Below are 115343 nucleotides of genomic sequence, written 5' to 3'. Positions count from 1 at the left end.
CGTTATAACCTGTGTAAGGAGCTCCCCATTGTTTAGAAGCTGTAATGAATAAGTTATCTTCTGAGTCGTAACCGAATGGGAATGCATTTGGTTCTCTCTTCTTGATATCTTCAGCAATTTCAAACACTTGGTCCCAAGTTGTTGGAACTTCATAACCATGTTGATCAAAATAAGTCTTATTGTAGAAGAATCCTTCACTTGACTTAGTGAATGGTAATGAAAGAATTGTTCCCGCTTGGTCATAAGAAGCACCTTCAGCCCATAATGATGGTAAGAAATCTGCTAATTCTTCTTCAGAATAACCTAATGTTGGGTGTGAAATAAAATAATTTAATGCTAATGGTGCGTCACCTAAAGCATATCTAGCGATATGGTCTGGATAACTTTCAGCGATATCTGGCATTGTTCCAGCAGGAATAGCGATACCGATTTTTTCTGCTAATTGATTATAATCATCACCAGCTTTAACTGCGTTAACTGTGATGTTTGGATAAAGAACTTTGAACTTCTCAATCCATTCAGCAACGATAATTTGGCTAGCGCTTCCCATTCTGTGCCAGAAATTAATTGTTACTGGTTTTGTTGTGTCAAATTCTGCGTCTGGTGATAATTCATACCACTCAACTAATTTAGCTTTAGCTTGTGTACGGTCACCTTGATCTCCACAGGCAACTAATACTAATGCTAATGCAATTAGAAATAGACTAGAAAATATTTTTTTCATCTGTTGTATTTCTCCTTCTTTTACTTTAAGTTTTGGCTGTTAACCCTTAACTCCCGATCTAGATACACCACTCATAATATATTTTCTAAAGAAAATGAAGAGTAGTAATAATGGAACAGTAACTAATACTGTTGCTGCCATTTGATAGTTTAATAATGGACGACCAACGCCCGATTCAGCTTGATCGACGAATGAACCTCTTAACCATGTAGTTACTAAACGATATTCTTCGTGAGCAACTAAGTTAGGCCAAATATAGGCATTCCATGTTCCCATCAACTTTAAGATTACAATCGTAATAATTGATGATTTAGCCATTGGAACCATTACTTTTGTTAAGTATTTGAAGTCTCCACAACCATCAATTTTTGCTGCGTAATATAATTCATTTGGAATTTGCTTAAAGTTTTGTCTTAATAAGTAAATATGGAAGATTGATACCATAAATGGAACAATCATTGCTAAGTATGATCCGATACCTTGAGAATCTGCCCATCCTAATTTCGCAACTGTTACGAAGTTAGAGATAACCATCATTTCCCCTGGAATCATCATTGTAGCTAATAAAATACTGAAAATTAATTCTCTTCCTTTGAAATTTAATCTAGATAATGCGAACGCAACTAAGATTGAGAAGATTGTTCCTCCAATTGTTGAGAATACCGCAACAACTAATGTATTTGTTAAATATCTAGGGAATGAGATTTTTGCTGTGCTTGATTCATAAAAGAACACGTTAATGTAGTTCTTTGGTGAGAATACTTTAGGGAATAAGCTTACGTTAAGTGAGTTTAATACTTCATCAGTACTTTGTAATGATACGTTTAACATCCAATAGAACGGAATGATAATCATTAAAGCCATGATGGTAAGGAAGATGTAAATACCTGCTTTACCTGCAAAAATTGCAGTTTTTTGTGCTTTTAATTTCTCATTTGTTCTATAGTCAACTTTTAAATTTAAATTTTGCTCTGTCATGTTAACCTCCTAGTAGTGAACGCGACGTTTACTTACATATAGGTTAATGAAAGTAAAGACAAGAATAATTAAGAATAAGACTACCGCACCTGCAGCACCTCTTGAATAATAAGAGATACCTTGGTTATCGAAACCATATTGGTTAATCTTGTCATAAACATACGCAACCGCAGTCCAACGTTCAGGGTCTAATCTATTGCTATTACTTACTACCGCTAATACTGCTTCATATGATTTAAACGCACCAATTAATGATGTGATGATGATATATGAAACGATTGGTGATAATAATGGTAATGTAATTTTTGTGAATACACGTTTTGGTGAAGCTGAGTCGATTTTCGCTGCATCGTAGTATTGTTTAGAGATGTTTTGTAATCCGCCAATAAATACTAAGATTTTGAATGCTAACCCACTCCATACTGTGTAAATTAGGACAACCATCATCCAGTTATTGTAAGTTGCCGTTACCCCTACCCAGTCAACACTTAAATTAAATAATGTATTGATTAAACCTTCAGCAACAACGCCTTGAGTTAATGGGTGTGAGAACATTACGCTAAATACCATACCAATTGCTAATGTATTGGTTACATATGGTAAGAAGAATATTGTTTGGAAAAACTTTTGTAATGGTTTAATTGTGTTTAATCCAACTGCAATTAAGATTGCTAATGCAGTTGAAACTGGTACTGACACAAACACGATAATTAATGTATTTTTAATTGCATCCTTGAAATATGGATCTTTCGCTAATGCTGCATAAGCTGCTAAGTCGAAATAATTACCGAATTCGTCAGAAATTGGGTTATACCCTGAGAAGAAAGAAATTAGGATGGTTTTGATTAATGGGTAAAAGGTGAATACCACTAATAAGAATAGTGGAATCGCCAAATATAACCAAGCCTTCCAATCTTTTTTATTTTCTAACATTATGCTAATCTCCTACCAGTTACTTTATCAAAGATGAAAGTCTTATTAGCTTTTAAGTTAAATTTAACTGCTGGTTTGTTCTTAACATCATCAGTATCATTGTTTAATACAATTCTGAATGATTCTGTCATACCGTTTTGATGTGAAGCAACTAATGATAAGTCTCTACCGATAGTTTCAACGAATAACGCTTTAACTTCTAAAACTCCATCTTCTGCTAATTCGTAGCCTTCTGGTCTAACACCGACTACGACTTCACCTGTAAGTGCTTTGTCTAACTTACTTGATTCAAATACGACTTTTCCATCAATTAAAACTTTTTGGTTTTCAACTTCAGCCTTGTAAAGGTTGATTGGTGGAGTACCTAAGAATTTAGCACTGAATAAGTTTTCTGGTTGATCATAAACTTCTTGTGGAACACCTTTTTGTTGTTCTTCACCGTAGTTCATGATGATAATTTCATCAGAAATTGACATTGCTTCTTCTTGGTCGTGTGTTACGAATACTGTTGTAATGCCTGTTTCTTTTTGAATACGTTTAATTTCTTCACGAGTTTGTAAACGTAAACGAGCATCTAAGTTTGATAGTGGTTCGTCTAATAATAATACTCTTGGTTTTTTAACTAATGCACGAGCAATAGCAACACGTTGTTGTTGACCACCTGATAATTGACCAGGTTTCTTATCTAATTGGTCTTCAATACCAACAAGTTTAGCCATCTTGTATGCTTCATCGTTCATTTGTTTCTTATAATCAACTAATTTAGCTTCACTAACAATTTTTACTGCTTGAGGAATGTTCTTTTCAATAAATAATTCTAACTTAGCTTTATGTTGTTTAGGTTCTAAGTTTTCTTTTGCTAATTCTGCTCTATATTCATTTAAAGCTTTTGAGTAATCTGCTTCAACTTTAGCAAATTTAGCATTGATTGTTGGAAGTAATTGATTTAAGTTTGCTGGAGTAATTGCGTTTCTTTCTTTTAAGTAAGCTTGTTCAAAATCTTGAACGCGTTTAGTAAAATTGATTTTTAAATTAGCTAAGTTTTGCTTTAAAGTAGTCTTTAATTGACCTTTTAAAGCTGGATTAGCTTTTTTGCCATCTAAATATTCTTTTTCAAATGCTAATTTAGCACTTTCATATTGTGCTTTTGCTTCAGCTTCAGTTCTTCTATACTTATTCTTTAATGACTCAGATTTTTCTAAGTAACCGTAATAAGCTTCTGCTTCTTCCTTAGCTACTAGCATGTGTGCTTGTTTATACGCTTTTTCGATAGCAAGTTTTTTAACATTCATATTTTCTAAAGGGAATAAAATGTTTTTTCTTACTGTCATGTGAGGATATAACGCATAGTTTTGGAATACTAATCCAATTCCTCTTTGTTCTGGAGATAATTCTGTTACATCTTCATCCCCAAAGTAAATTCTACCTTCTGTTGGGTATAGTAAACCTGAAATCATGTATAAAGTAGTAGATTTACCACATCCAGATGGCCCTAATAAGCCAACTAACTTACCTGACGGAATAACAATATCTAAATTTGAAACTGCGCGTGTTTCGGTTTTTGATTTTAAATCTGAAAAGACTTTTGTTAATCCTTCTAGTTTAATTTGCATTTCTTTAGCTCCTTGATTTTATATTATTTCTTATTTTTTCCATAAAAAATGTCCACACAAATGGACATAAAAAATTAGATTAAAAAAGAAACGAATCGCTCGTTGGTAATTGTTAAATTATAATTATAGAAATATTTATTTGAAAATTTCATATAAGTCATTCCTCCAACTACGTATATCATTATATGATAATACTTAAAAAAAAACAAGTTTTAACAATCTTTTAGTTAATTATTGAACCTTTGTTTTTTGTAATCGTTTTCTTTAATTTTTTTATTTCAAAACGTGCTGATTTTGCACACTATCACAAAAAAAAGAAGCAGTCAATGCTTCTTTTAATTTTAGAATAAAATATTTTTAGGTGTTCTTGGGAAAGGAATCACATCACGGATGTTTTCAACCCCTGTGATGTAGATTAAGAATCTCTCAAATCCTAATCCAAATCCAGCATGTTTACATCCACCATAGCGGCGTAAATCTAAGTACCAATCAAGATCAGCAATTGGCACATTCATTTCTTTCATACGGCTTAATAAAACATCTAATCTTTCTTCTCTTTGAGATCCACCAACAAGTTCTCCTGAACCTGGTACTAATAAGTCAACGGCTGCTACTGTTTCATTATCATCATTTAATCTCATATAGAACGCTTTAATGTCTTTTGGCCAGTTAGTAACAAACACTGGTGATTTAAAATAAGTCTCAGTTAAGAACTTTTCGTGTTCTTTTGCTAAATCTCTGCCATGGGCTGGTTTATTTTCAAATTTAACGCCTGAATTAATTAATAAATCAATTGCTTCTTTATGTGTTACACGATTGAATTTAGATGTTAATAAATCATTTAATTTCTTTAATAACCCTGGTTGAACAAACTTATCAAAGAATGCCATTTCTTCTGGTGCACTATCTAAGACGTACTTAACAACGTATTTAACCATTTCTTCGATTAATTGCATATCATCTTCTAAATCAGCAAATGCTATTTCTGGTTCAATCATCCAGAACTCTGATGCGTGCGTTGTTGTATTAGAATTTTCTGCTCTAAATGTAGGACCAAATGTATAGATATCTCTAAATGCCATCGCATAAGCTTCACCTTCTAATTGTCCTGTTACAGTTAGGTTTGCTTGTTTACCAAAGAAATCTTTAGAATAGTCAATTTCGCCATTTTCTAATCTTGGTAGTTTGTCTAAATTTAATGTGGTTACTTTAAACATTTCACCAGCACCTTCACCGTCATTTGCAGTGATAAGTGGTGTATTAACATATACAAAATTTCTTTCTTGGAAGAACTTGTGAATTCCAAAAGCTGCAATACTTCTTACTCTGAAAACAGCACTAAAAAGATTTGTTCTTGGACGTAAGTGAGCAACTTCTCTTAAGAATTCTCTTGTATGACGTTTAGGTTGAATAGGATATGTTTCATCTGCTCCACCTAATAGTGTTACTTTAGTTGCTTTAATTTCAAATGGTTGATTTCTATCTGGTGTTAATTCTAATGTACCCACAACTTCAATTGCAGATCCAACTGTTAATTTAGTAACTTGTTCAAAATCTTCTGTTTTATCTCTTTCATAAACGACTTGAATTGTTTCAAAGAAACTACCATCGTTTAGGTTGATAAATCCGAACTCTTTTTGATCTCTGTGGTTTCTAACCCAGCCTGATAATACAACTGTAGAATCAGCAAATTTTGCTGGATTTTCATAAATCTTTCTTACGGTTAACTTCATATTTACATTCCTCCTTATAAATAAAAAATCCTTAGACTAAAATAAGTCTAAGGACGAAATCTTTCGCGGTACCACCTTAGTTCGTATTTTCATACGCACTTTATAACTTAATGACGCTAAGCTTAACGTACAGGTCTACTCATGTAATAAACACTTTCTTCTGTCTCTCCGAGTGTTATTCATATAAACTAACTGTTAATTTGCACCAACCATTAACTCTCTAAAAAGTATCATTTATATTACTTGTCTCTTCATCGATTTCATATCAATTATATCAAAATATATTAATTATTCAACTTCATCGGGTTCATTTAATGCTTCAAAATTTGAACTTTCTATTTTATAAACCTTTTTATTTAATCTAAACATCGGTTTATCTAATGCTTCTGTTGTCGTTGATAGTTTATCAACGGCCTTCTTAACATCTTCCCAGCGCTTAAAGAATAATTCAAAATCATTAAATAACGATTGTAGTTCTTTTAACATTTTTTCTGCATTTTTTTCTCTTTGAACATTAGATGAAATCACAACAATCATTGTTAACATATATACAAATGTGGTTGGAGACGTAATCCAAACATGCTTGTTTTGAGCATATTCAATTAACTCAGGGAATTTTGCATGAATTTCCGAGAAAACTGCTTCACTTGGAATAAACATAATCGCTTGATCTGATGTTTCGCCTTTAATTAAATATTTACCGGCAATATCATCAATATGCTTTTTGATATTTGCTTTGAAATCTTTTGTTGCTTGGTTACGCTCATCTTGACTTGCTTCATGATTGTTCATAAGTAAATAGTTTTCTAAGGAGAATTTAGAGTCTACAGGAATATTTCCTACACCTTCTGGGCCAAAAATCATCGCGTCTACTAAAGTTCCATTGGATAATTTATGCTGCGGTTCATATAACTCGTGATTACCTTCACCAAAAACATTATTTAAAATCATATAAAGTTGGCCTTCGCCATACATACCGCGTAATTTCTTATCTGATAATAATCGTGAAAGTTCATCTACGTTTGTTGATAATTTTTCAATATTACGTTGCGTTGTATCAATCACAGTAAGTCTTTTTAAAACTTCATCAAAGGTTTCCTTAGAAGTTTTAAATCCTTCTGTTAAACGCTTTTCAACCTTTTCATTAATTTGAGTCATATCACTTGTTACTTTGGTTGTTATGATTTCTTTAAATGCGTTTAGCTCGTCCTTGATTTCACCTTTAGACTTTTGATTGATCAGTTCTAATTCTTTACTTACTTCAACTTTGAGTGTCTCAAGTTTACTAATTAATTCTTGTTGATATCTAATTCTAGCTTCTGTATCTTGTTCATTATTCGGTTTAACGATTGCTGGTTTTTTAGTTAGTAAAAAAATGACTAAAATTAGCACGGCTAATAAAATAATACCAATAATAATTAAGATGATTTGAGTTGTATCCATATTTCCCCCTTACGCAACGTCTTCTAAATAATATATATGTATGACATCGCCTTTTGTTTCCTTATAGATTGTAATATATGTGTCGCTTGATAATAAAATATCATAATCTGATGAAATAAATCCATCTTCGTTTAAGTTATAATTTGTGTTTTCTAACTTGTTGATTGAAGCATATGCTCTTGTCACTAAGTCTGTACAGTAGAATTTATATTTTGTGTCTAGAAAAAATAAATAGTTGTATAGTCCTCTATCAACTTTATCAGATGCAAACTCAACTGCTAAATCAATATGCTCTTCACGTTTATCTATGTCTTCAAATTTTGTTCTTACTGCATAAAATTCATTACGATAATACTTACCATAATACGGATATTCTACTTCACCATTATGTCTAAAGACTGACATCCAATAATTAGGCACTTGTTGAACCGATAAGTTTAGTTCATTTTCCTCATCATATCCACGGTGAAGTACTGCTTTAATCATGTCTTTGATTCCACCTGATGACATGCCTGTGGATTCAATAACTGTATTATTATCAGCAACTAATGCTGCATGCCCTCCAAAATAGAATGTAACTAGATGATGAGCAACTGGAATTTGTGGAAATGGTGATTCAAACGCTAAAAGAACATCCCCTTTTTTACCTGGAGATAGTTTGTTATCATCATAAAACACATTTCTTTTGTCGGCAAGTTCATAATCATGAACTCTTTTTACTTTATGAAATTGATACTCTTGTCCATAAAGTGTACGGATTTCAGTTTCATATGCGCGATTTTTAAACTCGTCTAATTTCTGTTGTTTTAGAATTGCTTCATATGTTGAAACACCAATTGAGTACATGAAACCTATTAAAGTAATGATTAAGATTAATTTGAATATTTTTTTAATTCTTATTCTCTTTTTTCTTTTCATAATTTGATTATAGCATATAAAAAAAGGTACATAGATTAACTATGTACCAATGTATTAATTCTTTTTTGCACGAATGATGATTGCTCTATCTTCGCCTTCACCTTCAGACTCAGTTTCAACATCTCTCCACTCAGCTAATTTAGCATGAATAATACGTCTATCGAAAGCATTCATTGGATCAAGTTTAACAGCAATTCGTGTTCTAGCAACTTCTTTTGCAGTCTTAGTTGCTAAAATTTCTAATTGTTTCTTTCTATTTTCGTGGTAGTTTCCAATATCTAATGTAACTAAAATTGGTTCACTTGTAAATGAAGCTAAATAGTTACGTAATAAAGTTTGGAAAGATAATAGTGTCTTACCATCTTTACCAATTAATAACGCGTTTTCGTTTGATTGAACACGGTAGTAGAATTCAGTTGGACTAACTGATCTAATTTCCATTCTTGTTTCAATACCTAATGCACGAATAATTGATTCAAGATATTGTTTTCCTTCAGTAACTAAATCAACTTTAGGGCTAGCCACGTAAGTAGTAGATGCACCAACACCTAGAAAACCTTTTTTCTCTTTAATGATTTCTAAAGAGATCTTGTTTGCTGAAATTTTTAATAATTCAGTTGCCTTTTTAAGTGCTTCTTGTTGAGTTTTTGCTTCAATTTCTACTTTTTTAAACATCTTGCGCTCCCCCTTTATACAATTGATTGAGTTGCTTTAGTTTTTTGATATTTCTTTTCTGATAGTTTTCTATTGATAATTGATTGGAAAATTGAGTAAATATTACCTACTACCCAGTAGAACCCTAAGGCATTTACTGAAGTGATTGTAGTTAACACCATCATACCAACCATTACAATAGAAACAGTCTTCATTGTTTGTTCTTGTTGTAATTGTTGTTCAGTCTTAACTTGTGAACCTGTATTTTTAGCATAAGATGGTTTCTTAGTTGATAATCTTTGTAGTAAATACATTGTTACCCCAACGATTGCAGCTAAGATATAGCTCCATACATCATTCCATCCACCGATTGTTAAGTCGATTGTTCCGAATAATAATGTTTTGTTAGAAATCTTATCAACAAATGCACCACCAGGTACTGAAATTCTATAAACAACTTGGAACATAGCTAAGAAGATTGGCATTTGCATTAATGGGGTCAAGCATCCTAACATAGAAATTTTATGTTTTTTATAGATCGCCATCATTTCCATTTGCATCTTTTGTTGAGAAGCAGGGTCTTTTTTTGTAGCATATTTAGCTTGTAGTCTATTTAAATCTGGTTGTGCTAGAGCCATTTTCATTGACATATCATTTGCACGAGCATAGATTGGCCATGCAATTGTACGAACAATGATAGTTGCGAATAAAATTCCTACTGCAAAACTGTTACCAAAGATACCTGCAAATAAACTCATAATGAATGCAATTGGGATAATTAATACATAATCCCAAACGTATCCTAACCAACTATTTTTCATTTTAAAGTTGATTGGTAATTGATTATCTGCTGGTTTGTAAGTTAAGTTTTTAATTGTAATTGATTCATTTACTAAATCTTCTAGTGGGAAAACTAAGTTATTTTCTGATGATGTTTTATATACATTTTCATCATAGTTTTCTGGGTAAATTACAACGTCTTTTGCTGCTTGAGCAGTTATTTCATCGTTGTTTTCAGCACCATAAGTTGCAGAAATAATTGAGATTCCGTCTAAATCAACTTTATTAGCGATTACTGTAAAGAATAAGTTTTTAACGTTATTCGCTTTAACATCTTCATCTGTAATGCCGTAAGTTGCTGATAACGTAGCTAATACTACAGTATCTTTATTTGTTGCTGTTTCATCGTAAGCATATACTTTATATGATGCATTATCGTATGTAATCGTATAAATATTATTAGATACTAATTCAACTTTCACATCATTGATAGAAACAGTTTGTTTAGCAACAGTCTTGTTGCTGTAAATGTAATAGTAGTCGAAGTCGCCTTCTTTTACATTTGGTTTTGTTCCGTTTAATTCATCTACACCATAAACAATTTTATTAGGCGAGATAAATGAGCTTGTTTTCTCAACTTTAGGAGCACAAGCAACGATCACCAAACCAAAGACTAACACTGTAATTAATGCTAAAATTTTACGCATTTGATACATCCTCTTTTTCTATTAATTTAGATTTGATAAGTAAGCCTTCAAGTTTTTTCTTGATATCCACAAAAGATAACTCTTGTGAGCTTGGTTTGACTACAATCACGAAAGACATATTTTTCATAATATCTTTATAATTGGATAGTATGTGTCGAATGCGTCTTTTAGCCAGGTTTCGTTCTACTGCATTGCCATACTTTCTTCCAATTGAGATTGCATACTTAAAATGTGATAAGTCATGATCTTTAGTATATACTGCGAAATAAGAATTTCCAACAGAACGTTTTTCTTTAAATATTAAATCTATTGTTTCTTGATTCTTGAGTGAGTATACTCTTTTCATTTTTCACCTTATACATTTAAAAATAAAGGACTACGAAAAAACAATTGAGATATGTCAATTATTCGAGTAGTCCTGGTATTTTTAATTGATTATTAATTTTGTAAATAATTAAACTGTTAAGACGTGACGGCCTTTAGCTCTTCTTCTTGCTAAAACTTTACGTCCGTTAGCAGTTGCCATACGAGCTCTGAAACCATGAGTTCTTTGATGTTTAATTTTACTTGGTTGATATGTTCTTTTCATAATCGAAAACCACCTTTCTTATGAAACCTTGCCTTAGTTATTATATAGAAATGAAATCAAATTGTCAAATATATTTTTTAAATAAAGAAATATTATTATTTTAGAAAAGAAACCCACAGTTTTTTTATAAACACATTGTGGAAAACTTTCGACATCTTTTTCCCCAGTGTGGAAAACTTTATAACTAATTTTCTTGGCTTTATGAGGCTGTAAATCTTTACTTTTTTATCCACATTAGTTGCATTATTGGTGTGTGGAGAACTTAATTTATCCACAAAAAATGTGGAAAACTTTTTATGTAACTTTTACGTACGTGTGCTATGATATTAGTAACCTTAGAGAAAAAATATTGGAGAGTTGAAAATGAGTCCTTACGACAACTTGTGGCAAACTATATTATTGGATTTAGAAAGACTTTATAACGAAGATATCTATGCTGAATTATTCCAGCCTATTACAAGCACGTACAAATATCAAAATGGTTTAATTACGATGGTTGTTGGTAGTGAATATATTAAGAATAGAATTAACAAATTATACATTGGAAAGATCAATGAGTTAGCTTCAAAATACTCAGATAATCCAGTGCGTTTTAAGTTTGTCTCTCAAGAAGAGATTACACCAGTTGAAGAACCAGTCCATGAACGCAAAATTTCTCTTGATTACAGACAAAATAATCTAAATTCTACATATACTTTTGATTCATTTGTTGTTGGTAAGTCAAACATGTTTGCATTCAGAATGGCAATGAAGGTTGCTGACCAACCCGGTGCTGTAGCAAACCCGTTTTATATCTTTGGAGATGTTGGATTAGGTAAAACCCACCTCATGCAGGCAATTGGTAACTATATATTAGATAACGATGTAACAAAACGTATTCTTTATGTTAAAGCAGATAACTTTATCGAAGATTTTGTATCTTTACTATCTAAAAACAACAAAACCGACGAATTTAACACAAAATACCGAGATATTGATGTTATTTTGGTTGATGATATTCAAATCATGGCAAATGCTACAAAGACTCAAATGGAGTTCTTTAAATTATTTGATTTCTTATATTTAAATAATAAACAAATCGTTATTACATCAGATAAACCAGCATCACAATTAACAAATATTATGCCTCGTTTAACTTCTCGTTTTGAAGCGGGATTAAGTGTTGATATTGAAGTTCCTGATTTAGATCATAGAATTTCTATTTTAAGAAGAAAACTACATAATTTTGATGATTCTGTTGAAATTTCAGATGATATTTTAGCTTATATTGCATCCCAATTTACAGCGAATGTCCGTGAAATGGAGGGTGCTTTAATTAGACTTATTAGCTATGCTAATACTTTCAATTTAGAAATCACAATGGATATAGTAAATGAAGCTTTAGGTAATATTTTAAAAACTAAACGCAAATCTGATTCATTAAATGAAAATAACTATGACAAAATTCAAAGTGTTGTTGCAGATTACTATGGAATTACCCTACAAGACTTAATTGGTAAAAAACGTCATGCTAAATTTGCACTACCTAGACATATTGCAATGTACTTAATTAAAACAAAGTATAATATCGCATATAAAACAATTGGATCTTTATTTAGTGATCGTGACCACTCAACTGTCTTAAGTGCTTGTGAGAAAGTGGAGAAAGATTTGAAAACTGACAGTAACTTAAAGTTTGCTGTGGATTCAATTATTAAAAAAATAGATTCTACTTTACTAAAGTAAGTTGTTAATAAAATATATAATTATGGTATAATAAAAAGGTATATAAGGCTGTTGATTTGGGTTTCCCACTTATCCACAGTTCCTAATAACAATAATTTTATAAATATAAATAAATAAAAGGGGTACACCTCATGAATTTTTCAATCGATAGAGACATACTTTTAAATCAACTAATACATATCCAAAAAGGATTACCTGTTAAAACTCCATTACCAATTTTATATGCTATTAAATTTGAAGTATTTTCAGACTACATTCAATTAACAGCATCTAATTCAGATATTGCAATTCAAGTTTTAATTGATGACAAATCACTTTCAGTTCAAAAGACTGGTAAAGTTGCCATCCCTGGTAGATACTTTATTGAAATTATTAGAAAAGTAGCTGCTTCAAGAATTGAAATTGCCCTACAAGAAGAAAGATTATTAGTCATTAGAGCAGATCGTTCTGAATTTAAATTAAAATTAATGGATGTTGAAGATTATCCAGATGTTGACTTCCTAGATTTAAATGAACCTGTTGTTATTTCTTCAGAAGTAATTAAACAAATTATTAAAGAGACAAACTTTGCTACAGCTGATAATGAAAAGCGCCCAATCTTAACAGGGGTTAACTTTAAGTATGCTGACAACAACCTATATGTGGTTGCAACTGACTCATACCGCTTAAGTCAAAAGAACTATAAATTACGTTCTTCATTAAAATCATTCAATATTGTCGTGCCAAATAAATCATTAGATGAATTATCTAAGATTTTAGACCATACGCACGAAGATATTGAAGTATTTATCAACCCAAACAAAGTTCTCTTCAAATTAAGCAAAATTTGGTTCCAAACAAGACTATTAGAAGGTACTTATCCAGATACACAGAAGATAATTCCATCTTCATTCCCAACGGTCATTCATTTCAACAAGGAAGAATTACTTGCGGCAGTTGACCGTGTATCTTTATTATCACCAAGAGATAGAGAATCTAACTACAACATTATCAAGTTAACTTTAAGACCTGATCAAGTTGTAGAAATCTCATCAACAAATACTGAAATCGGGGATGCTAAAGAAGAAGTTATTCCAACAGCTGATGTTGAAGGCGGTTTAATCTCTATTGCATTCTCTTCTAAATATTTAAATGAAGCATTAAAGGCGTTTACCTCATCAGAAATCACATTAAACTTTGCTGGTGAAATTCGTCCATTCGTTATTAAAGGTAATTTAGATCAAGATTTACTTCACCTAATCTTACCTGTAAGAATTGATTAATAAAAAAACATATTGGTTATAGCTTATTGCTATGACCTTTTTTTTACTAAACAATAAAAATCCGCCCATTTTCATTATTTTATATCTAGACAATATTTTACTTATTTCATACAAAAGAAGCGTTAAAAAGGAAGTATTTTAACTTATATTATGATATAATATAAAAGAATTGAGGTATAAAAGATGGAAGTATTTAAGATTGAAGGAGAATTTATTACAATTTCACAGTTGCTTAAAGTCTTAAGCTATATAGGTTCAGGTGGAGAAACAAAGTTTTTTTTATTTGACAACACTGTGTTATTAAATGATGTACAAATTACTGAAAAAAAGAAAAAAATATTTCCAGGAGATATTGTGACTATCACTAATAAACAATACAAAATGGTATGATTGAAAAAATTGAACTTAGAAATTTTAGAAATCTAAATAACTATCAAATTAAAGTAGAAAAGCCGCTTGTTTTATTAGAAGGTTCTAATGGCGTGGGCAAAACCAGTATATTAGAATCTATTTATTTTGCTGCAACAACAAAAAGTCATCGGACCTCTCAAGAAAAAGAGTTGATTCAATATGATAAGATGTTTGCTGCAGTAAAAATAAAAGATGGAGCAAACTTATTTGAAATAATTCTTTCCGAAAACGGAAAAAGAACTTTCATCAATAAATCTGAAGTCAAGAAAATCTCAGATTACATAGGAAAAATGCACGCTGTGATGTTTTCACCTGAGGACCTGAACTTGATTAAGGGGGGGCCTTCAGAACGAAGATATTTTATGGATTTGGAGCTCAGTCAAGTATCGAAAGAATACTTAAGACTCATGAATCACTATAAAAAAATATTAAAACAACGCAACGCACTCCTAAAGACGCTTAAAGATTCTAATGATTATACATTTTTAAATATTCTTGGTGAACAATTATTAGAAACTGGATATAAGATTTATGATTTTAGAGAAAGATTCATCTTAAACCTTAATGAAAAAATCCAAGCAGTTGAAACAAAATATAAAAATTTCAAAGTAGCACTTGAATATGATCCCAATGTAACTAAAGAACAGTGGGCTAAACACATGAAAACCAAACAAAAAACAGACATCATGTATGAACAAACAACTGTTGGTATTCATAAGGATGACTTCAAAGTCGTATTTAATGGTTTTAACGCAAAAGATTTCGCATCACAAGGAACAACTCGTCTTATCGTTATTGAACTTAAATTGGCGCTATTACAGTGGATTAAAGAAGAAACAAACGAGCATGCGGTGTTGTTATTAGATGATGTATTAAGTGAACTTGATATAGAAAGACAAAATTTGTTCTTAGAAAAACTACCAACAAATCATCAAGTCTTTATTTCAAGTGCAGTACCTCTATATAAAAATTTTGATTTACAAAGAATAGTATTATCAAAGGAGATAGGCTAATGGAAGATGTAAAAAAATATACGGCCGATAATATTCAAATCTTAGAAGGTTTGGAAGCCGTAAGAAAAAGACCAGGGATGTATATCGGTTCTACTGGAGAACGCGGACTACATCATTTAGTATGGGAAATCGTAGATAACTCAATCGATGAAGCTTTAGCAGGATATGCAAATGAAGTAAATATTGAAATTTTACCAGATAACATTATCAAAGTAAGAGATAATGGTCGTGGTATTCCTGTTGATATCCACCCTAAAACTGGCAGACCTGCTGTTGAAACAATTTTAACAACACTACATGCGGGTGGTAAATTTGATAAAGGATCATATAAAGTATCAGGTGGTCTACACGGTGTTGGTGCTTCAGTTGTTAATGGTCTTTCACTTTGGTATTTAGTACAAATTCACAAAGATGGCAAGATTTATGAACAAAAATATGAAAGAGGTATTCCTGCTTACGATTTAAGAGAAATTGGAACAACTACTGAAACAGGTACAGAAACTACTTTCTTAGCGGACCCTCTTATCTTTACAGAAACAACAGTTTATAACTATGAAACATTAAGAAATAGAGTTCAACAACTTGCGTTCTTAAACAAAGGTATTAAGTTAACTTTAGAAGACAAACGTATTGAACATCCAATGAAAGAAGAATTCCACTATGAAGGTGGTATTGTTGAGTATATTCAACACTTAAATCAATCAAAATCTAAGATTCACCAAGATGCTATTTATATTGATAAAGAACAAGATGGTGTAACTGTTGAAATCGCACTTCAATATGTTGATACATATACTCCAAATATTTATTCATTTACAAATAACATTAACACTACTGAAGGTGGAATGCATGAAGATGGATTTAAACTTGCTTTAACACGTGTTATTTCTAAATATGCAGATGACAACAAGTTAAAGAAAGATGATGCAATTTCAGGTGAAGATACAAGAGAAGGTTTAACAGCTATTATCTCTGTAAAACACCCAGAACCTCAATTTGAAGGACAAACAAAAACAAAATTAGGTAACCCTGAAGTTAGAGCGATCGCATCACAAATTACATCAGAAGCATTAGAAAGATTCTTATTGGAAAATCCAAATCAAGCGAAATTAATTGTTGAAAAAGTAATCTCAGCTACACGTGCTCGTGTTGCTGCTAGAAAAGCAAAAGAATTAGCAAGAAGAAAATCACCACTTGATGCATTAGGATTTGCTTCTAAGTTAGCAGACTGCAGAAGTAAAGATCCTGAGAAATCAGAAATCTATATTGTCGAAGGGGACTCAGCGGGTGGATCTGCTAAACAAGGTCGTGACTCTGAATTCCAAGCGATTATGCCATTACGTGGTAAAGTTTTAAACGTTGAAAAAGTAAGATTCGATAAAATGTTAAATAACAAAGAAATTGTGAATCTTATTCAAGCGTTTGGCACAGGAATTGGCGATGAATTTGATATCAATAAATTACGTTATCATAAAATTGTTATTATGACCGATGCCGACGTCGATGGTGCGCACATTAGAACATTATTATTAACATTCTTATTTAGACACTTCAAACCATTAATAGAACATGGTTATGTATATGCAGCTCAACCACCTTTATATAAGGTTTCATATGGTAAAAACATTCAATATGCTTACTCAGATGAACAATTGAACACAATCTTAGCTTCAATTGAAGGTAAACCATCAATTCAAAGATATAAAGGTCTTGGGGAAATGAACTATGAACAACTTTGGGAAACAACAATGGACCCAGCAGCAAGAACACTTCTACAAATTAAATTAGAAGATGCGATTGAAGCAGACCAAGTATTCTCAATGTTAATGGGTGAAGAAGTAGAACCCCGTAAAGAATTTATTCAAAAGAACGCTCAGTATGCTACTGACATTGATGCGTAAGAAAGGAATTAAACATGAGTGATGATATTAAAAATTATGACAAAGTAAAACAAATCAACATTTCATCAGAAATGAAAACATCCTTCTTAAACTATGCGATGAGCGTCATCGTGTCACGTGCATTACCAGATGTTAGAGATGGATTAAAACCAGTTCAAAGACGTATTCTTTATGCAATGCATGAAAATAACATGTATGCAAATACAGCTCACAAAAAGAGTGCCAGAATCGTCGGGGACGTTATGGGGAAATATCACCCACATGGTGACTCTTCAATTTATGAAGCAATGGTTCGTATGGCACAACCATTCAGCTATAGAAACACATTAATTGATGGACATGGTAACTTCGGTTCAGTCGATGGTGATGGCGCAGCCGCAATGCGTTATACTGAAGCAAGACTATCAAAAATTGCTGGAGAAATGGTTAGAGACTTAGATAAAAACACAGTTGACTTTGTTGATAACTATGACTCTTCTGAACAAGAACCAACTGTATTACCATCACGTTATCCAAACTTACTTGTGAATGGTTCTACAGGTATTGCCGTAGGTATGGCAACAAATATTCCTCCACACAATTTAGGAGAAGTTATTGATGGATTATTCGCATATATGGATAATCCAGATATTACAGTTTTAGACTTAATGAAATATATTAAAGGCCCAGATTTCCCTACAGGAGGCCAAATCTTAGGTATAACAGGTTTACGCCAAGCATACGAAACAGGTAAAGGAATTATTGCTGTTCGTGCAAAACATGAACTTGTAACAACTAAGAATAGAACGGAAATTATTATTACTGAAATTCCTTACCAAGTAAATAAAACAACTTTAATCGAAAGAATTGCTGATGTTGTTAAAGATAAGATTATTGAAGGTATTTCTGATCTACGTGATGAATCAAGTAGAAAAGGTATGAGAATTGTTATTGAGTTAAAGAAAGATGTTAACCCAATGGTTACCTTAAATAACTTATATAAACATACTCAACTTCAAACTTCATTTGGTATTAACATGATTGCATTAGTTGACGGCAAGCCTCAATTATTATCAATCAAAGATGCATTAGTTCATTATTTAACACATCAATTAGAAATTATTACAAGACGTACGCAATTTGACTTAGAAAAAGCAGAAGCAAGAATGCACATCTTAGATGCATTAGTTAAAGCTTTATCTGATGTTGATCGCGTTATTCAAATCATTAGAGATGCGAAGAACCCTGATATAGCAAAACAAGGATTAATTGAAACATATGATTTCACTGAAATCCAAGCAAGATCAATTCTTACAATGCAGCTACAAAGATTAACTTCTTTAGAAATTGATAAGATTTACGAGGAAACTGAAAACTTAAAAGTTAAAATTGCTGAGTTAAATGAAATTTTAGCAAGCGAAGAAAAGAAACGTGAAGTAATTCGCCAAGAATTAACTGAAATTAGAAACAAATATGCTGATGATAGAATTTCAGAAATTAATATGTATGAAGATTTAGATATTGATAATGAAGATTTAATACCGGTTGAAGATATTATTGTTACAGTTACAAACAATGGCTATATTAAGCGCTTAAATGTAGATGAATATAAACTTCAAAACCGTGGTGGTGTAGGTATGTCAGGTGTTAAATTACACGAAGATGATTATGTAGAACATATCGCAATGACATCAACACACGATTACCACTTATTCTTCACAAACTTTGGTAGAGTATTTAAGATTAAAGGTTATCAATTACCAAGTGGTTCACGCCAATCTAAAGGTGTTCCAATTGTTAACTACTTAAACTTCCAAGAAGGTGAAAAGTTAGCTTCATTTACAACAGTTAAAAACTTTGATGAAGAAAATCATTATCTATTCTTTGTTACGAAGAAAGGTATTGTTAAACGTACACACATTTCTTTATATCAAAACATTAGAACAAACGGTATTATCGCATTAAACTTAAGAGAAAATGACGAATTATTAACAGTTAAATCAACTGATGGTTCAAAAGACATCATCTTAGGTGCTTCAAACGGTAAGGCAATTAGATTCAACGAAAACAATGCGAGAGAAATTGGACGTACAGCAACTGGTGTTCGCGGTATGGACATTGGTGAAAACGATACAATCGTGGGAGTTGCAATTGTAAATGATGAAAACGAAGAAATCTTAGTTATTACAGAAAATGGATATGGTAAACGTACAAATGTAAGTGAATATCGTGTTCAAAATCGTGGTGGTAAAGGTGTTAAGACATTAAATGTTACTGAAAAGAACGGTCAACTAGCTACACTACGTGTTGTAACTGATCAAGAAGATTTAATTGTTGCATCAGATAAAGGTATTACAATTAGATTACCAATTGCTCAAATTTCACAAACTAAACGTGCAACGCAAGGCGTAAGAATTATCTCATTAAGAGCTGACCAAAAAGTTGCAACAGTTGCAGTTGTTCCTCATCAAGAAATTGAAGAAGAAGTAACTGAATCAGTAGAAATTACACAAGAACAATTAAATTTAGAAAAATCTAAACAAGTAGAATCAGTAGAATTAAAAGCAGATATTGAAGAAACTGAAGAACAAGAAACAGTTAGTGTTCAACAAAAACTTGAAATCTAATTAAAAAATAAGAGCTAAATGATGAGTTTAGCTCTTTTTTAATACAATTTACGATAAAAAAAGGCCCCTTTATGTCAAAATGTCGCAAGATTATTAAATTTAAAAGTATACTTATAAAGAACGATTATAATGAATTAATAAATATAACTAGGAAGTAGAGTGATCAAGCGTGTTACAAATCAAAAATATCAAAAAAGATTATCTTGTTGGTGAACAAACATTTAGTGCTTTAAAAGGCATTAATTTAAGTTTTAGAAAACAAGAATTCGTATCAATTTTAGGTCAATCAGGTTCAGGCAAAACAACCTTATTAAATATCATTGGTGGATTAGATCGTTACACCAGTGGTGATTTAGTTATTGATGATGTGTCTACAAAGAATTATAAAGATAAAGATTGGGATGCGTATAGAAACCATCGTATTGGGTTTGTTTTTCAAAACTACAACTTAATTCCTCATTTAGACGTCTTATCAAACGTAGAATTAGCTCAAACATTATCGGGTGTTACTAAGGAAGAACGCCAACGTCGCGCAAGAGAAGTTTTAGTAAGAGTTGGATTAGAAGAACACTTACATAAACGTCCAAATCAATTATCAGGTGGACAACAACAAAGAGTATCTATTGCTAGAGCATTAGTTAATAATCCTTCTATTATCTTAGCAGATGAACCAACCGGTGCATTAGATTCTGAAACATCAGTTGATATTATGAATTTGTTAACTGAAATCTCAAAAGATAAATTAATCATTATGGTTACACATAATGGAGAATTGGCAAAACAATATTCAAATCGTATTGTGACATTAAAAGATGGTTTAGTAACAAGTGATTCTAATCCGTATGAAGTAAAAGAAAAAAATGATTTAAAAGAAAGTTTTGATAAATCATCAATGTCATTCTTTACTGCGATGAGATTATCATTTAAAAACCTTCTAACAAAAAAATTCAGAACACTTATAACGGCTTTTGCAGGCTCTATTGGGATTATTGGGGTTGCGTTAGTCTTAAGCTTACAATATGGCTTCACTGCATATTTAGATGATATGGAACAAGGTACATTTGCAGGTTTACCAATCCAAATCAATCGTAGTTTTATTGATATTAATGCTTTTTTATCAAGTGGTGGTCCAAATACTGAAGTAGATGTTGTCGAAGGCGGTATTGAAGGGTATGAACCAAAAGAATTAGAATTTATTAAAGAAAATACGATTACTCAAAACTACATTGATTATTTAAATGACTCAGATATTGTTTCATTAGGTTATGGTTCAATTGTCTATAACTATGGCATTAAGCCAAAACGTTTAAATGTTGTAAATGGAACATTGATTGAAGATACAAATGATCATGTTAAACAAAGTACATTCCCAGCATCATTCTTTGAAGAATATTTTGATATTGTAAGTGGAAGTTTATATCAAGATGATTTATATGAAGCAGTATTAATCGTTGATAAGACAAATAGAGTACCAAACTCATTATTAAAGTTCTTGGGGTTAATTGATGAAAATACACCTGAAGGAACAGTTATTCCATTTGATGAAATTATTGGAAAAGAATTTAAAATCTTTGGTAACAATTTATACTATAACGATCCAGTAACAGAAGGTGGACAGTTTACTAAGAAATCAAACAACGATTTATTAGCATTATATAATACGACAAATGATGAGATTGTTACTGTTAAAATTACAGGTATTCTTAAAACAAACTCTCAATTTATTTCAACTTCAGAACAAATTGCCTACTCAACTGCAGTTAAAACTAAAGTCTTATCAATGAATATTAATTCAAGAGTTGTTGAAGCACAAAGACTTTCTGAAACAAGTGTGGTTCAAGGGGTCATCTTCTATGAAACACCAATGAGTAAATATACAAAAGATGATTTACTTGATGAATTAGGTGGCATGAGTGTGCCAACAAGCATATTAATTTATCCAAAAAATTTTGATAGTAAAGAACACATTTTAGATGTATTAGATAAATATAATGAGTTAAATCCTGAAGAACAAATTGGATATTCAGATAATGTTGCTGCAGCTGTATCGATGATTAAAGATGTTATGACTGCAATATCTGCTGTATTAATTGCCTTCTCTGCGATTTCATTAGTGGTTTCAAGTGTGATGATTGGTATTATTACTTATACATCAGTACTTGAACGTACAAAAGAAATTGGTGTGTTAAGATCAATTGGTGCAAGAAAGAAAGACATTTCACGTGTATTCAACGCTGAATCCATTCTTATTGGATTAATTGCAGGTTTATTAGGGGTTGTCATTACTTACGGCTTAGTTCCAATTATTAATATCATCTTAGAAAATCAAACTGGAAGTAGTAATGTGGCACAATTATATATCGTGCACGCAGCCTTCCTAATCCTTATTTCAGTATTCTTAACATTTATTGCAGGTTTAATCCCATCTAAGATTGCAGCTAGAAAAGACCCAGTTGTGGCTTTACGTACTGAATAAAATAGAGTATAATATATGTAACTTGATGAAAGAGACTAGTAATTTATAATTAATTTTTAGAGAGTCTGTGGTTGGTGTAAACAGATAATTGATGTAAATGAATCCACTCTGGAAAGATGCTAATCACATCCGGGTAATTCCGTTATCAATTTAGAAGTGCTATGAGCAATCATAGAATTAAGGTGGCACCGCGGAAATTTTATTCGTCCTTAGTCAAATTTTTTTGGCTAGGGACTTTTTATTTTTAAAGAAAAAAGAGAGGTAGAAACACATGTTAGATGTAAAATACATAACCGAAAATATGGAAGAGGTTATCAAACGTCTTTCAACAAGAAAAGGTGATTTCTCATATTTAAGAAAAATCACAGATTTACAAGACAAAAGAAAACAATTAATTCAAGAAGTTGAAGGCTTACAAGCTAAGAGAAATGAACAATCTAAATTAATTGGTCAATATAAACGTGAAGGTAAAAACGTTCAACCGTTAATGGCTGAAATTGAACTCATTAAAGGTCAAATTCCAGCGTTAGATCAAGAATTATCTAGTATTGAAAAAGAAATATTTGAAATTTTATCAATTACGCCAAACCTACCAGGTTTAGATGTCCCAGTTGGTGAAGATGAAGCAGCAAACGTTGAAATTAAAAAATGGGGAACGATTAGAAACTTTGATTTCCCAATTCAAGATCATGTTTCATTAGGTGAAAAATTAGGCATCTTAGATTTTGAACGTGCTGCTAAAATTACAGGACCTCGTTTCGTTATTGATAAAGGCATGGGGGCTCGTTTAGAACGTTCATTAATCCAATTCATGATGGATTTACATGCACATGAACATGGATACACAGAAGTAATGCCACCATATGTTGTAAATGAAAAGAGTATGTTTGGTACAGGCCAATTCCCTAAATTTAAAGGAGATTCATTCCGTTTAGAAGGGGAAAACGAATGGTATTTAAACCCTACAGCAGAAGTTCCAACAATTAACATGTATCGTGATGAAATTATTCCTGTAGAAGAATTACCAATGCGTTATGTATCTTATACAACTGCATTTAGATCAGAAGCAGGTTCTGCAGGTAGAGATACACGCGGCATTTTACGTCAGCACCAATTCAATAAAGTAGAATTAATTAAGTTCACTACACCAGAAGATAGTGAGGCTGAACATCAAGCAATGTTAAAAAACTCAGAAAAAGTATTACAATTATTAAATCTTCCGTACCGTGTTGTATGTCTATCAACTGGTGACATGGGATTCGGTATGCAAAAGACATATGATATTGAAGTTTGGATTCCAGCACAAAATACTTATAGAGAAATTGGTTCAATTTCAAACGCAGGAGATTTCCAAGCTCGTCGCGCAAATATTCGTTTCAAACGTACTAAAGATAGCAAGACCGAATTTGTTCACACATTAAATGGTTCAGGTTTAGCAGTTGGTAGAACAATGATTGCGATTATGGAAAATTATCAAAATGCTGATGGAACCATTACAGTTCCTGAAGCACTAAGACCTTACATGAGAGTAGACATCATTAAATAAACGGCAAATATAACCCAATAACCCACAATTTTCGACAAAAAACAAAACTTTACAACATTATTTGATATAAGAACTATTGTAAGTTATACTAAGGGTACTTCGTTTTTCTCTCTCAATGAAAAGCCTCGGTGATTAAGCAACTAATCTCGAGGCTTTTCTTATTTCGAGACTTATCACATAATTGTGTGATAAAATAATATTAAAATTAGGGATATAAAGAGGACTGAAAAAAATGAAAATTTATTATGTTGAAGATGAAAAAGATTTATCAGAGATTATTAGAAAATACTTAGTACGCGAAAATTATGATGTAACAGTATTTTATGATGGTGAAACTGCGATGAAACACGTTGGTGATCAAGTAGACTTATGGATTCTTGACATCATGTTATCAGGACAAATCGATGGTTTCGATTTAATTAACGCGATTAACAAAGCAAATCCTGATGCTGCGGTTATTTTCACAAGTGCTAGAGACCAAGCCCTAGATAAAATTAAAGGACTTGAATTAGGTTCAGATGATTACATTGCTAAGCCTTATTCTCCAAGAGAATTAATGTTACGTGTTAAAGCAGTATTAAAACGTAAACAAGCGCGTCCTGGTCAAATGAGCTATAGCGAATATAGCATTTCATTAGATTCAAGAGAAATTAGACATAATGATCAACAAATTGAATTAACGAATAAAGAATTTGAAATGTTACTAGTTTTCTTAAAAAACAAGCAACAACCAATTGAAAGAAAACTGTTACTTGAAACAATTTGGGGAAAGAATTATGTAGGTTCAGATAGAGTAATGGATGATTTATTACGTCGTTTAAGATCTAAAATGCCATTACTTAGAATTGAAACTATATATGGATATGGCTATCGCCTATTATGAATCGCTTTAAACTAGCGACCCAGATTAATATTATTTTCACGTTTGTAACAGTTTTGAGTGGAATAATATTCATATTTATCTTAAATCTATCCTTTACCAAAGGAATAGAAAATCAAAACATGGCTTATTTAAATGATTACTATGCTCAAGTTCGTGTGGATTACGATCCTTATACAAATGAACTAGAGTATGATCATAAGTCGATTTATAATGATTATTTAATTATTAGAAATGGTTCAATCGCATTATATTCAAATGAAAATGTATCAGAAGAATATATTAATTATGTTGCAGAGCACGTGATTAGTGAATACTTTGAAAACAATACGACAAGAAGTAATCAAACAATTACTTATGTGAGATACAAGGATATCGCATATATGGGGATTGTTTCTCATCCAATGGGAACACCTAAATTTGCGGTTGTTGTTGTATCAAATGCAACCGAGTATATTCAAGATATGACAGGTAGTGTTCCATTCTATGCGACACTTGCATTCTTAAGTATTTTAGTTTTAGGAAATGTCATTATTTGGCTATGGAGTTCGACAACAGTTTCTAAACTGAAAGTACTTCAAGAAAAGATAGATGATATGATTAAAACTGACTATCAATCAGATGTTAGAATTGATGCTGCAGAAGAAATTACATCACTTGCTAACGCGATTGATAACATGCGAAATCAAATTAAAGAAAATGAACGCACAAAAAAAGAAATGGTTCAAAATATGGGGCATGATTTAAAAACACCAATTGCAGTTATTAAATCTTATGCTGAAGCCATTTTAGATGGAATTGAAGATACTGATGCTGCCCAATTAATTATTAAACAAGCAGACATCTTAAATAAAAAAGTACTTCAAATCATGGAATACAATAAACTTGGATATATTAAGAGTGATCAAAAGTTAGAAGATGTTTCAATGAGAGAAGTATTAACTTCAATTGTTAATAATTATAAATATATTACCCATGCAGAAATCACTTTAAATATAGATTCAGATTGGGTACACCCAATGATTAAAGAAAATCTATATGTAGCTATTTCTAACATCATGGATAATGCAGTACGCTATGTTCAATCAAAAATTATTATTCAACTTCAAAATAAAAAACTCACCATCTATAATGACGGTGAGCAAATTGATCCTGAATTCTTACCACGCATGTTTAAAGCATATGAAAAAGGTAGTAAAGGACAATTCGGTTTAGGACTCGCAATTGTTAAACAAACATTAGGTATGTTTGGATTATCTATTCGATGCGATAATAAACCAAATGGCGTAGAATTTACAATAGAGCAGCTTTAATTAAGGCTGCTCTTTCTTTATAATCATCACTTGTTAATTCACTCATGTGATTATAAAAGCCTAGCGTTAAATCATCCTTCTCATATCGAGGAATGATATGAACGTGATAATGGAAAACAGTTTGACCAGCAGTTTCATTGTTATTATTTAGTAAATTTAAGCCCTTCGCATCAAAGGCTTTATAGATTGCAACAGATAACTTTTGAACAACCCCAAATAAGTGTTTTAAAGTTTCTTCAGGTACTTCAAAAAGATTTTTATATGGGGCTTTGGTTACAACAAGCGTATGACCCATTGTTGCTTGTGTAATATCTAAAAATGCAATAACTAGTTCATCTTCATATACAATTGACGCAGGAATTTCACGATTGATTATTTTTGTAAATATAGTTTCCATAAATAACCTCCTTTATTTCATTATAACACCTTGTTTTGTTGTCGTCGATTGCAAATGGTGGTATAATTTAAGTGATTTATAAAGAAGGGAAGTTAAAAACTTATGAAACGTATTCCAGTAGGTATATCAGGACGTCATGTTCACGTTACAAAGGAACATTTAGAAATTTTATTCGGAGAAGGCTATGAACTTAAGGTTTTCAAACCATTAAGCCAACCAGGCCAATACGCAGCGGAGGAAAAAGTAAGTGTTGTTTCCCCACAAGGTTTAGTATTAGATGGAGTTAGAATCTTAGGACCAGTTAGACCTGCGAGCCAAGTTGAAATCTCACAATCAGATGCTATTCGCTACAAATTTGTTGCACCAGTTAGATCAAGTGGTGATGTTAAAGGCAGCGGAGCTTGTAAATTAGTTGGACCTAAAGGTGAAGTTGAATTATCAGAAGGTGTAATTATCGCTGATAGACATATTCACTTCTCATTAGAAGAAGCTAAAGAATTTGGTGTTAAAGATAAAGATATCGTATCAATCAAAATTGATGGTATTAAAGCTGGTATCTTAGATAATATCTTATGTCGTGTACATGAAAACTTTAGATTAGACTGTCACTTAGATACAGATGACGGCGATGCATTCATGTTAAAGAACGGTGACACTGTTCAATTAGTTAAAAAATACGAAATCGTTGAATAAAAAATGGCTTAATAAGCCATTTTTGTTATAAGGAAATATATATGAAAAAAAGAGAGAGACAACAAGTTTTTCGTGATCCACTTTATGGTTATATCCATATCAATTATGAACTAATCACTAACTTAATCAACTCATCAGTATTTCAACGCTTAAGAAGAATTAGACAATTATCTGGTGTACACATGATTTTCCATGCTGCAGAACATTCAAGATTTTCTCATTCTCTAGGTGTTTATGAACTTGCTTATCGCTTCAGTATGATTAAAGAAATTGATGAAGTACTTGATGAAAGATCAAAACTATTATTCTATGCAGCTGCATTACTTCATGATGTAGGACATGGTGCCTATTCACACGCATTTGAATATGTTTTTCATGTAAATCATGAAAAGATTGGTGCAAGCTTAATCGTTAATCATCCTGAACTAAGAAGTATTTTAGACGAAGTTGATCAAAACTTTGCTGAAGATGTTGCCTCAGTTATTTTAAAACAAGGTAAATTCCCACTAATCCAACAACTCATATCAAGTCAATTAGATATTGATAGATTAGATTATTTAGAACGCGATGCATACTTTACTGGTGCAGCATATGGGCATATTGATTTAGACCGCTTAATGAGAGTTGTGGTTGTAAAAGATAACCGATTAGCCTTTAAAGCAAGTGGTATTCACGCAATTGAAAACTATTTGGTTGCTAGATACCATATGTACTGGCAAGTATATTATCATCCGAAAGCTCGTGCATATGAAGTCATTTTAGAAAAAATCTACTTAAGAGTTAAAGATTTATTACAAAAAGGCTTTGACTTTGAACATGATGTAACAAGTTTAAAGAAAATCTTAAATAATCCACACGATATGTATGCTTATTTAGAAATTGATGATTATTATATGAATGGATTAATTGCATACTTCTTGAAGTCTAAAGATCCAATTTTAAAAACATTATCAAATGATTTCTTAAATCGACATATCTGGGAATTTATCGATGATAAAGAAGAAAATAAAGATAAGATTAATGAAATCTTAAACAAGATTACAGATGAAGAAAAACGTTATTTCACGCTAAAGACATCTGTACAACAAACCGCTTATAAGGCAAGTTCAACTATTGGCGACCAAATCCATATTTTAACCGAAAAAGATGAAGTGATTCCTTTATCTTCATACTCATCAATTGTTCATTCACTTGTTACTTCAAGTGATAAGTCAGACTATAAATTCTTTTATAAAAAATTATGAAAGAAAAACTGTTTATCGTTGAAGGAACGCATGATGAGGCCGTTCTACAACAATGTATAAAAGGAATTAAAACAATTTCGGTTGGAGGATCTCAAATAAAAGAAGACGTTTTAGATTTTTTGATTCATAATCAAGACAAATTTGAAATTGTACTTTTATTAGACCCTGATTTTCCAGGTGAAAAAATTAGAAAAACACTCGCTAGTAAACTTTCCAATCCAAAGCATATTTTCTTTGATAGAAAAGCATCAATTTCGAAAAATAGAAAAAAAGTTGGAATTGAACATGTTGACTTTAAACTGATTAGGGAAATGATTCAGTATGAAGTTAAAGAGCAAGAGATAAAAACAGATCTTAATATTCATACGCTTTATGAATTAGGATTAACTGGTCAAATTAACTCCTTTAATTTAAGAAAAGTTATTACTGACTATTATCATATCGGACACTGTAATACAAAAATACTTCTTCAAAGATTAACTTGGTTAGGGTTAACTAAAGAGGATTTAGTGAGGGTTTTAAATGGAGCATCAAGCTAAGAAAAAATTTGGACAAAACTTTTTAACAGACACAAACTTACTTAAAAAAATTGTGGATTCAGCAAATATTAAAGATAAAAATGTATTAGAAATTGGACCAGGGCTTGGCGCTTTAACTCAATTTTTAACTGTACAATCAAAAAAATATCTAGCATATGAAATTGATCTTTCTTTAGTAGACACTTTAAAGAAATTTGAAAGTGAAAAAGCGCAGTTCATATTTAAAGATTTTATGGAAGATGATGTAACAAAAACTTTATTAAATTATTTTCAAAATGAAGAAGTACATTTAGTTGGTAACCTACCTTACTATATTACAACACCAATCATTTTTGAATTTTTAAAGTATGATCACTTGAAAACAGCAACCATTATGGTTCAAAAAGAAGTTGGCGATAGAATCATCAGCGATCGTAATTTAAAAACATATAATGGATTTTCTGCAATCTTACAGTATTACACAAAGGTAAGTCGAGTGGTCAATGTTAATCGCAAAATGTTTAATCCAGTTCCTAAAGTCGACTCAATGGTTGTAAAATTAGAAAAGATTGATAGACGTCTACCTAAAGAACAAGAAATATTATATGAAAAAATAGTGAAATCTGCATTTATGCATAAACGTAAAACAATGGTAAATAACTTGTCTGAGACATTTAATATACCTAAGATTGAATTACAACAATTTTTAAATAAATTAGGTTTTAAAGAAACTGCACGCGCTGAAGAATTAAGCGTAGAAGATTTCATTTTAATAACAAAATCATTCAACTATTAATAAAAGGGCATGTCCCTTTTTGTTTTATGACCGAATATGATAACGTTTTTAAGATGTAAGCGCTTTGATTTACTGTAAAATATGTTATAATAAAAGTAACTTAGTAACACAACCAGGAGGGGCAAATGCAAGTAACAGACGTGAGAGTAAGACTTGTAGCAAGTGATTCACGATTAAGGGGCGTGGTTACTGTTACATTTGACGATGCTTTTGTAGTTCATGACATTCGCGTTATTGAAGGGGAAAATGGTATTTTTGTTGCAATGCCAAGCAAGAAGATGCCTAATGGTGGATTTAGAGATATAGCACATCCTATTCATCAAGACATGCGTAAAGCTGTTGAAGATGCAATTGTAAAAGCATATCAAAAAGCACTTGAAACTCAACAACCAGAAAATATAGCGGACTAAATAGAGCATTCCAATAAAGGCGTTTAAATACGTCTTTTTTTGTTGGCTAAATATAATTTAAAGTGATATAATGAGGTGACAAGAGAGGTATTTTTATGAGTATAGAAGATAAAAAAGTGAAATTGTTCACATTATCTGCAAATAGACCATTAGCGGAATCAATTGCTAGAGCTGCTAATATTCCACTTTCAAACGTTGAAGTAATTAAATTTGCAGACGGGGAAATGACAATCAATATAGAAGAATCAGTGAGAGGTAATCACGTCTTTGTTGTCCAACCAACAAGTCAACCTGCCAACGATCACTATATGGAAATTTTAATTTTAGCAGATGCATTAAAACGTGCATCAGCAGCATCAATCACAATTCTAATGCCTTATTATGGCTATTCAAGACAAGATAGAAAAGCAAAATCTCGTCAACCTATTACAGCTAAATTAATGGCTAACTTATTAACAGTAGCCGGTGTAAATCGTGTTGTATGTTTAGATTTACATGCTGCCCAAATCCAAGGGTTCTTCGATATTCCAATCGACAACTTCCCAGCAGCACCTCTTCTAGCATCATATTTCAGAAAGAAAAAATTAGAAAATGTAGTTGTTGTATCACCTGACCATGGTGGTGTAACAAGAGCAAGAATTTTTGCAACATTCTTACAAGCACCATTAGCAATTATTGATAAAAGAAGACCTGAGCCAAATAAGGCTGAAGTGATGAATATTATCGGGGATGTTCAAGGTGCGACTTGTGTTATGATTGATGATATCATCGACACAGGCGGCACATTAATGGCTGGTGCTGAAGCTTTAGTTAAAGCTGGTGCAAAATCAGTATATGCAGCTGCAACTCACGGTGTATTAACAAATAACGCAACAGAAAAACTACAAAAATCAGTATTAGAAGAAATTGTTATTACAGATACAATTTATTTAGCACCTGAAAAGAAACAACCGAAGATTAAACAATTATCTGTTGGACCTTTATTAGGTGAAGCAATTATCCACATCTTAAATGATGAACCAATTTCTCAAATTTTCAATAGAATTGAGGAAGTTTAATGAAGTTAGTTGTCGGGTTAGGTAATCCAGGCAGAGAATATACTCAAACTAGACACAATGTTGGATTTATCTTAATTGATAAATTCTTAAGTGAATTAAACTTAGATATTAAAGTAGATAATAAATTAAATGCAGCACTCGTAAAAACAAATATCTCAGGTGAACAAGTTATTTTTGCAAAACCCTTAACCTATATGAATTTATCAGGTCAAGCGGTAAGCAAGATTGCTAATTACTATAAGATTGATCTTAATGATATCATTGTTGTATCAGATGATACAGCCTTAGCACTTGGTAAGATTAGATTGAGAGAAACAGGAAGTCACGGTGGTCAAAATGGATTAAGAAATATTATCCAAGAATTGGGCACAGCAAACTTTAAACGATTACGTGTCGGTATCGGAGACAATCCGATTATGAATAAGGCTGATTATGTATTAGGTAAGTTTACACCTAAAGAATTAGAACAATTAATTCCTGCAATTAATTTAGGGTACAATGCAATTTTTGAATGGATTAAAAATGAAAAATTTAACAATATCATGACAAGATATAACACCCCCCAGGCTGAATAAGTCTGGGTTTTCTTGGTTATGCTGGAGGTAGAATTAATGTATGAAAAACTATTAAAATTATATAATAAGACAAACCAAATTAAAGCCTCACAAAGCGATTTTAAGAATGTTAACCATGCTTACGTTCAATTTTTAATCACATTAAAATATTATCAAAATAATAAAAATATCTTTGTCGTTCTTCCTAATTTATACGACGCTCAAAAATACTATGATAAGCTAAGCAATATCTTAGGTGATGAGTGTGTTTTATTCTATCCAAGTGACCAAATGTTAACTTCAATGATGGCACTAGGCTCACCAGAATTTAAAAACGAAAGATTATTCACCTTAAGAAAATTATTAAAAAACGAACAAAAGTATGTTGTTGTTACAACACAAGAGGGTATTTTAAAACGTCAACTTAAACCACAAGATTATGAAAATAGTGTAATGACTTTATATAAAAATGGTTCATATGATTTTCAAAGTTTAATCAAACGCTTAGTTTATGATGGCTATCAATATAACTTTACTGTTGAACGACCAGGTGAATTCAGTGTGAGAGGATCAATTATTGATATCTTCACACATGATCATAAAGACCCATTCCGTATCGATTTCTTTGGGGACGAGATTGAATCAATTAAAACATTTGATGTCCTCACGCAAAAAAGCATTGAATCTGTCGATAAAATTGATTTAGCACCACTTCATGAATTATTCTATACAGATAAACAAAAAGAAGTAGCATTAAAACAATTTGAGTCGTTTTTTGAAAACATTGATTTATCAGAAAAAGAAATAAATAAGTACAATACTGATTTTGAGAATCTAAAAAACAGAAAAAGAATGGACAGTTTAAGTTTATATACTTCATTCTTTAATTCAGATGAAACAACTATCCTTGACTTTGGAAATCGTAATGAAATTATTTTAGTTGATAAATATAAGATGTTAATTAATGAAGAATCTAATCAACAAGACTTAAAAACTTATAGCGAAACGATGTTTGGTGATACATTCACAAAATTACCATTTAGATTAAATTTAGATTACATATTAAATAAAGATCATTTATCATTTGAATTATATTATGCAGCAGATGTAATAACGGAGGATTTAAAGGTATTCGATGTTGAGGGATTCCAAGGATTCTTAGAGCCGTTCTTAATGTTTTTAAATGAGTATAAAGCATTCACTGTTATTTGTGCAATGAATGGTAAAGTAAATTATGAGAAACTAAAAGAATTCTTAAGTTCACATAAAGTGAATTTTAATGATAATGATATTAAACCTGGTGAACTAAATATTATGCATTCAGGATTACCAGGGTCATTCTTAGATACACAAAATAAGGTTGTTGTTTTAACTGATGAATCTTTATTTACAAGCAAACAAACAGGTAGAATTAGATATCGCTCAGTAATTAACCAAGCAATTAAGATTCGTGATGCATCTGAACTTAAAGAAGGAGATTATGTTGTTCACTATGATTTTGGTATTGGCCAATATTTAGGATTAAAAACCATGTCTTTATCAGGTGAAAAACGAGATTACCTTCATATTATTTATGAAAACAATGAGGCACTGTATGTACCAACCGATCAAATTGAACTTGTTTTAAAATATCGTCGCGGTGATGATTTACCACCAAAGTTATCAAAATTAAGTGGTAAACAATGGGGTAAAACAAAAGCAGCTGTTAGAAAGAAAATTAAAGATTTATCAGATAGACTACTTAAGCTATATGCAATGCGAAAGGAAGCCAAAGGGTTTGCATTTAGTCGAGATAATGAGATGATGGAACAGTTTGAAAATGATTTTAATTATGAAGAAACAAAAGATCAAAAGTTAGCAATTGAAGCTGTTAAAAAAGATATGGAAAACGAACGTCCAATGGATAGACTAATCGCCGGAGATGTCGGGTTTGGTAAAACTGAAGTTGCCCTAAGAGCGGCATTTAAGGCCACTTTAGATGCAAAACAAGTTGCATATTTGGTACCTACAACAGTACTTGCACGTCAACACTATTATAGTTTTAAAGAACGCTTTGAAAAGTATGGCGGTAATGTTGCCTTACTATCGCGCTATGTTTCTAAAAAAGAACAAAATGAAATTTTAGATAAACTTGCTAAAGGGTATATAGATGTTGTTATTGGGACACATCGCCTTTTAAGTGATGATGTTAAGTTTAAGGATTTAGGCTTATTTATTATTGATGAAGAGCAACGATTTGGTGTAGAACACAAAGAAAAGATTAAAGAAATGAAGGTGAATGTTGATACACTAACTTTATCTGCAACACCAATTCCAAGAACACTTCAAATGGCAATGTATGGGTTAAAAGACTTATCTATGATTGAAACCCCTCCAATGAATAGATATCCGGTTCAGACATATGTAGTTGAGCGACAAGATGTCATTATTAAAGATGCTATAGATCGTGAACTAGCACGTGGTGGTCAAGTTTTCTACCTATATAATCGAGTTGAAACAATTGAAGCAATTATGGCTAAAATTCAAAAATTAGTTCCTAATGCTAGAATTGCAACCGCACATGGTAAGATGAGCAAAGATAAACTAGAGGAAGTTTTACAAGCATTCATAGAAAAAGAATTTGATGTTTTAGTATCAACAACAATTATCGAAACAGGTGTTGATATACCAAATACGAATACATTAATTATCCATGATGCGGATAAACTCGGTTTAAGCCAACTGTATCAATTAAGGGGTAGAGTTGGTCGAAGTGATAAAATTGCTTATGCATACTTGATGTTTGATGCATATAAGAATATCAATGATGAGGCGAAAAAACGATTAAGCGTCATTGAAGACTTCACAGATTTAGGCAGTGGATTTAAAATTGCACTTCGTGATTTAGCAATTCGTGGTGCAGGGGATATCTTAGGAGATGAGCAATCTGGATTCATTGATTCGGTAGGTATGGAAATGTACATGAAGTTATTGGATGAGGTAATGAATGGTATCATGGAAGATCCAGTAAAATCACAAGTGCCAGATCAAGTGTTTGCATCCCGTCATATTCCTAAAGAATATATTGATAATGATCCAGTACGTATTGAAATACATAAACGTATTGCAGCATTAAATTCGTTAAAAGACTTAGAAGATTTAAAACTAGAATTAGAAGACCGCTTCGGTCAAATTGATTTAGAAGTCTTAATTTATATGCATGAAAAATTATTTAAGAAGTTATCAAGTAAAGTTGGTATTGAAAAGACAGTAAGAGAATCAGATTCAGTTCGAATGATTTTCTCATTAGATCAAAGTGAAAAAGTTGATGGTATCAAATTACTGTATGCAGCGACTAACAGCAAGACAAAAGTATCTCTAGCTGATAAGCGAGGACATGTTGAGGTTAACATGATTACCAGAGGACATAAAGAACATTGGTTATATTTAGCGTGTGAACTGTTAGAGTCTTACTTAAAAACAGATATTAATCAATCAATCATTTCTTAAATTATCGTTATAAAAACAAAAGCATAAGAATACGTGATAAAATGGAAATTGGTTTAGAACCAATTTCTTTTTTTTGGAGGATGAATAATGAAAAACATCGTTGTTGTAGGATCTCAATGGGGAGATGAAGGAAAAGGTAAGATAACCGATTATCTTGCACAAAATGCAGATGTGGTTGTTAGATATCAAGGTGGAAATAATGCAGGACATACGGTTGTTATTAACAACGAGAAATATGCGCTTCATTTATTACCTTCAGGTATTTTAAATAAGAATATTAAAAATATTATGGCTAATGGAATGGTAATCAACCCAAAAGCGTTTTATGAAGAATTATCTAAGATTAAAAATGAATATCAATTATTTGTTTCTGACCGTGCACATATTGTTTTACCAGCACATATTGAAATGGATAAATTAAATGAAAAAACAGATGGTATTGGTACGACCAATCGTGGTATTGGACCTGCTTATACAGATAAAGCAGCTCGTACAGGTATGCGTGTATCAAGTTTTATTAATAAAGAAAAACGTGAACAAAAGATTCGTCAAATTGTTGAACAAAAAAATAAAATCTTAATTTCAAAAGGTAAAGAAGCTTTAGATATTGATGCGATTATTAGTGAGTATGAAAAGTATGCAGAGTATATGAAACCTTTTGTTGCAGACACATCGTATTTGTTAAATGAATTAATTCATGATCATAAGGTTTTATTTGAAGGTGCACAAGGTGTTATGTTATGTTTAGATCATGGTACATATCCATATGTTACTTCATCTAGTCCGACAGCTGCATCTGTACCTTTAAATACAGGTATTGCTCCATGGTATGTTAAAGGTGCAATTGGCGTTACAAAGGCATATACGACTAGAGTTGGTAGTGGACCATTCCCTTCAGAAATGTTTGATGAGTTAGCACAATACATTAGAGAAACTGGAAGAGAATATGGCACATCAACTGGTAGACCTCGTCGAATTGGTTGGTTAGATACAGTTGTTATCAATTATTCAAAACGTGTAAGCGGATTAAGTTACTTAGCAGTCACATTATTAGACGTTTTATCAAAAATTAAAGAACTAAAGATTGTTGTAAGTTATAACCTAGATGGTAAAGAAATATTCAATGTCCCAAGTGACTATGAAGACTTCTTACGTTGTGAACCAAACTTTATTACATTACCTGGTTGGGATGAAGATATTACACAAGTTAAATCATTTGAGGAATTACCATTAAATGCACAAAAATATATTGAAAAAATAGAGGAATTAACAGGAATTAAAGTCGCAATCTTCTCTGTTGGTCCAGATCGCAATCAAACAATTCAAAGATTCCCTATTTTATAGGAGATTATATGGGTAAAATTGACATTCTTTCCATCGCAAAAGAAGCACAAATACATAAACAAAAAGATTCGACTGTTGTTGATGCAACAATAGGTATGTTTTATGATGATGAAAAAAAATTAATCATTAATGATGTTAAAGAAGCATACTATAACATTGATTTATTTGAAACATTTAAATATGGTGCAACAGATGGAGGAAATTTATTTGTTAATAACGCAATTGATTGGGTATTATCAAATAAAAAAGAAATGATTCAATCAAAATATAAGTTAACTGGTTTAGCAACGCCAGGGGGATCTGGCGCTTTATCTGTTATATTTAATAGTTATGGGCATGTTAATGACAAAGTTTTAGTATCGAATTTGCGTTGGCGTTATGAATATTTCACAAGCGCTGCTAAAAAATTAATTCATGAACATAACATGTTCTTAGGTGATGCGTTTGATTTAGCATCATTTGAAAAGGAATTAGCGTATTTATGTAGAATACAAGAAACTGTTATTGTGGTCATCAATGACCCTTGTCAAAATCCAACGGGTTATCAATTAAGTGAATCCGAATGGAAAAAGATCGTTTCAATACTTAATAAGTTTAATAATAATCACATCATTTTAGTGTATGACTTAGCCTATTTTGACTATGATCCAAGAGGGTATGAAGAAGCTAGAAGAACTTTTGAATATTTCATGAGCCTAGCACCACACACAGAAGTACTCATCTCATTTAGTGCCTCTAAATCGTTTGCTATGTATGGTGTAAGACTGGGTGGTTTAATTGGGTTACATCATAACGAATCACAGTATAATTACTTCGAAAAAAACGCATACGAAGATGCATTAGGTAAATGGAGCACTGCACCAAGTGTCGGAGTAAATATATTTAATCAACTTGTAAATAAAAAGGATAGTTATTTAGTTACATTAAATCGATTAACCAATACTTTAAAAGTTAGAGGGGATATCTTCATCAAAGAAGCCAAAGAAGCTAATTTAGCTATTTATCCTTATCGAGGTGGATTCTTCGTTTTAGTAAAGTCAGAAAAACCAGTTTTAGATTTTGAAAAACTTAAAGAACAAGGGATATACTTAATTCCTATGGATGAGGGCTTAAGAATAGCGCTCTGTGGTATTACAACCGATGAAGTATACGGCCTTGCAAAGCGAATTAAAACAATTATAAATAAAATGTAAAGTTGAAAAACATCGTTGGAAATTAGACGATGTTTTTTTCTTTAAAATATCTACATAAAAAACAATAATTTGATAAAAATGACGAAATATATAATAAATATAATAATGTGATAAAATCAAGGTACACAAGACGTTTAATAGGAGGTATAAATGAGAAAACTAATTTCTTTATTAACAAGCAGAATTACATTTCTAGGTCTCATCTTTTTAGCTCAAATTATCTTAGTTGCCACGTTGATTTTAGAGTTTGCTAATCAGTGGTACTATATCTCCATCATTTCAACTGCTCTAAGTTTTTTAATAACAATTTACATTATGGCAGATGAAGAAAATCCAATGTTTAAATTAACTTGGATTATCATCATATTAGTATTCCCTTTATTTGGTGTCATATTATATAGTTATTCAAGAACAGAGAAACTATCACATTCAAAATCTACGCTCATGAATGAGATGCAAGAACGAAGAATGAGAGAATTAAAAAAAGTTGAATCGATATACCATGATAATTATCTTAGACATCAAAAATTTTTAACAGGGTTACATTTTCCTAGTTATGAAAATACAATATCTAAATTTTTACCAAATGGACAGGTAAAACAAGAAGAATTATTAAAGGCGCTTAAGTCAGCTAAAGAATATATATTTATGGAATATTTTATTATCACTAAATCTAAGATGTGGGATGAAATACTCCAAATTCTTAAAGAGAAACAAAAAGAAGGTGTTGAAATTAGAATCATTTACGATGATTTAGGTTCAGCGACTAAACTTCCATTTCATTACCATAAGACATTAGAAAAACTAGGCTTCAAAGTTGTTAGATTTAATCCAATGCGATTAAGAGTTAAATTTTCTATGAATTACAGAGATCACAGAAAAATAGTGGTTATTGATAATAAAATTGCTTTTACTGGTGGATTTAATATTGGTGATGAATATACCAATAAAAAGAAGGTGTTTGGTTATTGGAACGATGCCGGCATTATGTTAGAAGGAGAAGCTGTTTGGTCACTAACTGTTTTATTCTTAGAAAATTGGGCTTTCTCAAAAAAAGAAAAAATGGAATTTAGAAAATATTATCGTGAATACAAAGTTCAAAATAATGCCTTATATATTCCATTTGGTGATATTCCGACTGATAAAAATTATACTGCTCGATCAATTTACTTACAATTAATTAATGATGCAAAAGAAAAAATATATATAACTGCTCCTTATTTCATCTTAGATAATGAAATTAATACAGCACTTAAAATGGCTGCACAAAGCGGTGTTGAGGTAAAAATTGTTATTCCAAACATCCCTGATAAAAAGTTAGTATATATGGTATCGGAATCCTACGTATCTGAACTGATTCCTTATGGTGTCAAAATATATAAATTCACACCAGGATTTATTCACTCAAAAATGATTATTGCAGATGATAGGGTTGCCATGATTGGTACATCTAATTTAGATTTTAGAAGCCTATATATGCACTTAGAAAATAATGTTTGGTTTGATGATTTAACAACCATAGAAGACATGGTTAAATATTATGATAAAACAGTTCAAAATAGTAAACTAATTACTGCACATATGTTGCGCAAGAGAAACTTTATTTACCGCGCGTTACAAGCTTTACTTAGAGGTTTTTCTGCATTACTTTAAAGCACTTGCAATCATCGATTTGGTGATTGCTTTTTCTTTTAAGAAAACATATTGAAGTATAAAAATAATTGTTCCTACTGTATTAGAAATCATATCAAACATCGTTTCACCGACATCAATAATCTTTCTACCATCATAAGTATAAAAAGCAGGCCCTTGAGTCACAGTATCAAATAGCTTATCTCCAGTAAACTCAATAAACTCCCAAACCGCAGCAGTCATTAGAGAAAATGAAAATATAAATAAGATGATGAATAATCTATTTTGTTCAGACATCTTAGTTAATTTACTCATAATAAGTAAACCAACAAATGTTGCTGTATATCCAAAATAAACATGAACAAACTTATCATAATGAATAAACGATACGGTGTTATATAGATTTAAACTAGCACCTAAAAATAAAGCAATAAATACATAAATTACGGCATAAGTTAAAATAAATTCATTTATACGTTTATTGTTCAACATTAAAATTAATACGACTGAAATTAAAATTGTTGCAATATGACTTCCTAAACGTTCGTTAGGATCGTTTTTTGTAATTAAGACAATAATTGATAATATACTTGTTGTTAAAATCATTGCAACCAAAATAACAAAACTTATCCAATAATTAATAGATTTCTTTTTCATCATGTACCCCCTTTGATTACATCTATTTTACATCTTTTAAAAAATAAAAAGGTCGCATTACTTCCCTGTTCTGCGACTCTTTTCATCAATTTGTTTAAATAATTCAATTTGATTAAGAATATATGAGTTAAGTTTACTTTCCTGAATGACTTTTTCTGAAATGCCTTTGTGAGCTTGCATATGTTGGTTGATTATCTCAATGATATCAAAGTTATTTAAAGTACTTTTTTCTACATCATTAAAGAACATCATTGCATATAAACTAGATAATTTATCATGTCCTTTATAAGAACCAACGTTTTTACAAACAGTTTTCCCTAAATCGTGTAGTAAGGCCGTTGTTTGAAGTGTTTGGGTATTGGAATTTATGATACACATATCAATATGTTCATGGATAGATTCTAAGTGATAAGGTGTTTCGTGTTCACATGCGATATTTTTAAGTTCTTCACGATAGTCAGCGTGTATATATGCTTTGATTGTTTTTAATATCCCATATTTTTTTGAATACATAAGTACATCGTCTAAGTTTGTGTTGGGTTTTAAAAAGTGATAATTATTGCCTACAGTTATCTCATCACAATCAACACCAATTCTTGGTGGTCCCATGAATTTATAATTAAATATTCTTTCTTCAGCATTTAAGGTATCCTTTAAAATAACATTTAATGGTGCATGAAGTAACAAAGAAGAAACATAATAATTATGTGATTTCAGTAATGTATAAATACGAATTCTTTTTTCTCTAGAGATTGGGAGGTTTGTGACAATCAAATTTGGTTCTTCAAATAGATTCACATTTTCTAACATGTTTGAAGATGAAACAATAGTTCCATTATTCATACGAATAAATTCATTAATTTGATTATTATCTATAGATAATAGAAGGGTTGCTTGTTTCATTGATGTTACTCCTTTAGGATAATTAATCTACCCTTTATATTATAAGATATTTTCCCATAATTCATAGAATCATATAGAAAACGTTTTCAATTATAGAATACCAAGCAAAATTCTTTACAGTTTTATAAAATGAAAATGTACAATCGTTGAAAAATTTATAGGAGGGCCAATTATGAATAATCCATGGAGAGGATTCAAAGGTGGTTTATGGGAAGGAAGCGTAAACGTTTCTGATTTTATTCACCAAAACTACACAGAATATAAAGGGAATGATCAATTCCTTGCTGGTGCAACAGACGCATCAATTACATTAAATGAATTTTTTAAAAATTTATTAAAGGTCGAAAAAGAAAAAGGTGGAGTTATCGACTTAGATACTAAAGTTCCATCAACAATCATTTCACATGGTGCTGGTTACATGATCAAAGATCTTGAAAAGATCGTTGGTTTACAAACTGATGCACCATTAAAGAGAGGATTCTTCCCTAATGGTGGTATTAATGTTGCCGTAAAAGCAACTGAAGCTTACGGATACCATGTAGAGCAAGAAACAATCGATTTATACACAAATGTAAGAAAGACTCACAATCAAGGTGTGTTTGATGCTTATACACCTGAAATTCGTCGTGCAAGAAAATCACACATTATCACTGGTTTACCAGATGGGTATGGACGTGGACGTATCATTGGTGATTACCGTCGTGTACCACTATATGGTGTTGAATTCTTAATTAAAGACAAACAAGCTCAATTAAACAGCTTAACATTCCCAATGACTGAGGATGTAATCCGTCTAAGAGAAGAAATTACTGATCAAATCAGATCATTAAATGAGTTAATTCAATTAGGAGATATCTATGGTTTCGATTTAAGAAGACCAGCAGAAGATTCTAAAGAAGCTATTCAATACTTATACTTAGCATACTTAGCGGCAGTTAAAGAACAAAATGGTGCTGCAATGTCATTAGGTAGAGTAGATGCATTCTTAGATATCTATATTGAAAGAGACTTAAAAGATGGTAAATATTCAGAATTAGAAATTCAAGAATTTGTTGATCATTTCGTCATGAAATTAAGAATGGTTAGATTCGCAAGAACTCCTGAATATAATCAATTATTCACAGGTGACCCAACTTGGGTAACTGCAGTTTTAGGTGGTATGAACTTAAATGGTTCATCACTAGTAACTAAGACTTCATTCCGTTTATTACAAACACTTTACAACCTAGGAACATCAGCTGAGCCAAACTTAACTGTATTATGGACTGAAAACTTACCAGAAGGATTTAAAAACTTCTGTGCTAAAGTTTCAATCGATACATCATCAATTCAATATGAAAGTGATGATGCAATTCGTCCAATTCATGGTGATGACTATGCAATCGCATGTTGTGTTTCACCAATGGCTATTGGTAAAGAAATGCAATTCTTTGGAGCTCGTGCTAACGGCGCTAAAGCATTATTATATGCATTAAACGGTGGTAGAGACGAAATCTCTGGAGATCAAGTATTCTACAGAACTAAACGTGATGTTATGCAAGCAGATGTCTTAAACTTTGATGAAGTAATGGCTCGTTATGATGAAACATTAGACGAACTTGCTGAAGTTTATGTAAATGCATTAAATATCATTCACTATATGCATGATAAGTATGCATATGAAAAATTAGAAATGGCTTTACATGATAGAGACGTAACTAGATTCTTTGCTACAGGTATGGCAGGTCTATCAGTAGTTGCTGACTCATTATCAGCTATTAAATATGCTAAAGTTCATCCAATCTATGATGAAAGAGGTTTAATCACTGATTTCGAAACAGTTGGAGACTTCCCTAAATATGGAAACAATGACGATAGAGTAGACTCAATCGCAGTTGATGTTGTTGAACGTTTCATGAAGAAAATTGCAAGTCACAAGACTTATAGAGATTCAGTTCCAACAATGTCAATCCTAACAATTACTTCAAACGTAGTTTATGGTAAACATACTGGTAATACTCCAGATGGTAGACGTTACAAGGAACCATTTGCTCCTGGTGCTAACCCAATGCACGGAAGAGATAACTCAGGTGCATTAAAATCATTAATGTCAGTAGCTAAGATTCCATTCGAATACTGTCAAGATGGTATTTCAAATACATTCACAATTATTCCAGCAGCATTAGGTAAAAAACTTCAAATTGAAGGTTCAATCGTTCATGCTGAAGATGACATTCAAGTTCAAAACTTAGTTCGTTTATTAGATGGATACTTCACTTCAGGTGGTTACCACTTAAACGTTAACGTATTCAATAGAGAAACATTAAAAGACGCATTCGAACATCCTGAATTATATCCAAACTTAACAGTGCGTGTATCAGGTTATGCAGTTAACTTCTCTAACTTAACAACTGAACAAAAACTTGAAGTTATGAAACGTACTTTCCATGAAGGATTCTAATATTGGATTAAAAGGTAATGTGCATTCCATTGAAACATTTGGTGCTTTCGATGGGCCAGGCATTCGTTATGTAGTCTTTTTTCAAGGTTGTGCTTTAAAATGTAAGTTCTGTCATAACAGAGATACATGGGCAACAACTGAAAATAAATTAATGACTGCAGATGAAATCATTGCAGATTACAAAAAATACAAAGCCTTCTATAAAGGGGGTGGCATCACTGCCTCGGGTGGTGAGGCTACCTTCCAACTCGAATTTGTTACCGAATTATTTAAAAAGGCTAAAGAACAAGGTATCCATACTTGTTTGGACACCTCGGCTGGAACATATAGAGAAAATAGACAAGAAGCATTTGATGAATTATTAAAATATACGGATTTAGTTTTACTGGATATTAAACATATTGATAACGAAGAACATAAATGGTTAGTTGGAGCACCTAACACAAATATCCTCGCTTTTGCTAAACATTTAAGTGATTTAAAAATTCCTACACGTTTAAGATATGTTTTATTACCTACAATTAATTCACAAGATCATTACGTTTTAAGATTAAGAGAATTTATTGATACATTAGAGAATATGGTAGGTATTGATGTCTTACCTTACCATAAAGCAGGTATTAAGAAATGGGAAGCAATGGGTATCCCATATGAACTTAATCATATTAGTGAACCAAGTAAAGATTTAGTGTTACATGTAGAGAATTTATTAAAAACCAATTATAACTATATGAAGATATAAACCACGAGCAATTCGTGGTTTTATATTTATGAGAGAAATAAATGTATAATGATATTAAAGATAAAGAGGGTGAAAAAATGAATAAGTATCGCTATTTAGTTGAGAACCTTGGAATCAACGAAGATGAAATTATTTCATATGGAAATGATAAATTTAAAATCTCTCCAAAAATTTTAAATAGAATCGAAAATAAACCCAACGGTAATTTAATATTAGTGAGTGCCATTAATCCAACATCAAGTGGAGAAGGAAAAACAACCGTTTCTATTGGACTTGCCCAAGGATTAAAAAAGATTGGGAAAAGTGTAATGCTTGCCTTAAGAGAACCATCACTTGGACCCGTCTTTGGTTTAAAGGGTGGAGCAACCGGAGGTGGAGTGAGTTCATTAGAACCAGCACTTGATATTGATCTACACTTTACAGGGGATTTACACGCACTAACAAGCGCGAATAACTTATTAAGCGCAGTCATCGATAATCATATTCATTTTGGTAATGAACTTAAAATAAAAGAAGTTTATTGGCAACGTGCTATGGATATGAATGATAGATCTTTAAGAAGTATTGAAACAGAAATTAGAACGGACAAATTTCAAATAACAGCCGCATCTGAAATGATGGCTATTTTAGCATTAGCAAGAGATTTCAAAGATTTACGTGAAAGAGTCTCAAACATCGTTATAGGAATAAATGAAGAAGAAAAACTTATTCATGCTAAAGACTTAGGTTGTGTAGACGCGATTTTATTACTCTTAAAAGATGCAATAAAGCCTAATATTGTTTTTGCTAAAGAAATGGTACCGGCCTTTGTTCATGCAGGACCATTTGCAAATATTGCGCATGGTTGTAGTTCAGTCATTGCAACTAATACAGCATTAAAGTTAGCTGATTACGTTGTAACCGAAGCTGGATTTGGTGCAGATTTAGGAATGGAGAAATTTTTACATATTAAACAACCTCACCTTTATGCTGGTGCTAAAATCGTTGTAGTTGTAGCAACTATAAAAGCCCTTAAATTGCATGGTGGAGCGAATGAAGATAATTTGCTAAGTGTAAATTTTGATGCCTTAGAAAAAGGTTTATCTAATCTCGAAAAACATCTAGAAAATATAAAAACCTTTAATCTAAAAAGTGTGGTCGCTATTAATAAATTCCATACAGATACACTAGAAGAAATCGAATTTTTACGTAACTGGGCTGTAAAACATAACTATAAAGTAGAATTATCTGAAGCTTATAGTTTAGGTGGATTAGGAGCAGAAAACTTAGCAAAATTAGTCATTTCAGAAATAGAACAAGCAACAACATTTAAGCCTTTATATAACTTAGAAGAAAAGCATCAAGATAAGATAGAAAGAATCGCAAAAACCTTATATGGTGCCAAGGAAGTTATATTTACAAAGAAAGCACTAGATAAGTTAAATGCTGTAAAAGATTTTAATTATCCTGTCTGTATCGCAAAGACACCTTTATCGTTATCTGGAGATCCTAAACTAAAAGGATGCCCAAAAGATTTCACTTTAGACATAAGTGATGTTAAAATATCATTTGGTGCAAAACTAATCGTAACTCTCACAAAAGGTATTAATACAATGCCGGGGTTAAACGAACATCCAAGAGCCTTAGATATTAGGGTGGATGACGAAGGAGAATTGATCATATGATATTAGACGGAAGAAAAACAGCGGATGAACTAAATTTAGTATTAAAAGAAAAAGTATCATTATTAAAGTCAAAACCAAGATTAGAAATTATTTTAGTAGGAAATGATCCTGCAAGCTTAAGTTATGTTAAAGGAAAATTATCTACAACTGAAAAACTTGGTATGGTTACTAACATTAATTATTTAGATGAACATGTAAGTGAAAAAGAAGTCTATGACTTAATTCATTCATTTAATCATAACGATGAGGTCAATGGAATCTTACTTCAACTTCCATTACCAAAACATTTAAACAGTGAAATGTTAATGGAAAGTATTGATTATAGAAAAGATGTAGATGGATTCCATACAATTAATCAAGGTTTATTATTCCAAAAGAAGGCAGGTATTCGCCCTGCAACGCCAAAAGGCATAATGATGTTACTTGATCATTACGGAATTGAAATTGAAGGGAAGCATGCGGTTGTGATTGGACGCAGCCAAATTGTTGGTGCGCCAATTTCTAAAATGTTGTTAGATAGAAATGCAACAGTTACTATTACCCATTCAAAAACAAAAAACTTAGCTGAGATTACCAAACAAGCAGATATTTTAATTGCTGCAATCGGCAAAGCTAAGTTTGTAACTAAAGATATGGTTAAACAAGGTGCTGTAGTAATTGATGTTGGTATCAATCGCGTAGATGGAAAACTTGTTGGAGATGTTGATTTTAATGAAGTGGAACCAATCGCATCTTACATTACACCTGTTCCAAAAGGTGTTGGACCCATGACAATTTGTGCTTTAGGTTATAATTTATATGAATTATATTTAAAACAAAGAGGAGAATAACAAGATGAAGAAACTAATTAAGGGGATTAAAGTGTTAGTTTATGTGGCTGCAGGATTTACAATTTTCTTTGCCGCTATCAATTTCTTACCATTTACAATCTCAAAAGTTAAAGGTGAAAATAGCTTTAGAACACATGGTAAATTACCATTAATTATTCCACACGGCGGTGCTAAAGAATTAGCTCCTGAAAACACAGTTTATGCTTACGATATGTTAGTTAATGATTTCCAAGCAGGTGTGTTAGAAATTGACTTAGCAATGACTAAAGATGGTGTATTAATCTCTCACCATGATTTAGATTTAGAAATGTCACCTGATAGTGATTACAACGGTCAATTAATTAGAAATTATACATATAATGAAATCATTAGTGAAATTATTGCAGATGATTATTATTCAGCAAGAAACTTCGTAGATATTGATGGAAATAAACCTTTTGCAAATCTAGATTCAAATCATCCCGATATGGTTAGAATGATTCCTGCTAAGATTGAAGATATCTTCGCAAATGTTGGTGATGATGTTTTATATATTTTAGAAATCAAAGATGAACCGGAAAATATCGGATATGATGCAGCAGCAGAATTAGTTAGATTAGTTGAACAATATGAATTAGTAGATAAAGTAGTCTTAGCATCATTTGATGATAGAATTATTTCATACTTTAAAGAAAACTTACCAGAAGCTAAAAACAATGCTGGAACAAAAGAAGTAACGAATTTTGCAATCTTCTCAGCATTTCATATTGATTTCTTCTGGACAGTGAAATCAGAAGTTTTAATCTTACCAAACCCAAGTTCAATGTCAATTACTGGAAGTACAGCGAAAATTTTAGATATTTTACCAAATATGTTTAGTAATTCAATCGCTAAGAAAGATGAAAATGGGGTTTACCGTGCTAACTTAATGCACAAACAATTAATTAATGATGCACATCGAAAGAATATGGCTGTATTCTATTGGACAGTAGATGATCCGGAAGAAATGCGACTATTGATTAAAAATGGTGCAGATGGAATTATTACAGATAGACCTGACCTTTTAATTGAAGTATTAAAAGAATTCCAAAACTAAACATAAAATGAGTTATCTACCACAAAAAGGATAACTCATTTTTTATTTGATAAATATCGAATTATTAACAAAAAAAGAACATTTTCAACATCTTTCTATATTTTATATAGGGTATCTATTCCCTTTTTCATCATTCTTAAGACAAAATAATCGCTTTTTGATATAATACGTTCGAAAGTGAAGTGTTCAACTTGAAAAATACCATTTGTTGGTCTAATAATGACCTAAATATTAAAGAAAATCAATCAATTTTAAAAGAAACTATACTTCAAGGGAATTTAGTTATATTCCCAACTGAAACGGTTTATGGCATTGGTGCAAACGGATTAAACCCAGAGGCATCAAAAAGAATTTACCAAGCAAAGGGAAGACCTTCTGATAACCCACTTATTCTTCATATTGCAGATCGAAATGATTTATATAAATATGTTCGTTATGTGAGTGAAGATGCTGAAAAGTTAATGGATGCATTTTGGCCAGGTCCACTGACTATGGTATTTGAAAAAAATGAACTTGTTCCTAAAGAAACTTCAGGTGGATTAGAAACAGTTGCTATTAGATTCCCTAAAGATAAAACTGCACAACAAGTAATTAAACTGGCAGGTGTTCCAATTGCAGCACCTTCAGCTAATATTTCAGGAAAACCTAGTTCAACTAAATTTGAACATGTACTAGAGGATTTTAATGGTAGGGTAGATATCATCATTGATGGTGGTCCTTCTGAGATTGGATTAGAATCTACAGTTATTGATATGACAGGAGATATTCCTACAATCCTAAGACCTGGATATGTAACTAAGAAGATGGTTGAAAAAGTCTTAAAGTATACCGTGCAAGATGTATCTGGTACAAAACCTACTGGTCAAGTAAAATCTCCTGGTATGAAATATACACACTATAAGCCCAAAGGAGAAGTCTTACTTATTAGAGGTTCGATAGAAAAAATGGCTGCTTATGTTTGTGAACAAAAAATAAAACTAGAAGGACATAAAATTGCTGTAATCTGTGAGTCTGAATATCAGGAATTATTTAATGTGAACGTTGTTCCATTAGGCTCAAAAGATAATCAATTACAAATGGCACACAATTTATTTTCAAGCCTAAGAGATATGGATAAAGAAAGTGTGGAATATATCTACATTCATTACTTAAACAAAGATGAATTAGGTTATGCATTAATGAACCGCTTAGAAAAAGCAGCAGGGTATCAAATATTAGACTTATAAGAACTCATTTAGAAACCCATCTAGGTTAGTTTTTTTATGAAAAAATAAAGCCCTACAAAATAAATAACCATGTAAGATTAAATATTTTATAGGGCATACTTTCGTAATTAAGATTTTAAAAAAACTTAATTAATATGCTTCAACTTCTAGTGTAACACCTTGTCGACCGCTAACTAATTTAGATACTGGACAGAATTTATCGGCATGTTCAACGATTGCTTTAACTTCATCAAACGGCATGTTTTCAATAGCTGCTTTTGCGTGTAGTTCAAAGCGATATCCAGTTTTTTCATGTGTAAATAAAAGTACTTCAACACGAACACGAGCCTTATTATCCAATTGTTTTAACTTTAAAATTGAGTAAATTGTGGCATTTAAACAAGTTGCCCATGAAGCACCAATTAATTGTTCTGGATTTGTGTGTTCAAGGTCTGCACCTTTAACAGGTGCAACTTGCACAGTGAAGCCGTTATCAGCAGTTACAGAACCGTTGATTCCATTTTCATTAGTAATAATTGTTTTATATGCAGGATTCATCATAACACCTCTTTTTCTTCAATTATACTATCTTTAGATAGAAAAAATACATAAATAGTGTTACAATAGTAGTGCTAATTAGAGAAAATAGGGTGAAATATATGAACATATGGCACGATATTAGTCCCAAAAGAATCACGCCAGAGCGTTTTATTGTTTGCGTTGAGATTTCAAAGGGCAGTAAAAAGAAGTACGAGTTAGATAAAGAAACAGGAATGATCATTCTTGATAGAGTCTTATTTACCTCTGCTCACTACCCAGCAAATTATGGATTCATTCCATTGACATATGCTGGAGACAAGGACCCATTAGACGTTTTAGTTTTATGCCAAGAAGACATTGAACCTATGTCATTAGTGGAATGTTACCCAATCGGGGTTATCAAAATGATTGATAGTGATGAAGTCGATGAAAAAATTATTGCGATTCCATTAGGCGATCCTTCATTAACACAATATACAGACCTTAAGAATTTACCACATCACTTATTAAGTGAGATTTCTCACTTTTTTGAGGTGTATAAATCATTAGAAGGTAAAAGAACATACATCTTAGATATCGAAAATAAGGAAGAAGCAATTAAAGTAATTGCAGAATCTATCGAAGCCTACAAAGAAAAATTTCAGAAAGAGTGAAGAATTATGGGAAGAGCATTTGAAGTCAGAAAAGTAGCTATGGCTAAAACAGCTGCTGCAAAATCAAAAGTATATTCAAAATACGGAAGAGAAATTTATATGGCAGCTAAATCAGGAACTCCAGATCCTGAAACAAACGTTAATTTAAAACGTATCATTGAAAAGGCAAAGAAAGAACAAGTAACTGCCGATGTTATTAAAAGAGCTATTGAAAAGGCTAAAGGTGGAAGTGACGAAAACTATACAGAAATTCGTTATGAAGGTTTTGGTCCAGGAAACAGCCTGATCATTGTTGAATGTTTAACTGATAACACAAATCGTTCATTATCTGATGTTAGAACTGCATTCAATAAAGCATATGGTAAATTAGGTGTGTCTGGTTCAGTATTACACCAATTTGAACACAGAGCGGTGTTTGAAGTTGAAGCTTCAGAAGATCAAATTTTAGAAGTATTATTAGAAAATGACGTTAATGTGATTGATGTTGAAGTAGAAGGTGAATTTGTTACAATCTATGCTGAACCAACAGAATATAATGCAATCAAAGATGCATTAAAATCTGCTAACTTAGAACCAACTCAAGAAAATATTACTTTCTTACCACTTCAAACAGTTGAATTAACTGAACAAGATGATATTGAAAAATTTGAAAGATTATTAAACTCATTAGATGATTTAGATGATGTTTCAAACGTATACCATAACGTAAAATAATTTAAAAACACCTTGAATGGTGTTTTTTTACTATAGCGAAGAAAACGTTTTCATATAATGATTGCCATATTATTTTTACTGGGGTATATTAGAGGAGAAGAATACAACTATATCATTATAAAGTTATTTTTTATTCAAAAATAATCGAAACGTTTCGAAATATAGGGGGTAAGATGAAAAAGATTGTTACATTCATTTTAGGGTTGTTATTTATAGGTGTGTTAATTGCATGTAATGATGACAATTCAACACAAAAGTTTGTTGTTTCGTTTGAAACAAATGGAGGAACACCGAGTATACCTAGTCAAGAAATTGAAGCTGGATTACTCATTATAGAGCCATCTTCAATTCTAAAAGAAGGATATGAATTTGGTGGTTGGTATAAAGATGATAAGTTTGAGACGAAATGGGATTTTAAAATTGATAAAGTAGACTCCAACATGACATTATTTACAAAAAGGGATGAAGTAGAAAAAGTTACCATTTCATTTGATACTAAAGGTGGAAGTGTAATAGGGGATATGAAAGTTAATAAAGGAAGTTTATTTAGTTCACCGACACCTCCAACAAAAGAAGGTTATGAATTCTCAGGATGGTATAAAGATGAAACTTATTCAAAATCATGGAGTTTTACTTTTGATAAACCCAATAAAGACATCCAGTTGATTGCTAGATGGAAGCAGGTATCAGACTATACAAAATCATTAAAGATTTTATCTATTGAAAATAGTTTCTCAGAAGATGCTCACCGTTATTTGTATAATATTGCCACATCTTATGGTGTTGATCAATGTAAAGTTGTTATTGCTAACATGTATATTGGTGGAGCAGAACTAATCCAACATGTGCAAAACGCCAACTCAAATGCAAAAGTGCATCAGTATCAGTTATATAAAGGGACAAATATGATTGCTACAAATAGCATGTCATTAGGGGAAGCAATTGCTAAAGAATATTGGGATGTAATCACATTCCAACAAGCCAGTCATCATAGTGGATTAGTATCAACATATGCAGAACATTTAACTTCACTTATTGGATGGGTAGACGCGTTAGCTGTCAACCCAAACGTGAAAATCGGGTGGCAAATGACATGGGCATACCAACAAACAAGTTCACATAGTGGTTTTGCTAATTATGTTCTTTCACAAGCAAAAATGTATCAAATGATTATAGATTCGGTAAATGAAAAAGTATTAACAAACACACAAGTTAACTTTGTTATTCCATCAGGAACTGCAATTCAAAATGCGAGAACTTCCTATGTTCAAGACACATTAACGCGTGATGGATATCACCTAAGTGATCCACTAGGAAGATACATTGCAGGTTTAATGTTCTTTAAATCAATCACAGGATTTAATATTTCACCCGAAACAATTTCGTATCGACCAAATGGTGTATCAGAAGAAGACCAACTAATGTCAATGGAAGCAGTAAATAATGACTATATAAAGCCATTTGAGGTAACAGAATCAAGTTATGATATACCTGAACCAGAGCCTATTGAAGTGGAAGGAGTTAATTATTCATTTACATATGTAAAAGGTTTTTGGAATTCAAATGCAACTTCTATTTCACCAGAATCGGACGCACTTCATAAGAATTTCGCAGCGGTTATGCCAATTGCTAAAGCATTCTTACCGGTGGGGTCTGAAATTACAATTGAAAAAGGTTATCAATATCGTGTCATTTTCTTGGAAAAACAAGGAGATGGATTTAAAGTTTTACATCGAACAGATAATTCACAAGCCCCATATGTAAAAATAGATGAAGCATTCTGGGAAAATTATCAATATATTGCTTTCAATATTTCTGAAGTTCCAACAGTTGATATTAGTTCAAGACTGGATGAGGTTGCAAGTAAACTAAAACTCTATCATCCAGAAGGAACCGGAGAAGGACACGTGGATATAGAATTAACTTATGAATTAGGTGAATGGAAAATGGATGGAAATCATCCAATACCATCAACGAAAAAATTTATTTCTATTCCTTTAACCATTGGATTCTTTATAACTGATGATATTGTGAGAGTAAAAGAGGGCTATAGATTTGTAGTTGTTGAACTGATTTATGAAAACGGATATATCGTTGTTAACATTTCAGAACCCCTCAATGAATTAGTTTTATCAGAAACTTTTAAAGAGGATAAAGAAATAATTTCGTTTATGGTGTTTGCCGAAGATAATAAAGATTTAACAGAAGAAAAACTCGAAGAAATCATAACGATTACATCACAAACAATTGAACATGAAGATGAAGATATACATTTCATACAAGGGTTTTGGGCAGATAACGCAACAAGTATCTTAACAGAAGATACTCTATTTAATAAACGTTTTATCGCCTCAAATGTACTTTCTAAGCAAAGATTCATAGGGGCTTCAAATTTAGTAATTAAAGAAGGTTACCAAGTCAGAGTTATTTTCTTAAGTTATGATGGATACGGTAACTATAAGGTTCTAAAACGATCTGATAACTTGAAAGGCGCGGTTATGATGGATGAAGCTTTCTGGCTAGACTATGAGTATATTGCATTTAATCTTTCTAAAAACCCAACACAAGATATTACTAATGATATTGAAAATGTTTCAACAAAATTAAGCATCCATCGATTTGAAGAACCACTTATTCCACACATGGATGATGAGTTAACATTTGTATCAGGTTATTGGAATGATAGAGCAATTCAAGTGACTCCGGGTACTGATTCATTTTCAAAAGGATTTGGAGCTTCAAATGTGATTTCATTAGAATCTTTAAAGAATTATTCAAGCATAACAATTGAAGAGGGATATCAAGTTAGAATTATTTTCTTCGATTATAGTTTCAATACATATACGGTATTATTTAGAACAAATAATTTAACAGGTACTATTGAACTTACAGAAGAATTACTATCAAATTATATGTATATTGGATTTAATATTTCAACAATTACTTCTTCAGATTTTTCAAATTCTTTAGAAACTCTATCTTCAAAAATCAAATTTAATATATAATCATTGAAAAGAGGTGAGTAAATCTTGCCTCTTTTTTTCGGAAAAAAAGAATGTGAAAATGAGAAAAAATTCCCATATTTCGAGTAAAGCGCTATCATTTATAGAATCGTTTGCAATAAGTGGGTATTATTAATATAATAATAACTGCGCAATCGATGAAAAAGACTTTAGTGTGTCTTGGATGAACTTTATACTTCCGTATAATGGTATAATTTAATCGTAATTTTAAAGATGAGGTATAAAGAGTATGTATTTACAAAACGAAGACCCTAAATTATATAAGTCACTAATCAAAGAATCTGTTAGACAAGATGAACACATTGAGTTAATTGCTTCTGAAAACTTTGTTTCAAAAGCAGTATTAGAGGCTCAAGGATCAATCTTGACAAATAAATATGCAGAAGGATATCCAGGCAATCGATATTACGGTGGATGTGAGTTTGTAGATGAGATTGAACGATTAGCAATTGAAAGATTAAAACAATTATTCAACGCTAAATACGTTAATGTTCAACCACATTCTGGGTCACAAGCAAATGCCTCAGTTTATCATGCACTAGTTAATCCAGGAGATACAGTACTTGGAATGAGTTTAGATGCGGGCGGACATTTAACACACGGATATAAACTTTCATTCTCGGGAAGATTCTACAAGGCTTATGCATACGGAGTTTCAAAGACTGATGAATGCATTGATTATGAAGAAGTCTTAAGAATAGCAAAAGAAGTCAACCCAAAAATGATTATTGCAGGAGCTAGTGCTTATGCAAGAACAATTGACTTTAAACGATTCAGAGAAATTGCTGATGAAGTAGGTGCATATTTATTCGTAGATATGGCACATATTGCAGGATTAGTAGCAGCTGGGGTTCACCCATCTCCGCTACCATATGCGCATGTAGTAACTTCTACAACACATAAAACGTTAAGAGGTCCACGCGGAGGCATTATCTTAACTAACGATGAAGAAGTCGCTAAAAAAATCAACAAAGCTGTGTTCCCTGGTGAACAAGGCGGACCATTAATGCATGTGATTGCAGCAAAAGCAGTTGCTTTCAAAGAGGCATTAGATCCTTCATTTGTTGAATATCAAAAACAAGTTGTTAAAAATGCTAAAGTGATGGCAGATACATTCAAAGCATTAGGTTATAGAGTCGTCTCAGGAACAACAGATAATCACTTAGTTTTAATTGATGTTAAATCTAAGTTAGGGATTACGGGTAAACTAGCAGAAGAAACGCTGTATAAAGTGAATATCACAATTAATAAAAATGCTATTCCATTTGACCAAGAAAAGCCTGCACACACTTCAGGAATCCGTTTAGGTTCCCCAGCAATGACAACAAAAGGATTTAAAGAAAAAGAATTTAAACTAATATCAGAATGGATTCATGAAGCATTGACCCACACTTCAAATGAAGAAGTTTTACAAGATATTAGAAGAAGAGTTATTGAGTTGACTAAGCAATTCAAAAATAATTAGAAAAGGGAGTGAGTTTCTTGATTACAAAGACAAGAATTATACCAGATGAGAAGCATGCTTTAAAGAAGTTACCTTTATTACATCACTTACAAGCACAATACTTATACTACCCAATTACAAACCAAAGATGTCCTGAAGGGGAAACTTGTGTTGTATTCGGTCAATTCGTAAAAGTTGGTGAAGTAATTGGTACAAGAAAGGCTGCTTTCTTTGAACAACCAATTCATGCTACAGTTTCAGGAGAAGTTGTAGGGCATGAAATGAAATACGATGCAACAGGTAAAAAAGTTGACTGTTTAATCGTTAAAAATGATTTCAAATATGAATTACATGAATCAGTTAAAACAAGAACTGATGAAGAAATCGAGAAACTAACTAAGGAAGACTATATTAAGATTGCTAAAGATGCTGGTTTAGTCGGTTTAGGTGGTTCTGGTTTCCCAACTTACATCAAGTTAAATACAAAATCGAAGATTGATATTGTTTTAGCAAATGGTGTTGAGTGTGAACCTAAATTAATTTCAGACTATGAATTAATGATGAATCATCCAGAAGAATTAATCAAAGGGTTAATTTATGCGATGAATGCAGTTGGAGCAAAACAAGGAGTAATCGCAGTTAAAAAGAAATACGTTGAATTAGTTGAACGTTTAAACTTTGCATTAGCTGCTTTCCATGATTATGATATTAAAGTCACTCCAGTTGGAAATTACTATCCACAAGGATGGGAATTAGAAGCAATCAAATCTGCAACAGGTATTGTTGTACCACAAGGTAAATTACCAGGTGATTATGGAGTTATTCCATTTAACGTTTCAACATTACAATCTTTATACCATGCAGTTAAATTTGGATTACCAGTACTTGAAAGATACTTTGTGATTTCAGGTGATGGTGCTGTTAATAAATCATTTAAAGCAAGAATTGGTACTTCAATTCAAAGTTTATTAGACATCGCTGGTGGATATATTGAACCAAGTATTCCTAAGACTTTAATCTTAGGTGGACCAATGATGGGGTCAAGTTTACTAAGTGATGATATCGTGTTACAGCACACAACAACATCATTAATTGTTCAAAATACGCCATTCTTAGATGAAGATCCATGTATTCACTGTGCATCATGTGTTTACTCATGTCCAGTAAGTTTACAACCAGTTCAAATCATGAATGCTGTAAAAGCAGAAGACAAAGATTTCTTAAAAGCCTTGACTGTTAATAAGTGTATCGAATGTGGATTATGTTCATTCGTATGTCCATCTAAGATTCACTTAACAGATTACATGCGTCAAGGTAAGAGAATGATTCGATAAGGAGATAAGACATGCAAAAAGTAAATATTGTTCCACGCACCTCTCCTTATGTACGTAAGGAAACATCTACAAAACGTATGATGGTTGACGTGTTAATCGCTTTAACACCTGTAACATTCTTCTCAGTATATAAATATGGAATGGATGCATTAACAAGAATTTTAGTGAGTTTACTAGTATTCATTTTAGTAGAAGCAGTATACTTCTTATCTGTTACTAAAGCAGAAGGTGATCACTTTAGTGAGCGTTTATCAAATAAATTTAAGAAATATTCAATTAATAACTTAACTGCTCCAGCGGTAAGTGGATTAATTTATGCAATGTTATTACCAGATCAGTTACCATTCTATGCAGTCATTATGGGTGCATTATTCGGGTCATTAGTTGGTAAGATGATCTTTGGTGGTTTAGGATTTAACATCTTTAACCCAGCAGCACTTGGCAGAGTATTCATTGCAATTTCATTTACAACATTATTCCAAGGTAGTTATGGTGCAGTAGATGCTGCAGCAGGTGCAACACCACTATCTACACAATTTCCAAATGTATTTAACTCATATTCATTAATTGATATGTTAACTGGTAACATTCCAGGGGCAATGGGCGAAATCAACTCAATTCTAATCTTAATGGGTATGGCTTATCTAATCATTAGAAAGAGTGCAGATTTTAGACCAATCCTATCAGCATCATTAATTTTTGTTGTATTAACGACAATTGCAGGTTACTTCTTACAACCTAACCATTTAGTTGAGTTCGTATTATATCATTTATTATCGGGTGGATTATTATTTGGTTTAGCATTTATGGTTACAGACCCAGCGACCTCACCAGTTTCAAGACCAGGTAGATGGTACTTTGGATTAATTATTGGTACCGTAATCTTTGCAATTAGAATCTTTGGTAACCTACCAGAAGGGGTTGCGTTCGCATTATTATTTGCTAATATGTTAACTCCAGTGATTGATTATCCATTATGGTCAACAAATAAATTTAAGACTAGATTCTTTGTGACATATGGTGTTTCATTCGCTTTAATTACATTATTTGGATTCTTATTATTAGGAGGGTACATCGCATGAAACTAAAAAGCATGTTAACTTTTATTGTTACTATCCTAATTAGCTTTATTTTAGCGATTACAACATATGTAATCTTTAACCCAATTAAAGTAGAAAAACAAAACCAAATCACTTTAGAAAAAATTCGTGAAGTGATTCCAATGGCAAAAACATTTGAATTAAATAAAGCAACAACTGTAAATGGTACAGAAATTAGTTTAAGCGGACGTGTTAAAGACGTAAGCGGTAAAGAATTAGGTTACGTTTATGAAATGAACGAAAAAAATGGTTTTGGTAATATCAAAATCTTAGTTGCCGCTGATGTTAAAGGTATTATTACAAAAACAGTTATTGTTGAATTAAATCAAACAATGTATGTGGCACAATCAGAAAAATTAATCGCAGCATACGTAAATCAAAACTTATCAAAAATTACAGATTTAAACGCTGGTGCAACTTCAGTTTCTCACAATACAATTATGGGTATGTTTAGAAACTTAGGAGAACATCATAAAGTAGTTCCTCAATTTGACAATAAACCAGCTTACTTTGATTTCTTTGGAGAAGATTATGTTATCAAATCTACAGATACTAAAGTGATTGATGGTGCAGAAGTAAAAGTTGAAGTAATTAAAGATAAGGGTTATGTTTATTCGTTAAATAAGAAGAGCATTTACAACTCAGATAGTTCAACTGAAAAAGCAATTACATTAGTGATTGCAATGGACAATGATGGCAAGATTTTAGGCGCATTATTACCGGTTGAAACATATGAACATACAATGGGCTACCGTACATTAGCATTAACATACGCTAACTCATTTAAAGACACAAACATCGCTGACTTCGTTGATGCTTATGCAGGAGTATCAGCGGATGATGGAGAACCTAATAATACAAAATGGTTAATCCATAGATTATATGTGATTGCTAAGGAGGTTTATTTAGCATGAAAAAAGAAAACCTAATCTTAGTGCTTTGCTTTGTGATGATGTTTGTATTAGGTATTGTTGTGGTATCAATCCAAACAGTACTCCCATCTACACCAGTTGACAAAATGTTTAATCAAAAAGTAAACATTGTTAACGAGAAAACGGTTGTAGATAGCGATTATGTAAATATTCGTTCACATGCAGACGTGATGTCATTAAGCAATGAAAAATTAGCCGACCTTTATGTGGTTACTGCTAATCACCCAACATACTTTGATTTAGAATTATATGTTGCAATTGATGCTAACGGTAAAGTTTATGCAATTGATAAAAAAGTTGAAACACATGATTCAACATCTGCAAGTTATTTTAAATTAGTAAGAAATTACTTATTACAAAACTATAATGGATTATATTATGAAAACGTACAATACATTGATGGTGCTGCTGGTGCAACAACAATTGGTGTATCTCGTTCAACTATTAAAGCAGCTGTAAGCCAAACAATTATTTATCATAATGGTGAACCGATTGACCATTTAGAATTATTATTTGGTACAGATGCATACACATTAACTAATACATCTACAGTTAACAAAATTACTATAATGGATGTAACAGTTGGTGGTGTTCAATATAAGGTTTATCAACATACTGGCGAAGGTGATTATTATGATCACTCAGCAACACATGTTGCGCCAATTACAATCTTTGTAGCATTAGATGCATCAAATGATATTAAATTTGTATCATTACCTGAAGATTTATATGGTCATACAGGTGGATCATACTATACAAGATCAGTAAATTATTTCAATAGTTATGTTAGTACAAATATTAATGATGAATTAGTTGATTACACTGCGGGCCCAACTGATGAATCAATGGGATCACAATATTTAATCACAAAACTATTAAATGAAATTAAGGAAGTGGTATCATGAAACAATTTGTTAAATCTATGATTATTTTAAGCATTTTACCACTTATCTTTATCTCAACAACATTTGAAAATGCATTGATTGCGGGTTTAGTTTTAGTTGTTGTTACAATGGCAATTAAGGGATTATCATTATTAATTGATAAACTTGCTGAGGGAAGATTTAGAACATATACATATGTAATCTTAACTGCAGGTATTGTATCACTATTAAATATTATTTTAGGAACTTATATTTCTCAAACAGAGTTATATTCTATATATTTCGTATTATTCATTTTAAATGTGGATTTAGTATATAACCCATCTGAAAAAGTAACAGCGGTAAAACAATTAGTCATTTCAGCATTATCATTCGTATTAATTGTGTTTGTTGGTCTGTTAAGAGAAGTGTTAGGAACTGGCACATTAACAATTGCATTATTCAATGTAGATACAATTCAAATCTTCGCATCTAAATATGCAATTAGTTTCCTACAACAAGCATCTGGTGGATTTGTGTTAGCAGGTTTTGTATTTGGTATCATCAATTCATTAGACTTTATTAAAGTTAAGGAGGTAGCTAAAGATGACATTCTATAGTATTTTAGCAAGTCTATTAACAGCCGCGATCCTATCAAACGTTGTTCTACAAGGTCTTGGATTAGAAGTATTAAGTCAAAAAGAATTAAGAGTTAAAAATGTATTTATTCGTGCTTGTATCATTGCGGTATTAGCTTTTGTTGCATACTTAATTGATTTTGTACTTTATACATTTATCTTAGTTCCGTTAGATGCAACATTCTTAAATTTAGTTGTGGTAGCATTATTAGCTATTGGATTAAATGAAATATATCAATTATTAGTCGCAAAAGTTAAATTATCTTTACCACAAGATGAAAAAATCGGATTACAATCCGTATTATTATTAGTTGCGTTTATGGGTATTGCAACAATGACATTTGGTAACGGCATAGTTATTGTATTAGGTTCCTTAGTAGGCTATATTCTATTCGCATCATTAATTACAATTATTCAAACAAGAATCCGTATTAATCCGGTATTAAAAGGATTCAAAGGACTTCCAATTCTATTAATTATCATTGGCTTAATTGCTATGGTATTAACAGGATTAGGCGGAATTTTCTAATCGAGGTATAAACACATGAAAAAAGGATTGCTGCTATTCAATTTAATACTATTAGGAGCAGTCCTTTTAGCTTGTGAAAAAAAGCCTGTTCCACCAACGAAAGATTCAATGACTTTTTATGCAATGGATACACAAATAGTTATTGATTTAACATATAGTAATGCATCAAACAAAGCAGAAATCTATAAAGATATTGAAGATATCTACATGTTATATGATGAGATTTCTGATAACTTTAGAAAATATCCTGGCGTACATAATGTTTACTATATTAATGAACAAGCTGATTTATCAGAGGCTGAAGCAACAGTTGAAATCACAAAAGAATTATATGATTTAATTGACTTCGCATATTATATACAAAAAAATTCTAATGGTTACTTTGACATTGCGATTGGCAAGATTATTGATATTTGGAAATCCATTATAGAAGAGTATGAGATGGGCTTCTTATTAGACCCAGATGCTGCAGTTGAGTGGGCATTAAAAGAAGTAGAAAAAATTGATATCATTGAAGACCCAATTAAGTTATTCACACAAGATAATAAATATTTTATTACCCTTAAAAAAGGTGCAAAAATTGATTTAGGTGCAGTTGCTAAAGGATATACAACTCAAAAAGCAATTGACTATTTAAAGAATAACAACATAGAAAATTACTTAATCAATGGTGGTACCTCTTCGCTTGCTTTAGGCGTAAAAACTAAAGAAACACCAAACTTCAATATTGGCCTTGTGAACCCATTAAATATATATCAAAATTATGGTATTGTAAGAGCAAAAAACACTGTGATTACAACTTCAGGAAGCAACATGCAAAAATTTGAAACTTCCGATGGAACTTGGTATCACCACATCGTTTCACCAAAAACTAAAAAACCTGAAAATATATATTATGCAATTAGTATTATCGGTGAAGGCGCAGGATTGATGGATGCATATTCAACTGCTCTATTTAGTATGCCTCTTGATGAGGTTAAAGAATTCTTGAAAAATAAAGACATCGAATTTATTGCGTATCAAATTGATCAAACAATCGAAATAGTTAATCCATCTGGTAGATTTACAAAGACAGGTAATTAATAATGAAGAAAAAAGATTATCTATTAATTGGTGGATTATTTATAATCATTTTAATATCCTTTATTTGGATAAACCTAAGTCAAGGAAAACCATCCACAATTGCTAAGGTTTATCATATAAATGATGTTGTAATTGAAGTTGACTTTAGTAAAAACACATACCAATTGTATCCACAAAAAGTTGATAACAACTATCCAAAACTTATTGAACCTTTATCAAAAGAAGGAGCTGACTTAGCGTTTGTAATGCTTGGTGATTTCTTTATTGGTGACAGAAGAACTGAATTAATCATTGAAGTTGATTTTGATACAAAAAGTATTAGAATTGAAAGAGATGAAACACCTAAACAAATTGGCGTGAATAGAAATTGGTATAATGGTAAAGGTTTACCAGTTGTTTCATTACCAAATAAAGTTTCAATTAGATTTGAACAAACAAATGATGATTTAGACGGAGTTATATGAATAATTTAAAAACAATTACAACTTTATCTATGATGTTAGCGAGTGCAATTGTCTTAAACGTCATTGAAATGTCAATTAATGTCATTCCAGTTCCTGGCGCTAAGATTGGATTTGCTAACCTTGTGACTGTAATTGTTTTATATATCTATGGATTTAAAAAAGCATTTTTAGTCACTATTCTAAGAGTGTTGATTGTTGCGTTATTATATCGCTCATTTACAATCACATTTTGGATGGGACTAGGTGGTGCAATTCTATCTATAATAACAATGGGTATATTAAAACAATGGTTCAAATTACACCCAATTACGGTATCAGTTTTTGGTGCTATTTTACACACGATTGGACAGGTTTTAGTAGGTATGTACTTATTAAGTACTGAATTGTTAATTCTTTACTTACCAATCATGTTATTAATCAGTGTTCCAGCCGGCGTATTTATTGGCATCATTTCCAACAGATTCTTTACTATTTTCAAAAACAGACCACACCCAAAAGGATACTAAAAAACGACTTTTTACCAAAAAAACCATATATATTAGAATATAAAGTATTTTATTGCAATAATAAATATGAAATGATATAATGAATTAGCAAAAACTTACTATGAGACCTAACTCATGGCGGAAGGAGTAAAACATGAAACAAGGAATTCATCCAAAAACTAGATTAGTAATCTTCCAAGATGCTCAAACTAACAAACAGTTTTTAATTGAATCTTCTATCAACACAAAAGAAACTGGCGTGTATGAAAAAGATGGACAAACTTATCCATTAGTGAAATTAGAAGTAACTTCTGATACTCACCCATTCTACACTGGTCAACAAACATTCGTTGCTCAAGCTGGTCAAGTTGATAAATTCAATAAACGTTTACAAAAGAGTCAAAAATAACAATAAAGCGAGATTGAAATATATCTCGCTTTTTGATACACTAAAATAAAACAAGAGGGGAAATGAAGATGTATCATACATATAAAAATGGATTTATTGAAGTTGTTTGTGGACCAATGTTTGCTGGTAAAACTGAAGAATTAATCAGACGAGCAAAACGTTTAAGATACGCGAAACAAAAATTTCAAGTATTTAAACCGAGTATAGACAATAGATATAGTCTAAAATCTGAAATTGTTTCCCACAACCTATTAACAGAGGATGCAATTTTAATTAATCATTCAAGTGAAATTTTAAATCTTTTAGAACCAGATACTGAAGCTGTTATTATTGATGAAGCTCAGTTTTTAGACGATGGTGTGATTAAAATTGCCGATACGTTAGCTGACAAAGGATTAAGAGTAATTATTGGTGGATTAGATCGTGATTTTAAGGGTGAACCTTTTGGTCCAATGCCACAGTTATTAGCAATTGCTGAGTTTGTAACAAAGCTGACTGCAATTTGCGTTAAAACGGGCATGCCTGCTACGAGAACACAAAGAATCATTAATGGGCAACCAGCAAGATACGATGATCCAATCGTAGTTGTAGGTGCATCAGATTCATATGAACCTCGTTCACGTCATGCACATGAAGTTGTAGGAAAAGATGAACAAAAATAGTCACGAGTATTTCATGAACGAAGCACTTAAAGAAGCAAAAAAAGCATTCATCAAAGATGAGGTTCCTGTAGGTGCAGTCGTTGTTTATGAGGGTAAAATAATTGCAAGAGCCCACAATTTACGTGAAAGTAAACAAGATTTTGCGGGGCATGCCGAATTTCTAGCGATGAAAAAAGCATCTAAGAAAATTGGGTCATGGCGTTTGGAAAATTGTGATGTTTATGTTACACTAGAACCATGCAGTATGTGTGCTGGCGCAATGATTCAATCAAGAATCAGAAATTTATATTATGGCGCAAAAGATCAAAAGGCTGGAGCGGTTGAAAGTGTTATAAAATTGCTTGACAATCCCTTTAATCATCGCATACAATATATAGGCGGAATCGAAGCGTCAAAAGCTTCAATGATGCTTAAAGAATTTTTTAAAAAATTAAGAAGTTAATTAGAAACATCCCTATGGGGTATTCTCATTCAACATTAAGGAACGAACCTGGTCAGGCCTTGAGTGGAGCAGCCATAAGTTACCTGATGTGTGGGTGAGGATACCCCATGGGGATGTTTTTTTCTATTCATAAAGTATTATATCTTTATGATATAATTTAAAGTAGAATTCACATATCGGAGGAAATGAAATGAAAATTTTACCAAGAGAGTACGCAAAAGCACAAGGTCAACCATTTAGAGTTGAAGATTATAAAGGTGCTAAATTAGAAATGTATTATTTAGATGATAGAAGTGATTATGGAAAGTTCGCACAACGTGGTAGATTTTCTGTATGGACTTCAAATGGAGTAGACTATCGTTTATTTGTTGACAAAGGATACTATAACGCAGTTGAAGATTTATATAAAAATGAAGTAAACACAATTTGGTTAGATTTCACAAACAGCATTTATGGAGAACATAAGAAAATGTCTAAGTTCTTCATGTTAATTCAATTAGGATTATTCGTTGTAGCATTTGCTGCATTAATGTTCTTACCAATGGCATTCCCTGCTGCTGGAGATATTATTTTCTTAGTTGTAATGGTTCTTATGTTTGTTGGTATTATGACTTCATCTCAAATTCAACAAAAGAAATTAAAGGCTTTAGTGGCTAAAGAAAATGAAAAAGCATCAACACTAATCAAACAAGAACTTGGTGAAGAACATTTTAAAGAAATTCTTGCTAAACAAGAAAAATATTATGAATCATATTTCAAACCTTCAGTAGATGAAGAAGTGACTGAAGAAATTGAAACTGAAAACAATGAAGAAGAAAATACAGGGGAAAACAATGAATAAAGATCAACTTGCTATTAATACGATTCGTTTTTTAGGAGTGGATGCAATTAACGCTGCAAACAGTGGGCATCCTGGTATCGTGATTGGTGCTGCACCAATGGCACATACATTATTTACTAAACATTTAAATATTTATCCAAAAAATAAGTCATGGATTAACCGTGATAGATTCGTTTTATCAGCAGGTCACGGCTCAGCGTTACTTTATGCTTTAAACCATTTATCAGGATATAAAATTTCATTAGCAGATTTAAAGAACTTTAGAAATTACCCAGGAATTACACCTGGTCATCCTGAATATGGTCATACAGAAGGCGTAGAAGCAACAACTGGACCGCTTGGACAAGGTATTTCAAATGCAGTAGGTATGGCAATTGCTGAAGCGCATTTAGCAGCTAAGTTCAATCAAGAAGGATTTAATATCATTGATCACTATACATATGTTTTATGTGGCGATGGAGACTTACAAGAAGGTGTTGCGTTAGAAGCAATTTCTTTAGCGGGTCACCTAGGCTTAGGAAAATTAATTGTATTATATGATTCAAATGATATTCAATTAGATGGAAAAACAAGTTTAGCTATCTCTGATGATGTTAAGAAGAAGTTTGAAGCACAAGGATGGCAATACATTAAAGTTAATGATGGTGAAGATATTGCTAAAGTTAACCAAGCAATTATTAAAGCGAAAAAAGAATTAAACAAACCAACCATCATTGAAGTAAAAACAATCATTGGTCGCGGAACATCAAATGAAGGCACTTCAAAAGTTCACGGATCTCCAATTGGAGAAGCAGAAGCAAGTAAACTAAGAGAAAAATTAGGATATACTTATGCACCGTTTGAAGTAGCTAAAGAAGTATATAGTTTATACAAGTCAAAAGTATTTAATCGTGGTAAAAAAGCATTCAATGAATGGGAAAAGATGTTTGCTTCATATGAGGTAGCTTTCCCAGCATTAGCAAAAGAATTTAAACAATATTTATCAGGAGAATTTAATTTAGATTTCAGCAGTTTAGTTTTTGCTGAAGGATCAAAAGATGCAACAAGAAACATGCTTGGAAAAGCACTAGACTTAGCATCTAAATTAAATGGAAACATTATTGGAGGTTCAGCAGACTTAACTTCTTCAACAAAGGCAAAAGGTGCTGATGGAAACTTCCTAAAGGATAGTTATATTGGTAGAAATATTAACTTTGGTGTAAGAGAGCATGCAATGGGTGCTGTTGTTAATGGTATTAATTTACATGGTGGATTAAGATCGTTTTCAGGTGCATTCTTCGTTTTCTCTGATTACATGAAGCCAACATTACGTTTAGCTGCAATGATGCATTTACCATCACTATTCATCTTCTCACACGATTCAGTAGCGGTTGGTGAAGATGGACCAACACATGAACCAATTGAACAATTAGTTGGGTTAAGAAGCATTCCTAATTTAGGAGTTATTCGTCCTGCAGACGGTACAGAAACAATTTCAGCGTTAGAAATTGCATTATCAAGAAAGAATAAACCAACTGCAATCATTACATCACGTCAAAATGTTCGTAACTTAGCAACAACTTCTAAGGAAGGCGTGGCAAAAGGAGCTTATATCGTTGATAAAGAAAATGTGAAATTAGACGGAATTTTACTTGCTGCAGGTAGTGAAGTAGAATTAGCAATCGAAACTAAAGCAATCTTAAAAGAAAAAGGGTATGATATTAGAGTTGTATCTATGCCATCTCATGATGAATTCTTAGATCAAGATAAAGCATACCAAATGAGTATCTTACCAAAAGGTGTGAAGACATTAGCAATTGAAATGGGATCAAGTTATTCTTGGTATCGTTTTACAGAACACGTGATGGGAATTGATACATACGGTTTATCAGCAGCTCAAAATAAAGTTGTTGAACATTTCGGATTCGTTCCGGAAATTGTAGCGGAAAAATTTGTAGGTATAATGGAGTAATAAAAATATGATTTATGATGGATTAATTGTTGGGGCTGGACACGCAGGTGTTGAAGCTGCTCTAGCTATGGCAAGAATGAACTTAAATACAATTTTAATTACAGGTAACCTGGAGAAGGTTGCCACTTTGCCATGTAATCCGTCGATTGGTGGACCAGCAAAGGGTATTGTTGTAAGAGAAATTGATGCATTAGGTGGCCAAATGGCTAAATCTGCAGATATGGCACAAATCCAAATGAAGATGTTAAACTCTTCTAAGGGTCCAGCAGTCAGAGCTTTACGTGCTCAAATTGATAAATTAGAATATCCAAAAATTATGTTGGATGTTTTAAAGAAACAAGAAAATTTAACTTTACTAGAAGGCTTAGTTGATCAATTACTTGTTAAAGATGGAGAAGTTTACGGTGTCAGAATGCAAGACGGTTCTGAAATTCTCTCTAAAACAGTCACGATTACAACAGGTACATATTTAGCAAGCCAAATATTAATTGGACATGAAAAAACACCTAGTGGACCACATGGTGAAAAAACAACTTATGGTATTTCAGCACAATTAAAAGAATTAGGATTTAATGTAATCAGATTAAAAACTGGTACACCTCCTAGAATTGCTAAAGATTCAATTGATTATCGTGTTGCAACACCACAACCAGGAGATGCAAAACTTCAAACATTCTCATTTGACTCACCTATTACGGAATTAGGTTATCAAGAAGATTGTTATTTAATTCATACATCACCTGAAACCAAAGAAATTATTTTTAACCATTTAGATGATTCAGCGATGTACGGTGGTGTCGTTGAAGGTGTTGGACCAAGATATTGCCCCTCAATTGAAGATAAATTTGTTAGATTTAAAGACAAAGAACGCCATCAAATTTTCTTAGAACCCGAATCAAGAAGTCTAGATGAAATTTATGTACAAGGTTTTTCAACATCGATGCCAAGAGATGTTCAAGAAAAGATGATTAAATCATTACCTGGTTTAGAAAATGCAAGAATTATTCGATATGCATATGCAATTGAATATGATGCGATTAATCCAAACCAACTTTATCGTTCATTAGAAACCAAAGTCATTAAGAACCTATTTTGCGCTGGCCAAATTAATGGTACTTCAGGTTATGAAGAAGCAGCATGTCAAGGTTTAATGGCTGGAATCAATGCAGGATTAAAAGTACAAGGTAAAGCACCACTCGTTTTAGGACGCAATGAGGCTTACATTGGCGTATTAATTGATGATTTAATCACTAAAGGAACATATGAACCATATCGCTTACTAACATCTAGAGCAGAACATCGATTACTTTTAAGACATGATAATGCGGATTTAAGACTAAGAGAATATGGTTACCAAATTGGATTAGTAACAGAAGAACAATATCAAAGATTCAATCATAAAAAAGAAACAATAGCAAATTTGATTCAAATTGCAAAAACAACTAGAATCTCACCAACAGAAGAAACATTAAATTATTTATCAAGTATGAATTCTGCACCAATTTATGAAGGCGTATTTATCTATGATTTATTAAAACGTCCAGAATTAGGTGTGGAAACACTAAAATACTTTATGAAATTAGATGTATCAGATGACATTTACGAACAAGTTGAAATTCATATCAAGTATCAAGGATATATTGATAAAGCGGCTAGAGAAGCAGAAAAATTAACTCGTTTTGAATCAAGACATATCCCAGAAGATATTGAATACAAATCAATTCAAAATATTTCATCTGAAGCAAGAGAAAAATTAACGAAGGTTAGACCGGAAACACTAGGACAAGCATCAAGAATTTTAGGTGTTAACCCAGCGGATATTTCCGTGTTAATGGTTTATTTAGAGTCACGTCAATGAATAGTCATTTAATTGAAAAAGCGTTAAAAATCAAATTAAATCAAGATCAAATTGAAAAATTCCAAAAGTATTACAAGCATTTAGTGGACTTTAATACACATACAAATTTAACAAGAATTACAGATGAAAAAGAAGTTTACATTAAACATTTTTTAGATTCAGTCTTAATTTCAAATTTAGTGGATTTTAATGAGATTAATACAATATGCGATATGGGAGCGGGAGCTGGATTTCCATCCGTTCCTCTCTTAATTGTATTTCCACATTTGAAAGTTACAATTGTTGAATCTCAAATCAAACGTGTAAAGTTTTTAAATGAATTGCAAGAAATTTTGGGAATCACTTTTGAAGTTGTTCACGAAAGAGCAGAAGTTTATGCTAAAAATAATTTAAACAAGTTTGATTGTGTCACAGCGAGAGCACTTGGCGAACTTAATTTAATTTTAGAATATGGCATACCAATGCTAAAAGTTAATGGATATTTCATTGCACCAAAAGGATCTAAATATCAAGAAGAAATTGCTCATGCCCAAAATGCTTTAAAGGTGCTCCAATCAGAAATTGTGAAAATTTCGACATTTGATTTAATTGAGGAATCTGGCTTTAGAGCTAATATTTTAATAAAAAAGCGCGCGCACGTGAGTGGATACCCACGCGAGTACGCGCGTATAGTAAAAAAACCTTTATAATATGAGGTGATTTAAATGATTTATACATTAGGACAAATCATTGAAACAAAAAAACCCCATGTTTGTGGGAATAGTTCTTGGGAAATTACAAGAACTGGTGTAGATATTAAGATTAAATGTGTCCAATGTGGACGCGAAATCATGATATCTAAAATAGAATTAGATAAGAAAATAAAGAACAAATAGCACTAAATCCATGATTTGGTGTTTTTTTCTAAAAAAAGCACTTTTAGGGTTTGACATTTAAAATAAAATGTTTATAATGTTAGTAGTTAATTATTCTTATTCACGAAAAAGAGAATAGAAACAACTATGTATATTTATATATACATCGCTTAAAAAACGATTATATAAAAAAAGTTAAAAAAAGTAGTTGCAATTTTCCTTAGGATACGATAGAATAATTAAGCACACGAAAATACGGAGGGGTAGCGAAGAGGCTAAACGCGGCAGACTGTAAATCTGTTCCTTACGGTTCGGCAGTTCGAATCTGTCCCCCTCCACCACTCATAAAAAATCACTTAAAAAACCAAAAATTATTTTCTTAAAAAAATAGTTGACAAGGCGAAAATGAAGTGATAAAATGATTAGGCTGTCAAACGACAGCACAATCAAATAAGTCTTTGAAAACTGAATGATGATGAACAATGAATTAAAAAAAATAAAGAGCTAAAATCAAACAAAAACATTTAATGGAGAGTTTGATCCTGGCTCAGGATGAACGCTGGCGGCGTGCCTAATACATGCAAGTCGAACGCTCTATAGCAATATAGGGAGTGGCGAACGGGTGAGTAACACGTAGATAACCTACCCTTACTTCGAGGATAACTTCGGGAAACTGGAGCTAATACTGGATAGGACATATTGAGGCATCTTAATATGTTTAAAGATTTATCGAGTAAGGAGGGGTCTGCGGCGCATTAGTTAGTTGGTGGGGTAAAGGCCTACCAAGACGATGATGCGTAGCCGGACTGAGAGGTCTACCGGCCACATTGGGACTGAGAACGGCCCAAACTCCTACGGGAGGCAGCAGTAGGGAATTTTCGGCAATGGGGGAAACCCTGACCGAGCAACGCCGCGTGAACGAAGAAGTTCTTCGGAATGTAAAGTTCTTTTATCTGGGAAGAAAAATAACCAAATTGACGGTACCAGATGAATAAGCCCCGGCTAACTATGTGCCAGCAGCCGCGGTAATACATAGGGGGCAAGCGTTATCCGGATTTACTGGGCGTAAAGGGTGCGTAGGTTGTTAATTAAGTTTCTGGTATAAGTGCAGTGCTCAACGCTGTGATGCTAGAAAAACTGGTTAGCTAGAGTAAGACAGAGGTAAGTGGAATTCCATGTGTAGCGGTAAAATGCGTAAATATATGGAGGAACACCAGTGGCGAAGGCGGCTTACTGGGTCTTTACTGACGCTGATGCACGAAAGCGTGGGGAGCAAACAGGATTAGATACCCTGGTAGTCCACGCCGTAAACGATGAGTACTAAGTGTTGGCCCTAAGGGTCAGTGCTGCAGCTAACGCATTAAGTACTCCGCCTGAGTAGTACGTACGCAAGTATGAAACTCAAAGGAATTGACGGGACCCCGCACAAGCGGTGGATCATGTTCTTTAATTCGTCGATACGCGAAAAACCTTACCAGGTCTTGACATACTCTGCAATGGCTTAGAAATAAGTTCGGAGGTTAACAGATGTACAGGTGGTGCACGGTTGTCGTCAGCTCGTGTCGTGAGATGTTGGGTTAAGTCCCGCAACGAGCGCAACCCTTATTGCTAGTTACCATCATTAAGTTGGGGACTCTAGCGAGACTGCCAGTGATAAACTGGAGGAAGGTGGGGATGACGTCAAATCATCATGCCCCTTATGACCTGGGCTAGAAACGTGATACAATGGCAAATACAAAGAGAAGCAAGAGGGTGACCTGGAGCGAATCTCATAAAAATTGTCTCAGTTCGGATTGAAGTCTGCAACTCGACTTCATGAAGTTGGAATCGCTAGTAATCGCAGATCAGCATGCTGCGGTGAATACGTTCTCGGGGTTTGTACACACCGCCCGTCAAACCACGAAAGTGAACAATACCCAAAGCCGGTGGCCTAACCCGAAAGGGAGGGAGCCGTCTAAGGTAGGGTTCATGATTGGGGTTAAGTCGTAACAAGGTATCCCTACGGGAACGTGGGGATGGATCACCTCCTTTCTAAGGAGAAAGGCTTACTAATAATAAGCAAAAATAGCTTAGTAGCATAAGCTAAACAATTTCTTCATGTTCATCATATTCAGTTTTGAGAGACTTATGTTTCTCCAATTAAACAGTGGGGCCTGTAGCTCAGTTGGTTAGAGCACACGCTTGATAAGCGTGGGGTCGATGGTTCAAGTCCATTTAGGCCCACCATTAAAAAATTAGGGGCTTTAGCTCAGCTGGGAGAGCGCCTGCCTTGCACGCAGGAGGCCAGCGGTTCGATCCCGCTAAGCTCCACCAATTAGGCTAAATACCTAATGAGATCTTTGAAAAGTAGATAAATGATGTCAGAAATGATTAAAAAAGGTTAAGGAAGAAAGGGCATGCAGTGGATGCCTTGGCACCAAGAGGCGATGAAGGACGGAACTAACACCGAAATGCCGGGAGTAGCTGTAAGTAAGCGACGATCCCCGGATGTCCGAATGGGGGAACCCACCATGTGGAAGACATGGTACAGTCGTAAGACTGAGCGACACGCAGGGAATTGAAATATCTCACGTACCTGCAGGAAAAGAAAGTAAAAACGATTCTGTCAGTAGCGACGAGCGAACGCGGAGGAGCCAGATAACTAAGGTTACAAAATCATATCATAGGTGAACGACTTGGGAAGGTCGGGCATAGAGGGTGATACCCCCGTAATCGAAATGGTATGATCCATGTTATCAAAAAGTAGGGCGGGACACGAGAAATCCCGTTTGAAGATAGGAGGACCATCTCCTAAGGCTAAATACTACTTGGTGACCGATAGTGAACCAGTACAGTGATGGAAAGGTGAAAAGAACCCCGGGAGGGGAGTGAAAGAGAACCTGAAACTGTGTGCTTACAAATAGTCAGAGCCCGTTAATGGGTGATGGCATGCCTTTTGTAGAATGAACCGGCGAGTTACGTTACATAGCAAGGTTAAGGATGAAGGTCCGGAGCCGAAGCGAAAGCGAGTCTGAATAGGGCGACTAAGTTGTGTGATGTAGACCCGAAACTGGGTGATTTAGCCATGAGCAGGTTGAAGTAAGGGTAGTACCTTATGGAGGACCGAACCGGTGTTGGTTGAAAACAGCTCGGATGACTTGTGGCTAGGGGAGAAATTCCAATCGAACTCAGAGATAGCTGGTTCTCCCCGAAATATCTTTAGGGATAGCGTTAGAAAAAAGATTTGTCGAAGGTAGAGCACTGAATGTGTGATGGCCCCACCTCGGGGTACTGAACACAATCAAACTACGAATGTCGGCAAATGCGTCTAGCAGTCAGACTACGGGTGATAAGGTTCGTGGTCAAAAGGGAAAGAGCCCAGACCGCCAGATAAGGTCCCAAAATATATGCTAAGTGGAAAAGGAAGTGGAGATGCACAAACAACCAGGATGTTGGCTTAGAAGCAGCCATCATTTAAAGAGTGCGTAAAAGCTCACTGGTCGAGTGACTCTGCGCCGAAAATGTACCGGGGCTAAGCATATTACCGAAGCTGCGGATTTAAAGTAAAGAATATTTTAAGTGGTAGGGGAGCGTTCCCGTTGCGGAGAAGCATGATCGTAAGGACATGTGGAGCGGCGGGAAGTGAGAATGCCGGTGTGAGTAACGAAAAGACAGGTGAGAATCCTGTCCGTCATAAACCCAAGGTTTCCAGGGGAAGGTTCGTCCGCCCTGGGTAAGTCGGGACCTAAGGTGAGGCTGAAAAGCGTAGCCGATGGATAACTAGTAGAGATTCTAGTACCAGTGTAATGACTGATGGAGTGACAGAGGAGGATAGGCTCCCGCTCTTAGTGGATTGAGCGAAAAGAGTACGAGGCTGTGTCTTAGGCAAATCCGGGACACATAAGGCTGAGGCTTGATGGAGTACGAGTTCAGACTCTCTAGAAAAGCTTCTAGGGTTAATCATTATACTGCCCGTACCGTAAACCGACACAGGTGGGTGAGTAGAATATATTAAGACGCGCGAGAAAACTGTTGTTAAGGAACTCGGCAAATTGACCCCGTAACTTAGGGAAAAGGGGGACTTAAATGAAAAAATTAAGTCGCAGAGAAAAGGCCCAAGCGACTGTTTAGCAAAAACACAGCTCTCTGCAAAACCGTAAGGTGAAGTATAGAGGGTGACGCTTGCCCGGTGCTGGAAGATTAAGAGGAGATGTCAGGGGTAACCTAAAGCATTGAATTGAAGTCCCAGTAAACGGCGGCCGTAACTATAACGGTCCTAAGGTAGCGAAATTCCTTGGCGGGTAAGTTCCGTCCTGCACGAAAAGCGTAACGATTTGGGCACTGTCTCAACAACAGACTCGGTGAAATCAAGCTGCCGGTGAAAACGCCGGCTACCCGCGATTAGACGAAAAGACCCCATGGAGCTTCACTGTAACTTGATATTGAAATTGGGTGTAAGATGTACAGGATAGGTAGGACGCTATGAAGTTGGTACGCTAGTATCGATGGAGCGGTCGTTGGGATACTACCCTTCGTGCACTTAGTTTCTAACTCGCCGGAGTGGATCCGGGAGGACAGTGTCTGGTGGGCAGTTTGACTGGGGCGGTCGCCTCCTAAAGAGTAACGGAGGCGCTCGAAGGTTACCTCAGAACGGTCGGAAATCGTTCTATAGAGTGCAATGGCAGAAGGTAGCTTGACTGCGAGACAAACAAGTCGAGCAGGGACGAAAGTCGGACATAGTGATCTTACGGTACCGAATGGAAGGGCCGTGACTCAACGGATAAAAGTTACCCTGGGGATAACAGGCTTATCGCTTCCAAGCGTTCACAGCGACGAAGCGGTTTGGCACCTCGATGTCGGCTCGTCGCATCCTGGAGCTGGAGTAGGTTCCAAGGGTTGGGCTGTTCGCCCATTAAAGCGGCACGCGAGCTGGGTTCAGAACGTCGTGAGACAGTTCGGTCTCTATCTATCGTGGGCGTTGGAAATTTGAAGGGAGCTGTCCTTAGTATGAGAAGACCGGGATGGACATACCTCTGGTGCACCAATTGGCATTCCAGTGCCACAGTTGGGTAGCTATGTATGGAAGGGATAAACGCTGAAAGCATCTAAGCGTGAAGCCCACCTTAAGATGAGATTTCCCAATTAGTAAGACCCCTTGAAGACGACAAGGTTGATAGGTCAGGTGTGTAAGCACAGTGATGTGTTTAGCTTACTGATACTAATAGGTCGAGGACTTAACCTTAAGTAATTAAATTTACAAATAAACATTTCTGAAAAATCATTTATCTAGTTTTGAGAGTATATGTCTGGTGACGATGGCGAGGTGGATCCACCTGTTCCCATCCCGAACACAGAAGTTAAGCACCTCAGCGCCGAAGATAGTTAATACAAATAGCAAAAATAGGACGTTGCCAGGCATTATCTCATTATGATATAATATACATTGCATGAACATGGAGGCTTAGCTCAGCTGGGAGAGCATCTGCCTTACAAGCAGAGGGTCGGCGGTTCGATCCCGTCAGCCTCCACCACTTGCCGAAATAGCTCAATAGGCAGAGCAACTGATTTGTAATCAGTAGGTTGCGGGTTCAATTCCTGTTTTCGGCACCACTTCATATGTCCCGTTAGCTCAGGCGGTAGAGCACTTGACTTTTAATCAAGGTGTCGATGGTTCGAGTCCATCACGGGACACCACTTAATTAACTAGATAATGCCCGGATGGTGAAATCGGTAAACACGCAGGACTTAAAATCCTGTGGAGTAAAATCCTTGTCGGTTCAAGTCCGACTCCGGGCACCATCTTTTTTTCATAAATGGGGCTTTAGCTCAGCTGGGAGAGCGCCTGCCTTGCACGCAGGAGGCCAGCGGTTCGATCCCGCTAAGCTCCACCATTTAATGATTTAAAGGATTCCAACCACATACGGCGGTGTAGCTCAGCTGGCTAGAGCGTGCGGTTCATACCCGCAAGGTCGAGGGTTCAAGTCCCCCCGCCGCTACCAGAAAATGGACCCGTAGCTCAGTTGGTTAGAGCTACCGGCTCATAACCGGTCGGTCGTTGGTTCGAGTCCAACCGGGTCCACCAGACTCACATCATTAAAGTCTTAATAAAAGTTATAAATCAAACGGAGGAATACCCAAGAGGCTGAAGGGATCGGTCTTGAAAACCGACAGGGTGTAAAAGCCGCGGGGGTTCAAATCCCTCTTCCTCCGCCATTTAATTTAATCAACATATCGCGGGATAGAGCAGTCTGGTAGCTCGTCGGGCTCATAACCCGAAGGTCATTGGTTCAAATCCATTTCCCGCAACCAATTAATGGTCCGGTGGTGTAGGGGTTAACATGCTTGCCTGTCACGCAGGAGATCGCGGGTTCAAATCCCGTCCGGACCGCCATTAATTGCCTCTGTAGCTCAGTTGGTAGAGCAGTGGCCTGAAGAGCCACGTGTCGGCGGTTCAACTCCGTCCGGAGGCACCACTTCAATAAAACCATTAACCACTTAAGTGTGGTTTTTTTATTTTTAAAATTGAATCAATTAAATATGAATTTCTATTTTTCTATAATCATATATATAAGATAAATATTGTAATTATCAGGTATACTAATATATATAATAAAAAAAGAGGTAAACATGAAAACTTTATTAAACATCATTTGGATAATCTTTGGTGGTTTATTGATGTCATTGATTTTATTTGTTTTGGGTATTATTTTTTCTATTACAATCATTGGATTACCTATTGGACTTCAACTCTTTAAGTTATCTAAATTAGTCTTAACGCCGTTTGGAAAAAATCTAAATTTAGGGTTTGATAAACATCCACTGATAAATATCATTTGGGCAATTTTATTTGGATGGGAACTTATGATATTTTGCATATCAATTGCAGCAATATATGCAATAACAATTATTGGAATTCCTTTTGGAATTGCATGGATTAAGATTGGCATTTTAACATTATGTCCGTTTGGAAGTGAGGTAAATTGAAAATGAAAATAGCTTGGATTGGAACTGGAATCATGGGGGCGCCGATGGCACTACATGTCGCAGAAAAATATGATGTGACTGTATATAATAGGACATTTGAAAAAGCAAAAAAATTGGAACCAAAAGTAAAGGCTGTGGCAAGTATTGAAGAAGCAGTAAAAAATGCAGATTTAATTTTTACTATTGTTGGTTATCCTTCAGATGTTGAGGCAGTTTATAATGAAATATTCAAATATGTTAAAAAAGGTACAATTTGTGTTGATATGACAACCTCCTCACCCCTTTTAGCACAAAAATTGGTCGAAAAGGGGGGACCCTTAGGCATTGATGTGCTAGATTCTCCCGTAACTGGGGGGGACCTTGGTGCGAAAAATGCAACTTTATCTATTATGGTTGGAGGTAACTATGATGCATTTCTAAAAGTTAGAGATGTTCTTAAGTTGATGGGAACAACAATCAATTATGTAGGTGAAGCAGGGTCTGGACAATATGCTAAACTCAGTAACCAGATAGCAATTGCTGGTGCGCTCTTAGGTGTTGCCGAAAGTTTAACTTTTGCTAAAGAAAAGAATCTTAATCTCAATACGGTCTATGCGATTTTAAATGGAGGTAGTGCTCAAAGTACTCAACTTAAAGTGAACGGTAAAAAGATGATTGATGAAGATTTTAATCCAGGATTTTATGTTAAGCACTTTCTAAAAGATTTACAAATTGCTCATGAAGTTACTTCAAAAAAACTTCCAACTTTGGATCTAGCAATTCAAATTTTAAAAGAGCTAGTTCTTGAAGGCGATGAGAATTTAGGAACCCAATCAGTCATTAAATTTTATCAAAGATAATACTTAAAAAATATTGACTTAAGTGTTATAAATTGTTACAATAGTAGTGCTTAAGAGGTCCGGTGGTGTAGGGGTTAACATGCTTGCCTGTCACGCAGGAGATCGCGGGTTCAAATCCCGTCCGGACCGCCATAGCATATTATCGCTTTGGCGATTTTTTTTTATATTCTTTCAAGTTAATGTCTTTGAATTAAAAGAAAAGTATGGTACACTATTAAAGAATACTTTGACTTTCAAAGTAATTTCACGAGGGAGAAGAAAATGAAAAAAATCGCAGTAGTAACTTGCTCTACATCAGGTCTTGATTATCTACCTGAAAAAGATAGAATAAGTATTTTGAGAATGACAGTCACATTTGATCAAGATGAATATCTCGACTATGTTGATATTAAAGCAGAAGACTTTTACCAAAAGATGTTAGATAATCCAAACGCTGAAATTCATACTTCGCAAATTCCTGTTGGTAAATTTGTTGAGACGTTTGAAACATTAAAACAAGAAGGTTATGAAGGAATCATTGTCATTACCATTTCATCAAAACTAAGTGGTACGTACCAAGGTGCTGTACTTGCTAAAGATATGGTTGAAGGAATTGATATCGAAGTTATTGATTCTAAGAGTGTTTCATATGGTGAGGCGTTCCTTGCAGTTAGAGCACTCCGTATGATTGAGGAGAATAAATCACTTAAAGAAATTAAATTAGAATTAGAACTGGCTATTCAAAAATGTCAGATCTATGTTCTTGTTGATACATTGAAGTATTTAGTAAAAAATGGTAGACTATCATCAACGGCAGGGATTCTAGGATCACTTCTAAAAATTAAACCACTTTTAAAAATCACAGAAGAGGGTTATTTAAAACCATACGAAAAAATTCGTACAACATCTAAAGCTCAAAAACGTGCGTTAGAAATTTTATTTGAAGAAACAAAGAACAAAGATGTGGAGTATTTCATTGCTTTCACAACAAACAAAGAAAAAGCAGAAGAAATTAAATCTGAGATTTTAGCCGAAAGACCAGGAGCATTTGTTACATTAATTCCATTAACGCCAGTTGTTGGAGCACATGCAGGACCAGGAACGCTTGGTTTAGGATATTCAGAAAGATAGGAGTTAGGATATGACATCACCCAAAGAAGTAATCAACATGTTACTAGTAGACGTTTTTAATCACATCTTGAGAATTGAAGAAAGCACACTCAAAGAAAGAGGAGTTACTTTATCCATGTCTGAAGTACATGTGTTAGAAGCAATTAGAAACACGGAAGTACCGACAATGGGTGAAGTTGCCAAAAGACTTCACATCACCTTAGGCACATTAACAACCTCGATCAATATTTTAGTTAGAAAAAAATATGTTTATCGTTACAGTGATGAGAAGGATAGACGTAAAGTCTATTTAAGACTAACAGACAGTGCTAAACAAGTCTTGGAAATACATGATAATTTTCATGATGAGATGATTGAGGCCACGTTTAAAGACTTACAACTAGAAAAAGATGAAGTTTTAATGAAATCATTGGCTAATTTAACCGAATATTTCAAGAAAAAGTATTAAATTTAGAGGTTTTTGAGAAAAAATCTCTTTTTTTTAACAAAATTTTTGCCTTTCTAAAACAAATGTGGCTATAATTGATAGCGTTTATGAAAGGAAAATATCGGAATTATGAACCCAAACACATCAACTTTTACACAAAAGTTCATTAAATTACCAAAAATTGAGGATTATAGTGAGAAGGATTTTGATAAAAACTTCATCCTAGATACACTAGAGGAGATAACAAAAGAAACATTAGGAAGGATCGTTGAGACACACAAACAAGGATTTATTGACCTTGAGGTTTCTAATGTCATTAGTCTTTCTGAAGCATTTAGAACACTCTATGATACTTTTGCCTTCAGTCTAGTTTTAAATCAAAACATTGGAAATATCATGAATCATCTACAAAAGTCATTCTTGTTGAATTATAAAAATCAACCAGAAATTACGCATACTTTGCAACAAGTGTTAGCAAAATTAGAAGCAAAACTTATTTTTTCAAAGCTACAAAGCCAAGAAAACGCAATTTTCTTAGCAATAGAAAACTATAATTTATTCACCTTCATCTATATGCCAAAGGCCGTTAAACTTGTATCATTCAAGAAAGAACCTGAAGCATTAATTAAGTCGTTATTAATGTCAAAAGACATTAATTTTTTTATTAATAAGGACCAAATTTCTTATGAAATCCCCTATACTTTAGATGTTATTAAGCAAAGAGTATCAACCCAAAAAATGAGTTTAAAAAACTATGAAAAACCAATAAAAATTGATACAAAAAACTTTAAAATTGGGCTTCAAATCAATGATTTAGAAGACCTAAAAAATGTTTCAAATCATCGTGCAAATTTCATCTATATTGAACCAGAAAAAGCCTATATTAAATATGCTGGAATTTTAGAAAAAGAATCACGAATTGAATTTTATAAATCGCTTTATGAAGCCTATAAAGATACTGAAATTATACTTGTATTACCCAAATTGGATGTCTTAAATAAATATCATTTTTCAGATCAAGATTATATTTTAGATAAATCTAATTTTTTAAAACATTATTTCATGTATATTGAAGAATTAGATGCAGCTACAATAACTGAAAATCCTAATTTAAAAATCTCAATCCCTAGTTTAACAGATGATTTCGAGTTTAAAGAACTAAAATCACAAGTTAAACAATGGTTGAAAATGTTAAAAAGAAGTATACCGAATATTGGTTTTTCTATAGAAACAGACTCATCATATGACTATTCAGAGTACTTTAAGAAGTTTGATTTTGCTTGTATTGATTTAGATCGCATTTATGATGAAATTAGTATGAGTGATGACATAAAGTTATTTTATAAAGACATTTCATTCTTAAATCAACAATTAAAGATAAGAAAGAAAGAAGTTTACCTTATAGGTAAAGATTTAAAATCTTATGATATAATAAGAATGTTAGTGAAAAAAGGATTTAAAAATTTTGTGATAAATCCCGAAATGTATCCATATTTAGAACAAATCATTACTGAATATAATTTATCTAGAGGAAAATTCAAAAAAATAAAATAACATAATCTTAAAAAATATATTTTTTAAATAAAAAAGTATAAAAAGGGTTGCAATCAGCGACCTTTTTTTATATAATTAAAAGGCTTGCGTATATACAAGTAAAGCGATGATCTGGAAGGTTGTCGATACACGGATAGCCGTTGTCGGTGTAACGAGTTTTTCCAGGGAGTTAGTCTATGCAAGGGATTATAGACGAAAGGAGATCAAAAAATGGCAAAAGAAATTATCAAAATCAGCTTAAAAGCATATGATCATAGATTAATCGATCAAGCTGCTAAGAAAATTGTTGAAAGTGTTGAAAAGACTGGTGCAGTAGTACAAGGTCCGATTCCACTACCAACAAAGAAAGAAATCTTCACTATCTTACGAAGCCCACACGTAAACAAAGATTCACGTGAACAATTCGAAAGAAGAACACACAAGAGATTAATTCAAATCTTAGAGCCAAATTCAAAAACAATCGATGCTTTAATGAGAATTGATTTACCATCAGGAATTGATATCGTCCTAAAGAAATAATTGGATATCAAAAAAATAGTTAACCCAAAAGAAAAAAAGAAAGAGGAAAGACAATGGCCAAAGGAATCTTAGGTAAAAAAGTTGGAATGACTCAAATTTTCGATGAAAATGGAGTTTTAATTCCAGTTACCGTTATTGATGTTGAAGGCAACGTTGTATTACAACAAAAGACTGTTGAAACAGACGGTTATGTTGCGACACAACTTGGATTCGAATCAAAACGCGAAAAATTAAGTAACAAGCCAGAATTAGGGCACGTGAAAAAAGCTAATACAGCACCTAAGCGCTTCGTAAAAGAAATCAGATTTGATGCGCTTAATAATGAAATGTTAGCTTTAGAAGTAGGTACAGCGCTATCAGCTGATTTATTCAATGCTGGAGATGACATCGACGTAACAGGAACTTCAAAAGGTAAAGGTTACGCTGGGGTTATCAAAAAGAATAACCAATCAAGAGGACCAATGACTCACGGATCTATGTATCATAGAGCTCCAGGTTCAATGGGACCAATTAAAGGTAAGATGAAGGGTAAACAATTACCATCACAAATGGGGGCTGAAACAGTTACTGTTCAAAACTTAAAAGTTGTAGCAGTAGACACTGAAAACCAATTATTATTAGTTTCAGGTGCGGTTCCAGGACCTAAAAAAGGTTATGTAGTTGTTAAGACATCAATTAAGAAAGGTAACTAAGGAAAAAGAATATGCCAACATTAGATTTATTAAACCAAAATGGTACTAAAGTTTCTGAAGTTGCTTTAAATGATGCAATCTTCGGAATCGAACCAAATCAACAAGTTTTATATGATGTAGTAAACGCACAACGTGCTGCATTAAGACAAGGAACACATAAAACTAAAACTAGAGCAGAAGTTTCTGGTGGCGGTAAAAAACCTTGGAGACAAAAAGGTACTGGTAGAGCACGTCAAGGTTCTACACGTTCACCACAATGGAGACATGGTGGTATCGTATTCGGACCAACTCCAAGAAGTTATGCTGTAAAAGTTAACCAAAAAGTTAAACAATTAGCATTAAGATCAGCGTTATCATACCATGTGTTAGAAAACCAAATGGTACTAGTTGATTCATTATCAGTGGCTCAACCAAAAACTAAGTTATTCGCTGAAATTATTTCAAACTTAAAATTAGAAGGTAAGACTTTAGTATTAGCTACTAATGTAGATGAAAACTTATTATTAGCTGCATCTAACTTACCAACTGCAGAAATCAGAGAAGTTTCACAAGTTTCAGTTTACGAACTATTAAAGTTCAACAACGTTGTGTTAACTCAAGATGCTGTTAAATACTACGAGGAGGTATTAGGATAATGGCTAAACAAGTAGAAGTTAAATACTATGAACTGTTACAAGCACCAATTATCACTGAAAACTCAATGAAATTAGTGGAAACAGCTAATAGATATACATTTAGAGTTCCAAAAACTGCTAACAAAGTAGAAATTAAAAAAGCAGTTGAAGCAGTATTCGGAGTAAACGTATTAAACGTTCATACAATCAATGTTTTACCAAAAGCAAAAAAAGTTGGTAAATATGAAGGATTTAAATCTGGATACAAAAAAGCAATTGTCCAATTAGCTGAAGGACAAACAATTCCTGCATTTGCAGTGTAATTGAAGTGAAAAATATAGGAGATTTAACTTATGGCAGTTAAAATTTATAAGAGAACGACTAATGGTCGTCGTAACATGAGTGTTTTAACATTCGATGAAATCACAACATCTACTCCTGAAAAGTCACTGCTTGCGCCAATTACTAAAACAGGTGGACGTAACAATCAAGGTAAATTGACTGTTAGACATATCGGTGGCGGTGCTAAACGTAAGTATCGTATTATTGACTTTAAACGCGATAAAGAAAATATCGTAGGACGTGTTGCAACTATCGAATATGATCCAAACAGATCAGCAAATATTGCATTAATTAACTACACAGATGGAGAAAAGAGATATATCTTAGCTCCTAAAGGATTAACAGTTGGATTAGAAGTGGTTTCTGGTTCAAACGTTGATATCAAAGTAGGTAATTCATTACCAATTATGAATATCCCAGTTGGTACAGTTGTACACAACGTAGAATTACACCCAGGTAAAGGCGGTCAAATCGCTAGATCAGCAGGTACTTCAGTTCAAATCTTAGGACGTGAAGACAAGTACGTGTTAGTTCGTTTACAATCAGGTGAAGTTCGTAAGATTTTAGGCGCATGCCGTGCGACTATCGGTGAAGTAGGTAACGAATCACACGAATTAGTAAGAATCGGTAAAGCGGGTAGAACTCGTCACATGGGTGTTAGACCTACAGTACGTGGTTCTGTTATGAACCCTAACGATCACCCACATGGTGGTGGTGAAGGTAAACAACCAGTTGGTAGAAAACAACCAATGACTCCATGGGGCAAGAAAGCTCGTGGAATTAAGACACGTGATTCTAAGAAGGCGTCAAATGATTTAATTATCAGACGTAGAAACGGATAAGGAGGAAAAAAATGGCACGCTCACTTAAAAAAGGACCTTTCGCTGATGCATCATTATTAGAGAAGGTTGCAAAACAAGCAAATTCAAATGACAAAAAAGTAATTCAAACTTGGAGCCGACGTTCTACAATTTTCCCTGAATTTATCGGTTTCACTATTGCGGTCTATAATGGTCGTGAACACATTCCAGTTTACATTACAGAAGACATGGTAGGGCACAAGTTAGGAGAATTCGCTCCAACTCGTACTTTCCCAGGTCATAAAAAAGAAGACAAGAAAGTCGCTAAGAGATAAGGAGAAAGAATCATGGAAGCTAAAGCAATTGCAAAAACTGTGAGAATCGCTCCTAGAAAAGCGAGACTTGTAGTTGACTTAATTCGCGGAAAGAACGTTAAAGAAGCTCGCGCTTACTTAATGTTTACTCCAAAATCAGCATCACCGATTGTTGCTAAAGTTTTAAATTCAGCAGTCGCAAATGCTACTCATAACTTAAACATGGACGAAAATAAATTATTCGTTAAAGAAGTTTGGGTTAATGAATCAGTAACAATGAAGAGAATGTTACCAAGAGCTAAAGGTACTGGTAACGTGATCAAAAAGAGAACATCACACATCACTGTTGTAGTGGCGGAAAGGGAGTAATCAAGCATGGGACAAAAAACTAATCCAAATGGCTTACGTCTAGGAATCATTCGTACTTGGGAATCAAAATGGTACGCTGGAAAGAATGATGTACCTGCTTTAGTTAAAGAAGATGCGATGATTCGCGAATTCTTATCAACTAACTTCAAAAAAGCTGGTGTATCTCAAATCGAAATCGAACGTGTTAAAGCTAAAAATAAAGAACGCGTTACAATCAAATTATATGTTGCTAAACCTGGTATCGCATTAGGTAAAGAAGGAAGCGACAAAAACAAAGCGGTTTCTAAATTAGAATACTTAACTAAGAAAGAAATCGTATTAAACATCATTGAAGTAAGAAAACCTGAAAAAGTTGCTGCTCTAGTTGCACAAAATATTGCTGAACAATTAGAACAACGTGCTTCATTCAGACGTGTACAAAAAATGGCGATTCAACGTGCGCTTAAAGCTGGTGCTAAAGGTGTTAGAACTGTAGTATCAGGTCGTTTAGGTGGAGCTGAAATCGCAAGAAGTGAAGGGTATTCTGAAGGCCGTGTACCTCTACATACATTAAGAGCTGATGTTGACTATGCAACTGCAGAAGCATCAACAACTTACGGTATTTTAGGTGTTAAGGTTTGGATTTACCATGGTGAAGTATTACCGGGACAATCAATCTTAGATACAAGAAAACCATTCGAAATTGATCAAAAGAGAGGCAGAAACGAAGGCAGACGTCCTCGTACAGATAGAAAGCCTCAAAGAAATAACAAGGAGGACTAATTCACATGTTAATGCCTAAAAGAACGAAATATCGTCGTCCTCATCGTGTGTCTTACGAAGGTAAAGCAAAAGGTAGAAATGAAATCATTAACGGAGAATTCGCTTTAGTATCTCAAGAAGGTGCTTGGGTAAACTCTCGTCAAATCGAAGCTGCGCGTATTGCTATGACTCGTCATATGAAACGTCAAGGTAAAGTTTGGATTAATATCTTCCCACATCTTGCAAAAACTAAGAAACCTCTAGAAGTACGTATGGGATCTGGTAAAGGTGCTCCAGACTCATGGGTAGCAGTAGTTAAAGACGGAAAAATTATGTTTGAAATTGCTGGTGTTTCAGAAGAAGTTGCAAGAGAAGCTTTAAGATTAGCATCTCATAAATTACCAGTTAAGACTAAAATTGTAAGAAAGGGTGACCAAGCGTGAAAGCAGCTGATATCAGAAACTTAAAAACTGCAGAAATCAACTCTAAGATAGCTGAATTAAAAGCTGAATTATTCAATTTACGCTTCCAACACGCTGTCGGACAATTAGAAAATACTGCACGTTTAAAAACTATTAAAAAGACTATCGCTCAAATGAAGACTATCATTTCTGAGCGTGGCGAATAAGGAGGATATAACGATGGAAAGATTAAATGCTAAAAAAGTTTATACTGGAAAAGTTGTATCTGACAAAACTGACAAGACTATTACAGTAGTAGTAGATACTTACAAAAAACATGCGCTTTATAACAAGCGTGTAAAAACATCAAAGAAATTCCATGTGCATGATGAAAACAATGTTGCTAAAGTTGGCGACATCGTAACAATCATTGAATCAAGACCATTATCAAAGACTAAACGTTTCCGTTTAGTTGAAGTGGTTTCACATGTTGAAATTGTATAAGGAGGACGAAAGACATGATACAGCAAGAATCAAGATTAGTGGTTGCTGACAATTCAGGTGCTCGTGAAGTTCTAGTTATTAGAGTAAACGGTGGTACTCGTCGTCGTTATGCAAACATTGGTGATATCGTTACAGTTACAGTTAAAAAAGCTACTCCAACTGGCGTAGTTAAAAAAGGTGACGTTGTAAAAGCGGTAATTGTTAGAACAAAACAAGGTATTAAGAGAGCTGACGGTTCATACATTAAATTTGATGAAAACGCAGCAGTTATCATTAAAGATGATTTAAATCCAAAAGGTACACGTATCTTTGGACCGGTTGCAAGAGAATTAAGAGAAAAGAACTTCATGAAGATCGTCTCACTTGCACCAGAAGTGTTGTAAGGAGGTAGCCACATATGAAGATTAAAACTGGAGATACAGTTGTAGTGATTGCTGGTGGTGATCAATTTACAACTGACAAAAAAGGCGTGCAAACACGCAAAACTGGTCGCGTTTTAAAAGTAAATCAAGAAAAACAAACAGTGATCGTTGAAGGTGTAAACCTTGTTAAAAAGCATGAAAGACCAAAAACTGCAAATGACAAAGGTGGCATCATCGAAAAACCAGCTCCAATTCATGTTTCAAACGTTGCATTAGTAGATCCAAAAACTGGTGAAGCTACAAAAGTTGGATACAGAATTGAAAATGGCGTAAAAGTACGTTTCGCTAAAAAATCAGGTTCATTAATTGATAAACCTGCAAAAACAAAGAAGGAGGCTAGCAAATAATGAGTAACTTAAGAGAAGTATACAGCACAACAATCGTTCCAAAGTTAATGTCTGAATTTGGATACTCATCAGTTATGCAAGCTCCAAAATTAGAAAAAATCGTAATTAATATTGGTGTTGGTGATGCTGTTGCAAACTCTAAAGCTTTAGATGTTGCAGTTGAAGAATTAACATTATTAACTGGTCAAAAACCATTAATTACTAAATCTAAAAAATCCATCGCAAACTTTAAATTACGTGAAGGACAAGCTATTGGTGCTAAGGTTACATTACGTGGAGAACGTATGTACTATTTCTTAGAAAAATTAATTTCAGTAGCTTTACCACGTGTACGTGACTTCCGTGGAGTTTCAGCTGATTCATTTGATGGACGTGGAAATTACACTTTAGGTGTTAAAGAGCAAATCATTTTCCCAGAAATCAACATTGATAAAGTAACTAAAGTACGTGGTATGGACATTATTATCGTTACAACGGCAAATACCGATAAGGAAGCTAAGAGCTTACTTACTGCATTCGGTTTCCCGTTCAAGAAGTAAGGAGAGAGTCCCATGGCTAAAAAATCAAAAATCGCTAAAGATTTAAAACAACGTAAATTAGTAGAAATCTACGCAGAAAAAAGAAAAGCATTAAAAGAAGCTGGGGATTATGCTGCTTTAGCAAAATTACCTAAAGATGCATCTCCAGTAAGACTTAAAAACAGAGATTCACTTGATGGAAGACCAAGAGGTTATATGAGAAAATTCGGAGTTTCTCGTATTACATTCAGAGAGTTAGCACATAAAGGTGAATTACCTGGTGTTAAGAAAGCAAGCTGGTAAGGAGGAAGAACTATGGTTATGACTGATCCAATTGCGGACCTATTAACGCGTATCCGCAATGCTAATAAAGCGCGTCATCCTAAAGTTGAAATTCCTGCTTCAAAATTAAAAGCTGAAATTTTAGCTGTTATGAAGCAAGAAGGGTTCATTAAAGATTTTGTTGTTACAAATGATAACCAACCAAAAATTGTTGTTACATTAAAGTACACAGCAAACAATGAACGTGTCATCAAAGGATTGAAAAGGATATCGAAGCCAGGTCTTCGAGTATATGCTTCACTAGACAAATTACCTAAAGTATTAAATGGTCTAGGAGTTGCATTAGTATCAACATCAAAAGGCATTTTAACAGATCGCGAAGCACGCTTACTACAAGTTGGTGGCGAAGTGCTAGCTTACATTTGGTAATTAGGGAGGAATATAAAAAATGAGCCGTATAGGTAATAAAGTTATTTTAGTTCCTGCTGGTGTTACTGTAAATGTGAGTGAAAACAATCACGTTGTAGTTAAAGGACCTAAAGGACAACTAGAACAAAACTTCAATCAATTATTAGATATTCATGTTGAAGGAGATCAAATTAAGATTTCTAGACCAAACAATGATATCTTCACAAGAAAAATTCATGGAACAACTCGCGCATTATTATTCAATATGGTTAAGGGTGTTAGCGAAGGTTTCAAGAAAGAATTAGAAATTCGTGGGGTTGGGTACCGTGCTCAATTACAAGGTAAGAAATTAGTGTTACAACTAGGTTTCTCACACAATATTGAGTTAGACATCCCAGAAGGAATTACATTAGAAGTTCCAAAAAATACAGAAATTAATGTATTAGGTATCGATAAAGCTGCAGTTGGTCAATTCGCTGCAGAAATTAGAGAATTCAAGAAACCAGAACCTTACAAAGGCAAAGGTATTCGTTATGTTAATGAATACGTTGCTCGTAAAGCTGGTAAAACTGCGAAGTAAGGAGTAAGACAACATGATTAAGAAAATCTCATCTAACGTTTCAAGACAAAAGAGACAATTACGTATTAGAAAAAATGTCGTTGGTACTCCATCACGTCCAAGATTAAATGTATATCGTTCTAATACTACGATTTATGTTCAAATCATTGATGATGTGAATCAAACAACTTTAACAAGTGCTAATTCTAAAGAATTAAATTTAGGTGCTAACATGGAAGCTGCTACTGCAGTAGGTAAACTTGCTGCTGAAAAAGCTTTAAAGTTAGGCATCACTCAAGTAGTATTTGACCGTGCTGGTTACTTATACCATGGACGCGTTAAAGCGTTAGCTGAAGCAGCAAGAGCTGCTGGGCTACAATTCTAAGGGAAGGAGTCTATCACATGGCAGAAAAAGTATTTGAAAAACAAGAAGAACAAGTAGTTTTTGAAGAAAAAGTTGTTGCACTTAACCGTGTAACAAAAGTAGTTAAAGGTGGACGCCGCTTCCGTTTTGCAGCTTTAGTTGTAGTAGGTAACAAACAAGGTCAAGTTGGCTTTGGTACTGGTAAAGCAACTGAAGTTCCAGAAGCAATCAAAAAAGCAGTAGAAGCTGCAAAGAAAAATTTAATTACAGTTCCAATGACTAATGCTACAATTCCTCACTCAACTGAAGGAATCTATGGCGCTGGTCATATCGTTATGAAACCTGCTTCAGCCGGTACTGGTATCAAAGCCGGTGGTGCTGCTCGTATCATTTTCGAATTAGCTGGTATTAACGACATCTTATCTAAATCATTAGGTTCAAGAACTGAAGTAAACGTTGTGCGCGCAACATTTGCAGGCTTAGAATCATTAAGAACTCCTGAGTCAGTAGCTGCATTACGCGGTATCTCAGTAGATCAATTGGTGTAATATCATGACAGTAGAAATTACATTAAAGAAATCCTTAATTGGAAGACGTCCTCAACAAGTTGCAACCGCACGCGCATTAGGTTTAAAACGTATTGGACAAACTGTTGTTAAAGAACAAAATGATGCTATCAACGGAATGATCAAAGCTATTGCTCATTTAGTTGAAGTTAAAGAAGTGTAAGGAGGAAGAACTATGTTAGACAGCTTAAAACCAGTTCCTGGTGCTAGACACGCTAAGAAACGTGTTGGTCGTGGACCAGGTAGTGGAACAGGTAAAACCTCAGGTAAAGGTGCTAAAGGTCAATGGGCTAGAACAGGCGGCGGAGTTCGTCCTGGATTCGAAGGGGGTCAAATTCCTTTCTTCCAACGTATTCCTAAACGTGGTTTCAATAACTACACTAGAAAAGAATACGCAATCGTAAACACTCAAGACTTAAATCTTTTCGAAGATGGTACAGTTATCACTCCTGAAATTTTATTAGAAACTAAAATCATCACTAAAGTTTTATCAGGTGTTAAAGTTTTAGCATATGGTAAGTTAGAAAAGAAATTAACTGTTAAAGCAAATAAATTCTCAAACAGTGCTAAAGAAGCAATTGAAGCAGCTGGTGGAACTGTAGAGGTGATTTAACGTGTTAACACGCATTAAGAATGTATTAGCAAATAAATCTGTGATGATCCGCTTAGGTATTACCTTTGCGCTCATCGCAGTATATAGAATCGCAAGTTATATTCCAATCCCTTTATTTAATGTAGAATTACTTACAACAGGTGGTTCACAATGGGGTTCTGGATTCTTAGGAATCTTAAATAGCTATACAGGCCAAGCATTATCACGTTATTCAGTGTTATCTTTAGGGATATCACCATATATTACTGCATCTATCGCAGTACAATTATTACAAGTAGTAATTCCTCAAATGAAAGAATGGCAAGAAGAAGGAGATACAGGAAAAGCTAAAGCAGCTAGATTAACTAAGTATCTTGCTTTAGTTCTTGGATTCGCTCAAGCCTTACTATTAATTATTGGTACAGGTGAACGTGGTTCACAAATTCAAATCGGTGTAAGTTCTGGTATTGGAACATATTTATATATGGCATTAACAGTTCTTGCCGGAACAGTATTCACAATCTGGTTAGCTGATACAATCACTTCTAGAGGTGTGGGTAACGGTTCATCAATCATCATCGGTATTGGTGTTATGACATCAATTCCAATTATGATTTCAACACTAAGTAATAAATATTTAGGTACAAATAATGGTTGGGATATCGTAACTTACGTATTTATCCTAGTATTATATGTAGCAATTCTATTAGCTGTTGTTTATATGAATATTGCACAACGTAAAATTCCTATTTCATATGCTAATCGTCAAGGAAGTTTAGGTAAATCTGAATCTAACATTCCTTTAAAGATTAATTCAGCAGGGGTTTTACCAGTTATCTTTGCTTCAACATTATTAAGTATTCCTCTTTCAATTGTTGGGTTCTTAGAATCAAGCATTGGAGAAGGTACTAAATCATGGATTGAATCAATTTTCTCTTATAACCAACCAGTTGGATTCATCGTTTATATAATTCTAATTGTAGTATTCTCATTCTTCTACACATTCATGGTTACAAATCCGCATCAAATTGCTGATAACTTATCAAAATCTAATGCGTATATTCCAGGGGTTAGACCAGGTGAAGATACTAAGAATTATATTTCACGTGTGTTATTCAAAGTTACAGTGATCGGTACAGTTTACTTAGTAATTTTAGCAGCTCTTCCAATCATTACAGCAGCAGTCTTTGGCTTCGTAGGTCAAGAAGCAGCAAACATTACATTAGGCGGTACAGGTTTACTTATCGTTGTTGGTGTTGCCGCTGACACAACTCAACAAGTTGAAGCAGCTGCAAATCAAGAAACATATCAAGGACTATTTTAATAAATGAAAACTAGAATGATTTTTGTCGGACCTCCAGGTGCCGGCAAAGGCTCTCAAGCAAAAATTTTATCTGAAATGTTAAATATTCCTCATATCTCTACTGGAGATATGTTCAGAATGCACTTCAAGAACAATACGCCACTAGGTCAATTAGCTAAAAGCTATACTGATCAAGGGACATTGGTTCCAGATAGTGTTACTAATGAAATGGTAAGAGACAGATTCATGCAAGAGGATGTGAAGAAAGGATTTATCCTTGATGGATATCCTAGAAACCCTTCTCAAGCAGACTATCTTAATGAGTTGTTAAGTGAATTAGGATGGTCATTAGATGTGGTAATTAACGTCACATCTCCCGATGAGATAATCATCGATCGTATTACGGGTAGAAGAACATGTCCGGTATGTGGTTCAATTTATCACATTACAAATCAACCACCAAAAGTTGATGGAATTTGTGATAAAGATGGGGCAACTTTAGTACAAAGAAAAGACGATACAAAGGAAACTGTTGTAAAACGTCTATCTGTGTATCATGAAGAGACCTACCCACTCATCGCATACTACAAGTCAGCCGGGCTTTTAGTTGATATTAATGGAAATAGAGATTTAAAACCTATTACTAATGATATTTTAGAAATTCTTGGAGCATAAATGATTACAATCAAAAGTGCAAGAGAAATCGAACTCATGAAAACTGCAGGTAACATCTTGGCAAGAACTAGGGAATTCCTAGTTCCACATATTAAGCCGGGTGTTACCACACATGAGCTTGATGTTCTCGCAGATAAATTTATAAGAGACTTAGGTGGTATTCCATCATTTAAGGATTACAACGGTTTTCCAGCTTCTATTTGTACTTCAGTAAACGAAGTTGTTGTTCATGGAATTCCTTCAAAGAAAAAAGTTCTTAAAGATGGTGATATTTTATCACTAGATTTAGGTGTTAACTATAAAGGTTATCACGCAGATTCAGCATGGACTTATCCAGTTGGAACTGTAACTCCTAAAGTCGAAAAACTATTAAGAGTAACATTAGATTCTTTAATGGCTGGTCTTTCAGTTATTAAACCAGGGGCTTATGTTAACGATATTAGTATGGCTATTGAAGCAGTTATTAAACCGCATGGTTTTGGAATTGTTGAAGAGTTTACAGGGCATGGGATTGGTAGAAGTTTACATGAGGATCCAGCCATTCCAAATTTCGGATATGAGCCCAATAGAGTTCTATTAAAACCAGGGATGACATTTTGCGTTGAACCGATGGTTAATATAGGAACTAAACGTGTAAGAATTTTAGCAGATAACTGGACCACAGTAACACAAGATAAAAGTTATAGTGCTCACTTCGAGCATACAATCTTAGTGACTGAGACTGGTTACGAGATTCTAACTACAATATAAGGAGTAATTATGGCAAGAGAAGACTTAATTGAAGTTGAAGCCAAAGTGGTTGAAGTTCTACCCAATACAAAATTTAAAGTTGAGCTAGATAACGGACATACCGTCATCGCTCACGTATCTGGTAAAATCCGTATCAACAACATACGCATTTTACCTGGTGATAAGGTAACTGTTGAATTATCACCATATGACTTAAGCCGCGGTCGTATAACCTACCGCAAGAAATAAGGAGAAGCTATATGAAAGTTAGAGCATCGGTTAAAAAACGTAGTGCAGATGATATCATCGTGCGCCGCAAAGGTCGCGTTTACGTGATCAACAAAAAGAACAAAAGACATAATCAAAGACAAGGTTAAGGAGATTTAAACTATGGCAAGAATTGCAGGAGTTGACATTCCAACTCAAAAACGAGTGATAATCTCGTTACAATACATTTACGGTATTGGTGAAACAACTGCTCATGAAATCTTAAAAAATGCAAACGTTTCAGAAGATATCCGTGTAAAAGACTTATCAGATGATCAATTAGCAGCTATCCGTTCAGAAGTTGCTAAGTATGCAACTGAAGGGGATTTAAGAAGAGAAAGAACATTAGCTATTAAACGTTTAATGGAAATTGGTTCTTATCGTGGAATTAGACATCGTAAAGGTTTACCAGTTCGTGGACAAAACACTAGAAATAATGCACGTACTAGAAAAGGTAAAGCTAAACCGATTGCTGGAAAGAAACAGGTTGGTAAATAATTATGGCAGTAAATAATAAGAAAAAAACAACTAAAAGAAAAGTTAGAAAAAATATTCCATTAGGTGTTGCTCATATTCATACAACTTTTAACAACACTATCGTTACTATTACTGATACAGCAGGAAATGCAATTTCTTGGTCATCAGCTGGTGCTTTAGGTATTAAAGGTTCAAGAAAATCAACTCCATTTGCCGCTCAATTAACTTCAGAAGCTGCTGCTAAAGCTGCTATGGAAAATGGAATGGCTAAGGTTGAAGTTTTCGTTAAAGGGCCAGGACCAGGAAGAGAAGCTGCAATTAGAAGTTTACAAGCAGCAGGATTAGAAATTACAGCGATTAAAGACGTAACTCCAGTTCCTCATAACGGTTGCCGTCCTCCAAAACGTCCACGTAACTAATCTAAATCTAAATAGGAGGTATACTTGTGAAAGATTTAAAATTTGAAAAACCAACATCAGTAGAAGAAATTTCTCAAGAAGGTAATCTTGGTCGTTTCTTAGTAAAACCACTTGAACGTGGTTATGGTTTGACTTTAGGTAATGCATTAAGAAGAGTTCTATTAGCTTCATTACCTGGTGCTGCAATCGTGAACGTTAAAATCGAAGGTGTAGACCATGAGTTCTCTACGATTGATGGCGTTTATGAAGATGTAATGGGAATCATTCTTAACTTAAAGAAAGTAGTATTCTCAACCGATTCACAAGATCCACATTACGAACAAAAAGTTGAATTATATGCTGAAGGGCCACAAGCTGTTACAGCAGAATTCTTCAACTTAGTTGATGGTTTAACAATCGTTAATCCAAATCAACACATTGCAACACTTGCTGAAGGTGCAAAATTATCAATGACTGTCACAGTTAGACGAGGCATTGGTTATGTACCAGCAGATCAAAATAAGCAATTTTCTAAATATGAAGTAGGGGTAATTCCTATTGATGCGTTATATTCACCAGTTAATAGAGTGATCTATCATGTTGAAAAAACACGCGGAGATTTAGATGAATTAACTATTGAAATTGAAACAAACGGAGCAATTAAAGCTAAAGAAGCATTAGCATTAGCATCTAAGATGTTAGTTGACTACTTCCAAGTTATTGTTTCACTATCTGATAAAGCTGCTTCAATGGACTTCATTAGAGATGTCGAAGAAGAACCAGCAAGCAAAAAATCAGACACTAAGATTGAACAATTAGACCTATCTGTAAGATTATTTAACTCATTAAAACGTTCTGGTATTACTACTGTTGGCGAATTAATGAAATTATCTGAAGAAGAAGTTATGCGTTTAAGAAGCTTAGGAAGAAAATCATTCAAAGAATTAAAAGACAAATTAGCAGAACATGGTCTTGAATTCGAACACTCTGCAAGTAAAGATGCAAAGTTTGATTTCGATTCAGACGAAGATAAGGAGTAATTAACAATGGCAATACCATCAAGACTTCGCCGTACTACAGATCAAAGAAATGCGTTATTACGCGATTTAGTAACTGATTTAATTATCAATGATCGTATTATTACAACAGAAGCAAAAGCAAAATCTCTACAAAGATTAGCTGATAAAATGATTACTTTAGCTAAGAAAGGTACATTAGCTGCTCGCCGTCAAGCTGCAGAAACTGTACGTTTTGAAGAAGTTAAAGAAGGACAAAATGCACTTCAAAAATTATTTGATGAAATTGCACCACGTTACACAGATCGTAATGGTGGCTACACAAGAATCATTAAAACAGTTCCTCGTAGAGGGGATGCTGCGCCAATGGCAATCATCGAATTCATTTAATGGATAAAACTAAGATACCTTCGGGTATCTTTTTTTATGTTTATAATTTTGAATCATATGAATCTTCATGATATAATAAAAGTAATCAAATAGATGATAATAGGAGGATTTATATGCCGTTTGGTAATGGATTTAATTGGGGAGATTTAAATACATATTCATGGAAGGAACATGCTATTTTAGCTGCAGCATTATTCTTAATTGTTTTATTATTTATAGTTATTCCTCTTATGAAGGCTAAGCGCAATAAACAAGCTAAAAAAATAATTGTGGAATCTACAGTAGGATCTAAAAAACGTATTATTTTTAAAGATAATGACGGTGATTCAGTGATGTTTGCTGGTCCAAATGCTTGGTATATTGATAACACAGGTAAAACTGAGTTATACCGAGCAGTTGAAGGTAATGAAGTGAATTATGTTGGTAAAGCAATTTTTGGTTCTAAAGAAGTTAAAAAAGTTCAAATCACACAAGAAGATGATAACTTTGTTAAACATTCATCAATGGAACGTCATTACATAACTTTTGATTTCGTATCTCAAGATGAAGTAAGACTTGGCTCAAGAATTTTCTTAACAGAACGTGAAATTCTTCGTCGTTTAGAGCAAAAACGTAAACAAGAAGCTATTGAAGCTAAGGCATTAGCAAAACAAAATAAACTTGATGAAAAGCGTCAAGAGAAATTAAGCAAGGCTGAAAAAAAACGCGAAGCTAAAGCACAAAAAAGAACTGCTAAATTAGCAAAAAAAGAAAAATCAACAACTGAAGAAATCAGTAATTAATCAAAATGGCAGATTTTATCTGCCTTTTGTATTTAAGGAGAGAAAAATGAAGCGAGGACTTTATACACTTACTTTCATCATGTTAATATTTTTAGTTGCTTGTAAAATAGAAACTAAATTTGAAGTGAAGTTCTTTGTTGATGGAACATTATATAAAGAAGTTCAAGTTATAGAGAATTCTATAGCACATAATTATAATGATGAATATATTCCCATTAAAGAAGGCTATATCTTTGAAGGATGGTTTTATAATGAATCTTTTACAATGAGTTATCAACCAAATCAAGCAATCAAAGAAAACATCAATTTATATGCAAAAATGAGTGCTGAGACATTTACAGTATTTTTTGAAACTAATGAAGGAAATGATATACAAGATATAACTGTTTTATACAATAGAAATATTGAGTTGCCAATTCCAATAAAGGCAAATTACCTATTCATGGGCTGGTTTATAGATCCAGACTTCAATGTTTTATTTGATGAAAACACGCCAATTAAAAATGACATAAAACTCTATGCAAAATGGGTAATTAAACATGATTTAGGAGAGGTAGAATATGCAATAGAAAACACCTCACTAACTTTTACCGCTATTGATGGAGCACTTATATATCATGTTTATATAGGTGATGCGAGTAATCCAATTTTAATTAATGAACCAATCATTGATTTACTTCCATATGAATCACAGTTGCTAAACAAAACAAATGTAGAAGTTTATGCAGAGTTTAGTGAAGGCGAAAATCTAAAATTGTTTGATGTTGATTTACAATTTATTAGCAACAGTCTTAAGTATGAGACGGGTTTTGAAGAAGCAGAGTTTGTCGCTTCTACAACATATAATAATGCAACACCTAAAGTAACAGGTCCAATTAATCAATCTTGGGAATATGTAAGTGGTTCTGTTTCATCTACGCAACCAATTGATGGGACAAAGAGTTTTCAACTTCGCTTTTATAATAACCCGACGATTAGATATTTAGAAATGAAATTTGAAATTGTAAATATGTCTAAAGTTACATTCGTTTCAAAATCTCAGTATCATGATTTATTGGTTAAATACTATGTAGATGGGGTTTTATCTCAAACGCAATTTACAATTACACTGGATAATACAAATAAAGAACACACAATTAATATTAATGAAGAAGGACGAATTAGATTACGTTTTGAGATTCTCCCTCGTTCTAGTCAAACAAGTACACAAGTATACTTTGATAATTTAAAGATGTATACAAATGAAGAAGGTAGAAGCTTAGTTATACATCCTAAACTAATATATGATGATTATCCTGAAACTGATGAGGCAAAGCTATTAACACTTAAAAATCGATTCCAAAGTGATCGTAATAGTTTAGGTGCTCCAATGTATTCTAATGCATTATCACAAGCAGGACTAATTCAGTATTATGCCACTTTAAATGGCTTAACAGGGCAACAATTTAAGACGGAGCTGGAAAAAATTATATCTTCAACACATATGCGATTCATTTCATATGGAGAAGCAAGATTTGTTTTAGAAAAATCTGATTTAGTTGATGAGAATGGGAAACAATATTTAGATGGCTTATATGCAAAAACAAAGATTGTTAAATATTGGGATGGTGGGGAAACTTGGTCAAGAGAACATGTTTGGCCGAATTCAAGATTAGGTATTCCAAGAGTAGATAACAATACAAAAAATCAGGGTTCAGATGTACATAATCTTCGCGCAATTAATCCAAGTGTAAATAGTACACGTTCAAATAGGTATTTTGTACGCGGAAGTGGTGAGAATCAAACAATTGGTTCAAATGGATATTATCCTGGGGATGAATACAAAGGCGATGTTGCTAGAATTCTATTTTATATGGTTGTTCGTTACCCTAATATATTATCTTTAGTTGAAACTGATATTGATCGTGGTACTACATATGATCAAAGTAGTGCAGTGATGGGAGTATTAAGTGTGTTATTAGAATGGCATAAAGAAGATCCAGTTTCTGATTTCGAACGCAATAGAAATAACGTGATTTACAGTTATCAAGGAAATAGAAATCCGTTTATTGATCATCCAGAATATGTAGATTTATATTTTAGTTAACAAAAAAAGGTTACTCAGTAACCTTTTTTATATATTTATGTATACCATCTGAGATTAGTAACCCATCATATACTGCCTTAGCAATTTGAAGTTTACCACCAATAGCATCCCCTCCTGAAAATACACCTGGGATGTTTGTCTGCATATCTTCATCAACGATAATGTTGTTGTTTTCTACTAAGACACCAAGTTTAAGTGCAAGTTCGTTTGCTTGTGGAAAACCCACAGCAATAAATGCGCCTTTAGTTTCATAAGAATTAGTGTCAGTTATGATTTGTGTAAGTCTTTTCTCACCTATAAACTCTTTAATGGGCTCTTCAATAACTTTATACTTAGAATGGGTAAATGGCTTTCCATTGCTAAATATTGTAATATCATTTGTATAGTTTTCTAGTATAGATAATTCTTGAAGCATATAATCTCCAGAGCCAATAATCGCAATTTTTTTATTCTTGTAAAAATATCCATCACAAGTAGCGCATAAATGAATCCCGCGACCTTTATAGTTCGCATAACCTTTCATTCGCAATGGAATTCTATTTTTACCGGTTGCGATAACAACAGTTTTAGATGTATAGGTATGTTTAACAGTTTGTACTAGAAAATGGTCATCAACTTTTTCGACAGATAAGACAAAATCTTTATAGTAAGAAATACCTAAATCAATCGCTTGATCTATACCTTTTTGAATCAGTTCATCACCCTTTATTTTATTGTGACCATAAAAATTATCAATGATATCAAGTGAAGTTAAATGACCGAGATCTTTACCAATGATAGCAACTTCATGATTTAATTTATGTAAATAGAGTGCAGCTGAAACTCCAGCAGGACCACAGCCAATAATAATGGAATCAATCATAAGGCTAACCAGTCAACAATCTTTTTCTCACTAATTAAGCCTTCAAGACGTCCCTTTTCTTTACCGTTATCAAATAAAATGAGTGTTGGTAAATTAAATATTTCTAAAGTATCTAAAATTTCGTCATCTTGTTCAATATTAAATTTAAAAATCTTAATTTTACCATAATAATCTTCACTAATATTTTCTAAATAAGTCTCTAGACTTTCGCAAGATTTACACCAATTAGCAAAGAAATCAACTAAAACTAGTTCTTTACTATCTAACACGAGTGTTTTAAATGTATCTTTATCTAATTCAAATAGCATATTGGATACCTCATTTCAATAATAATTATATCGTAGTTTGAATGAAAATTATCAACATAAAATGATATAATAGAAAAGATAAGACGGGTGATTAATCATGATTAAAGTTAAAAATTTAACATTTCAATATGATGATAATAGAGAAGTTATAAGAGACTTATCTTTTGAAATACCTAAAGGTTCATGGGTATCTATCCTAGGACATAATGGTAGCGGAAAAAGTACATTAGCAAAACTATTAATTGGACTAGTCGAAGCAGATAGTGGAACAATTGAAGTCGATGGTATAACTTTAAACGAAAAAACTTTAAATGAAGTAAGAAAGAAAATCGGAATTGTATTTCAAAATCCAGATAATCAATTTGTTGGTGTTACGGTAAAACATGACATTGCATTTGGATTGGAAAATATGCAAGTACCTCAACCGGAAATGTTAGCTCGTGTACATGAGTATGCAAAAATGGTTGGTATGGAAGAATTTTTAAATAAAGAACCTCAACAACTTTCAGGGGGACAAAAACAAAGAGTAGCTATTGCTGGTGCATTAGCAATGCACAAAGACGTCATTATCTTTGATGAAGCAACTTCAATGTTAGACCCGGAAGGCGTAAACGAAGTGACAAAATTAATTAGACATTTAAATCAAACTACAGATCAAACTATCATTACCATCACACATGATTTAGATTTTGCTCTAATGAGTGATTATGCAATCATCCTAAAAGATGGTGAAAAGATTGGTGAGGGTAAACCTGTAGATTTATTTGTAAATGAGGACTTACTAAAGAGTTCTAAGTTAAATATTCCAATGGGATTAAATGTTTATTTAAAAATCTCACAAGATGAATCATTAAAAAATAATAAAGAATTGGTGGAAGCGTTATGGTCATTCAATTCAATCAAGTAGGCTACGCATACTATGGTTTTAAGAAAGTCTTTCATGCCTTAAAAGACACTAATTTAACAATAAAAAATGAAGGTGAATTCATAGCCATTTTAGGTCATACAGGGAGTGGGAAAACAACACTTGTTCAGCATATGAACGCATTATTAAAACCTACTTCAGGTAAGATCAATATTTTAGGTACTGAATTACCTTCAAAAAAGAAACAAAAAGTTAATCATATTAGACAAAAGGTTGGACTTGTTTTTCAATTTCCAGAATATCAATTATTTGAAATCAACATTTTAAAAGACGTTGAATTTGGTCCATCAAATTTTAAAGAAACTAAACCATTTGCCAATCAATACGCAATTGAAGCTTTAAAGACAGTTGGGATTGATGAATCATTATATACGGAGAGTCCATTTAGAATTTCTGGTGGGCAAATGCGTAGGGTAGCAATCGCTGGAATTTTAGCAATGAAACCTGAAATATTAGTGTTAGATGAACCAACCCGAGGATTAGACCCTCAAGGTAAAGATGATATCATGGAATTATTTAATGATATACATGTAAATCAAAATAAATCAATTGTCATGATTTCTCATGATATGGATGTTGTTGCTAAATATGCTAAAAGAGTCATTGTATTAAATAAAGGTGAAATCGTATTTGATGGCACAAAAGAAGATTTATTTAGTCATCCTGACTTCCAATCATTCCATTTAGATTATCCAACACCAATGAAGATTATGAATCATTTAACTGAAACTGTGGGTTTACCTAAAAAATTAGTTTTAACGGAAGAAGAATTACTCAATCACATCAAAGAGGAGGCCAAGTTATGAACATTCGTATTGGTCAATACATTTTAGGTGACTCCTTTTTACATAAGATGGATCCACGAATTAAACTTTTATCAATGTTAATGTTAATTGTTTCAATCTTTAGCATTGGTGTAAGTTCAAATATCGTAAACATTTCACTTATTTTATTTATGTTTGTATTTACTGTATTTTTAGTCTTCTTATCAGGTATTCCATTTGGAAAGGTGATTCAAGGCTTAAAAGCAGTCGTCTTCTTACTAACATTTACCTTCTTTATTCAACTCTTTACAATTAGACCAGCTGATCAAACACCTTTAATGGATGTAAAAATGACTTTATCAGTCATCAGTATTCCTGTATTAGTGGTATTATTTATTTTATATCAATGGATGAAGCAAAGAGTAAAATGGAAGACGACACTATTCTTTATTTTTGTGTTCTTAATATTCTTCATTCAGTATTTGGTTGCTAATTATTTAAACTATGGTGCAGGATTTATTTATGATTTTAAAGTGTATCAAGCAGGGTTAGTAAATGCAGGATTTATTTTCTTAAGAATAACATCAGTCATGATCGTTGCATCACTCTTAACATTCACTACTTCAACAATTGAATTAAATGATGCATTAGAATCATTATTAACACCATTTAGATTAATTGGATTAAAAACATATATCATTTCAATGATGATTTCATTAACGTTAAGAACGATTCCCACACTATTAGAAGAAACCCAAAAGATTATGAAAGCTCAAACTTCAAGAGGTGCTGACATTAATGAAAGTTCAATTAAAGATAAGATTGGACAAATCATTGCATTATTAATTCCAGTATTTGTTATTAATATGTCAAGGGCAGATGATTTATCAAATGCGATGGAAGCAAGAGGCTATATAATCGGAGAAAAACGAACTAAGATTGATGTGTATGAAATCAAAGGAACTGACATTTTCTCAGTTGTTTTAACATCAATTTTCTTAGTAGGAATTATTGCGTGGAATATTTATGCGTTATAAAGCGGTTGTGTCATATGATGGAACCAATTATAGTGGTTACCAAAAACAAATTAATGATGTAAGTATTCAAGGAGCAATCGAAAAGGCCTTTCGTTTAATGACACAAATTGATATCCCCACATTTGCATCTTCAAGAACAGATAAAGGTGTTCACGCACTTTATCAAGTACTTCATTTTGATGCGGATATGGATATTCCACAAGAACGTTGGGTTGAAGGATTAAATAAGCGTCTTCCTGGAGATATAAGAATTAAGTCAGTGAAAAAAGTGAATGATGATTTTCATGCAAGACACAGTTCTAAATCAAAAACATATATTTATAAAGTTGCTAAAAAGCCTTCATCAGCTTTTACTTGTAATTATGAAGTATATGAGCGTGGTTTTGACATTAATCTTGTTAAAGAAGATATGAAAGCAATTGTTGGAACACATGATTTTACAGCATTTAGCCCAAATAAAGAAGGAAAACCACCGGTAAAAACAATTTACTCATTTGACTATAAAGAAACAAAAACACATTATATCTTTAAGATTCATGGAAATAGTTTCTTAAGATATATGGTTAGAAGTATCATGGGCAATATATTGGCTATTGGCACAGGTAAAAAACCTGTTGGACATATCAAAACTTTACTTGAAACGAAGGAAAGAACACTAACAGCCAAGACTGCACCGGCTTGTGGTCTATATTTATATCATATATACTATAAGTAAGCATAACTAAGAAGGAGAGAATCTTTATGTTTATTACATTTGAAGGCGGAGAAGGAACCGGAAAAACAACACTGATTGCTATGATTAAGGAATATTTAATCAATGCGGGTAAAGAGGTTGTTGTGACAAGGGAACCAGGGGGATCTAAAATAGCTGAGAAAATTAGACAGGTATTATTAGATAATCATAATACAGAGATTACTCCTCACACAGAAGCACTTTTATTTGCTGCATCAAGAGCACAACATCTTGATGAAGTAATCATTCCAAATCTAGACAAAATCATTTTATGTGATCGCTATATTGATTCATCAATGGCATATCAAGCATATGGAAGAGATTTGGGAGAAGAATTTGTTAAAAGTATTAATACTTACGCATTAAACTATATGCCAGATTTAACTTTCTATATTGACTTAGATCCAGAAGTTGGGATTAGTCGTGTGAATAAAAATAGAACAGATAAAAAAGATCGATTAGATAGCGAAAAATTTAATTTTCACATCAAGGTTCGTGAAGGTTATCTAAAACTTGTTTGCAAAGATCAAGATAGAGTCATGAAGATTGATGGAAATAGAAGTATTGAAGAAATATATAAAGAAATATTAAAGGTAATTTTAGAAAGACTATGAATGATATTATCCTAAGATTTAAAAATGCAATACAAAAAGATAGATTATCTCATTTGTATCTCTTAAGTGGTTCTTCAGCAGAGAATAAATTAAAACTAGCTAAAGAAATCGCCTATGAGATTTTTAAGTCTAGTTCAAATAAGGATAATTTAAAAGAATTAATTGATTCAGGTAATTACCCAAATTTTGTTTACATAACAAAAGAGGGTTTATCGATAAAAAAAGAACAAATAATGGCCTTGCAAAAGGAATTTTCTAAAACCAGCTTAGTCAGTGGGAAACGAGTTTATGTCATTGAATATGCTGAAACGATGTCGGTATCGGCCGCTAATTCGCTTTTAAAGTTCTTAGAAGAGCCAAAAGGCGATGAAACAATAGGTATTTTATTAACTGAAGATTTATCTAGTATGTTACCTACCATTTTATCTCGTGCCCAAATCGTAAGAATCGTAGATCTAAGTAAAGAAGAGATTGTGAATCAACTTAGAAAGCATGATATTGATTTAAAAAATGCTAAATTTTTAACAGAGTACACAAAAGATATAAATAAAGCAATTGAACTTATTCACGATTCAAATTATATAAATGCGATTGAATTATATGATGAAATTGTTTTAAAACTTGCATTAAATAAGCAATCATTCTTAGAAATCACAAACAAACTAGTAATGCATTATAGTGATGATAAAGAGTGGTTAACATTTGTATTAACTTTAGTAAGTTCAACTTTACTTGATGTTATGCATTTATACATGAATTTAAATGTATATTTTGATTTTATGAAAGATGAACTGCTTGCAATCGTTAATCGATTAACAATTGAAAAGGTTCAGAAAATGATTGAAGCAACGCATACATTAATAGAGAACTTAAGACTTCCAATTAATGTAAACTTAAATTTAACTGCATATGCAATCATATTAGAGGAAATAACAAGAGATGGCCGTTCGTGATTTGTTAGGTACAAAATTAAATATAGAGTCTGAAATTGGAAAAGCATTTAATCTAGATACCATTGTCATTTCTGATTTTGCTAGAATTCCTAAAGGGTCAAAATTGGTTTGTGATTTTGGATGTGGAAATGCAGCAATTATGCTTTATTTGTCACAAAAAACAAAAGCAAAAATATTAGGTATTGAATTACAGGAATCTAGATATTTACAAGCCAAGAAAAACATCATTTTAAATCATTTAGAAAACCAGTTAGATTGTTTAAATATTGATTTAAAAACATTAAATTTAGAACAAAAAGCAGATGTCATCGTATCTAATCCACCTTTTTTTAAAGTGAACAAAGAAACCAAAAGAAGTATGGATTTAGATATGGAAATTGCTAAACATGAACTCTTTTTAACATTAGAAGATTTAGTTTTAGCTGCAAGAAAAAACATTAAACATGGTGGGTTATTCTTTATGGTACATAAAGCTGACCGCCTTGATGAAATTATAATCAATTTAACTAAATATGATTTTAGAATTAAAAGAATTAGATTTGTACACCCAACAATTACATCAAAACCAAATCAAGTTCTCATCGAGGCTAGATTTAAAGGTGAGGGATATTTAATCGTTGAGCCTCCACTGATTCAGTATAAAAACAAAACGGAATACAGTGATGAAATGCAGGCAATCTATCAAGGAAGGAGTTATCTAAATGAAAGTTCAAAATAGTTTTCAAGTTGAAAAAAATAAACTTTACATCGTATCAACTCCAATTGGTAATTTAAGTGATATGACATTTCGCGCAATTGAAACTTTAAAAGAAGTAGACTTAGTGCTTTGCGAAGATACAAGAGTAACATCTAAACTACTAATGCATTTTGAAATTAAAGCAAAACTAGAAAGTTATCAAAAGTATAATGAAACTTTAAAAGCTGATGAAATCATATCTAAAATTAAAGACGGATTAAATGTGGCATTGGTCTCTGATGCTGGCACTCCTTTAGTAAATGATCCGGGTTTTACATTAGTGAGACTCGCTGTAGAAAATGAGATTGATGTTGTTCCAATTCCTGGAGCATCAGCAATGTTAAGTGCACTAAGTGCTAGTGGATTAGTTCCACAACCATTTACATTCGTTGGTTTCTTACCTAAGAAGCAGAGCGAAATTGAAATTGTTTTATCAAAGTATGTAAAAAGAGAAGAAACCGTAGTCTTTTATGAATCACCTTTACGTATTTCTAAAACATTAAGAATCATGTATGATGTTTTAGGTGAACGTAAATGTGTTTTAGCACGAGAAATTACAAAGAAATTTGAAACGTTTTATCGAGGTATGTTAAGCGAAATGCATGAACTTGAGTTTGATGAACGTGGCGAATATGTTATTTTGTTGGAAGGACACATACAAACTGAAAAAGAACAAACAATTGATATTGATCAATTAATGGGCGAGTTAATCGCTTCAGGAAGAGAAGAAAAAGAAGCGTTAAAAATTGTTGCTAAAAAACTTGGTGTACATAAATCAGAAGTTTACAAAGCATATAAAATAAAATGAGTAGATGTGGTTTTATTTTATAAAATAAGTTATAATGATAATGAACTTAATCATACGTTGAAGAAGATTTAGTATAACAACTATTTCAAAGAGAGTTCCTGGTTGGTGTAAAGGAATAAATAGCTTATACCGATGGCTTCTGAGTATTTTATTCGATAGGTAGAGTAAAACGGTTAATCGCGTTATAGATATAGAGGGGCCATGAAATCTTTCATGGAACTAAGGTGGTACCGCGGAAAAGATTTTCGTCCTTAGATTATTTTTTAATCTTAGGACTTTTTATTTGGAGGTAATTATATGTCAAACAAGAGATTTTATATTTCAACTGCAATTGCATATGCATCAGCAATTCCACACATCGGAAATGTTTATGAAGTTATCTTAAGTGATGCAATCGCACGTTATAAGAGATTACAAGGATATGAAGTGTTCTTTCAAACTGGAACTGATGAACATGGACAAAAAATTGAAAATAATGCATCAAAACAAGACTTATCACCACAAAGTTATGTGGATATGATTTCATCTGAAATTAAAAGAATTTATGATTTAGTTGGTGTTTCTTATGATAATTTCGTAAGAACTACAAACCCTAACCACAAAGCTGTTGTTCAAAAAATATTTGAACGTCTTTTAGAACAAGGTGACATCTATCTAGGTAAATATGAAGGTTGGTATTCAATTGCTGATGAAGCTTTCTTAACTGAAACAGAAATCGTTGATGGAAAAGGTCCTTCAGGTGATATTCCAGTTTGGATGAGTGAAGATGCTTATTTCTTAAAATTAAGCAAATACCAAGAACGTTTAATTAAACATATCGAAGAAAATCCTGGTTTTATTGAACCAGAATCAAGAAAAAACGAAGTGCTACAAAACTTCTTAAAAGAAGAATTACCTGACCTATCAGTTTCAAGAACATCATTTAAATGGGGAATTCCCGTTTTATCAAATGATAAGCACGTAACCTATGTATGGGTTGATGCTTTATCAAATTATATTACAGGGATTGGATATGATCCAGAAAACCCATCAGAAAGTTTTGAAAAGTTCTGGCCAGCTGATTTACATATGATTGGAAAAGACATCATGAGATTCCACGTGATTTATTGGCCAGTGATTTTAATGGCACTAGGCTTAGAATTACCTAAGAAGATTTTTGGTCACCCATGGGTATTAGTAGATAAGAATAAGATGAGTAAATCTGTAGGTAATACAATGTATACTGATAAACTTGTTCAACATTTTGGTGTTGATGTGGTAAGATACTATGTATTACATGAAATACCATATGCTCAAGATGGCAACATTACATATGAATTAATTATTGAAAGAAATAACTCCGATCTAGCAAATACACTTGGAAACTTAGTGAATAGAACCATCGGTATGATTAATAAATATCAAGGTGGATTAGTGAAAAAGGTTCAAATTGAGGAACCATTTGAATATTCATTAAAAGAAAAAGCACTTGCTTTATTTGATGCTGTAAGCAATCACATGGATTCATTACATGTTGGAGATGCGTTAGAAGAATTAATCAATGTTGCACGCGCTGCAAACAAGTACATTGATTTAGCAGAACCATGGAACTTAAATAAAAACGGTGAAACTGAAAAATTAGCTCATGTTTTATACAGTCTTGTAGAAACAATTCGTTTCATTGCTGTTTACCTACAAGCATTCTTACCAGAAACTGCTAAAAAGATTTTTGAACAATTAGATATTGAAGCCTCTGGCTTAGAAAGTGCTAAAGTATTCGGATTATATCCTGAAAAACAAATTGGTGTTGCAAAACCATTATTTGAAAGATATGATTTAGAGAAGAAGTTAGCGGAAATTTTAGGGTAAAAAAATAAATGAAATCAATTAACGAATTCTTACATAGTGATCAATATACTTCGAAAATAGCTCCTGAACTAAAAAGATTAGCAGCAGTGGTGTTCTTTACTGTTGTTTATGGTTTTGGTGTCAAATGGTTTTTAGAAGCATCGGTTATTCCAATGTATACAGGTGGTATTCCAGGTATATCTCAGTTAATTCGTGACTTCTTTAAATATACATTGCATATGGATATTTCTGCATGGGAAGGTATATTTTTAAGTGCATTTATCATTATTGCAAACATTCCTTTAATGGTTCTAGGTTGGTTTGGTGTTTCTAAAAAATTTGTTATATATTCACTTATTTCAGTTTTAATTCAAGCAACAATCATTGGTTATATTAAACCAATTGAACTAGGTTTAGATAGTCAATCACAAGCTTTAACTGCAACTATTTTAGGTGGTATCTTAGTCGGCTTAGGTACTGGTGGTGCATTAAGATATGGGACATCAACGGGTGGATTAGATATCATTGCACAATATTTAGCACTAAAAAATGGTAAATCAGTAGGGTTCATTTCATTAACAATGAATATGACAATTGCTTTATTAGGTGGTTTAATTACTGGTCAACATTTAGTTGATAACGCAGTTATTGACGGTGTAACACAAGCATCAGCTGCTGCGGGAATTGTTATTTCATATACAATCTTAAGACAAGTTGTCTCAATGATTCTTACAGATAGAATGCATACAGCCTATCATTTCATTTCAGTAGATATTATTACAGATAATCCAAATGATATTATTTCAGACATTTTAACTAAGATTTATCGCGGTGTTACTTTAGTCAACGTACAAGGTGGATACACAAGAAAAGATAAAACTTTAATTAAAGTGGTTATCTCAAGTTATGAATTAGTTAGTCTAACACAACTTGTGAATCACGTTGATCCAAAAGCATTTATTATTACACAACCAGTTAAACAAGTGTTTGGTAATTTTAAGAAAAAGACAATTGCGTAAAAGTGCCCAAAAAGGCACTTTTTTCTTGCTTAAAAGGATGAGTGGTTGTATAATACAGTTGAATGAATACTCAACTGATAGAGGTGATAAAATGGCTTGTAAAGAAAATTGTAACTGTACATTATTTCATAAAGATGTCATTGATAAAGTAGAAAATAAAATGAAGGATGACAAAACATATATTGAAATTAGTGAGTTACTAAAAGTAATGAGTGATTTAACACGTATTAAAATGTTAGAGGCAATTAGTGAAGATGAACTTTGTGTGTGTGATCTAGGACATGTATTGGGAATTACAAAAAGTGCTGTGTCGCATCAATTAAAAACACTTAAAAAATATAACTTAGTTTCGTCTAATCGCATTGGGAAAATGGTGTATTATAAACTTAAAAATAAAGCGATTATTGACTTGATACATGCTTCATATAAAGAATTGAGAGGCTAAATATGAGAAAAACAATTAAAGTAAATAACATTACATGTGTTCAATGTGCGAAGACAATTGAATCACATTTTTCTAAACTCAATATTGAGGCAAAGGTATTAGTCACTAGTAAAAAAGTAATTTTCAACTACAATGAAAAAGACCTCACATTAGATGACATTACAGATAACCTACTTAAGATAGGATACTATCCAACAATTGATAATGAACAGCAAATTAAAGCAAAAAGAAAAGATTTTATTGATTTAATGATTGCAATTGTTTTCTCATTACCGCTTTTATACACGATGTTTAATCATTTAGGAATGAGTTTCATTCCCGTACCGGATTTATTCATGAATGCCTTTTTCCAATGGGCTTTAGCATCAATTGTGCTATTTATACCAGGAAGAAGATTCTTTATTCAAACATTTAACCAAATAAAATATAAAAATTTAGGTATGGATGCGCTTGTTGTCATCGGTACTGTATCAGCATATATTTATAGTATAGTTGAAACCTTTAGAACAATGAACATGCATCACAACACATTGTATTTTGAAACTACGGCGGTTATTATTTTAATGGTGTTAATTGGTAATTTCTTTGAAAACAGAGTCAAAGAGAAAACCTCTGATGCCTTACAACAATTAGTAAGTTTAGGGGCAAAAGAGGCTAAAGTAAAGGTTAATGGAACATTTATTAGTAAAAAAATAGATGATGTTAAAGTTGATGATGTGGTTTTAGTATTAGCAAATGAAAAAATACCTGTTGATGGTATTGTTGTTAAAGGTAAAACATACGTGGATGAAGCAATGATTACGGGAGAATCAATGCCTGCAAGTAAAGAGGTAGGTTCAAAAGTTATTGGTTCAACAATGAATATTTATGAAACAATTGAAGTTAAAGTTACAGAAGATGCTTCAAATTCAGTTTTAGCTAAAATTATTGAAACTGTAGAAAATACAGCATTAATTAAACCAAAGGCGCAAAGAATTGCAGATAAAATAGCAAGTATTTTCGTTCCTGCAGTTGTTGGCATTAGTCTGATTGTATTTGTAATTTATTTACTAACAAATCACAGTTTAACAGAAAGCTTCTCACCTGCTATTGCCGTTTTAGTTATTTCATGTCCATGTGCTTTAGGGTTAGCAACACCCACAAGTATCTCAGTGGCGTCTGGTATGGCATTTAAGCAAGGCATTATGTATAAAGGTGGAGAATTCTTTGAAATTGCGAATAAAATAAACGCAATAGCTTTTGATAAGACTGGAACCCTTACAAAAGGAAAACCAGAATTAATAGATTTTATTGGTGATAAAGAAACACTACAATTAACTGCTTCAATCGAAGCACATTCAAATCACCCAATTGCTGATGCGATTAAATTTGCATACGATGGAACTTTATTAGAAGTTACTGATTTTGAGGTCTTAGTTGGTCTAGGACTTAAAGGTAAAATTAACCAAGATGCAATTTATGTGGGTTCTAAGAAGTTAGCAAACGAACTTAAGGTAGAAATACCATATGATGGTGAAAAGTATTTAAATGAAGGAAAAACAGTCTTTTACACGATTAAAAATAACGAAGTTATTAATATGATAACAATTGCTGATGAAATTAAAGATGGTGTAAAAGAATTGATCCAAACACTTAAATCCCGTGGTATTAAACCATTTATGATTACAGGTGATGAAGAAAAAACAGCTAGATATATCGCACAATTAGTAGGTATTGATGATGTTTATGCATCTGTTCTGCCACAAGAAAAAGCCCAAATTGTTGAAACTATACAAAATGAGGGGTACGTTTGTGCTTTTGTTGGTGATGGTATTAATGATGCACCGGCATTAAAGATGGCTGACGTTGGTATTGCCGTTTCAAATGGTAGTGATATTGCGATTAATTCATCAGACGTGACATTAATGCATCAAGATTTGTCATTGGTATTAGATGCAATTGATCTATCACTTGCAACATTAAAAAATATCTATGTGAATTTCTTCTGGGCATTCATCTATAATATTTGTATGATACCACTTGCAGCACTTGGATTTTTAAATCCATCTTTAGCAGGTATTGGTATGGGATTTAGTAGTATAATGGTAGTATTAAATGCATTAAGTTTAAAGTTATTCAAGTTTAAAACAACAAAGGAGTCTTAAAAATGAAAATCAAAGTAAATGATATGAGCTGCAAACATTGCGTTGCAAAAATTGAAAAAGAACTAATCATGAACGGTGTTCAGTCAAAAATTAGTTTAGAAGAAAAAACGGTTGATATCAAAGATAAAGATCAAGATAAAGCAATGGGTGCAATTAAAGCAGCAGGTTATACACCAACAGTATAAAAAAATGATTCCACAAAGGAATCATTTTTTAACTAAACATTGATAAATAATCTTGGGTCAACAAGTGGTAGAAGTAATGGTTGTACATAACAACTTGCTGTTACAGAAGATACAAGTGATCTTAAATGAGGAAAAACAATTTGAATGGCAGGTAAATTCATAAAGTTTTCCATCTCGCTTTCAGGTGTTCCCTTTTCAAAAGAAAAGATACCTGACATAGATGCCTGCATATTGAGTGGAAACGGCTTTTCAATTGAGTGTTCAACTGAGAAGTTTAATGTAATTTCATATACAGAATCCTCTAACTTAACAATTTGTTTTGTGAAGACTGGAAATAACTGGAAATTACCATTTAAATTATTATTCACGATGGTTACCTTATTTGTCTTAATAATTGTATTTAGAACTCTCATTTTCTCCTCCTTTATGTAATAAAAGTCGTTATAGAATGTGAAAAAAATATAGTTTTTCAATCAATTCCTAACTTTTTAATAATTTTATCATATTTGCGTGAATTTCTCTTGACAAATAATAAGTATTATTATAAGATATTGGACGGTACGTTTCAACCTTATAAATTCCACATTGCCCTTAATAATTATTAATTATATAAGGAGAAAGTTAGAAAATATGAAAACATTTATGGCAAATGAATCTACAATCACTCGCAAGTGGTATGTAGTCGACGCTGAAGGTCAAACTTTAGGTCGTTTAGCAACTAAAGTTGCAACAATTTTACGTGGCAAACACAAACCAAGCTACACTCCACATGTAGACACTGGTGATTATGTGATTGTTATCAATGCAGAAAAAGTTGTATTAACTGGTAAAAAATGGACAGATAAAATGTATTACAAACACTCAGGATACAACGGTGGTTTAACAGCTACAGCAGCTCAAGACCAATTAGCTAAGTTACCAACTTCATTAGTTGAAAAAGCAGTTAAAGGTATGATGCCTCATACAACTTTAGGTGCTGATATGCTTAGAAAATTATTTGTTTATGCTGGTCCAGATCATAAACATCAAGCTCAACAACCAGAAAGTTTAGAGGTGTAATAACATGGCAAAAGAATTAGTTCAATACTTTGGTACAGGACGCAGAAAATCATCTGTTGCTCGTGTTATCTTAACTCCAGGTACTGGTGAAATCATTATCAACGGTAGAGCGTTCGAAGATTATATTCCTTCAGCAGCTACACGTTTAGACGTTTTACAACCTTTAGCATTAACTGCTAACGAAACTAAATTCAACATTTACGCTAACGTAAATGGTGGTGGTATTACTGGTCAAGCTGGTGCAATCCGTTTAGGTATCACTAGAGCATTAATGGAAGTTGATGCTGACTTACGTAAGACATTAAAACCTGCTGGTTTAGTAACTCGTGACCCAAGAGCTAAGGAACGTAAAAAATACGGTCTTAAAAAAGCACGTCGTGCTTCACAATTCTCAAAGAGATAATGTTTTTAAAAGAAGTCTTCAATGGCTTCTTTTTTCTTTCTAAAGGTGAATAAAAATGAAAATTCTCATCATGGGTTTTAGCGGATCGGGAAAATCCACATTTGCTCAAGAGCTAAGTACAATTTATAATATAGATGTCACACATTTGGATTAAATTTACTTTAAGGATAATTGGGTTGAAAATGATTTTTTAGTGATTTCGAACAAAGTTAGTCAAGTGTTAGAAAAACGTTGTTGGATTATGGATGGTAATTACACAAAATTTCATATAGAAAAGCGTCTGCATGATGCCAATCAAATATTTATATTTGAAATGAATCGATTTTTATGTCTTTTTCGTATAATTAAAAGGCGTATTAAATATCATCAAAAGGCACTCCCTTCTGCACAAAAAAATTGTCATGAAAAATTAGATGTTAAATTCATTTGGTGGATTTTTTATAAAGGAAGAACAAAAAAGACAAAAAGTATTCCTAAGAAAAATCCGAGAAAATTATGGAGTAAAAGTAACAACTTTTAACCATCCTAGGGAAGTAAAGCGTTACTTAATGAGTATTCAGGAAAAATAAACTTGTTTATTTAGTATAAATAAATTATAATTATAGGTGCGAAAAGAGGATTATGATGAAGAAAATTAGAGCTAGATATGCTCCATCACCAACCGGATTACTACATATCGGGAATGCAAGAACAGCATTATTTAATTACTTATTTGCACGTCACCATGGCGGAGAATTTATTATTCGTATCGAAGATACCGATGTGGCAAGAAACGTGGCAGGTGGAGAAGAATCACAATTAAATTACTTAAAATGGTTAGGTATGACTTGGGATGAAGGTCCAGATAAAGGCGGTCCATATGGTCCATACCATCAATTAAAGCGTTTAGATCTTTACAAAAAATATGCAGATGAACTTTTAGAAAGAGGATTAGCATATAAAGACTATAAAGAGGGGTCAGATAGATATGCGATCCGTTTTAAAGTGCCTGCAGGCAAAACATACACATTTGATGATGTTATCCGCGGAAGCTTAGTCTTTGAATCTAAAGAAGTAGAAGACTGGATTATCGTTAAAGATAATGGAATTCCTACATACAATTTTGCGGTTGTTATTGATGACCACTTCATGGAAATTTCACATGTATTTAGAGGAGAAGAACATATTACAAACACTCCTAAACAAATCATGGTTTATGAAGCATTTGGTTGGGAAGTTCCAACATTTGGACATATGACAATCATTGTTAATGAAAATAAGAAAAAATTATCTAAACGTGATGTCAATACAATCCAATTTATCAGTGATTATGAAAAAATGGGATATTTACCAGAAGCAATGTTAAATTTCCTATCACTTTTAGGATGGTCACCAACAGGTGATAAAGAAATCTTAAGTCATAATGAATTAGTTTCATTGTTTGATGAACATAAATTATCAGCTGCCCCATCATATTTTGACAAAGCTAAACTTGCGTTTATCAATTCAAAATATATTAAGCAATTAGATATGGAAGGATTAAAGAAACTATGCGTTCCTTTCTTAAAAGAAGCTGGTATTGAAATTCCAAATGAACTTTGGTTAGAAAACTTACTTTCAATCTTTAAAGATAGAATCTCATATGGTAAAGAAATTGTTAAATATTACAATGAATTCTTCCATGATGATTTCAAAATTACAGATGAAGTATTGAATGAATTAAATCAATTTGCTAAAGAAGATGTGTTAAAAGTGTTAGAAGCATTCAAAGATGCTGTTAACCAAAGCGAATTTACAGATGCAACAGCATTAGAAGTATTAATTAAATCAGTTGGGGCAGAATCAGGGGTTAAAGGTAAGACTTTATTCATGCCTCTACGTATTTCAACAACAGGCGAAGCACACGGGCCAAGTTTACCAGTATCTTTAATTTTATTAGGTAAGGATAAAGTTGCTCAAAGAATTAGCCAAACAATCAACGTGATAAAAGGGGTCACTTTATGAAAAAATTACTATCGATTTTTACAATTGCAGTTATCTTAGTGCTTGCAGCATGTGCTAAAGGAACAAAGTCAAATGCAAGAGCAACACTTTCAAACTATATCGTTTCAAGTCAAAAAGCATCTTTCCGTGTTGAGGTCAAAGACCCAGATGGAGAATTAGACAATCGCTTATTTGACATTAAAATTGTTGACGAAAAAGGTAAAGAAACAGTATTAGAAGATCAAACTATTAATAAAAACCAAATTAAGAACTTTGATTTTGAAAACTTAGAAAGAACAATGAATTACACTGTAATTGTTA

Annotated in this window: 119 protein-coding genes, 15 tRNA genes, 3 rRNA genes, 1 other RNA gene, 1 pseudogene and 3 other annotated features (2 of these 142 cut by a window edge); of the genes and pseudogenes, 121 read left to right on the top strand and 18 right to left on the bottom strand. The window is 33.0% G+C overall.

What is annotated here, in order from left to right; translation table 11 throughout:
- From EXC59_RS05405 to rpmH, 11 genes are all read right to left on the bottom strand, one after another.
- A protein-coding gene (locus EXC59_RS05405; RefSeq protein WP_035369848.1) for an extracellular solute-binding protein crosses the window boundary here: on the bottom strand, nt 1-724 show its 5' portion. It extends 704 nt beyond the left edge of the window; 724 of the gene's 1428 nt are visible here — the first part of the coding sequence; it begins with the start codon at nt 722-724; the stop codon falls past the left edge of the window.
- A gap of 39 nt (nt 725-763) precedes the next feature.
- Nucleotides 764-1702 carry a carbohydrate ABC transporter permease gene (locus tag EXC59_RS05400; RefSeq protein WP_051659060.1) on the bottom strand — a complete coding sequence of 313 codons (939 nt, stop codon included), beginning with the start codon at nt 1700-1702 and terminating at the stop codon, nt 764-766.
- A 9-nt stretch (nt 1703-1711) separates the two neighbouring features.
- Nucleotides 1712-2635 (bottom strand): carbohydrate ABC transporter permease, encoded by a 924-nt coding sequence (locus EXC59_RS05395; RefSeq protein WP_035369851.1) that lies wholly within the window; start codon nt 2633-2635, stop codon nt 1712-1714.
- Entirely contained in the window at nt 2635-4248 is a 1614-nt protein-coding gene (locus EXC59_RS05390) for an ATP-binding cassette domain-containing protein (RefSeq protein WP_051659061.1), read from the bottom strand. The genes EXC59_RS05395 and EXC59_RS05390 overlap by 1 nt, the downstream gene beginning before the upstream one ends.
- Nucleotides 4249-4589: 341 nt before the next feature.
- Nucleotides 4590-5981 (bottom strand): asparagine--tRNA ligase, encoded by a 1392-nt coding sequence (gene asnS, locus EXC59_RS05385; protein WP_035369853.1) that lies wholly within the window; start codon nt 5979-5981, stop codon nt 4590-4592.
- Between the two features lie 46 nt (nt 5982-6027).
- Nucleotides 6028-6245: a binding site (T-box leader), on the bottom strand.
- 24 nt (nt 6246-6269) lie between these two features.
- Nucleotides 6270-7424: a DNA recombination protein RmuC gene (locus EXC59_RS05380; RefSeq protein ID WP_051659062.1), complete on the bottom strand. Its 1155-nt coding sequence runs from the start codon at nt 7422-7424 to the stop codon at nt 6270-6272.
- Nucleotides 7425-7433: 9 nt separating this feature from the next.
- Nucleotides 7434-8342, bottom strand: a complete 909-nt coding sequence (locus tag EXC59_RS05375; RefSeq protein WP_035369856.1) for a hypothetical protein — start codon at nt 8340-8342, stop codon at nt 7434-7436.
- Nucleotides 8343-8396: 54 nt separating this feature from the next.
- Nucleotides 8397-9017, bottom strand: a complete 621-nt coding sequence (gene jag, locus EXC59_RS05370) for an RNA-binding cell elongation regulator Jag/EloR (protein WP_051659063.1) — start codon at nt 9015-9017, stop codon at nt 8397-8399.
- A gap of 14 nt (nt 9018-9031) precedes the next feature.
- On the bottom strand, nt 9032-10483 hold the full coding sequence (locus EXC59_RS05365) for a YidC/Oxa1 family membrane protein insertase (RefSeq protein WP_051659064.1): 1452 nt from the start codon (nt 10481-10483) through the stop codon (nt 9032-9034).
- Nucleotides 10476-10829, bottom strand: coding sequence for a ribonuclease P protein component (gene rnpA, locus EXC59_RS05360; RefSeq protein WP_035369859.1), 354 nt, complete (start codon nt 10827-10829; stop codon nt 10476-10478). Before rnpA ends, EXC59_RS05365 begins: the two co-directional genes overlap by 8 nt.
- 108 nt (nt 10830-10937) lie before the next feature.
- Nucleotides 10938-11072: a 50S ribosomal protein L34 gene (rpmH, locus tag EXC59_RS05355; RefSeq protein WP_035369861.1), complete on the bottom strand. Its 135-nt coding sequence runs from the start codon at nt 11070-11072 to the stop codon at nt 10938-10940.
- Nucleotides 11073-11435: 363 nt separating this feature from the next.
- On the opposite strand from rpmH, the gene dnaA reads away from it, so the two are divergent.
- The 10 genes from dnaA (at nt 11436) to EXC59_RS05305 (ending at nt 26205) form a co-directional block, all read left to right on the top strand.
- A complete protein-coding gene (gene dnaA, locus EXC59_RS05350; RefSeq protein WP_035369863.1) occupies nt 11436-12797 on the top strand; it encodes a chromosomal replication initiator protein DnaA in 1362 nt (453 codons plus the stop codon).
- A 131-nt stretch (nt 12798-12928) separates the two neighbouring features.
- On the top strand, nt 12929-14059 hold the full coding sequence (gene dnaN, locus EXC59_RS05345; RefSeq protein ID WP_035369865.1) for a DNA polymerase III subunit beta: 1131 nt from the start codon (nt 12929-12931) through the stop codon (nt 14057-14059).
- 183 nt (nt 14060-14242) lie between these two features.
- On the top strand, nt 14243-14449 hold the full coding sequence (locus tag EXC59_RS05340; protein WP_162164066.1) for an RNA-binding S4 domain-containing protein: 207 nt from the start codon (nt 14243-14245) through the stop codon (nt 14447-14449).
- Nucleotides 14446-15483, top strand: coding sequence for a DNA replication/repair protein RecF (gene recF / locus EXC59_RS05335; protein WP_084145257.1), 1038 nt, complete (start codon nt 14446-14448; stop codon nt 15481-15483). The genes EXC59_RS05340 and recF overlap by 4 nt, the downstream gene beginning before the upstream one ends.
- On the top strand, nt 15483-17384 hold the full coding sequence (gyrB, locus tag EXC59_RS05330; RefSeq protein ID WP_035369867.1) for a DNA topoisomerase (ATP-hydrolyzing) subunit B: 1902 nt from the start codon (nt 15483-15485) through the stop codon (nt 17382-17384). The genes recF and gyrB overlap by 1 nt, the downstream gene beginning before the upstream one ends.
- A gap of 14 nt (nt 17385-17398) precedes the next feature.
- On the top strand, nt 17399-19990 hold the full coding sequence (gene gyrA / locus EXC59_RS05325; RefSeq protein ID WP_035369869.1) for a DNA gyrase subunit A: 2592 nt from the start codon (nt 17399-17401) through the stop codon (nt 19988-19990).
- Between the two features lie 169 nt (nt 19991-20159).
- A complete protein-coding gene (locus EXC59_RS05320; protein WP_035369871.1) occupies nt 20160-22466 on the top strand; it encodes an ABC transporter ATP-binding protein/permease in 2307 nt (768 codons plus the stop codon).
- 16 nt (nt 22467-22482) lie between these two features.
- Nucleotides 22483-22680, top strand: a binding site (T-box leader).
- Nucleotides 22681-22737: 57 nt separating this feature from the next.
- Entirely contained in the window at nt 22738-24012 is a 1275-nt protein-coding gene (gene serS / locus EXC59_RS05315) for a serine--tRNA ligase (RefSeq protein ID WP_035369873.1), read from the top strand.
- A gap of 232 nt (nt 24013-24244) precedes the next feature.
- On the top strand, nt 24245-24895 hold the full coding sequence (locus tag EXC59_RS05310; RefSeq protein WP_162849176.1) for a response regulator transcription factor: 651 nt from the start codon (nt 24245-24247) through the stop codon (nt 24893-24895).
- Nucleotides 24896-25014: 119 nt separating this feature from the next.
- On the top strand, nt 25015-26205 hold the full coding sequence (locus EXC59_RS05305) for a sensor histidine kinase (RefSeq protein WP_035369877.1): 1191 nt from the start codon (nt 25015-25017) through the stop codon (nt 26203-26205).
- On the opposite strand, the gene EXC59_RS05300 is transcribed toward EXC59_RS05305, so the two are convergent.
- Nucleotides 26186-26602, bottom strand: a complete 417-nt coding sequence (locus EXC59_RS05300) for an HIT family protein (protein ID WP_035369879.1) — start codon at nt 26600-26602, stop codon at nt 26186-26188. The genes EXC59_RS05305 and EXC59_RS05300 overlap by 20 nt on opposite strands.
- Nucleotides 26603-26704: 102 nt before the next feature.
- Between EXC59_RS05300 and EXC59_RS05295 the strand changes: the two genes are divergently transcribed.
- The 11 genes and pseudogenes from EXC59_RS05295 (at nt 26705) to cls (ending at nt 39554) form a co-directional block, all read left to right on the top strand.
- On the top strand, nt 26705-27295 hold the full coding sequence (locus EXC59_RS05295; RefSeq protein ID WP_035369881.1) for a phosphate propanoyltransferase: 591 nt from the start codon (nt 26705-26707) through the stop codon (nt 27293-27295).
- 41 nt (nt 27296-27336) lie between these two features.
- Complete coding sequence (locus tag EXC59_RS05290; protein WP_162164068.1) at nt 27337-28539, top strand: HD domain-containing protein; 1203 nt, start codon at nt 27337-27339, stop codon at nt 28537-28539.
- The gene (locus EXC59_RS05285; RefSeq protein ID WP_035369883.1) at nt 28536-29078 is read left to right on the top strand and encodes a toprim domain-containing protein; all 543 of its coding nucleotides are present in this window, start codon (nt 28536-28538) and stop codon (nt 29076-29078) included. Before EXC59_RS05290 ends, EXC59_RS05285 begins: the two co-directional genes overlap by 4 nt.
- The gene (gene rsmA, locus EXC59_RS05280) at nt 29062-29853 is read left to right on the top strand and encodes a 16S rRNA (adenine(1518)-N(6)/adenine(1519)-N(6))-dimethyltransferase RsmA (RefSeq protein ID WP_035369885.1); all 792 of its coding nucleotides are present in this window, start codon (nt 29062-29064) and stop codon (nt 29851-29853) included. Before EXC59_RS05285 ends, rsmA begins: the two co-directional genes overlap by 17 nt.
- A gap of 125 nt (nt 29854-29978) precedes the next feature.
- The gene (gene spoVG, locus EXC59_RS05275) at nt 29979-30263 is read left to right on the top strand and encodes a septation regulator SpoVG (protein ID WP_035369887.1); all 285 of its coding nucleotides are present in this window, start codon (nt 29979-29981) and stop codon (nt 30261-30263) included.
- A 95-nt stretch (nt 30264-30358) separates the two neighbouring features.
- Nucleotides 30359-31321 carry a ribose-phosphate diphosphokinase gene (locus EXC59_RS05270; protein ID WP_035369889.1) on the top strand — a complete coding sequence of 321 codons (963 nt, stop codon included), beginning with the start codon at nt 30359-30361 and terminating at the stop codon, nt 31319-31321.
- A complete protein-coding gene (gene pth, locus EXC59_RS05265; protein WP_035369891.1) occupies nt 31321-31896 on the top strand; it encodes an aminoacyl-tRNA hydrolase in 576 nt (191 codons plus the stop codon). The genes EXC59_RS05270 and pth overlap by 1 nt, the downstream gene beginning before the upstream one ends.
- 447 nt (nt 31897-32343) lie before the next feature.
- A pseudogene (gene mfd, locus EXC59_RS05260) lies at nt 32344-35364 on the top strand (transcription-repair coupling factor); the annotation flags it as partial.
- An 87-nt stretch (nt 35365-35451) separates the two neighbouring features.
- Entirely contained in the window at nt 35452-36708 is a 1257-nt protein-coding gene (locus EXC59_RS05255) for an adenylosuccinate synthase (RefSeq protein ID WP_035369893.1), read from the top strand.
- A gap of 8 nt (nt 36709-36716) precedes the next feature.
- On the top strand, nt 36717-37901 hold the full coding sequence (locus tag EXC59_RS05250; protein ID WP_035369895.1) for a pyridoxal phosphate-dependent aminotransferase: 1185 nt from the start codon (nt 36717-36719) through the stop codon (nt 37899-37901).
- Between the two features lie 150 nt (nt 37902-38051).
- Nucleotides 38052-39554 carry a cardiolipin synthase gene (cls, locus tag EXC59_RS05245; RefSeq protein WP_035369896.1) on the top strand — a complete coding sequence of 501 codons (1503 nt, stop codon included), beginning with the start codon at nt 38052-38054 and terminating at the stop codon, nt 39552-39554.
- Here cls and EXC59_RS05240 read toward each other — a convergent pair.
- Nucleotides 39546-40190, bottom strand: coding sequence for a hypothetical protein (locus EXC59_RS05240; RefSeq protein ID WP_035369898.1), 645 nt, complete (start codon nt 40188-40190; stop codon nt 39546-39548). The genes cls and EXC59_RS05240 overlap by 9 nt on opposite strands.
- 57 nt (nt 40191-40247) lie before the next feature.
- Nucleotides 40248-41093, bottom strand: coding sequence for a hypothetical protein (locus EXC59_RS05235; protein WP_035369900.1), 846 nt, complete (start codon nt 41091-41093; stop codon nt 40248-40250).
- A 172-nt stretch (nt 41094-41265) separates the two neighbouring features.
- On the opposite strand from EXC59_RS05235, the gene pflB reads away from it, so the two are divergent.
- From pflB to EXC59_RS05205, 6 genes are all read left to right on the top strand, one after another.
- Nucleotides 41266-43533, top strand: coding sequence for a formate C-acetyltransferase (pflB, locus tag EXC59_RS05230; RefSeq protein ID WP_035369902.1), 2268 nt, complete (start codon nt 41266-41268; stop codon nt 43531-43533).
- Nucleotides 43520-44275: a pyruvate formate-lyase-activating protein gene (pflA, locus tag EXC59_RS05225; RefSeq protein WP_051659069.1), complete on the top strand. Its 756-nt coding sequence runs from the start codon at nt 43520-43522 to the stop codon at nt 44273-44275. The genes pflB and pflA overlap by 14 nt, the downstream gene beginning before the upstream one ends.
- Before the next feature lie 41 nt (nt 44276-44316).
- Nucleotides 44317-45939 carry a formate--tetrahydrofolate ligase gene (locus tag EXC59_RS05220; RefSeq protein WP_162164069.1) on the top strand — a complete coding sequence of 541 codons (1623 nt, stop codon included), beginning with the start codon at nt 44317-44319 and terminating at the stop codon, nt 45937-45939.
- Nucleotides 45936-46769, top strand: coding sequence for a bifunctional 5,10-methylenetetrahydrofolate dehydrogenase/5,10-methenyltetrahydrofolate cyclohydrolase (locus EXC59_RS05215; protein ID WP_035369909.1), 834 nt, complete (start codon nt 45936-45938; stop codon nt 46767-46769). Before EXC59_RS05220 ends, EXC59_RS05215 begins: the two co-directional genes overlap by 4 nt.
- Nucleotides 46770-46773: 4 nt before the next feature.
- Nucleotides 46774-47844 (top strand): glycerophosphodiester phosphodiesterase family protein, encoded by a 1071-nt coding sequence (locus EXC59_RS05210; protein WP_035369912.1) that lies wholly within the window; start codon nt 46774-46776, stop codon nt 47842-47844.
- A 191-nt stretch (nt 47845-48035) separates the two neighbouring features.
- Complete coding sequence (locus EXC59_RS05205) at nt 48036-49070, top strand: L-threonylcarbamoyladenylate synthase (RefSeq protein ID WP_051659070.1); 1035 nt, start codon at nt 48036-48038, stop codon at nt 49068-49070.
- Nucleotides 49071-49199: 129 nt separating this feature from the next.
- Here the strand turns inward: EXC59_RS05205 and EXC59_RS05200 are convergent, their stop codons facing one another.
- Nucleotides 49200-49610 (bottom strand): OsmC family protein, encoded by a 411-nt coding sequence (locus EXC59_RS05200; RefSeq protein WP_035369913.1) that lies wholly within the window; start codon nt 49608-49610, stop codon nt 49200-49202.
- Between the two features lie 98 nt (nt 49611-49708).
- On the opposite strand from EXC59_RS05200, the gene EXC59_RS05195 reads away from it, so the two are divergent.
- From EXC59_RS05195 to EXC59_RS04815, 77 genes are all read left to right on the top strand, one after another.
- A complete protein-coding gene (locus EXC59_RS05195; protein ID WP_035369972.1) occupies nt 49709-50242 on the top strand; it encodes an inorganic diphosphatase in 534 nt (177 codons plus the stop codon).
- A 6-nt stretch (nt 50243-50248) separates the two neighbouring features.
- Complete coding sequence (locus tag EXC59_RS05190) at nt 50249-50956, top strand: YebC/PmpR family DNA-binding transcriptional regulator (protein WP_035369973.1); 708 nt, start codon at nt 50249-50251, stop codon at nt 50954-50956.
- Between the two features lie 173 nt (nt 50957-51129).
- A complete protein-coding gene (locus tag EXC59_RS05185; protein WP_051659072.1) occupies nt 51130-53961 on the top strand; it encodes a DUF4886 domain-containing protein in 2832 nt (943 codons plus the stop codon).
- A gap of 247 nt (nt 53962-54208) precedes the next feature.
- Nucleotides 54209-55444 (top strand): serine hydroxymethyltransferase, encoded by a 1236-nt coding sequence (glyA, locus tag EXC59_RS05180; protein ID WP_035369915.1) that lies wholly within the window; start codon nt 54209-54211, stop codon nt 55442-55444.
- Between the two features lie 17 nt (nt 55445-55461).
- On the top strand, nt 55462-56757 hold the full coding sequence (locus EXC59_RS05175; RefSeq protein ID WP_035369917.1) for an RnfABCDGE type electron transport complex subunit C: 1296 nt from the start codon (nt 55462-55464) through the stop codon (nt 56755-56757).
- Nucleotides 56758-56768: 11 nt separating this feature from the next.
- Nucleotides 56769-57839 carry an RnfABCDGE type electron transport complex subunit D gene (locus EXC59_RS05170; protein ID WP_162164070.1) on the top strand — a complete coding sequence of 357 codons (1071 nt, stop codon included), beginning with the start codon at nt 56769-56771 and terminating at the stop codon, nt 57837-57839.
- Nucleotides 57836-58771, top strand: a complete 936-nt coding sequence (locus EXC59_RS05165) for a hypothetical protein (protein WP_162164071.1) — start codon at nt 57836-57838, stop codon at nt 58769-58771. The genes EXC59_RS05170 and EXC59_RS05165 overlap by 4 nt, the downstream gene beginning before the upstream one ends.
- Nucleotides 58768-59694 (top strand): hypothetical protein, encoded by a 927-nt coding sequence (locus EXC59_RS05160; protein WP_162164072.1) that lies wholly within the window; start codon nt 58768-58770, stop codon nt 59692-59694. The genes EXC59_RS05165 and EXC59_RS05160 overlap by 4 nt, the downstream gene beginning before the upstream one ends.
- Nucleotides 59691-60272, top strand: coding sequence for an Rnf-Nqr domain containing protein (locus EXC59_RS05155; protein ID WP_035369925.1), 582 nt, complete (start codon nt 59691-59693; stop codon nt 60270-60272). Before EXC59_RS05160 ends, EXC59_RS05155 begins: the two co-directional genes overlap by 4 nt.
- Nucleotides 60259-60819, top strand: a complete 561-nt coding sequence (locus EXC59_RS05150) for a hypothetical protein (protein WP_035369928.1) — start codon at nt 60259-60261, stop codon at nt 60817-60819. The genes EXC59_RS05155 and EXC59_RS05150 overlap by 14 nt, the downstream gene beginning before the upstream one ends.
- A gap of 15 nt (nt 60820-60834) precedes the next feature.
- Complete coding sequence (locus tag EXC59_RS05145; RefSeq protein WP_035369930.1) at nt 60835-61902, top strand: FAD:protein FMN transferase; 1068 nt, start codon at nt 60835-60837, stop codon at nt 61900-61902.
- A gap of 2 nt (nt 61903-61904) precedes the next feature.
- The gene (locus tag EXC59_RS05140) at nt 61905-62366 is read left to right on the top strand and encodes a NusG domain II-containing protein (RefSeq protein ID WP_162164073.1); all 462 of its coding nucleotides are present in this window, start codon (nt 61905-61907) and stop codon (nt 62364-62366) included.
- Nucleotides 62363-62872 carry a Gx transporter family protein gene (locus EXC59_RS05135; RefSeq protein ID WP_051659073.1) on the top strand — a complete coding sequence of 170 codons (510 nt, stop codon included), beginning with the start codon at nt 62363-62365 and terminating at the stop codon, nt 62870-62872. Before EXC59_RS05140 ends, EXC59_RS05135 begins: the two co-directional genes overlap by 4 nt.
- Nucleotides 62873-63005: 133 nt before the next feature.
- Nucleotides 63006-63260, top strand: a complete 255-nt coding sequence (locus EXC59_RS05130; protein ID WP_035369935.1) for a type B 50S ribosomal protein L31 — start codon at nt 63006-63008, stop codon at nt 63258-63260.
- Nucleotides 63261-63328: 68 nt separating this feature from the next.
- A complete protein-coding gene (locus EXC59_RS05125) occupies nt 63329-63922 on the top strand; it encodes a thymidine kinase (protein ID WP_035369937.1) in 594 nt (197 codons plus the stop codon).
- Nucleotides 63909-64364 carry a tRNA adenosine(34) deaminase TadA gene (gene tadA / locus EXC59_RS05120; RefSeq protein WP_035369939.1) on the top strand — a complete coding sequence of 152 codons (456 nt, stop codon included), beginning with the start codon at nt 63909-63911 and terminating at the stop codon, nt 64362-64364. The genes EXC59_RS05125 and tadA overlap by 14 nt, the downstream gene beginning before the upstream one ends.
- A 16-nt stretch (nt 64365-64380) precedes the next feature.
- Nucleotides 64381-64474, top strand: an RNA gene (gene ffs, locus EXC59_RS05115) — signal recognition particle sRNA small type.
- A gap of 80 nt (nt 64475-64554) precedes the next feature.
- Nucleotides 64555-65205: a hypothetical protein gene (locus EXC59_RS05110; protein ID WP_035369942.1), complete on the top strand. Its 651-nt coding sequence runs from the start codon at nt 64555-64557 to the stop codon at nt 65203-65205.
- Nucleotides 65198-67156 carry a transketolase gene (tkt, locus tag EXC59_RS05105; protein WP_035369944.1) on the top strand — a complete coding sequence of 653 codons (1959 nt, stop codon included), beginning with the start codon at nt 65198-65200 and terminating at the stop codon, nt 67154-67156. Before EXC59_RS05110 ends, tkt begins: the two co-directional genes overlap by 8 nt.
- A 7-nt stretch (nt 67157-67163) precedes the next feature.
- Nucleotides 67164-69014 carry a tRNA uridine-5-carboxymethylaminomethyl(34) synthesis enzyme MnmG gene (mnmG, locus tag EXC59_RS05100; protein WP_162164074.1) on the top strand — a complete coding sequence of 617 codons (1851 nt, stop codon included), beginning with the start codon at nt 67164-67166 and terminating at the stop codon, nt 69012-69014.
- Nucleotides 69011-69703, top strand: a complete 693-nt coding sequence (gene rsmG / locus EXC59_RS05095) for a 16S rRNA (guanine(527)-N(7))-methyltransferase RsmG (RefSeq protein ID WP_035369949.1) — start codon at nt 69011-69013, stop codon at nt 69701-69703. The genes mnmG and rsmG overlap by 4 nt, the downstream gene beginning before the upstream one ends.
- Nucleotides 69704-69718: 15 nt before the next feature.
- Nucleotides 69719-69889, top strand: a complete 171-nt coding sequence (locus EXC59_RS05090) for a DUF951 domain-containing protein (RefSeq protein ID WP_084145263.1) — start codon at nt 69719-69721, stop codon at nt 69887-69889.
- A gap of 236 nt (nt 69890-70125) precedes the next feature.
- Nucleotides 70126-70209: transfer RNA gene (locus EXC59_RS05085), tRNA-Tyr, on the top strand.
- A 183-nt stretch (nt 70210-70392) separates the two neighbouring features.
- A 16S ribosomal RNA gene (locus tag EXC59_RS05080) occupies nt 70393-71899 on the top strand.
- A 118-nt stretch (nt 71900-72017) separates the two neighbouring features.
- Nucleotides 72018-72094, top strand: a tRNA-Ile gene (locus tag EXC59_RS05075).
- A gap of 11 nt (nt 72095-72105) precedes the next feature.
- Nucleotides 72106-72181 (top strand) — tRNA-Ala (locus EXC59_RS05070).
- A 65-nt stretch (nt 72182-72246) separates the two neighbouring features.
- Nucleotides 72247-75089: ribosomal RNA gene (locus tag EXC59_RS05065) — 23S ribosomal RNA — on the top strand.
- Nucleotides 75090-75152: 63 nt separating this feature from the next.
- A 5S ribosomal RNA gene (gene rrf, locus EXC59_RS05060) occupies nt 75153-75264 on the top strand.
- Together the 16S, 23S and 5S rRNA genes with 14 tRNA genes alongside form the textbook arrangement of a ribosomal RNA operon.
- Nucleotides 75265-75302: 38 nt before the next feature.
- Nucleotides 75303-75378: transfer RNA gene (locus EXC59_RS05055), tRNA-Val, on the top strand.
- A gap of 3 nt (nt 75379-75381) precedes the next feature.
- Nucleotides 75382-75457, top strand: a tRNA-Thr gene (locus tag EXC59_RS05050).
- A gap of 8 nt (nt 75458-75465) precedes the next feature.
- Nucleotides 75466-75541 (top strand) — tRNA-Lys (locus EXC59_RS05045).
- Between the two features lie 18 nt (nt 75542-75559).
- Nucleotides 75560-75646, top strand: a tRNA-Leu gene (locus tag EXC59_RS05040).
- 16 nt (nt 75647-75662) lie between these two features.
- Nucleotides 75663-75738: transfer RNA gene (locus EXC59_RS05035), tRNA-Ala, on the top strand.
- Between the two features lie 31 nt (nt 75739-75769).
- A tRNA-Met gene (locus tag EXC59_RS05030) sits at nt 75770-75846 on the top strand.
- Between the two features lie 6 nt (nt 75847-75852).
- Nucleotides 75853-75929 (top strand) — tRNA-Ile (locus EXC59_RS05025).
- 42 nt (nt 75930-75971) lie between these two features.
- Nucleotides 75972-76060: transfer RNA gene (locus EXC59_RS05020), tRNA-Ser, on the top strand.
- 19 nt (nt 76061-76079) lie between these two features.
- Nucleotides 76080-76156: transfer RNA gene (locus tag EXC59_RS05015), tRNA-Met, on the top strand.
- Between the two features lie 6 nt (nt 76157-76162).
- Nucleotides 76163-76238 (top strand) — tRNA-Asp (locus tag EXC59_RS05010).
- A 6-nt stretch (nt 76239-76244) separates the two neighbouring features.
- Nucleotides 76245-76320 (top strand) — tRNA-Phe (locus tag EXC59_RS05005).
- A 154-nt stretch (nt 76321-76474) separates the two neighbouring features.
- A complete protein-coding gene (locus EXC59_RS05000; protein WP_162163929.1) occupies nt 76475-76831 on the top strand; it encodes a YccF domain-containing protein in 357 nt (118 codons plus the stop codon).
- Between the two features lie 2 nt (nt 76832-76833).
- On the top strand, nt 76834-77670 hold the full coding sequence (locus tag EXC59_RS04995; protein ID WP_035368643.1) for an NAD(P)-dependent oxidoreductase: 837 nt from the start codon (nt 76834-76836) through the stop codon (nt 77668-77670).
- A 56-nt stretch (nt 77671-77726) separates the two neighbouring features.
- Nucleotides 77727-77802: transfer RNA gene (locus EXC59_RS04990), tRNA-Asp, on the top strand.
- A gap of 129 nt (nt 77803-77931) precedes the next feature.
- Nucleotides 77932-78780 carry a DegV family protein gene (locus tag EXC59_RS04985; RefSeq protein WP_035368642.1) on the top strand — a complete coding sequence of 283 codons (849 nt, stop codon included), beginning with the start codon at nt 77932-77934 and terminating at the stop codon, nt 78778-78780.
- A 10-nt stretch (nt 78781-78790) separates the two neighbouring features.
- On the top strand, nt 78791-79228 hold the full coding sequence (locus EXC59_RS04980; protein WP_035368640.1) for a MarR family winged helix-turn-helix transcriptional regulator: 438 nt from the start codon (nt 78791-78793) through the stop codon (nt 79226-79228).
- A 108-nt stretch (nt 79229-79336) separates the two neighbouring features.
- Nucleotides 79337-80761, top strand: coding sequence for a hypothetical protein (locus EXC59_RS04975; RefSeq protein WP_035368638.1), 1425 nt, complete (start codon nt 79337-79339; stop codon nt 80759-80761).
- Between the two features lie 210 nt (nt 80762-80971).
- Nucleotides 80972-81280, top strand: a complete 309-nt coding sequence (gene rpsJ, locus EXC59_RS04970; protein WP_035368636.1) for a 30S ribosomal protein S10 — start codon at nt 80972-80974, stop codon at nt 81278-81280.
- A 53-nt stretch (nt 81281-81333) separates the two neighbouring features.
- The gene (gene rplC / locus EXC59_RS04965; protein ID WP_035368634.1) at nt 81334-81972 is read left to right on the top strand and encodes a 50S ribosomal protein L3; all 639 of its coding nucleotides are present in this window, start codon (nt 81334-81336) and stop codon (nt 81970-81972) included.
- Between the two features lie 11 nt (nt 81973-81983).
- Complete coding sequence (rplD, locus tag EXC59_RS04960) at nt 81984-82607, top strand: 50S ribosomal protein L4 (RefSeq protein ID WP_035368633.1); 624 nt, start codon at nt 81984-81986, stop codon at nt 82605-82607.
- Nucleotides 82607-82909, top strand: coding sequence for a 50S ribosomal protein L23 (rplW, locus tag EXC59_RS04955; protein WP_035368632.1), 303 nt, complete (start codon nt 82607-82609; stop codon nt 82907-82909). The genes rplD and rplW overlap by 1 nt, the downstream gene beginning before the upstream one ends.
- Nucleotides 82910-82939: 30 nt before the next feature.
- Entirely contained in the window at nt 82940-83770 is an 831-nt protein-coding gene (gene rplB / locus EXC59_RS04950) for a 50S ribosomal protein L2 (RefSeq protein WP_035368631.1), read from the top strand.
- 11 nt (nt 83771-83781) lie between these two features.
- Nucleotides 83782-84063, top strand: a complete 282-nt coding sequence (gene rpsS, locus EXC59_RS04945) for a 30S ribosomal protein S19 (RefSeq protein WP_035368630.1) — start codon at nt 83782-83784, stop codon at nt 84061-84063.
- 12 nt (nt 84064-84075) lie between these two features.
- Nucleotides 84076-84411, top strand: coding sequence for a 50S ribosomal protein L22 (rplV, locus tag EXC59_RS04940; protein WP_035368629.1), 336 nt, complete (start codon nt 84076-84078; stop codon nt 84409-84411).
- Nucleotides 84412-84417: 6 nt separating this feature from the next.
- Nucleotides 84418-85173, top strand: coding sequence for a 30S ribosomal protein S3 (rpsC, locus tag EXC59_RS04935; protein WP_035368628.1), 756 nt, complete (start codon nt 84418-84420; stop codon nt 85171-85173).
- A gap of 5 nt (nt 85174-85178) precedes the next feature.
- Nucleotides 85179-85595, top strand: a complete 417-nt coding sequence (gene rplP, locus EXC59_RS04930; protein ID WP_162163928.1) for a 50S ribosomal protein L16 — start codon at nt 85179-85181, stop codon at nt 85593-85595.
- Complete coding sequence (rpmC, locus tag EXC59_RS04925; protein ID WP_035368624.1) at nt 85592-85780, top strand: 50S ribosomal protein L29; 189 nt, start codon at nt 85592-85594, stop codon at nt 85778-85780. Before rplP ends, rpmC begins: the two co-directional genes overlap by 4 nt.
- Nucleotides 85781-85793: 13 nt before the next feature.
- Nucleotides 85794-86057, top strand: coding sequence for a 30S ribosomal protein S17 (gene rpsQ / locus EXC59_RS04920; RefSeq protein WP_035368622.1), 264 nt, complete (start codon nt 85794-85796; stop codon nt 86055-86057).
- A 14-nt stretch (nt 86058-86071) separates the two neighbouring features.
- Nucleotides 86072-86440, top strand: coding sequence for a 50S ribosomal protein L14 (gene rplN / locus EXC59_RS04915; RefSeq protein ID WP_035368620.1), 369 nt, complete (start codon nt 86072-86074; stop codon nt 86438-86440).
- 14 nt (nt 86441-86454) lie between these two features.
- Nucleotides 86455-86826 (top strand): 50S ribosomal protein L24, encoded by a 372-nt coding sequence (rplX, locus tag EXC59_RS04910; RefSeq protein ID WP_035368618.1) that lies wholly within the window; start codon nt 86455-86457, stop codon nt 86824-86826.
- Nucleotides 86826-87365 carry a 50S ribosomal protein L5 gene (gene rplE, locus EXC59_RS04905; protein ID WP_035368616.1) on the top strand — a complete coding sequence of 180 codons (540 nt, stop codon included), beginning with the start codon at nt 86826-86828 and terminating at the stop codon, nt 87363-87365. The genes rplX and rplE overlap by 1 nt, the downstream gene beginning before the upstream one ends.
- 12 nt (nt 87366-87377) lie before the next feature.
- A complete protein-coding gene (gene rpsN / locus EXC59_RS04900; RefSeq protein ID WP_035368614.1) occupies nt 87378-87647 on the top strand; it encodes a 30S ribosomal protein S14 in 270 nt (89 codons plus the stop codon).
- A gap of 12 nt (nt 87648-87659) precedes the next feature.
- Complete coding sequence (gene rpsH / locus EXC59_RS04895; RefSeq protein ID WP_035368612.1) at nt 87660-88055, top strand: 30S ribosomal protein S8; 396 nt, start codon at nt 87660-87662, stop codon at nt 88053-88055.
- A 19-nt stretch (nt 88056-88074) separates the two neighbouring features.
- Nucleotides 88075-88614 carry a 50S ribosomal protein L6 gene (gene rplF, locus EXC59_RS04890; protein WP_035368610.1) on the top strand — a complete coding sequence of 180 codons (540 nt, stop codon included), beginning with the start codon at nt 88075-88077 and terminating at the stop codon, nt 88612-88614.
- 13 nt (nt 88615-88627) lie between these two features.
- Nucleotides 88628-88978, top strand: a complete 351-nt coding sequence (rplR, locus tag EXC59_RS04885) for a 50S ribosomal protein L18 (protein WP_035368608.1) — start codon at nt 88628-88630, stop codon at nt 88976-88978.
- Nucleotides 88979-88995: 17 nt separating this feature from the next.
- Entirely contained in the window at nt 88996-89505 is a 510-nt protein-coding gene (gene rpsE, locus EXC59_RS04880) for a 30S ribosomal protein S5 (RefSeq protein ID WP_035368606.1), read from the top strand.
- 1 nt (nt 89506) lies between these two features.
- Nucleotides 89507-89686 carry a 50S ribosomal protein L30 gene (gene rpmD, locus EXC59_RS04875; RefSeq protein ID WP_129614257.1) on the top strand — a complete coding sequence of 60 codons (180 nt, stop codon included), beginning with the start codon at nt 89507-89509 and terminating at the stop codon, nt 89684-89686.
- A 12-nt stretch (nt 89687-89698) separates the two neighbouring features.
- Nucleotides 89699-90136 carry a 50S ribosomal protein L15 gene (gene rplO / locus EXC59_RS04870; protein WP_035368603.1) on the top strand — a complete coding sequence of 146 codons (438 nt, stop codon included), beginning with the start codon at nt 89699-89701 and terminating at the stop codon, nt 90134-90136.
- Between the two features lies 1 nt (nt 90137).
- Nucleotides 90138-91439 (top strand): preprotein translocase subunit SecY, encoded by a 1302-nt coding sequence (secY, locus tag EXC59_RS04865; RefSeq protein WP_051658966.1) that lies wholly within the window; start codon nt 90138-90140, stop codon nt 91437-91439.
- Nucleotides 91440-91442: 3 nt separating this feature from the next.
- Nucleotides 91443-92093, top strand: coding sequence for an adenylate kinase (locus tag EXC59_RS04860; RefSeq protein ID WP_035368602.1), 651 nt, complete (start codon nt 91443-91445; stop codon nt 92091-92093).
- A complete protein-coding gene (gene map, locus EXC59_RS04855; protein WP_035368600.1) occupies nt 92094-92843 on the top strand; it encodes a type I methionyl aminopeptidase in 750 nt (249 codons plus the stop codon).
- A 9-nt stretch (nt 92844-92852) separates the two neighbouring features.
- A complete protein-coding gene (gene infA, locus EXC59_RS04850; protein ID WP_035368599.1) occupies nt 92853-93071 on the top strand; it encodes a translation initiation factor IF-1 in 219 nt (72 codons plus the stop codon).
- Nucleotides 93072-93082: 11 nt separating this feature from the next.
- Nucleotides 93083-93199 carry a 50S ribosomal protein L36 gene (gene rpmJ / locus EXC59_RS04845; protein WP_035368597.1) on the top strand — a complete coding sequence of 39 codons (117 nt, stop codon included), beginning with the start codon at nt 93083-93085 and terminating at the stop codon, nt 93197-93199.
- 13 nt (nt 93200-93212) lie between these two features.
- Nucleotides 93213-93587 (top strand): 30S ribosomal protein S13, encoded by a 375-nt coding sequence (gene rpsM, locus EXC59_RS04840; RefSeq protein WP_035368596.1) that lies wholly within the window; start codon nt 93213-93215, stop codon nt 93585-93587.
- Between the two features lie 2 nt (nt 93588-93589).
- Nucleotides 93590-93985, top strand: coding sequence for a 30S ribosomal protein S11 (gene rpsK, locus EXC59_RS04835; RefSeq protein WP_035368595.1), 396 nt, complete (start codon nt 93590-93592; stop codon nt 93983-93985).
- Between the two features lie 26 nt (nt 93986-94011).
- The gene (locus tag EXC59_RS04830; RefSeq protein ID WP_035368593.1) at nt 94012-95004 is read left to right on the top strand and encodes a DNA-directed RNA polymerase subunit alpha; all 993 of its coding nucleotides are present in this window, start codon (nt 94012-94014) and stop codon (nt 95002-95004) included.
- 6 nt (nt 95005-95010) lie between these two features.
- Nucleotides 95011-95370, top strand: coding sequence for a 50S ribosomal protein L17 (rplQ, locus tag EXC59_RS04825; RefSeq protein ID WP_035368592.1), 360 nt, complete (start codon nt 95011-95013; stop codon nt 95368-95370).
- A 113-nt stretch (nt 95371-95483) separates the two neighbouring features.
- On the top strand, nt 95484-96152 hold the full coding sequence (locus tag EXC59_RS04820; RefSeq protein WP_035368591.1) for a hypothetical protein: 669 nt from the start codon (nt 95484-95486) through the stop codon (nt 96150-96152).
- A 46-nt stretch (nt 96153-96198) separates the two neighbouring features.
- The gene (locus tag EXC59_RS04815) at nt 96199-98238 is read left to right on the top strand and encodes an endonuclease (RefSeq protein ID WP_051658965.1); all 2040 of its coding nucleotides are present in this window, start codon (nt 96199-96201) and stop codon (nt 98236-98238) included.
- Between the two features lie 10 nt (nt 98239-98248).
- On the opposite strand, the gene EXC59_RS04810 is transcribed toward EXC59_RS04815, so the two are convergent.
- Both EXC59_RS04810 and EXC59_RS04805 read right to left on the bottom strand, forming a co-directional pair.
- Nucleotides 98249-99100, bottom strand: a complete 852-nt coding sequence (locus EXC59_RS04810; protein WP_035368589.1) for an NAD(P)/FAD-dependent oxidoreductase — start codon at nt 99098-99100, stop codon at nt 98249-98251.
- Nucleotides 99097-99408 (bottom strand): thioredoxin family protein, encoded by a 312-nt coding sequence (locus tag EXC59_RS04805; RefSeq protein ID WP_162163927.1) that lies wholly within the window; start codon nt 99406-99408, stop codon nt 99097-99099. Before EXC59_RS04805 ends, EXC59_RS04810 begins: the two co-directional genes overlap by 4 nt.
- A gap of 97 nt (nt 99409-99505) precedes the next feature.
- Here EXC59_RS04805 and EXC59_RS04800 point away from each other — a divergent pair, with 97 nt between their 5' ends.
- The 13 genes from EXC59_RS04800 (at nt 99506) to EXC59_RS04740 (ending at nt 111598) form a co-directional block, all read left to right on the top strand.
- Nucleotides 99506-100315, top strand: a complete 810-nt coding sequence (locus EXC59_RS04800; RefSeq protein ID WP_035368588.1) for an energy-coupling factor transporter ATPase — start codon at nt 99506-99508, stop codon at nt 100313-100315.
- Nucleotides 100291-101139 carry an energy-coupling factor transporter ATPase gene (locus EXC59_RS04795; protein WP_162849175.1) on the top strand — a complete coding sequence of 283 codons (849 nt, stop codon included), beginning with the start codon at nt 100291-100293 and terminating at the stop codon, nt 101137-101139. The genes EXC59_RS04800 and EXC59_RS04795 overlap by 25 nt, the downstream gene beginning before the upstream one ends.
- The gene (locus EXC59_RS04790; protein ID WP_051658963.1) at nt 101136-102134 is read left to right on the top strand and encodes an energy-coupling factor transporter transmembrane component T family protein; all 999 of its coding nucleotides are present in this window, start codon (nt 101136-101138) and stop codon (nt 102132-102134) included. Before EXC59_RS04795 ends, EXC59_RS04790 begins: the two co-directional genes overlap by 4 nt.
- A complete protein-coding gene (truA, locus tag EXC59_RS04785) occupies nt 102124-102849 on the top strand; it encodes a tRNA pseudouridine(38-40) synthase TruA (RefSeq protein ID WP_035368585.1) in 726 nt (241 codons plus the stop codon). Before EXC59_RS04790 ends, truA begins: the two co-directional genes overlap by 11 nt.
- 26 nt (nt 102850-102875) lie before the next feature.
- Nucleotides 102876-103481: a dTMP kinase gene (gene tmk, locus EXC59_RS04780; RefSeq protein ID WP_162163925.1), complete on the top strand. Its 606-nt coding sequence runs from the start codon at nt 102876-102878 to the stop codon at nt 103479-103481.
- The gene (locus EXC59_RS04775; protein WP_162163924.1) at nt 103478-104434 is read left to right on the top strand and encodes a hypothetical protein; all 957 of its coding nucleotides are present in this window, start codon (nt 103478-103480) and stop codon (nt 104432-104434) included. The genes tmk and EXC59_RS04775 overlap by 4 nt, the downstream gene beginning before the upstream one ends.
- Entirely contained in the window at nt 104421-105152 is a 732-nt protein-coding gene (locus EXC59_RS04770; protein WP_051658962.1) for a tRNA1(Val) (adenine(37)-N6)-methyltransferase, read from the top strand. Before EXC59_RS04775 ends, EXC59_RS04770 begins: the two co-directional genes overlap by 14 nt.
- Nucleotides 105136-105978, top strand: coding sequence for a 16S rRNA (cytidine(1402)-2'-O)-methyltransferase (rsmI, locus tag EXC59_RS04765; RefSeq protein ID WP_162163923.1), 843 nt, complete (start codon nt 105136-105138; stop codon nt 105976-105978). The genes EXC59_RS04770 and rsmI overlap by 17 nt, the downstream gene beginning before the upstream one ends.
- Before the next feature lie 48 nt (nt 105979-106026).
- Nucleotides 106027-106234, top strand: a binding site (T-box leader).
- A gap of 41 nt (nt 106235-106275) precedes the next feature.
- Complete coding sequence (gene metG, locus EXC59_RS04760) at nt 106276-107826, top strand: methionine--tRNA ligase (protein WP_035368580.1); 1551 nt, start codon at nt 106276-106278, stop codon at nt 107824-107826.
- Between the two features lie 8 nt (nt 107827-107834).
- A complete protein-coding gene (locus tag EXC59_RS04755) occupies nt 107835-108824 on the top strand; it encodes a YitT family protein (RefSeq protein WP_035368579.1) in 990 nt (329 codons plus the stop codon).
- 91 nt (nt 108825-108915) lie between these two features.
- On the top strand, nt 108916-109269 hold the full coding sequence (locus EXC59_RS04750; RefSeq protein ID WP_035368695.1) for an ArsR/SmtB family transcription factor: 354 nt from the start codon (nt 108916-108918) through the stop codon (nt 109267-109269).
- A gap of 2 nt (nt 109270-109271) precedes the next feature.
- Nucleotides 109272-111413 (top strand): heavy metal translocating P-type ATPase, encoded by a 2142-nt coding sequence (locus EXC59_RS04745; protein ID WP_051658959.1) that lies wholly within the window; start codon nt 109272-109274, stop codon nt 111411-111413.
- Nucleotides 111414-111415: 2 nt separating this feature from the next.
- Nucleotides 111416-111598 (top strand): heavy-metal-associated domain-containing protein, encoded by a 183-nt coding sequence (locus tag EXC59_RS04740; protein WP_035368578.1) that lies wholly within the window; start codon nt 111416-111418, stop codon nt 111596-111598.
- A gap of 32 nt (nt 111599-111630) precedes the next feature.
- On the opposite strand, the gene EXC59_RS04735 is transcribed toward EXC59_RS04740, so the two are convergent.
- Entirely contained in the window at nt 111631-112011 is a 381-nt protein-coding gene (locus tag EXC59_RS04735) for a protein-export chaperone SecB (RefSeq protein WP_035368577.1), read from the bottom strand.
- Nucleotides 112012-112228: 217 nt separating this feature from the next.
- Here EXC59_RS04735 and rplM point away from each other — a divergent pair, with 217 nt between their 5' ends.
- The 4 genes from rplM to EXC59_RS04715 form a co-directional block, all read left to right on the top strand.
- Nucleotides 112229-112657, top strand: coding sequence for a 50S ribosomal protein L13 (gene rplM / locus EXC59_RS04730; RefSeq protein ID WP_035368576.1), 429 nt, complete (start codon nt 112229-112231; stop codon nt 112655-112657).
- Nucleotides 112658-112661: 4 nt separating this feature from the next.
- Nucleotides 112662-113060, top strand: coding sequence for a 30S ribosomal protein S9 (gene rpsI / locus EXC59_RS04725; RefSeq protein WP_035368575.1), 399 nt, complete (start codon nt 112662-112664; stop codon nt 113058-113060).
- A gap of 621 nt (nt 113061-113681) precedes the next feature.
- Nucleotides 113682-115043, top strand: coding sequence for a glutamate--tRNA ligase (gene gltX / locus EXC59_RS04720; protein ID WP_162163922.1), 1362 nt, complete (start codon nt 113682-113684; stop codon nt 115041-115043).
- Nucleotides 115040-115343, top strand: the 5' portion of a protein-coding gene (locus EXC59_RS04715; RefSeq protein ID WP_035368574.1) for a hypothetical protein. The gene runs 1286 nt beyond the window's last position; only the first 304 of its 1590 coding nucleotides appear in the window; it begins with the start codon at nt 115040-115042; the stop codon falls past the right edge of the window. Before gltX ends, EXC59_RS04715 begins: the two co-directional genes overlap by 4 nt.

This window comes from Acholeplasma hippikon (assembly GCF_900660755.1).
Classification (GTDB): Bacteria; Bacillota_I; Bacilli_A; order Acholeplasmatales; family Acholeplasmataceae; genus Acholeplasma; species Acholeplasma hippikon.
This window is presented reverse-complemented; position numbering and strand designations above follow the sequence as displayed.

Coding starts and splice junctions, on each gene's coding strand:
- EXC59_RS05200 (WP_035369913.1), bottom strand. CDS start 49,610: ATGATGAATCCTGCATATAAAACAATTATTACTAATGAAAATGGAATC.
- rplQ (WP_035368592.1), top strand. CDS start 95,011: ATGGCAATACCATCAAGACTTCGCCGTACTACAGATCAAAGAAATGCG.
- rplN (WP_035368620.1), top strand. CDS start 86,072: ATGATACAGCAAGAATCAAGATTAGTGGTTGCTGACAATTCAGGTGCT.
- EXC59_RS05285 (WP_035369883.1), top strand. CDS start 28,536: ATGAAAGAAAAACTGTTTATCGTTGAAGGAACGCATGATGAGGCCGTT.
- EXC59_RS04985 (WP_035368642.1), top strand. CDS start 77,932: ATGAAAAAAATCGCAGTAGTAACTTGCTCTACATCAGGTCTTGATTAT.
- EXC59_RS05160 (WP_162164072.1), top strand. CDS start 58,768: ATGAAAAAAGAAAACCTAATCTTAGTGCTTTGCTTTGTGATGATGTTT.
- EXC59_RS05395 (WP_035369851.1), bottom strand. CDS start 2,635: ATGTTAGAAAATAAAAAAGATTGGAAGGCTTGGTTATATTTGGCGATT.
- EXC59_RS05140 (WP_162164073.1), top strand. CDS start 61,905: ATGAAGAAAAAAGATTATCTATTAATTGGTGGATTATTTATAATCATT.
- tkt (WP_035369944.1), top strand. CDS start 65,198: ATGAATAAAGATCAACTTGCTATTAATACGATTCGTTTTTTAGGAGTG.
- EXC59_RS05310 (WP_162849176.1), top strand. CDS start 24,245: ATGAAAATTTATTATGTTGAAGATGAAAAAGATTTATCAGAGATTATT.
- EXC59_RS05365 (WP_051659064.1), bottom strand. CDS start 10,483: ATGCGTAAAATTTTAGCATTAATTACAGTGTTAGTCTTTGGTTTGGTG.
- EXC59_RS05210 (WP_035369912.1), top strand. CDS start 46,774: ATGAAGAAACTAATTAAGGGGATTAAAGTGTTAGTTTATGTGGCTGCA.
- EXC59_RS04795 (WP_162849175.1), top strand. CDS start 100,291: ATGGTCATTCAATTCAATCAAGTAGGCTACGCATACTATGGTTTTAAG.
- EXC59_RS05135 (WP_051659073.1), top strand. CDS start 62,363: ATGAATAATTTAAAAACAATTACAACTTTATCTATGATGTTAGCGAGT.
- pflB (WP_035369902.1), top strand. CDS start 41,266: ATGAATAATCCATGGAGAGGATTCAAAGGTGGTTTATGGGAAGGAAGC.
- spoVG (WP_035369887.1), top strand. CDS start 29,979: ATGCAAGTAACAGACGTGAGAGTAAGACTTGTAGCAAGTGATTCACGA.
- rpsM (WP_035368596.1), top strand. CDS start 93,213: ATGGCAAGAATTGCAGGAGTTGACATTCCAACTCAAAAACGAGTGATA.
- rpsN (WP_035368614.1), top strand. CDS start 87,378: ATGGCTAAAAAATCAAAAATCGCTAAAGATTTAAAACAACGTAAATTA.
- rplB (WP_035368631.1), top strand. CDS start 82,940: ATGGCAGTTAAAATTTATAAGAGAACGACTAATGGTCGTCGTAACATG.
- EXC59_RS05165 (WP_162164071.1), top strand. CDS start 57,836: ATGAAACTAAAAAGCATGTTAACTTTTATTGTTACTATCCTAATTAGC.
- rplV (WP_035368629.1), top strand. CDS start 84,076: ATGGAAGCTAAAGCAATTGCAAAAACTGTGAGAATCGCTCCTAGAAAA.
- rpsJ (WP_035368636.1), top strand. CDS start 80,972: ATGGCAAAAGAAATTATCAAAATCAGCTTAAAAGCATATGATCATAGA.
- EXC59_RS04775 (WP_162163924.1), top strand. CDS start 103,478: ATGAATGATATTATCCTAAGATTTAAAAATGCAATACAAAAAGATAGA.
- EXC59_RS04790 (WP_051658963.1), top strand. CDS start 101,136: ATGAACATTCGTATTGGTCAATACATTTTAGGTGACTCCTTTTTACAT.
- metG (WP_035368580.1), top strand. CDS start 106,276: ATGTCAAACAAGAGATTTTATATTTCAACTGCAATTGCATATGCATCA.
- rsmA (WP_035369885.1), top strand. CDS start 29,062: ATGGAGCATCAAGCTAAGAAAAAATTTGGACAAAACTTTTTAACAGAC.
- EXC59_RS04745 (WP_051658959.1), top strand. CDS start 109,272: ATGAGAAAAACAATTAAAGTAAATAACATTACATGTGTTCAATGTGCG.
- rplM (WP_035368576.1), top strand. CDS start 112,229: ATGAAAACATTTATGGCAAATGAATCTACAATCACTCGCAAGTGGTAT.
- EXC59_RS04755 (WP_035368579.1), top strand. CDS start 107,835: ATGAAATCAATTAACGAATTCTTACATAGTGATCAATATACTTCGAAA.
- tmk (WP_162163925.1), top strand. CDS start 102,876: ATGTTTATTACATTTGAAGGCGGAGAAGGAACCGGAAAAACAACACTG.
- pflA (WP_051659069.1), top strand. CDS start 43,520: ATGAAGGATTCTAATATTGGATTAAAAGGTAATGTGCATTCCATTGAA.
- mnmG (WP_162164074.1), top strand. CDS start 67,164: ATGATTTATGATGGATTAATTGTTGGGGCTGGACACGCAGGTGTTGAA.
- rpsI (WP_035368575.1), top strand. CDS start 112,662: ATGGCAAAAGAATTAGTTCAATACTTTGGTACAGGACGCAGAAAATCA.
- jag (WP_051659063.1), bottom strand. CDS start 9,017: ATGTTTAAAAAAGTAGAAATTGAAGCAAAAACTCAACAAGAAGCACTT.
- EXC59_RS05130 (WP_035369935.1), top strand. CDS start 63,006: ATGAAACAAGGAATTCATCCAAAAACTAGATTAGTAATCTTCCAAGAT.
- dnaA (WP_035369863.1), top strand. CDS start 11,436: ATGAGTCCTTACGACAACTTGTGGCAAACTATATTATTGGATTTAGAA.
- glyA (WP_035369915.1), top strand. CDS start 54,209: ATGTATTTACAAAACGAAGACCCTAAATTATATAAGTCACTAATCAAA.
- rplO (WP_035368603.1), top strand. CDS start 89,699: ATGTTAGACAGCTTAAAACCAGTTCCTGGTGCTAGACACGCTAAGAAA.
- rplD (WP_035368633.1), top strand. CDS start 81,984: ATGCCAACATTAGATTTATTAAACCAAAATGGTACTAAAGTTTCTGAA.
- rsmI (WP_162163923.1), top strand. CDS start 105,136: ATGAAAGTTCAAAATAGTTTTCAAGTTGAAAAAAATAAACTTTACATC.
- gltX (WP_162163922.1), top strand. CDS start 113,682: ATGATGAAGAAAATTAGAGCTAGATATGCTCCATCACCAACCGGATTA.
- EXC59_RS05235 (WP_035369900.1), bottom strand. CDS start 41,093: ATGAAACAAGCAACCCTTCTATTATCTATAGATAATAATCAAATTAAT.
- gyrB (WP_035369867.1), top strand. CDS start 15,483: ATGGAAGATGTAAAAAAATATACGGCCGATAATATTCAAATCTTAGAA.
- EXC59_RS04805 (WP_162163927.1), bottom strand. CDS start 99,408: ATGCTATTTGAATTAGATAAAGATACATTTAAAACACTCGTGTTAGAT.
- rpsS (WP_035368630.1), top strand. CDS start 83,782: ATGGCACGCTCACTTAAAAAAGGACCTTTCGCTGATGCATCATTATTA.
- EXC59_RS05340 (WP_162164066.1), top strand. CDS start 14,243: ATGGAAGTATTTAAGATTGAAGGAGAATTTATTACAATTTCACAGTTG.
- EXC59_RS04810 (WP_035368589.1), bottom strand. CDS start 99,100: ATGATTGATTCCATTATTATTGGCTGTGGTCCTGCTGGAGTTTCAGCT.
- truA (WP_035368585.1), top strand. CDS start 102,124: ATGCGTTATAAAGCGGTTGTGTCATATGATGGAACCAATTATAGTGGT.
- EXC59_RS04740 (WP_035368578.1), top strand. CDS start 111,416: ATGAAAATCAAAGTAAATGATATGAGCTGCAAACATTGCGTTGCAAAA.
- EXC59_RS05300 (WP_035369879.1), bottom strand. CDS start 26,602: ATGGAAACTATATTTACAAAAATAATCAATCGTGAAATTCCTGCGTCA.
- rpsQ (WP_035368622.1), top strand. CDS start 85,794: ATGGAAAGATTAAATGCTAAAAAAGTTTATACTGGAAAAGTTGTATCT.
- EXC59_RS05195 (WP_035369972.1), top strand. CDS start 49,709: ATGAACATATGGCACGATATTAGTCCCAAAAGAATCACGCCAGAGCGT.
- EXC59_RS05110 (WP_035369942.1), top strand. CDS start 64,555: ATGAAAATTTTACCAAGAGAGTACGCAAAAGCACAAGGTCAACCATTT.
- serS (WP_035369873.1), top strand. CDS start 22,738: ATGTTAGATGTAAAATACATAACCGAAAATATGGAAGAGGTTATCAAA.
- rpsK (WP_035368595.1), top strand. CDS start 93,590: ATGGCAGTAAATAATAAGAAAAAAACAACTAAAAGAAAAGTTAGAAAA.
- EXC59_RS05390 (WP_051659061.1), bottom strand. CDS start 4,248: ATGCAAATTAAACTAGAAGGATTAACAAAAGTCTTTTCAGATTTAAAA.
- EXC59_RS05305 (WP_035369877.1), top strand. CDS start 25,015: ATGGCTTATTTAAATGATTACTATGCTCAAGTTCGTGTGGATTACGAT.
- EXC59_RS04815 (WP_051658965.1), top strand. CDS start 96,199: ATGAAGCGAGGACTTTATACACTTACTTTCATCATGTTAATATTTTTA.
- EXC59_RS05240 (WP_035369898.1), bottom strand. CDS start 40,190: ATGAAAAAGAAATCTATTAATTATTGGATAAGTTTTGTTATTTTGGTT.
- EXC59_RS04975 (WP_035368638.1), top strand. CDS start 79,337: ATGAACCCAAACACATCAACTTTTACACAAAAGTTCATTAAATTACCA.
- EXC59_RS04770 (WP_051658962.1), top strand. CDS start 104,421: ATGGCCGTTCGTGATTTGTTAGGTACAAAATTAAATATAGAGTCTGAA.
- EXC59_RS04800 (WP_035368588.1), top strand. CDS start 99,506: ATGATTAAAGTTAAAAATTTAACATTTCAATATGATGATAATAGAGAA.
- EXC59_RS04735 (WP_035368577.1), bottom strand. CDS start 112,011: ATGAGAGTTCTAAATACAATTATTAAGACAAATAAGGTAACCATCGTG.
- EXC59_RS05295 (WP_035369881.1), top strand. CDS start 26,705: ATGAAACGTATTCCAGTAGGTATATCAGGACGTCATGTTCACGTTACA.
- EXC59_RS05145 (WP_035369930.1), top strand. CDS start 60,835: ATGAAAAAAGGATTGCTGCTATTCAATTTAATACTATTAGGAGCAGTC.
- dnaN (WP_035369865.1), top strand. CDS start 12,929: ATGAATTTTTCAATCGATAGAGACATACTTTTAAATCAACTAATACAT.
- recF (WP_084145257.1), top strand. CDS start 14,446: ATGATTGAAAAAATTGAACTTAGAAATTTTAGAAATCTAAATAACTAT.
- EXC59_RS05090 (WP_084145263.1), top strand. CDS start 69,719: ATGATTTATACATTAGGACAAATCATTGAAACAAAAAAACCCCATGTT.
- EXC59_RS05255 (WP_035369893.1), top strand. CDS start 35,452: ATGAAAAACATCGTTGTTGTAGGATCTCAATGGGGAGATGAAGGAAAA.
- rplF (WP_035368610.1), top strand. CDS start 88,075: ATGAGCCGTATAGGTAATAAAGTTATTTTAGTTCCTGCTGGTGTTACT.
- rpsC (WP_035368628.1), top strand. CDS start 84,418: ATGGGACAAAAAACTAATCCAAATGGCTTACGTCTAGGAATCATTCGT.
- EXC59_RS04995 (WP_035368643.1), top strand. CDS start 76,834: ATGAAAATAGCTTGGATTGGAACTGGAATCATGGGGGCGCCGATGGCA.
- rsmG (WP_035369949.1), top strand. CDS start 69,011: ATGAATAGTCATTTAATTGAAAAAGCGTTAAAAATCAAATTAAATCAA.
- EXC59_RS05400 (WP_051659060.1), bottom strand. CDS start 1,702: ATGACAGAGCAAAATTTAAATTTAAAAGTTGACTATAGAACAAATGAG.
- EXC59_RS05170 (WP_162164070.1), top strand. CDS start 56,769: ATGCAAAAAGTAAATATTGTTCCACGCACCTCTCCTTATGTACGTAAG.
- map (WP_035368600.1), top strand. CDS start 92,094: ATGATTACAATCAAAAGTGCAAGAGAAATCGAACTCATGAAAACTGCA.
- asnS (WP_035369853.1), bottom strand. CDS start 5,981: ATGAAGTTAACCGTAAGAAAGATTTATGAAAATCCAGCAAAATTTGCT.
- EXC59_RS05290 (WP_162164068.1), top strand. CDS start 27,337: ATGAAAAAAAGAGAGAGACAACAAGTTTTTCGTGATCCACTTTATGGT.
- EXC59_RS05380 (WP_051659062.1), bottom strand. CDS start 7,424: ATGGATACAACTCAAATCATCTTAATTATTATTGGTATTATTTTATTA.
- rplE (WP_035368616.1), top strand. CDS start 86,826: ATGAGTAACTTAAGAGAAGTATACAGCACAACAATCGTTCCAAAGTTA.
- EXC59_RS05215 (WP_035369909.1), top strand. CDS start 45,936: ATGATATTAGACGGAAGAAAAACAGCGGATGAACTAAATTTAGTATTA.
- EXC59_RS05250 (WP_035369895.1), top strand. CDS start 36,717: ATGGGTAAAATTGACATTCTTTCCATCGCAAAAGAAGCACAAATACAT.
- rplR (WP_035368608.1), top strand. CDS start 88,628: ATGATTAAGAAAATCTCATCTAACGTTTCAAGACAAAAGAGACAATTA.
- tadA (WP_035369939.1), top strand. CDS start 63,909: ATGAACAAAAATAGTCACGAGTATTTCATGAACGAAGCACTTAAAGAA.
- cls (WP_035369896.1), top strand. CDS start 38,052: ATGAGAAAACTAATTTCTTTATTAACAAGCAGAATTACATTTCTAGGT.
- EXC59_RS04860 (WP_035368602.1), top strand. CDS start 91,443: ATGAAAACTAGAATGATTTTTGTCGGACCTCCAGGTGCCGGCAAAGGC.
- EXC59_RS05190 (WP_035369973.1), top strand. CDS start 50,249: ATGGGAAGAGCATTTGAAGTCAGAAAAGTAGCTATGGCTAAAACAGCT.
- rpmH (WP_035369861.1), bottom strand. CDS start 11,072: ATGAAAAGAACATATCAACCAAGTAAAATTAAACATCAAAGAACTCAT.
- rpsH (WP_035368612.1), top strand. CDS start 87,660: ATGGTTATGACTGATCCAATTGCGGACCTATTAACGCGTATCCGCAAT.
- EXC59_RS05000 (WP_162163929.1), top strand. CDS start 76,475: ATGAAAACTTTATTAAACATCATTTGGATAATCTTTGGTGGTTTATTG.
- rpsE (WP_035368606.1), top strand. CDS start 88,996: ATGGCAGAAAAAGTATTTGAAAAACAAGAAGAACAAGTAGTTTTTGAA.
- EXC59_RS05220 (WP_162164069.1), top strand. CDS start 44,317: ATGTATAATGATATTAAAGATAAAGAGGGTGAAAAAATGAATAAGTAT.
- rpmJ (WP_035368597.1), top strand. CDS start 93,083: ATGAAAGTTAGAGCATCGGTTAAAAAACGTAGTGCAGATGATATCATC.
- EXC59_RS05375 (WP_035369856.1), bottom strand. CDS start 8,342: ATGAAAAGAAAAAAGAGAATAAGAATTAAAAAAATATTCAAATTAATC.
- rnpA (WP_035369859.1), bottom strand. CDS start 10,829: ATGAAAAGAGTATACTCACTCAAGAATCAAGAAACAATAGATTTAATA.
- rplW (WP_035368632.1), top strand. CDS start 82,607: ATGGCTAAACAAGTAGAAGTTAAATACTATGAACTGTTACAAGCACCA.
- infA (WP_035368599.1), top strand. CDS start 92,853: ATGGCAAGAGAAGACTTAATTGAAGTTGAAGCCAAAGTGGTTGAAGTT.
- rplC (WP_035368634.1), top strand. CDS start 81,334: ATGGCCAAAGGAATCTTAGGTAAAAAAGTTGGAATGACTCAAATTTTC.
- EXC59_RS04820 (WP_035368591.1), top strand. CDS start 95,484: ATGCCGTTTGGTAATGGATTTAATTGGGGAGATTTAAATACATATTCA.
- rplP (WP_162163928.1), top strand. CDS start 85,179: ATGTTAATGCCTAAAAGAACGAAATATCGTCGTCCTCATCGTGTGTCT.
- EXC59_RS05185 (WP_051659072.1), top strand. CDS start 51,130: ATGAAAAAGATTGTTACATTCATTTTAGGGTTGTTATTTATAGGTGTG.
- pth (WP_035369891.1), top strand. CDS start 31,321: ATGAAGTTAGTTGTCGGGTTAGGTAATCCAGGCAGAGAATATACTCAA.
- EXC59_RS05150 (WP_035369928.1), top strand. CDS start 60,259: ATGACATTCTATAGTATTTTAGCAAGTCTATTAACAGCCGCGATCCTA.
- EXC59_RS05270 (WP_035369889.1), top strand. CDS start 30,359: ATGAGTATAGAAGATAAAAAAGTGAAATTGTTCACATTATCTGCAAAT.
- EXC59_RS05155 (WP_035369925.1), top strand. CDS start 59,691: ATGAAACAATTTGTTAAATCTATGATTATTTTAAGCATTTTACCACTT.
- EXC59_RS04980 (WP_035368640.1), top strand. CDS start 78,791: ATGACATCACCCAAAGAAGTAATCAACATGTTACTAGTAGACGTTTTT.
- EXC59_RS05125 (WP_035369937.1), top strand. CDS start 63,329: ATGTATCATACATATAAAAATGGATTTATTGAAGTTGTTTGTGGACCA.
- EXC59_RS04750 (WP_035368695.1), top strand. CDS start 108,916: ATGGCTTGTAAAGAAAATTGTAACTGTACATTATTTCATAAAGATGTC.
- rplX (WP_035368618.1), top strand. CDS start 86,455: ATGAAGATTAAAACTGGAGATACAGTTGTAGTGATTGCTGGTGGTGAT.
- gyrA (WP_035369869.1), top strand. CDS start 17,399: ATGAGTGATGATATTAAAAATTATGACAAAGTAAAACAAATCAACATT.